This window comes from Pontibacter locisalis, assembly GCF_042684605.1.
In the GTDB taxonomy this organism is placed as follows: Bacteria; Bacteroidota; Bacteroidia; order Cytophagales; family Hymenobacteraceae; genus Pontibacter; species Pontibacter locisalis.
Window position 1 is genome coordinate 1 of sequence record NZ_JBHULU010000003.1, and the last position, 115,343, is coordinate 115,343.

The window sequence follows — 115,343 nt, forward strand, 5'->3', positions numbered from 1 at the left end:
TCGCTCTTTTGCGGGGTGCAAAGTTCGGTGTTTCTTTTCAAACCGCCAAACTTTTTTCAATCTTTTTTTTCTTTCTTTTTCTCTCTCCGCCGGAACTGCTTTCCCTCGGAGCGGGCTGCAAAGGTAAGAAACATTTTCCGTTCCGCCGCCATCTTTTTCAACTTTTTTTCCTTTTTTTTCCGGGGCCTGCCGCCCGTAGAAAGCTTCCCTCAGGAAGCGGATGCAAAGGTAAGCAAAGCTTTGAAAACCGCAACACTAATTTTCAGTTTTTTTCTTTCTCTTCTCAAGCAGAAAATCACCGCTCAAAGCGTTGTGCGGGTCTTTATGCTCTCCGCTTCTCACCCTCTCACTTCCCCGTCCCTGCCGAACCGGGATGCAAAAGTAAGAAAGGTTTTATTCTCCGCAAGGGGGAGAGGTGAAAATAATCCGCCACCCCGCCCAACCCCCTGAAAAACAGGGAGAAAAATTTTAAGTTTCCCCGACCGTCTTCCCCGGGCGCTTTGGGAGAACAGGAAGTCAGCAGAGTTTGATTCCACCTGGATACTGCTTTTTTCTGGCCGCCCCCAAACAAAAGAGCCCGGCAACTGGTGCCGGGCTCTTTCTATAAAGGTCTTCTTGATCAGGAATTCTTTGGCTTCTTATATAATGGTACCGTACTACATGGTTCTCCATACATCAGACTACTGGTTGTTGGCAAAAGCTTTCGCATTATCTCTACATAAGCATAGGTTGGAACAGGTACACTACCGCAGCCTTTCACAACTACTTTAGCATCTCTGTATTCTTCCGGATCTATTTTAGATATTGCTTCCTGCATCATTGCCTGCTCTAAAGCCTCCAAGTCTCCAAAAACAAAATAATTAGCGTGCCCACTCAGCTTTGTTGCCAGTAGCATGTATGCCCATGTCGGCACAATCGCATCAGCAGAACATATGATGGCAACATTTTTTCCATCATACTGCGACCAATCGTTTTCTTTTACAAACGCTCTGAAATCTTTTTCCTTTAATATCAGCCCGTGAAACAGGTTATCTTTTATATCATATACTACCCGCTCTCCCGGTTGAAGCAACTCCTCCAGATTTAGAGTTACCAAAGCGCTTTGTGCTACTTTATTTATTATCTCTGACATAGTATTTGTTTTAGCTAGTGCTCCTACTTTTTTGCACTTGTAATATAAACATCCTTTAAATAGAAGGGTTCATAATAAGCCACATCCTCAAACAGGTGTTGCTCAAACCTTTTCAACGCAAGCTTACCTATAGTGACGGCAGAAGGCTCCACCTCTTTTATAAACAATGCCTGCTCCTGATCTTTTATCAATTCCTCCAATTTATTCGCTCCGTTACCAAAAAATATCATTGGCTGTTCCTGAAGATGCTCTTTAAATATTTGCTCGTTCAAAATAATGGGAGCAACCGGCTCTATTTCCTGTAAGTCTGAGCCCAACACGCAAGCGTATACCTCCATTCGCCGTGCATCCAACATTGGGCAGAACAGAAACCTTTCTGGCTTCGGCGTATGTGTTATTACTTGAGCTGCCATTCCATGTAGCGTAGACACCTCTAACAAAGGAATCTCCAGGGAGTAACAAAGCCCTTTTGCTGTAGAAGTACCTATCCTTAGCCCTGTGTAGGATCCAGGACCTCCGGAAACGGCCACTGCCCCTAAGTTCTCCATCTTCTCTCCACAATTTTCAAGCAACTGAGCTATCATTACTGTTATATAAGAAGAATGTGACTTCTCTATCCGGAGCTCAGAAGAGCCTAATAGCTGCTGCCCTTTATATAAAGCTACAGAGCATACTGTTGTAGAGGTTTCAAGGGCAAGCAATAGAGTGGATGCCATATAATACTTTTGGTTGTATATTTTCTTCTGCAAAATTAAGCGAAGCAAACGAAGGTGCAAAGTTCTGCTCGTCCAGTAATACAAAAGGGAAAGGCTACACTTTAACAGCATAGCCTTTCCTTTATCATTATTGTATAATCTACTTTAGTTTCAGGTAAGAATTATACTTATTAGAATCATTTAAAACCTGCTTTGCCATCAAGATATTCGGATCATCATCAAAAGACGATTCCACATATCCTTTCTGCAGGTAGTAACGTGAAGCAATTTCAGCCTCCAACATCTCTTTTATCTCTGGCTTAAAACGCATCAAATCCTGAGACTTATTATGCGACACTTTACTCTTTATTGCCTCAAGCTCATTTTTAATATCATCATAATGCTTATCATCTTTTGCCTTAGCTGTAAGCTCCAACAGTTCACTCTCCACATTAGTAGTGTAGGAAAGATCTTTATCTGCTAAGAATTCCACAAACTGCTGGTACTCCTGATCAGTTAATTTAAACTGTTTTGCCGGTGCAATAGAAGCATGGCTTACCTTATACTTATTGGCGTAGTCGAAGAAGTAACCATTACGGGCAATGGTTTTGATGATCTCAGAATAGTCAGTTCTTTTAACTTCCACATCAGGATTTATACCACCACCATCATATACTACACGGCCTCCTGCTGTTTTAAAAGCTACGCGCAATGAATCAGGTGTTTTTCCCACACTGCCATCTTCGTTGCGATGTGCATAATCAATTGCTTGTATGCAGCGGCCACTCGGAGTATAATACTTTGCAGTAGTTACTTTTAATTGAGAATTATAAGAAAGCGGACGAGTTGCCTGCACCAGGCCCTTACCAAAAGTACGTTCGCCTACCAGCACGGCACGGTCATAATCCTGCATCACGCCAGCCACAATCTCAGAAGCGGAAGCACTGCGCGAACTGGTTAGAATTACCAGCGGAATATCAATATCTAGCGGCTCATCAAGTGCTTTATAAGTTTTATTCCACTCCTTCACCTTGCCCTTGGTACTCACAATATCCTTTCCCTTATCCACAAAAACATTGGAAATGTTAACCGCCTCATGCAGTAAGCCGCCCGGATTATCGCGCAGATCAAAGATTATTTTCTTTGCGCCCATCTCTTTCAATTTTTGCACAGCCATTTTTACTTCCTTAGAAGCATCTACGGTAAAGCCTGATAATTGAAAGTAGCCTATCTGATCATCAATCATACCATAATATGGAACATTATCCACCATGATATTGGCACGCACAAGTTCCACTGTTCTGATCTTAGATTGCCCGTAGCTGCGCACATCAAGCTTTACAGAGGTATTTGCCTGTCCTTTCAGCAATTTTGTTACATCTGTAGTAGACTTACCGCTTACATTCACTCCGTTTACCTTCAGAATCTCATCGCCAATAACAAGCCCTGCTTTATGAGCCGGCGAACCTTCATATGGCATCTGGATCGTTATTTTCCCGTCGCGGCTACCAACGATAGCACCTATACCGCCATATTGACCAGTGGTCATAGTACGGAAGTCTTCAATATCGTCTTCGGGAATGTAATTAGTGTAAGGGTCAAGAGACTTTAACATGGCATCGATACCGGTGCGCATCATTTTAGATGGCGGTACATCATCCACATAAAAGGTGTTTACTTCCTTAAAAAGAGTGGCAAATACATCCAAATTCCTGGCAATCTCAAAATAACGCTCAGAATCTGTTTTAAAAGAAAATAAACCTAAGGTAAGGATACCGATCAGAACACCGGCTATAGACTTCTTGTACATAATTTCTAGGTATAAACGACGTGGTAAGACTACTTAATCAAACAACGTTCCAAACCTGAAATTAGTTTTTTTTGGATGATCTGAAAGGACTTTTTTTCTTTACCAATGTAAAGGATGCCCAGTAGCTGCGGTGCTTGCTCCGGGTTTTGGGTAATAATATGCTTGTTAAGGCGGTATGCCTCACGCATTTGCCGCTTCAAGCGGTTCCGGTCTGTAGCGCGTTTAAAATAGCGCTTAGAAACAGATAGGAGTACCTGAGTTGTACCAGAAGGCATATCCTGCGGTGTATAAAAGACGAACCGCAGCGGATACAAATTAAAAGAAGAACCCTTGCTAAACAGCAGCGCAATTAGGCGCTTGCTACACAAGTGTTCTTCTTTCGAAAATGTATAGGAAGTTGGCTGCTCGGCTTTAGTATCGTCTGCTTGCTCTTTATGCATGAGCGGCAACGAATAAGCGAAGCATATCCCCTGTCAGGGATTAAGCCGCCTTATGTCTTTTCTCGTCAGAAACAGATAATCTCTTTCTGCCTTTGGCTCTTCTACTAGCCAATACTCTTCTACCGTTAGCGGTCTCCATTCTTGATCTGAAGCCGTGCTTGTTTCTTCTTTTTCTCTGCGAAGGCTGGAATGTTCTTTTCATCGTCTGCCAATGGTTTTATTATGGCCTGCAAAATTAGACAACCTTTTGTAAATTACAAAGCCTGCTTCAGAATTTTAACAAAAATATATGAAAGCATAGCCTGGGCAGGCTGTAAGAGGCGAAATTTGCCTTGCCTCTTACAGGTTCTTTTCCGTAAGCAAAAGGCAACTTTATTGGCCTCGGCACCTTCGTAAAACTAAACTGCATTTTTTAACACAACAAAATATGATAAAGTACTCCCTCTCCTACTCAAACCCACTATCTCATTTTCTTGACATCACAATTACCATAGTTAACAATACCTCCTCTTGCTTATACCTTCAATTACCTGCCTGGCGCCCCGGCCGCTATGAGTTACAGCATTTTGCACAGAAGCTACGCAGAGTTTCTGCAAGTGCCAAAGGAGAAAAGATAGCTATAGCTAAAGAGACAAAAGACCGATGGAAAGTACAAACAGGAGGAGCAGACACGATAGAGATTAGATATAGCTTTTATGCTCGACAAATGGATGGCGGTGGCTCATGGTTAGGTGAGGAGCAGCTCTACCTGAACCCGATAAACTGCCTGATGGCAGTAGAAGGCCGTGAGCAGGAAACCTGCCAGGTAAAGTTAGCAATTCCGGAAAACTGGGAAATAGCCTGCGGCTTACCTGAAAAAGAGAAACACACTTTAGAAGCTGTTGATTTTGATGAATTGGTAGACAGTCCTTTGATTGCCAGCGCAACCCTTAAGAGGGAAACATATGAGGCAGATGGCTTACCTTTCCACATCTGGATTCAGGGTGACTGCCAGCCTGACTGGGAAAGAATAAAACATGATTTCACTGCCTTCACAAAAGAGCAATTGGAGGTATTTGGCGATTTTCCGGTGCAGGAGTATCATTATCTAAACGAGATTCTACCATACCGCTTTTATCATGGTGTGGAGCACACTAATTCCACTGTGATCACACTTGGGCCCGGGGAGCTTCTAATGACACCCGCACTTTACAAGGAATTCTTAGGTGTAAGTTCGCATGAGCTTTTCCACACCTGGAATGTTAAGAGCATCCGACCTAAGGAGCTGCTCCCCTATAACTTTGCGCAGGAGAATTACTTTAAAACAGGCTACGTAGCCGAAGGTGTTACCACTTACTATGGAGACTATATGCTTGCACGTTCAGGTGTATTCACTGCAGAACAGTACTTTGAGGAAATGAATACATCTTTGCAACGTTACTTTGCAGATTACAGCCGCAACAACCTCTCTGTAGCAGATTCCTCCTTCGATTTATGGCTGGATGGGTATAAGCCGGGTATACCAGACAGAAAGGTTTCTATTTACATCAAAGGTGCTCTTACAGCCCTCCTCTTGGATCTGCAGCTACGTCAGATCTCTCAGAATCAGGTTAATCTTGACACAGTAATGAAAGCTCTTTGGGAGCAATTTGGCAAGGAGGGGATCGGCTACACAGAAGAAGATTATGCCAAGCTAGTAAATGACACTGCAGGTATTTCCTTTAAATCGTACTTCGACAATTACATCAATGGTACTTCACCGATCGAGGAGGCCCTGCACGAGGCCCTGCAGTTTGTTGGATGCTCACTAAATGAATCAGAAAACCCGCTGATCTATGAAAGCAGATACGGCTTTAAAGTAAGCTCAGAGGGCACGGTAAAAGTAACTGCTGTTGCTCCAGGGTCTCCCGCCAGCAAAGTTTTAAGTGTAGATGATGAATTAATAGCGATTAATAACCGTAAGATTGAGAATAACCTGCAGCATCTTATGGCTTTGCAAGCACAGCAACAAATAGAGTTAACGCTATTCAGGGAAAAACAGCTTCGTGTAGTGCAACTCGGGCAAAGCAGCAAAAGCTACTATTGCAAGTATACTATAGTAAAAAGAAAAGATGCCTCTGAAAAAGAGAAACAGAACTTTAAGCTATGGCTGAAGCAGGAGTTTTAACCTTTTTTTCACCTCGAATGTTAGTTAAAGATCTTGATAGCCCCTGCTTCGTTCGAGATGAAAAGATGATTTCCTCTTAATTAATTAAAAAGTAGCTTAAAGTAAAACGATGGCTGTTTCAAACGCTCACGCAGATCAAGATCATTAAACATACACGAAATGGTCTCGGCAAGTGCCTGATTCTTGGTTGCCTTATTTGCAACCTGGTTGAACAGCCAGGGATAGTTCAAAAGTTTCTGCATCTGCCGGCTTAGCTTTAATTCCTTCCATAATCTATTGTAGACAGCTTTATCGTAAGCCTGCATAAAGGCAGCAGAAAAGTCTTGCTGTTCCAGGCAATTTGACGCTTGCTCTGCTGCCCAACGGCCACTGATCATGGCGTTGCTGATACCTTCGCCGGTAAAAGGATCGATCAACGCCCCGGCATCTCCTACCAGCATATAGTTGTCGCCAGACAAGGACCGCTTTTTAGAACCTAAGGGCAGACCATATCCTTTGATATCTCCGATAAGTTCTGCATTGCCAAAACGCTTCTGCAGCTCAGGGTGCGTTTCAATCATTCGGAGCATCTCTTTTTTCAGATTTACCTTTTTACTGCTGATGGCGCTGCTCAACATTCCAACTCCTACATTAGCAAACCCGTTTGGCAACGGGAATACCCAGAAGTAACCTGGTAAAAAGTCTTTGTAAAAGTGCAGTTCAATAAAGTTATCCTTATCCAGCCCTTCCACACCTTTATAGTAAGCCCGCAGACCCGCACAGTAATGCTCTGGCTCTTGCTGCAGGCCCGCCACATGGCGGGTAAAGGCAGACTGAGCTCCATTGGCCACTATTAAAAGCTTTGCCTCTACCTGTATCTTCCCCTCTTTGTCTGACAATGTAAAGCTACCATCTCTCTGCCGTTCGTACCTCGTAATATCGGCTCCTTCTATCAGTTTGATTTCCGGACGCAGCCTTACCTGTTCTATTAGAAAATTATCAAAGTCAATCCGTTTGGAAATATAACCTGCCGGAGCATCCTCTTCAGGTTTATAGTTATACTTGAACGGCACACTTAGCTTTTGCCCGCCTGGAGAAATAAAATGGATTCCCCAGGACGGCACCTGCACCGCCTGCTCCCGGCTAAATAACTCGGGAAGTTCGGGAGAGATACGCCGCAGCTCATTCACGACTTTTCCGCTCAGGGCATCGCCGCAAATTTTGTCGCGTGGGAAAGTTGCTTTGTCTATCAGTAAAGAAGAGATTCCTTTTTGGGCAAGATGAAGTGCAGTGGTGGCACCGCCTGGTCCGGCACCAAGTATGCAGATATCAGTTTTGTACATGCGTGAACGTTATGAGCAAACGAAAGATAAGCAATTGTACAGAAACGACACCTTCCGGGGCATAAAAAAAGAAGGAAAGCCGCTAAGGCCATCCTCCTTCAGAATTTTCATAGTTGTTATTTTGCTTGGTATGCGCTACTTCTTTCTTGAGGGAGTATTATTCCCACCCTTCGCTAAATTGCGGTTAGGGTTTTGCACTTTTGTAGCGTCTTTGTTTAGTGCATTGCGGTTAGGGCTATCATTAATGTTGCCCATTGGCTTGTTAGGATCAACCTGGTTGGGGTTGTTCTTCTTCAGCTCATCTATATCTTTTTTATTTTCGTTCTTTATGCTCATAATCCAATCTCCTCATTAGTCTATACTTAGTTTTACCCCCATCATCCATACTTTGTTACATTTTTTTCAAAATAGAAGCGGAGCAACCAATACCGGAAAATGCAAAAAGGGAAGCTAATGCCCCCTTCTGTTCTGTATAAGCTTTAATTGGACTACTGCAGCACCGTATCAAACTGAACCAGGTTCACAAACTGCTGCACGCGGTTCTCAATCTCTTCTTTCGTAAGGTTCTTCAGGCGCTCCGTACCGAATTTCTCCACGCAGAAAGATGCCATGGCTGAACCATAGATCACAGCACGCTTCATGCTCTCAAAACTTGTATCGTTGCAGCTGGCCAGGTAACCAATAAAGCCCCCGGCAAACGTATCACCGGCCCCGGTTGGATCGAATACTTCCTCCAGCGGCAGGGCTGGCGCAAAAAACACCTTGTCTTCATTAAATAATAATGCTCCATGCTCTCCTTTTTTGATGATCAGGAATTTTGGGCCCATGGCCATGATCTTCTTGGCAGCTTTTACCAAAGAGTAATCGCCGCTTAGCTGGCGTGCTTCTTCGTCGTTGATAGAAAGCACATCTACCATCGCCATTGTCTCTTTCAGTTCATCCAGGGCAATGTCCATCCAGAAATTCATGGTATCCATCACTACTAGCTTCGGACGCTCATTCAGGCGCTCAATTACAGTGCGCTGCACCTGTGGCGCCAGGTTACCCAGCATCAGATATTCGCAACCCTGGTAGCTTTCCGGAATGATGGGATCGAAATCACCTAAAACATTAAGCTCTGTAGCCAGTGTTTCGCGGCTGTTCATGTCGTTGAAGTAACGGCCAGACCAGAAGAAAGACTTCTCATTTTCTTTTACCTGCACACCTTCAGTGCTGATATCACGCTTGTGCATCAGGGCAATGTGGTCTTGGTCAAAGTCACCGCCAACCACTGACACTACATTTACAGGCTTCACAAAGTATGAAGAAGACAAGGAAATGTATGTAGCCGCGCCACCTACAATCTTATCTGTTTTCCCGAAGGGTGTCTCCAGCGCATCAAACGCCATCGAACCTACTACTACTAAGCTCATATTTTTATCAATTACGAATTTTGAATTACTAATTAAAAGTGGAGGCACAGCCAAAAAAGGACACCCTTAAAACCGGAAATGCCTCAGCACAGAACAAAGATAAATAAAAAAGCCCTTGAAGTTAGCTTCAAGGGCTTTGGGTGGAAGATGGGTCTCGAACCCACGACCCCCAGAATCACAATCTGGTGCTCTAACCAACTGAGCTACAACCACCGTGTCTCATTTGAGAGTGCAAATATAAGCATGAAATCACACAATGCAATATCTGCGACACATTTTTGAGCATTTTTTTTATCTACCTTAACCTCTTATCAGGTAAGTTTCTAAGCAGAAGATAATTACTTGCTTAACCTGGTTCCACACCAGGGGCAATAGTTAATTACAACCATAGATGTTCCGCCATCGTGGATCGGGATACCATAAAAACCTTCATCCCATTTGTTGATAATTACACTTGGATCATCCCCTCTTATTTCTCCTTCTTCATCCAAGCTACTATATACATTATCGGCCATCATCAGGCAGCAATAGCTTTTATAGTCGAACCCTTCAGCTTGTAGCTTTTCAGCTGTTGCCCAGTTATAGCAATCCTCATTTTCATGAATGGCATCCGAATAGGCCTCGTACTCATCGGATTGCAGCACTTCTTCGGGCAGTTCCTTGCCAAAAAAGCGGGCATGTAGTTCTTTAAACTTATTTAGATCCATACTTTACCTGTCAAACAGTAGCCGCTCACCTTTCTTTCTCTCATCAAATGTACCGTTGGAGAAAGCCATATGGCCTGAAACAAAAGTATGCGTGATAGTACTGCTAAACGTATGTCCTTCGAAGGGAGACCAACCACATTTGTAGTAAGTGTTCTCTTTGGTAACTGTATAAGGTTTGTTTATATCCACCAATACCAGGTCAGCCCAATACCCCTCCCGGATATAGCCACGCTCACGCACATTAAAGAGTATAGCTGGCGCATGGCTCATTTTCTCCACCATCTTTTCCAACGTTAGCTTCCCATCACGTACAAATTCCATCATCATCTGCAGGGAATGCTGCACCAGAGGCACTCCTGAAGGTGCTTTTTTATACTTCTCCTGCTTCTCCTCCCAGGTATGGGGGGCATGGTCAGTGGCTATTACGTCAAGCTTGTCTTCCAACAGGCCTTTTAGTAAAGCTTCTTTGTGGCGATGCTCTTTTATAGCAGGGTTACATTTGATTTGGGTACCAAACCTATCATAGTCTTCCTTATCAAACCACAGGTGATGCACACACACCTCGGCAGTGATTCTTTTCTGCTCCAGCGGAATATCATTGCGGAACAGCTTAAGCTCTTCTTCTGTAGAAATATGCAGAATGTGCAGGCGCGTGTTGTGCTTCTCAGCCAATTTTACTGCCAGGAAAGATGATTTAAAGCAAGCCGCCTCGTTACGTATCTCCGGGTGGCACTTGACCGGAATATCCTCACCATACTTCTCTTCATAGATTGCCATGTTATCGCGAATGATCTGTTCATCCTCGCAATGCACGGCTATAGGCAATTTGGCTTTCGCGAAGATATGCTCCAGTGTTTCTTCGTTGTCCACGAGCATGTTACCCGTAGAAGAGCCCATAAAAATCTTGATTCCGCAAACAGTGTTGGGATTGGTAAGCAGTACCTCCGCCAGGTTATCGTTAGTGGCTCCCATATAAAAGGAGTAATTTGCCAACGAGGTTTCGGCAGCTATTTTATACTTATCCTCCAGCAGCTCCTGCGTGGTAGCGTTCGGAACGGTGTTTGGCATCTCCATGAAAGAGGTGGTACCACCTGCCACAGCAGCCCTGGCCTCTGTTTCAATATTTGCCTTATGCGTCAGGCCCGGCTCACGAAAATGCACCTGGTCATCAATCACACCTGGTAGCAAGTGCAAACCAGTCGCATCAATTGTTTCATCAGCTTCAGCATTGAGGTTTTGACCGATCTGTGAAATACGTCCGTCTTGCAACAGAACATCAGCAGTGGTTATACTTCCTTCGTTTACGAGTTGTGCGTTTTTTATTAAAATAGATTTCATGAAGTGCTAACGGGTTTTACAACAGCTAATATAAGCTATGATACTGGCTTTTCCTGACTCAAACGGGAATCTTCACCTCTCAACCATAAAATTCACGTACTTTTGTAAATCAATACAATATATCACACCCTAGAATCATGGCAGAAGAAGCAGAGAAAGAAATAACCACGTTCGCAGATTTTAAGCTGAACAAACAGCTGCTAAATGCTATTGCTGATGCCGGTTATGAAAAGCCCACACCTATTCAGTTGCAGGCTGTCCCCCTGATCATGGCCGGACACGACATACTAGGTATCGCCCAAACCGGAACAGGTAAAACTGCCGCCTTTTTGCTGCCGCTGCTCATGAAAGTAAAGTATGCACAAGGCCAGAACCCGCGCGCGCTTATTGTGGCTCCAACCCGGGAACTGGTGATGCAGATAGAGGAGAACATTCAGCTACTGGCAAAGTATACAGACCTCAGGCACTTGGCTATTTATGGTGGTCTGGGACCAAAAACACAGATTGAAACTATCAACCAGGGGGTTGATATACTTGTCGCCACTCCAAAGCGCCTGATGGAGTTGTACCTGAAGGGAGAGCTAATACTAAAGGAGCTGAAGACGCTGATATTAGATGAGGCTGATAAAATGATGGACATGGGGTTTATGCCACAGATCCGTCAGCTGCTGGAAGTGATTCCGCGCAAGCGCCAGAACTTATTGTTCTCAGCCACCATGCCCGACAAAGTGGTGGAGCTGTCAGAGGAGTTCCTCGAGTTCCCGACACGGGTGGAGATAACCCCACAGGCCACACCGGTAGAAACTGTAACACAAACACTTTACCGCGTACCTAACCTACGCACCAAGATCGAGCTGCTCGAGCACCTGATACAGGATGAGGAAACATTTAAACGTGTGATCATCTTTACCCGGAGCAAGAAAAACGCAGAAAGCGTGTCAAAGTTCCTGGAGCACCGGAACTATGGTGAGGTACGCGCCATACATGGAAATAAAGGCCAGAATACCCGCATCAACTCTATGGAGGCTTTTAAAGGTGGCGACGTGCGTTTTTTAGTGGCGACTGATGTAGCATCAAGGGGCATTGATGTAAGCATGGTAAGCCATGTGATCAATTTTGACGTGCCTTTGATTTATGAGGACTATGTTCACCGCATTGGCCGAACAGGACGTGCCGAGAATGAAGGTGCCGCTATTACGTTTGCCACAGACGCTGAAATGTATCATGTAGGCAAGATTGAGAAGATCATCCGCATGCAGATCCCGGAGATACCTATGCCTGCAGAGGTGAAAGTGTTTGAAACTCCCTTTGAGGAGCAGCAGGCGATGGCTCGTGATGTAGACCGGCAGAAGCGTCGTGAGAACCCAGATTTTAAAGGGGCCTTCCATGAAAAGAAGGGCAGGCACAAGTCTAATTTCGAAAAGGGTAAAAAGAAAGGTGATCCAAAGAACTCGTTCTGGCAGAAAACAAAGAAAAAAGGAAGAGGAAAAAAATAATAGAAAAGAGGCCTGCAGTATTTACTTACTGCAGGCCTCTTTTCTGACAGCTCTTTTTTCTTATCAAAAGATATGAAGCGCCAAGTCTCCGAACTCAAAAACCAACAGGTTTAACAAAGCACTCCAGAATACAGCACTCCATAGCATGTGCAGGATAATGCGTTTCTGAGAAGCGCCGAACAATGCGGCAACCACTGTACCGAAGATCGGTGTAAATATCACGGGCGTTAAAAAAGCTACTCCTATTATCCCGAACATCCTCCATACCTGCACTACTCTCCGATTCTTTTTATTGAACACAGGCTGTTTCTTTGCACGCCGCCGGGCTGACATCCATTTAGAAAAAGCCCTTCCGATAATAGAGAAAATCACAACGCTTGTCATCATTCCTGCTATAGTCAGCAAAACGGTTTCGGTATAGGATAAACCTAAAGTCACTCCGGTTACAGGTCCTCCGAAAAACTTCACCATGCTTACCAGGTAAACCGACAGGTACTTTAAAATCTCGCCCAACACTGCTGTCTCTAAATTTGTATCCTAAAAAAGAAAAGAACCGGATTAAAGTATACGCACAACAGCTAAAATACTCTGTAAGCTATCAAGTATATTTTAGCTTATCCCTGTGATGCCTGCTTACAGTCAACTTCTGCAAAGGTTCTGATCTAAATTTTCGGCCCGAAAGCAAGGTCTCCGGCATCGCCTAAGCCAGGCACAATGTAAGACTTCTCGTTAAGATGATTATCCAGAGCACCTAACCAGATCATTGCCTCCGGAATCTCCTGCCGTATGTGGGCAATGCCTTCAGGAGAGGCAATTGCTGCTGCAATGTGCACCTGCACAGGCTTTCCATGGCGCAACATCCCTTTATAGGATTTCACCAACGACCTGCCAGTTGCCAGCATAGGGTCTGCCAGGATAAGGATCTTGTCGTGCAGGTCTGTGGAAGCCAGGTATTCCATGTTGATCTGCAATTCAGTGTTCTCCTCCTCTACCCTATAAGCTCCTACAAAGGTACTGTAGGCTTTGTCGAAATAGTTTAGCATACCCTGGTACATAGGCAGGCCAGCCCGAAGAATAGTAGCCAGCACCGGCTGGTTTGTAAGCAGCAAGGTTTCTGTTTCTGCCAGTGGAGTTTTTATTTGAGCAGTCTCATAAGGCAGCGTTTTAGAAATTTCGTAGGCAAGCAGCTCCCCCACCCGCTCCAGGTTTCTTCGGAACCGAAGGCTATCGCCCTGCACATGTATATCTCGCAGCTCAGCAATGTAGTGGTTTGCCAGGGAGGGCGTTTCGGTCAGGATATAGAGATTGCTTCTTTCCATTTGAGGTACCAGGGTTTATGTTGTTTGGATAAAGATACGTAAGCTACAGGCGCGGCTCCAAAGTTTGCATAAAATTTCGCTACAGAAGGCACCATACTGCCTTCAAAGTCAAGGACACGGTTACTGCCAGCATACCTACTGATTACATGATCCAATATAAGCGTCATAGCGGCAGCTTTTCTACCCTCTTCGGAAGAGCCTGAGAACAGGAAAATTATTTTCTCAGGCTGAACAATAAAAAGCGCAGCTGCAAGGGTGTTCTCCTCGTGGTCTACAGCCTGCAGAAGTTCCGCAGCATTCTGCTGCTTTAGTATAGCATACAACCGGGCAAGTAACCTGTAATGCTTCTCCTTTACCTCACGCAGTTCTTTCCCTTTGGTAGCTTTGAAGATGGAGACAAGGGGATTTATGTTGTCAAGCGGTTTTATCTGTAAACTCGCCCGTTTTGCTTTGTTTAGCTTATGGCGATTCCGGTAGCTGTTGAGCAGATCTTCATATTTCGGCTTTAAGTCCAGGTGAAAGGTTACTCGCTCAGCTTGATCGTATTTCTCCACATCTGCTATCACTTTTGAGTTTTCGGTATTAAGCTGAAGGTAAATGCTTTTACACCTATCTGGAATAAGCTCAAAATAGGCTTCTATATTTTTATGTTTCGTATTCTTTGTTGTAAAAAGGCCGAGTTGCTGTGTGAAATATGGTTGAAGGACTCCCAGTTGTCCCCATCGCCTGCCTAAAGGCAACGGGAAAACGGACACATAGCGGCCCTCCTGCTCTTCCACGACAGCATCCCATCGCATACAAACAGTATTCAGGTACCACGAAAAAGCATATACAATTCGTTCTGTTGATGCAGAAACACAATCATTCCACTTTTCCTCGTTTATCTCTTTATATAGCAGGTAGCGCAACATGAGGTGCTAATGTATAAATTCAGACTGTTTTACTGAACAATAATTTCATAAAAGAGTACATTCGCATTTCAAAACTTTGATTCCCCTTAGGCTTTTCTTCATGAAAAAAATATACTGGGCCTTTTTTGCTCTTACATTAGCAGCTGGCTTCGCCGCACAGGCACAAGACGTTTATGTACCTTATAACCGTGATGTCTACCATTGGATTGATCGTTATCAGATTAAGTATGGCGATCAGGTACCATCCCTTCAGACGGCTGTTCGCCCATATGGCCGACAGGATGTGGCGGACCTGGCAGAGATCAGTGCCCGTAACGCACGCACACCAGTGGATGAGTTCAACACAACCTATCTGCTAAATGACAACTGGAACTATACTACTCAGGAAAACAATGATGCTAGACCAATTTTAAAATATTTCTACCGGAACCATACAGATCTTTATCATTATGAAAGCGATGTATTCTCCCTTCGGGTAAACCCTGTACTACACTTTGAGGTGGGGCTTGAGAATCAATCTGAGGGAATCCGATACGTAAACACCCGTGGAGTACAGATAGAGGGCTCTATTGATGAACGGTTTGGGTTCTACACGTTCATAGGCGAAAACCAAGTGCGCTACCCTGAATATGTAGTGGACCGTATCCGTCGTGATGGTGTTGTACCACATGAGGGTTTCTGGAAAGACTTTAAAGAAGATGGATATGATTTTTTTACCGCACGCGGTTATCTTAACTATGCCTTAAGCAAGCATGTGGAGATACAGTTAGGTCATGATCGCCATTTTATTGGCGATGGTTACCGTTCCTTGGCTCTTTCTGATTACGCTCCGCCAGCTTTTTTTCTTAAGCTGAACACGCGTGTCTGGAAGCTGCATTACATGAACCTGTTTCAGGAGCTTGTTTCAGAATTCCGCCGTGGCGGAGGTGACAAACTACTTCCTAAAAAGTATATGGCACTTCACCGCTTAGGTGTTAACGTAACCGATAACCTTAACATTGGAGTATTTGAGCAGGTTGTTTTCGCTCGTGAGAAAGGCAGGTTTGAACTGCAGTACCTGAATCCAGTAATATTCTACAGAGCCATAGAACATGCTCTAGGAAGTGAAGACAATGCTATGTTAGGCGCGGATTTCCGCTGGAACATCTATAACCGTTTACAGGTTTATGGCCAGTTGCAGCTAGACGAATTTTTACTGAAAGAGGTGAAAGCCAGAAATGGCTGGTGGGCAAACAAACAAGCAGGCCAGATAGGCGCAAAGTATATTGATGCTTTCGGGCTAAATAATCTTGACCTGCAGGGAGAGGTGAACATTATTCGCCCTTATACTTACCAGCACCGCAGTTCTACCACAAACTACCAGCACTACAGGCAGCCATTAGCTCACCCCATGGGAGCAAACTTAGCAGAATTCGTAGGCATTGTTTATTACCAGCCTATTCCGCGCCTGATGCTGACAGGCAAGGCAATTGCCACACGCTTCGGGCAAGATGTGATTGCAAACGGCGACACGCTTAACTATGGAGGAAATGTGTTGCTGCCTTATACAACACGTGTCTCAGATTATGGTAATGAAATAGGCCAGGGAATTACAACTAACCAGGTACACCTTGATTTTACCGCAACATACCAACTGCGCCACAACATGTTTTTAGACCTGAAAGGAATTTACAGACGCGCAGATGCAGAAGATAACACCTTTGATCAAAACACCACGTTTGCCTCTTTTGCGTTCCGTTGGAACATTCCGCAAAGGCTGCATGAGTTTTAAAACGGGGAACCCGGAGCAGACAAAATAAAAGGCAGAAAGGCAACTTTCTGCCTTTTTACATTTATACCATTCTACCTTTAATTAAGTATCTTTGCGGCAGCAAAGCCTACATACGAGGCAGGCTTTTACATAATATTAATTCATTACTCCGGTAGCAGTAGGTTAGCTACCATTAACGTTGTTAGCCTGAGCGCAAAAGCAATGCGCAGGAGAAGCAGCTGACGACACATTTTACACCATGAAGACATACCTTCGCATACTTCAATTTGCCAGACCCTATAGCCGGTTTGTCCCCCTTTATACACTTTATACTGTATTAGGAATCATCTTCGGACTGTTTAACTTTACGTTACTCATCCCGTTGCTGAATGTGCTGTTTGGCAAAGTCGGTGACAAGCAAGTTTTGGCAATGGTTGCCACTAAGCCGGAATTCACGCTCAACATCGAGTTCTTCAAAGACTTTTTCTACTACCATTTTGGTCAGGTTATCCTAGAAGAAGGCCGTTTAGGTGCACTGCTATTCGTTTGCATCATCATTGTGATCTCAATTTTCCTAGCTAACCTGTTCCGTTACCTTGCTTTCCGGATCATTGGTGCTCTGCGGGCGCACGTGGTAGAAAAGATGAGGGAGAGGGTCTATAAGCGTGTTACAGAACTGGAGCTCGGTTATTTTAGCAATGAGCGCAAAGGAGACCTTATGACTCGCCTTACTGTGGATATACAGGAAGTAGAGAATTCTGTTGTAAGCACTTTAACAGTAATCATCAGGGAACCCATTGCTATTATTGCTTTCTTTACGATTCTATTTACAATGTCAGTAAAGCTGACATTATTCACACTTATCCTTTTACCTATTTCCGGAGGTATCATTTCCGGTATATCAAAACAACTGAAACGCAAAGCAGCCGAGGGACAGGATTCTCTTAGCTTCATACTTACTATTATTGATGAGACTTTGAGCGGGGTGCGGGTAATTAAGGCCTTCAACGCTGAGCCGTTCATATTGCGCAAATTCCATGACCAAAACCACCGCTATGCACGTATTCAGCGCTCTATAGCCAACAAGCGTGATCTGGCCTCCCCCCTGTCTGAGTTCATGGGCGTAACAGTAGTGGCAGGTTTACTTTTTTACGGTGGCACTTTGGTTCTGACACAACAGTCGGACCTGCAGCCGGCAGAATTCATCACTTATATTATTCTTTTCTCGCAGGTGCTGGTACCGGCAAAAGCTATGTCGGCAGCCTTTAGCAATATCCAACGCGGTTTGGTGTCTGGAGAGCGGGTATTGAAAGTTATAGATACAGAGCCGCAGATTAAAAATAAGCCAAATGCAAAAGTGCTGCCTCATTTCGAGCGTCAGATAGAGTTTATTGATGTAGGCTTTGGCTATGGTGATAAGCCTGTTCTTAAGGACATCAATTTCACTATTGAGAAAGGCAAAACAGTGGCACTGGTTGGTCCTTCAGGAGGTGGTAAGTCTACGCTGGCAGACCTGATCCCCCGCTTCTACGACCCGACCCGTGGTGCCATTCTTATCGACGGGCATGATATCCGGGATTATACTATGGAATCGGTGCGGGATGAAATTGGTGTGGTAACGCAGGAGTCAATCCTGTTTAACGATACTATTTTCAACAATATTGCTTTCAACAAAGTAGATGCCACCGAAGAGGAGGTGATCGCAGCGGCAAAAATTGCAAATGCCCATGAGTTTATCTTAGATTCAGAGAATGGCTATCAAACGATGATTGGCGACCGCGGCAGCAAGCTTTCCGGTGGTCAGCGTCAGCGGTTAAGCATTGCCCGCGCCATACTTAAAAATCCTCCGATCCTTATTTTAGATGAAGCCACATCGGCACTGGATACAGAATCTGAGAAACTCGTACAGGAGGCCCTCACCAACCTCATGAGAAACCGCACATCTATTGTTATTGCACACCGTTTAAGTACTATACAGCATGCTGATGAAATACTGGTATTGCAACAGGGGCATATAATTGAGCGTGGCACACATGAAGAATTGCTTCAAACCAGCGGACTTTATGCTAAACTAACACAGATGCAATTAACAGTTTAAAGGATTAATAGTATTATTTATCAGCTAATAGTGCGATTTATAAGGAATTAGGTATAAGCCTTGCAAAAGAATCATATTTTTTTTTAGCTTTAAGAAAATATGTTGTTGCACTAAAAACCTAACGCTTAGCATGAAAGCACTTAAAGCATTCCTCGACTTCCTTGTGATCTCCTACATCGTGTTCACAGTTCTGTTACTAACATCTGTGCTAAATGAAAACACAATTTTGGACATTAATTCGGAGGAACAGGTACTTCTACTTTATAAAGCTATTGTTGCCGTTGGTGGTGTGATTATGTTTGCAAGGTTATTAGCAAATCACCTGTACGTTGCAGACCTAAAGCATGAGCAGCACCTGGCACAGCTAAAAATTAATGGTTTAAAAGCTGACCTTTACGAGAAGCGTCAGGAATTTAGAAGCAACAGCTACAGACCACAAGCCGAAGAACCCGAGGCAGAGGTAAGGCTCCTTAAACAAGCATGACATCCACCACTATACTGGCAGAGTTAACGCAGGCACAGGAAGTGCTTAGCGCTTTTTTATCTGAAACAAAAAACATTGCTTCCATTGAACTTGCAGCCAATGCTATGGCCGAAGCCGTACAAAACGGAGGCAAAATCCTGAGCTGTGGCAATGGGGGCTCCATGTGCGACGCCATGCACTTTGCCGAGGAGCTAACCGGTCGGTACCGAGAAGACCGCAAAGCGATACCTGCCATCGCCATTTCGGATGCCAGCCATATGAGCTGTGTCGGGAACGACTACGGTTACGATACTGTTTTCGCACGCTACCTGGAGGCCCTGGGCAACCAGGGAGATATACTTCTGGCAATCAGCACAAGCGGCAATTCTGCAAATGTTATAAAGGCTGCAGAAACAGCCAAAGCCAAAGGCATGAAAGTAATAGGCCTTACAGGAAAAAACGGCGGAAAATTAGCTCCTTTATGTGACGTTGAGATACGTGTACCCCACTTTGGCTTCGCAGACCGGGTTCAGGAGATTCATATTAAGGTTATCCATATCCTTATTCTACTGCTGGAGCAAAAGCTTACTTAAACAAGAACTTGCTCTACGTATCGATTTGGGTCCACAGCTAAGCAAGAGTTGTGGACTTTTCATTTATAAGACCAAAACTTTCACATCTGGAATTATATACCTTTTGCTGTTGTTCCGCATCAAATTCATACATATATAAACATGTTAATAAAAACTTTTGGCAGTGCTGTACAAGGCGTAAATGCATATACCGTAACCGTAGAAGTAAACGTTAGCGCCGGCATGAAATACTACCTCGTGGGTCTGCCAGATAACGCCGTAAAAGAGGGCGAGCAGCGTATAGAGTCTGCTTTAAAGCAATATGGCTTTAAAATGCCGCGCCAAAAGGTTGTTATTAACATGGCTCCCGCAGATATCCGCAAAGAGGGCACTGCCTATGACTTGACTATCGCCATGGGTATACTTGCCGCTTCAGGGCAAATCGCCTCAGAGAAAGCCTCACAGTACATGATCATGGGCGAACTATCACTTGATGGTTCTTTAAGGCCGATAAAAGGAGTTTTACCAATTGCCATACAGGCACGTAAAGAAGGCTTCAAGGGATTTATACTTCCTACTCCTAATGCGCAGGAGGCTGCTATTGTGAATAACCTGGATGTTATCGGGGTAAGCAATATTCTGGAGGCAATAGAGTTTCTGGACGGGAAGCGTGAGATTGAGCCTTTAGTTATTGATACCCGTGATATATTTCAAAATACCGTTGATCAGTATGCTGCAGATTTCGCGGATGTGCAGGGGCAGGAGAACATCAAACGTGCTTTAGAGATAGCTGCCGCTGGTGGTCATAATGTGATTATGATAGGACCTCCGGGAGCAGGCAAAACAATGCTGGCCAAGCGCCTTCCATCTGTATTGCCACCACTCTCTATGTATGAAGCACTGGAGACGACAAAGATCCATTCTGTAGCGGGAAAGCTAGGAGAAGCTGCATCATTATTAACCACTCGCCCCTACCGCTCACCGCACCACACCATTTCAGATGTTGCTCTTGTAGGGGGAGGAGGTGTTCCGCAGCCAGGAGAAATTTCGTTATCGCATAACGGGGTCCTTTTCCTGGATGAGCTGCCTGAATTTAAACGAACAGTATTGGAGGTAATGCGCCAGCCTCTTGAAGAACGAAGAGTAACAATTTCCAGAGCAAAAACAACGATCGACTTTCCGGCTAACTTCATGTTGGTGGCAAGTATGAACCCCTGCCCCTGCGGCTATTACAACCATCCCGAAAAAGAGTGTGTTTGCGGACCAGGCGTAGTACAACGTTACCTGAACAAAGTAAGCGGCCCATTGCTCGATAGAATAGACCTCCATGTGGAAGTAACGCCGGTAACCTTTGATGAAATGACTGCTACTCGAAAGTCAGAAGACAGTGCCAGTGTACGGGAGAGAGTAGTGCAGGCACGGCAGAAACAAACAGAACGCTTTAAAGAGACCCCAACTGTGCATTCTAATGCCATGATGCCTTCACAAATGGTAAAAGAATTATGTCAGATTAATGAGGCAGGTCGAACTCTTTTAAAGACGGCCATGGAGCGCTTAGGTCTTTCTGCCCGTGCCTATGATCGCATCCTCAAAGTAAGCAGAACCATAGCAGATCTAGCTGGAAGCGAAGTAATAAAAATTGAACATTTAGCAGAAGCCATTCAGTACAGAAGCTTGGATCGGGAAGGCTGGGCAGGCTAGTAACCCTTTGAGTTAAACTATGTATAGATAGCTATTTAACGATTAGCAGCGGCATTTTTTGTCGCTGCTTTTTTATTACCAATTGCACAACATTATTCCCTCAATACCTCTCTACAGTCACTAAATTATCAATCTTTTTTTAGACTTTGTAAATACCCCTGCGTATTAGGCTTACATCAGGCAAAGGAAAATTTACGCCTAGCCTGATAAAGTACCCAACATTAAACAACTATGAAGTTATGAGAAAGATTATAATATTATTTGTTCTAGCTATAGTAACTACGGTTTCCGCACAGGCACAAATGCAAACTCCTAGATTTGGTATAAGAGCAGGTGCTAACTATTCCGGTTTTTCCGGTGATAACGCTGATAACCTGGACAGGATGTTTGGCTTTCATGCCGGTATTACATCACAGTTCATGCTTTCCAGTGATGATTTCTTTGCCATACAGCCGGAGTTATTGTTTTCTACAAAGGGCGCTGAGTCTAAAGATGACAATACCAAGTGGAAGATAAGCTACATCGATGTACCAGTACTGGCAAGAATAAATGCCGGACCTTTATATTTTGAAGGTGGCCCTCAGGCTTCTTTCCGAGTTGGTGGTGATATTGAAGTAGGCGGCAATAACATAGTTGATGACCTGGATATGTTTAAACGTACCAGCTTTGGCTACGCTGCAGGTGTTGGACTGGCCTCTACCCCTCTTGGCTTAAGCCTTGGTGTTCGCTACAACGGTGACTTCACAAAACTTTATGAAGAAGACAACGTTTCAGATGCACGTAACAGCGTGTTTATGTTAACGCTGGGATATACCTTTTCAGGTAGATAGAAATGACTGTCGCTTAGTATAAAATAATAACTATGAAAATATAAGAGTCCGGCGAATCCCGGACTCTTATATTTTTACTCCCCACCTGTTTCTCCTCCTCAAATAAAATATCTACACTTTCTATATAGACTAACTTAATATTTTGGCCTGCTTGTTGCTATGCTTTATGAGCATGCATGTTTCGGTGCAACTGTTTCAAAAAGACAGCTACTTTTTTATAGCTAACTATCAGGCAATTGTATCGAAACCTTTAGTTTTTAACAAAAAAATAAACATTAACTCATCTTATTAACCGTATACTGCTCGTTTATCAGAGCGTATCAAACATTTTTATGATTATGAAAAAGCTATTTTTTGTACTTGCATTTGTACTAACTACTTTCTCTTTTGCCCAGGCACAGACAGCCTCATTCGGTTTTAGAGGTGGTGCTAACTTATCAAACCTCTCAGGCGATCTGCGTGATGAAAACCGTTTTGAAAACAAAGTGGGATTTCATGCTGGAGCCGTTCTAAACATTGGCATAGTTGGAGATTTTTTCTCTTTACAGCCTGAATTGTTGTACTCTAGTAAAGGATTTAAGAATAATGATGAGGAGTTTCAGCTAGGTGGGCTGGAGTATCGCAGAGAGGGTAAGGTTAACTATAATTATCTAGACCTGCCCGTGCTCGCAAAAATCAAAGCCGGACCAATATATTTTGAAGGCGGACCACAAGCATCTTATTTACTCAACGTTAACAATGAGACCAAGACTTATGTTAATGGTAACCTTCAGAACACCTCCAGGGATGAAGGAAGCAAAGAAGGTTTAACAGACTTTGAATTAGGCTATGCTGCAGGAGTTGGCTTTGCAACCAGAAGCATTAGCTTGGGTGTCCGTTACAATGGTAGCTTCTCTGATTTTGCAGAGGATGCACCTGCTGATTATTTTGAAGGCGACCTCGTGAACGCAAGACATTCTACTTTCATGGTAACGCTTGCTTTCATGTTGCCAACAGCCAGATAACTTCCATTTATACGCTAACTATATGTCGGCTCCACTCTTTAAGTGGAGCCGACTTTTTTTATGCATGCTCTTCTGCAAACAAATTCAGGAATTGAGGAGTACAACTTAAGGCTTAACCACTCCATTTATACTATGAAAAAGGCACTCCTAACATCCTTGTTTATACTGGCCTCACTTATTGCGGTGCAGGCTCAGTTTGTCCGTTTTGGTGCCCAGGTTGGGGGTGGCTTCACAAGAGTTCAAGGAGATGACGGCCCATCAGATTTCACAAATTACCTGGCTGGCTTTCATGGCGGCTTTATTGGCAGCTATGAATTTGTATCGAGGTTAGCCTTGCAAGCAGAACTGCAGTATGAACAGAAAGGCTTTACCTACGATGGCTTCCCAATTAGTGCCTCCGAAGCTTTAGTGGATGACCATAGGCTCCATTACCTGACACTACCTCTCCAACTAAAACTGCAGAAAGGTGGGTTATTCGTTCTGGGTGGTCCTTATGTTAGTTATCTTCTTTCCGAGGAGACTAAAGTAAGGGTTTTAGATCTCGCAACCCTAGAAGACCCGGACCCTGTTGAGTTGGGCATGTACCCACTTCACATAGATGACTTTGAACGTTGGGATTATGGGTATACAGTAGGATTGGGCATTCAGCTGGATAATGGCTTCTTTATGAGCTTCCATAACACCGGAGGGTTTAAGTCTTTCTCCAAAGAACTGGATCAAAAAAACTTTGGCTTTAAGCTAAGCGTCGGTTACTTGCTTTCTCCTGTGCTTCCTTAGGGCTATATAACCTTTAAATAAACAGAAAGGCCCGGTTGCTAAACTAACCGGGCCTTTCTGCTATCTGCTGCTGCTATTTGCTCATCTCAGCAAAATGCTTGTAGAACAGCGGAATAGTTTCTATACCTTTCATGTAATTAAAAACACCAAAATGTTCATTTGGTGAGTGGATAGCATCAGTGTCCAAGCCAAAACCCATTAAAACAGAGTCCAGGCCAAGTTCTGATTTAAACATTGATACAATCGGGATGGACCCGCCACTACGCACAGGTATAGGCTTTACGCCAAAAGTCTCCTCATATGCTTTTGAAGCTGCCTGATAGGCAACAGAATCAGTAGGCGTAACTACTGGTTCACCTCCATGATGCGGCCTTACCACCACACGCACACTTGCAGGTGCAATGCTTTCGAAGTGTTTCTTAAATTTCTTTGTGATCTCTTCGGAAGTCTGATGAGGCACCAGACGCATAGAAATTTTAGCAAATGCCTTGGAAGGTATAACTGTTTTGGCCCCTTCGCCAGTATAGCCACCCCAGATACCATTTACATCAAGAGTCGGGCGTATGGAGTTGCGCTCCATAGTTACATAACCCGACTCACCATGCACATCCTTCAAATCAAGTGCTTTCTTATACTTCTCCAGATCAAAAGGGGCACGGGCCATCTCTGCACGCTCTTCCTGGCTTAGCTCATCCACATTATCATAGAATCCCGGGATAGTGATGTGGTTGTTTTCATCATGCATCGAAGCGATCATCTGGCAGAGGATGTTTATTGGGTTTGCAACTGCACCACCATATAGTCCTGAATGCAGGTCACGGTTAGGGCCTGTTACCTCAACCTCCACATAGCTCATGCCACGCAGGCCAGTCGTAATAGACGGTGTATCGTTGCCTAACATTCCGGTATCAGAAATCAGGATCACATCACCCTTTAATCTGTCTTTATTCTCCTTTACAAAAGTTGCAAGATTTGCAGAGCCTACTTCTTCCTCCCCTTCTATCATAAACTTTACGTTGCAGGCTAATGTACCTGTACGCATCATCGTTTCAAAGGCTTTTACATGCATGTACATCTGTCCTTTATCGTCACAGGCACCACGCGCATAAATCTTCCCATCTTTAATAACGGGCTCAAACGGAGGGGAATTCCACAGCTCATAAGGATCTGCAGGCTGCACATCATAGTGACCGTAAACTATGACAGTTGGCAAGCTTGGATCAACCATTTTCTCGCCATATACCACTGGGTAACCAGCTGTTTCCACCAACTCCACATTGTCGGCACCTGCATCTATCAAACGCTGCTTTACAAACTCAGCCGTACCAAGCACATCTTTTTTAAACTTTGGATCAGCGCTTACAGAGGGGATACGCAGCATGTCCAGCAACTCGTTTACAAAACGGTCTTTGTTTTCGTTTATATATTGATTTATCATAGGAGGAGATTACGTTTTGGTTCTGACATAAAGTTACAAAAAAAAGCTACCCTTACAGAAAAGGGTAGCTTTTTAGAAATATTGTAATGCAGCTGCTTTTGCTCGAAGCTACTTTTTACGACCTAATGTGATATTCGCCTTGCTTTCTTGGCCAGCAATCAGGCGGTTAATGTTCTTGCGGTGGGTAAGTACAACCACAGCAAAAAGTATGAATCCAAAAATAATCAGAATCGGGTTATCCGGATGAAAGCGTGGCAAAAGCAACAGGATTGGGAAAGCCAGAGCTGCAATCATAGAGCCCAGAGATACATACCGGGAGGTGAAAAGTACGATAACAAAAATCACCATACACATCAAAGCCACCTCTGGCTGAATCGCGAGCATCATACCCAATAGAGTAGCCACACCCTTGCCACCTTTAAAACGCTCATAAACCGGGAAGATGTGCCCTACTACTGCAAGTGCGCCCATAACCAGCTGGAAGTAAACTAAGTTGTCAGCTGCAATGACATCAAAGATAACTAGTAAACCAGCCAGTGACGTTGCCAACCAACCTTTGAAAATATCGATAAGCATAACTATTGTACCCGGCTTTTTCCCTAAAACCCTGAAAGTGTTAGTTGCCCCGGAATTGCCACTACCATGATGCCTGATATCAATTCCATAATAGGCCTTGCCCAACCACACTGCCGTTGAAATAGAGCCAATCAGGTAAGCGGCAATAAATAATACAGCGATAATTAATATTTCCATGTAATAATACTCATTTTGTCCACCGGACTCCTTTCCGGCTGCCGTTATTGTAAAAGTTTAGTATAGTAGACCGGCCTTAAAAGGAGCTCAAATATAGGCATAACTTAATTTAAACTCCAAAATTCAAGTTTCTCTTCACTATATACGGGTTGCTATTAGTTCTTGGTTATCTACCCCCAGGGCGACTCCCATGCTTAAAACTAATTACCCTCGCCACCTTTCTTCTTTTTTTTCTTAGTCTTCCCCGGGTCTTCTGCGGCGGCATCGATTAGCATTGCAGGCTCCTTAGCAGGTTGCTCAACGGCAGCTTTAAAACCTGTTTCCCCATTGGTGTAGCTTTTTCTAAAGTGCTCCAGAAATATATTCTTGTCAATTTCCTCACCGGGGTATACACCATAGTTTGCGCTTACCCCACGACCACCTTTCGACTTAGAACGCACAGTTTGACTTAGCTTTTCATCAGAGGAAGCAATGGTAAGGCCGTTCTCAAAGAAGTTTATAAAATACCATGAATAAGGGCTAGCCTCCAGGTAAAGCGACACTACCGGCTCCCCGTTCATATCCTGCTTTACTTCCATGTAGCCGTTTAACTGTGCATTGATATCTTCTTTCATCATACTAGCCACGCTTATCTTGCCTACACTGTACCATGCATTCTGCTTGTTAGACCACTTCAGGTCAACATTATTCAGGATCAGGCTTCGCACCAGCTTACCTGATACCTCTGGAAGGGGCACATAATTAGTAGCTGCGCTTTCTTTATATTGGCGTACAGCCCTGTCTCCTATAAAACCGGCTAATTTATATAAAGCGGCATCACTATTCTCGACTGCCTCTGCCGCACCGCCTACATTGCTTTTTAACGATTCTGCCATATCAGCTATCACATTCTTATGAGCTGTCAGGTCCAAAGCAATAAAGGTATCCAACTCATACTGGCTGCTATCCACATTCGCATCACCACTGCCTGCAACTTCCATTGCAAAGTTCTTCATTGGGCTTACCAGGTTCATTTTGCCCTCAAAGCGAATAGTTTTAGATGCTTCGTTATAAAGCATCATGTTACCCTCATAAGAATCGGAGTAGGCACGGCCTTCTCTACCCATCTTAAACTCGCTTCTGTCTTTGTTATAAGACAGAAGCCCATCTACCACGAAAAGATCAAGGTCTTCCTCAGACTGCTTCTTCGATACCAGTGTGTTATATAGCTTTGAACTTCCTTTTGAAATGTGCAGTCCCGTGTAAAGAGGGGTACCGTCAGCTGTCTTTGGTTTGATAATAGGAATACGAACATTCCTTGGGTCAAGGGACTCCTGTTTGTAAGGGAACCAATCAGAGTCAGCTGGGTTACCTGTAAAGTTTAGTTTCAGGTCTCCATCAAAATCGAAGTTCTCATTCATAGCATGCATCATAATCTTTCCACGATACAGGATGCGAGGGAAAATGTAGAATGGTGTCTTTTCTTCGGCATTCGCTTCTGCGAAAGTATAGATCGGCTTTTTCTTCCCCTGCGGATTTCCATACACAAAGTTCGAGAACTGTAGTCGGAACGAATCCGATGCAGCATTATAGTAGTCATGGATTGCAGTTGCCTTCATCGCATTACGAGACAAGATATCTACATTGCCTGCGTATAGCTTATGATACTGCTGCAAGCTGTCAGCCAGAACTCTGGCATTAAGCAGTGTTTTAATCGTTGCATCTGCGGCTACTGCCACTTTCCCACTATCTGGCACTACATGAGAATCACCGATGGTAATATAAGGCACTCCTCCTGCCAATACAGTATTTGCCTTCAGATCATAATTACCACTGGCAGCCATAAAGCGGAGCCCTTCCTGCTGTGGGTGCATGGAGTAAAACCAGTTCTTGTTTCCATTCTCATCTGCTTTCAGGCTTACGCGCTGCGCATTCATATCCCAGCGTGCACTGCTCATGGAGGTTTTATACTGAGCCTTAGGGAATTCTATACTTGCCACACCCTTCTGCTCACTTTCAAAATCCACAATACCTTTTACCAGGTCGTACTCAAACGCCATGTCCTGAGCTTTAATGGCCGGCCTGCCTGCCACGTCAGATTTGGCAATCATGGTGGCATGGTTACCACTCATATTCCGTTGCTTGAAATGCAGTTCAGGAGAAGTTACATTTGCCACAGGGTTATCTACCTCGCCGGCACCGTATAAGCCACCCGGAGAAAGTTTGGCAACACCTTTAAAGGCAAACTCTTCTTTATAGATCTTCATCGGTTCCTTCTGCGTCTGAAGGTACATGGTATCAGCTTGTGGCAGCCAGTTCATTGCAAAACCATTGATTTTAGCCACCGGAAATTTAGTTCCTCCCAAGTCGGTCTCTGCAGTCGTAGCTGATTTTCCTTCTTTGGTTACAACAGCATTTTTATAATAAGTATAAGCCGGTGCCTGAAGTGTAGCGGTAAGGTAGGTTAGTTTACCCTTACTCTGGATACCGCTGGAGCTCATCATGATGGTATCATAAGCCATTCCTTTGCCCCCGTAGGCAGGCAAGCCTTTTGCAGAAGGTTGATAATAAAAACCGAGGGTCTTATCCGGCATCATCAACAGCTTTGTCTTGATCGGAGGGAATATACCTCCAGAGTTAAATGTACCATCGAATCCAATAACATTCTTACCAGAGCTCAGGCTGTCTAGTTTAAAAGGAGGCATATCAAAATATACCGTGCTGTCATAAGCGCCACCCGCCACATCTGGTCTTGCGAAAGCTACCTGTGCACCCATTGGCGCATCAAACTTTGGATACTCCGCAAAATACTCTTCCCCGGATTTATTATTTGGCTTGTTGATGTACAGTTTCCCTTTAAGAGCACCTCCCTTTCCTGTTAGCACCTGGTTTGTCATCTTCTCGGAACGGCGCTGCCTGGCCATTAGTGCTATAGTATCAAGTTTGATAAGATCTATTGAAAACTCATCGTAGTTAAACTTAAATTCAGATCCTTTAAAACCAAGACTGCTGGCATAAATATCTCCTGCAAATTCAATGTCCCTGTTTTTCAGAACGTGCACTTCACTGTTCTTCGGAACGATGTATACACTTGCCGTGTCGTTGTTAAAGGTAATCTTGTCTACTCCCCTTACGGTCAGTTTATTATTAGCTAGGTTTAGGGTGGCGTTTCTTCCGGATGGCATCACTGATCTAATCATCAGGTGATCATAGTCATTCAGGCTACGGGAAGACTTTACATAATGCCATGCTTTCTCTTTCAGTTCTATGTAACCTGCAGCAGGGTCAAAATCAATATACCCGGCATGTTGCATAGCAAAGGCTGCCTCTTTGATAGCTTTCTCATTAAGTTTAGTGGCGCGCGCTACTTCCGGAATATAAAAAGTATTGCTTTTCACCTTTGCTCCATATCCTACCAGCACCTGTAAGGGGTGGAAAGGAGCTATACCTACCATTTGTTGATAACGATTATTAGAGTAGTAGTGCTTGGATTCTAACTGAACCGGTACAAGTGTTTTCGTATTGATGACAGAAAATTCAATGTTCTGTGCGCTCAGGTCCCAATGCAACCGCTCTGCCGTGATTTCAAGCTTATGATAAGTGTCATAGAAAGGAGTTCTGGCATAAGGTCCTTTATCTTTGGTGAGAGTTAAGACCTGCTTCGGCTTTGAATAGCGCAGCTGCATGGCCGGATGTGTAAGAGAGTCAGCATGCTGATAAATTACCGCCGTAGCACGATTTGCTATAATCAGTGAGTCATTTATGGCGAAGCTGCGCGCTGTTGAGCGGAATTTACGCTCACCGTTATAGAACACTATGATCTCTGACAAGCTGTTGTCAAGGGATTTACTTCCTACTGCGTTTCCTACAAGAGAGAAACCACCGGTGTAGTTAATATTCTTTCCTAAAGTAGCTAGCTGTGCATCGTTGGTGAAAGAAAAGAATTTGGGATAAGGATATTCGCTTGTCTTACGCTTGCCACTTATCCATTCCATAGCTCCATCCACTGGTCTTGTAAGCACTGCAGGAAACTTCACTGTCACATCGGGAGCCTTAAACCCTGCGAAAGAAGTATTAAAATTATACTTCCTGATGTCTGCTGTTACAGGCTCACCATTTACTTTCCAATCAAACGTACCGCCTTCTCCTACAAACATGTTATTCGCAAGCATTAGCTGCCCTTGCGTATTATTGATAGATGTAGAATCCCATGGCGTAACAAACGCAAGAACGATACTCTCCAGCTTCAGAACCGGTCCGCTTAGCTTAGGCTGCTCAGGTATAAACTGCCGTCTGATGCTTTCCTTTCTGTTCTTTTCAGCTTTCTTTTTATCCTCTTTTTTAGGAGCCGCAGTTACCGTTCCCCAGCCATCATCTTCAATCAACTCCCCCTTCTCATTTACTTCATCATCCCAGGAGTTATCCCAGTTGCTGGTAGCATCTCCTGCAGCCTCTGCGGCTTTGGCAGCACCCTCGTAGGAAAAACTAAAATTGCCTTTAGAAGAACGAAGGCTATAGTATGAGTTCTGGAAAAGGCGGTTCGTGCTTAGGTATAATCTGGCAGTACTAAGAAACTGCTCCAGGCGCTTGCCATCTTCCTGCTGTACTGCCTTTGAAGTTACATCAAGCATCTCATCCAGCTGCTTCCCGCGCATGTTCTGGTTATTTACACCTGCTGTTACCATAGTAAAAAAGTCCGAGAAATGTGGATTTACACGCATGCGCTTCTTATATAGCCCTTGAGCAATGTCAATAACTTCTTTCTGCTGTTTTACAGTTAGCTTGCCACTGTCCCACACTTCCTGCAAGTCTGCAGCAAGCTTTTCAGGGTTTTCGGCCTTGCCTGAAATCAGCATCGCTTTCACACTTGGCACAAAATCTTCTGGCTTATCTGAAAGCTTTGACTGTGCCTGCGCTGTAATAATTGTTAAGAAAAAGAGGAAGGGTAAAAGTTTGTGCCTCATAGCAGTTGGTTTATTTACTCGACTAGATTAATTAGCTTTAAAAATGGCGGACACCCAGTTGTTTTTGACCCGGTGAGAAATATAATTCAGCCCAAGCTCTGCTGCACGTTCCTGGATCATCGGAAGGTCTTCGGTATAGAAACCACTCAGCAGCAACCAGCCTTCCGGCTTTAAAACAGCTTTGTAGGCTGGCATATCTTCTAGTAGCACGTTGCGGTTAATGTTGGCTAGTATGATATCATAAGGCTGATCCCCTGCTATGGTCTCAGCACCGCCCAAGCGCACATCAATGGCCTCGTAGTTATTTAATGCAGCATTTTCACGGGCATTCTCCACCGTCCAATCCTCAATTTCAACTGCCACAATCTCTGAAGCACCCAGCTCTCCGGCCATAATAGCCAGAATACCTGTACCGCACCCCATGTCAAGAACACGCTTACCCTGGTGATCCAGTGTTAGCTGATTCTCGATCATGAGCGTGGTTGTTTCATGATGCCCTGTTCCGAAAGACATTTTTGGGTTGATAACGATATCGTACTTTGCCGCTTCGGGCTTTTCATGAAAGGAAGCTCTCACAGATACTTTCCCGCCAATGAACAGGGGCTCGAAGTTCTTCTCCCACTCCTCATTCCAATTCTGGCGCTCTATTCTCTGCGTAGCGTATTCTACCTGCACAAGATCTGCATAACGGCTCAGCACCGCCTCAAGCTCCTCCTCAGAGTACTCATCTTCATCAATGTAAGCACTAAAACCATCTTTTGTCTCAACAAAAGCATCGAAGCCCAGCTCTCCCAGCTCGGCCGTAAGTATATCCGCAAAATCTGCGTTTACTTTAAGGGTAACTTCTATAAAATCCATTTTGTATTATTCTCGGCAAGTAGCAAACGCACGCGCATCAGTATAATGCACGGTAAAGTCTGCGAAATTACGGTTTTCTGTCACATACAGCACATGATCGGCAAAAGCTTTGCTTGGAGTAAGATACCAAATCGCAGTACCATCGGCAAACAGCTTATTATTTTCCCGATATACCACCATGTTGGCAAAAGCTTCCTCCTCGTTCAGGTAAACAGTGTAAGAGGCTGTATTCTTATACTTTGGGTCACGCTCCAGGTAAACAGAGCCGTAGATTTTACAGATATCGCGGTCCACAGAAGCTTTAGGTGCAGGAGTTGCACCTAAATTGTTTAGTAATGGCGTTACCGCCAGCCAGAGGGTGAAAAGAATATGCATGTACTAATTTAATCAAAGTTAATTAATACCGCTAACAAAAAAGGCTGCCGACAAATTGCATCGGCAGCCCTAAATATTTTGGAAAGCTTTTATTTAGAAAGATCTAATGATATCTGTAAAGTCACGAGACTTAAGAGAAGCACCTCCTATCAGGCCACCATCAACATCTTCCTGTGAAAAAAGTTCTTTCGCGTTACCCGGATTACAGCTACCGCCATACAGGATAGAGGTGTTAAAGGCAGCTTCCGAATCGAACATGCGTGACAACTGCTCACGAATGTAAGCGTGCATTTCCTGTGCCTGCTGACTACTGGCTGTACGACCTGTACCAATAGCCCATATTGGCTCATAGGCTACTACCACCTGATCAAACTCCTCGTTGCTCAGGTAAGAAAGGCTGTCGTGCAGCTGCTTCCCTACATATTCGAAGTGGCGATCAGCATCGCGCTCTTCCAGTGGTTCTCCACAGCAGAAGATTGGCTTTAGGCCCTGCGCAATTGCTGCTTTCAGTTTTTTATAGAGTGTCTGAGCATCTTCATGGTGATACATGCGGCGCTCACTATGGCCGATGATCACATATTCTGTACCCACAGACTTAAGCATACTGGCAGAAACTTCACCGGTAAAGGCACCACTGTCGTGCTCACTTACATTCTGGGCGCCTAAGTGCATCAGGTTATTACCCTGTGTTAGCTTACCTACGCTTTGCAGGAAAGGAAAGGGAGGAGCTATAATCACAGTCACATCACTGTTCACTTCGTCTTTCACCATGTTATCGATCTCCGAAACAAGCGTGAGAGCCTCCTCATAAGTTTTATTCATTTTCCAGTTACCTGCAACGATTCTTTTTCTCATGTTTTATAGTTTGATGATTTATACTTGCTTTGACAGTCTCTGCTGCTTTACGGCAAGTTAATAAATTATGGTTTACCTCTTTCAAGCCTATGTTAAAAACAGAAGCCGCAGCAACGTTAGTTACTGCGGCTTCTGACGCTCGATAACTTTAAGACATTTACAACTTCCCCTTCAGGAACCGGGCAGTGTGGTTATCCTCCAGCTTTGCCATGTCTTCTGGTGTACCCTCAAAAAGCAAATGCCCACCATTGATGCCTCCCTCCGGACCAAGGTCTATGATCCAGTCTGCTGATTTTATGATATCCATGTTATGCTCAATGATAACAACCGTGTTCCCGTTCTCAATTAGCGCATTGATGGAAGTAAGCAATTTACTGATATCATGGAAGTGCAGACCTGTGCTGGGTTCATCGAATATGAACAAGATATCCTCCTGATGCGGCTGCGCACCTTTGGTTAAAAAGGATGCCAGCTTTACACGCTGTGCCTCACCACCTGATAGTGTATTACTTGATTGCCCCAGGCGAATATAACCCAGGCCTACATCGTTCAATGGCTTCAGTTTTTCAACAATCTTCGGCTGATCCGAAAAGAACTGGATACTATCTGCAATGGTCATATCCAGTACATCAGAGATGCTTTTCTCCTGATACTTCACATCCAGCACGTCTTGCTTAAAACGGTGTCCGTGGCAGCTCTCACAGGTCAGGTAAATATCAGCCATAAACTGCATTTCAATCTTCACCTGTCCTTCGCCCTGACATACTTCGCAACGCCCTCCCTCAATATTAAATGAAAAGTGCGACGGCTTAAACCCTCTGGACTTGGCTAATGGCTGATCCGCATAAAGTGCTCGGATAGCATCATAAGCTTTTACATAGGTTACAGGGTTAGAGCGCGATGATTTACCTATAGGATTCTGATCTACAAACTCTACATGCCTGATCTTGTTGTAATCACCGGCCAGCTTGTCAAATTTACCCGTGGCCTCTGAAGTTGATCCATGCAGTTTCTGCATGGCCGGGGCCAGTATTTTCTTAATCAAAGTAGACTTACCAGAACCACTTACACCTGTTACCACCGTCATCACGCTCAATGGCACCTTAACGTTGAGGTTCTTAAGGTTATTCTCACGGGCACCTATCAATTCTATGAAGTTGCGCCACTTGCGGCGCTGTGCAGGAACAGGCACCTCCATTTTCCCAGCCAAATACTTAGCTGTATAAGTTTCGGCACTTTGCGTCATCTCTTCAAAAGACCCCTGAAACATCAGGTTACCTCCACCAGAGCCCGCCTCCGGGCCAATATCAATCAATTGATCAGCGGCACGCATCATTTCTTCCTCGTGCTCAACTACTATTACCGTATTTCCTAATTGCTGCAACGTGCGAAGCACTCCTATCAACTGCTCCGAATCCTTTGGGTGCAGTCCTATACTTGGCTCATCCAGGATATACATAGACCCTACCAGTGCACTACCCAACGAGGTAGCCAGGTTAATTCGCTGACTCTCACCACCAGAAAGTGTATTGGACAGTCGGTTGAGAGTTAGATAGCCAAGACCGACACGTTCCAGATAGCTTAAACGATTAGCAACTTCTGTAACAAGTCGCTCCGCCACGTTCTGCTCGTGCTCTGTCAGCTCCAGGTTACGGAAGAACGGCAGCACCTGCGTGATAGGCATTAGCACCAGGTCTGTTATACTCTTGCCACTCACCTTCACATAGCTGGCATCCTTGCGCAAACGTGATCCTTTACAATCAGGGCAGGTAGTGCGCCCTCGGTACCGCGATAGCATTACCCGGTACTGGATCTTATGCGTCTGCTGCTGAATAAATTTAAAGAAGTCGTTAAGACCTTCAAAGTACTTGTTACCGGTCCAAAGCAGCTCCTGCTCTGCCTCCGACAGCTCATTGTAAGGGCGATGTATCGGGAAGTCAAACCGGATACCGTTCTTTAGCAATGGCTGCAACCATTCGTTCATTTTGTCTGAACGCCATGGGGCTATAGCACCTTCGTAGACAGTAAGGCTCTTATCCGGAATCACAAGATCAGGATCTATGCCCAGTACGCTACCGAATCCCTCACAAGTCTGGCAGGCACCATAAGGATTGTTAAAGCTGAAGAAGTTAACAGATGGTTCTTCGAACACTATTCCATCCAGCTCGAACTTGTCTGAGAATACACGCTCTTCGTTATTGCCATACAACACACGGCACTCGCCGTGCCCCTCAAAAAAGGCTGTTTGCACAGAGTCGGCTATCCTAAACTGAAGGTCTTCGTCTGACTTATAAATGACAGCACGATCTACAAGAATATAAACCTCCTTGCCTAAATTCGGCTTTTTCTCCTCCAGCAGTTCTTCGATAAAATAGACCTGACCGTTAGCATAAATGCGGGAATAACCTTTCTGTAACAGGAGATCCAGTTCTTTAGCCAACGTGCGGTCATGGTGCTGCAGAAGGGGCGCCAAAACCATTACCCGTGCCTCATCCTCTAGCTTGAAAATAAAATCCACTACATCAGCCACACTATCCTTCTGCACCACCTCACCTGAAACAGGGGAGTACGTTTTACCAATGCGGGCGTAGAGCAGCTTCAGGTAATCATATATTTCGGTGCTTGTACCAACGGTAGAGCGGTTATTTTTTATGCTTACCTTCTGCTCAATGGCAATGGCAGGACTAATACCTCTAATATAATCTACATCAGGCTTATCCATACGTCCAAGAAACTGGCGCGCATATGAGCTTAAGCTCTCTACATACATCCGTTGCCCTTCGGCATAAAGTGTATCGAAAGCCAGAGATGACTTACCGGATCCGGACAACCCGGTAACTACGATGAATTTGTTGCGTGGAAGTGCTACACTCAGGTTCTTCAGATTATGTACCCGTGCACCTTTTATAATGATGTTCTGACGAGCATCAAGCTCATCCAAGTTTTGTTCTGGTGTTTTTGCCATACAAGCTTTAGCTCCCGCAGCAAACATTTAGCTACTGCACAAGCTTTTCTCTCTTTAGATAATTGCGTAAAGTTACAAATACCTGACCTCTTTAAGAAGGTGTTTCCCCACGTCTGCCGCTATTCACACAAGCTAAAGCAACACGGAGCACAAAACCTACCTTATGAAGAGCTGAAGCATCTTTTTGTAACACCTGCTGCAGCAAAAAGGTTTAGCTTATTTCCTTTTACAGCCAGAGCATTAAGTGCAATTTCTGTAGCCTACTATTAGCCTACATTCTTCTTATTTTCGTATGAAAGGTTACTAACTAACAAAACTATTTATGGGAAAAGGAGATAGAAAAACAAAGAAAGGTAAAATTACTAAAGGCACTTTTGGCAACCGGCGTCCACGCAAGGCTAACAGTGCACAGCAGTCGGAATCTAAAAAGCAGAAAGAGGCCGCCGCATAAGTTGTAGTGCCATCTTCGGCTAGGTGCATGGTCCTGAATCACGGGGCTGTGCACTTATGCTTTATGCGTATTCCGCTTCCTCTGGGGTCAGGTCGAGGTTACGGAGCTTGTCGGCTTTAAAAGCTGTGACACCTACCACTACAAGCGTCATAACTCCTCCGAAAACAACGGCTGGCACCACCCCCATCAGCTTTGCTGTAACTCCAGACTCAAAAGCACCTATTTCGTTAGAAGATCCCACAAAAATACTGTTAACTGAAGATACGCGGCCTTTCATGTACTCTGGCGTCAGGGTATGAATTAAAGTTGACCGAATGATGACACTAATGCTGTCAAAAGCACCGCTCAAGGCCAGCAGGACCATAGAGAACCAAAAGCTGGTGGAAAGACCGAACAAGATGATGCATATACCAAATCCAGCTACACACCAAAGCATCTTTTTACCTGCGTTTACAGTTATCGGATGATAAGCCATCACAACAGCCATCAGCACAAAGCCTACAGCCGGCGCCGCCCGCATAAAGCCCAGTGCCTCCGGGCCCATATCAAGTATATCCGACGCAAAAACAGGCAAGAGGGCTACCGCCCCACCAAAGAGCACCGCAAATAAGTCCAGAGAGATGGCGCTGAGAATAATCTGGTTACGGAACACAAACTGTATACCTGTGCGCAGGCTGTCTTTCAGGTTTTGGGGATTAGCGTTTTCGGGTAGTGCCCGTGCACCGATCATGGAAAAGAAAACCAGCGACAGCAGCACAAGAACAGCATCTGTGGTATAAGCAGCACTTACGCCAAAGAATCCATAGATCAGGCCACCAATTGCTGGGCCTGCCAGGGAAGCAGCCTGCCAGGTAGTGGAGCTCCAGGTAATGGCATTTGAATATAGCTGTTTAGAAGGCACTAACTGAGGCATGAAAGAAAAAACCGCAGGCCCCATAAAACCACGTGCCACTCCGCTTAAGAAGATAACCGCATAAATAGGCGTGGCACCATATATTTGCAGCACCTGCGTTACATCCAGCGTAAAGTACAGCAACGCTAAAGAGCAAAGCAGCAGGACTGATATCACAGTTACAATTATTTTCTTCCGTGGTACTACATCCGCTATATAACCAGCATATAATGCTACAACAATTGCAGGCAACGCCTCTGCCAAGCCAATCAATCCTAATGAAAGCGGATCTTTAGTAATGTCGTAGATCTGCCAGCCAACAATTACAGCCTGAATCTGCATAGCTAGCGTGATACATAGCCTGGCAGAGATATAAAGCCTGAACTCTGGTAAGCGTAATACCGCGTAAGGATCCTTTTTGCTCCTATGCTCCATTTTTTCAGCCTTACGGCTTTAGTAAAACCACAAAACTACGCAAACACACTTTAGCTTTAGCAGCAATGGCGTCTTTTATTTCGGAAGTTAGGCGAGACGCCATGTAACACCCTTGCCATAACATGCTATCATACAGCATATTACAAAAACAAATATATTTCAAAGACACCCTCCTTGAAATATCTATAAAAATTCTCACTTATTTATGATACAATTCCGCAACACTACCTCCCTAATTGAAGTATAAAATTTCACGATTCATTATCTGCACAGAAACAAAAATCGCCTCAGCAAAGCAGCACCTGTTTTAGCTAATCGTAAAGGAGCTTTTATGTCTCTGTTACCTTAGCAGCTGAACTATTAATTAATTGTAAAAAAAATTATTCCAGCTAACGCCGGCTCTCCTATATCGTAATTTGGAGCCATAAGCCGTTGTTTAAAAATATTTAATTACCAAAAAGAGTACCATATGAATATTCTTGACATAAGAGATCTGTTGGAGAACATAGAGAAGAAAGTGTGCCAGCAGGAAATCACAACAGACGCAGATGTTACCAAACTGATTAATGTTGAAATTACTAAAGCTATAAACCTGAAGTACAAAAAGGAAAATGAGGCGAGTGGTAAAGTTGAAAGTAGTTTAAAAAACGTATCATGCACCACTCTTGAGTGCTACCTGGAGCATTTAAAGTCTGTAGAGCAAAAGCTTAAAGAGCCATGTGATCTTTCAGCACAATGCAACCCTGTAGAAGAGCGTGACATAAACCGCCGTCTACTTCTGATCCTTAACCGCATTAAGGGTTACAGCAGGAAATAAAACTAATCAACTGTCACAGTATCCTTCGGTAAGATTCCTCAGCTCTTTCGAAGGATTTTTTATGTCCTTTACTTTCCTAAGGCTCCCGCCTCACTGCAATAGATTAAGTCGGAGAAAATAAACCAACACTTCAACCTCCTTCTTTTTACCACCAAGTGATATTTATCATTTTCTCAGAGCATTGATGCTTGTAAACTTGCATTCTCAGGTAACTATACCTGTCTAAGTATGGCAAAACGAGCAAAGAATAACGCCATACTTAGCGTGTTTCGTTTTAAAGCAGCTTACCTAATCATGAAAAAGGATATTGAAGGCGAAGATGATATAAAGTTACTGGTAGACACTTTTTATGATAATGTTAACCAGGACAACCTGCTTTCACCCATTTTTAACAGTTTTGCAAAAGTTGACTGGTCATTACACTTACCAGTCATGTATAACTTTTGGAGCACTGTGCTTTTCGGAAGCATGGCGTATAAAGGTCAGCCATTTCCAAAGCACCTGCGCCTGCCAATTGAGCGTACACACTTTAGCCGGTGGACAAACTTATTCACAAGTACTGTAGATGAATTGTTTGAGGGGACTAAAGCAGAGGAGGCTAAACAAAAGGCATTAAGTATAGCGCATGTATTCCAGCTTAAAATGGAAATGAATGGGGTTCTGAAGCCGCAGTAAAGACAACATTTAAAGATTAAAGTAAACAAGCCAATAGCAAATTTCAGCCTATTGGCTTGTTCTTTTCACTCCCTCCATAACCGGTTCGGGCTTTATTAGGTGCTTTTCATTATCCTTCCTACACCACTTTCTTTGGGAAACAGCTGAATACCAGCCTTCTTCTATATGTGGAAAACTAAATTGAATGAAAAGGACACTCATTTATACTTTCTCCACGTATAAGAAATCAGCACCCGCTGAAACGTTCGGAACTAGGTAGTTGGTACAACAACCATCTAATTTTTTCACAGGAGGAGAATTACCCTCTTGCACGAACAAAATGTATTACCTATATTTGATTTACACTTCAAAAAACTTTGTTCAAAAATACTAAGCGCAACAATATGATATAAAGCTCTACGTTAAACTAATGTAGCTTTACGATGAATACAACGACCCAGCTGAGCGACTCTGCTTTAGTTTCGCTTTATATCGCAGGTGAAGAAAATGCGTTTGAACAGCTTGTAAACAGACACAAGAACAAAGTCTACACGACTATTTTATTAATTGTAAAGGACTCTTATACTGCTGAAGACCTCATGCAGGATGCTTTTATAAAAGCAATCCATACCATGAAGGGCGGCAGGTATAACGAGGAAGGCAAATTCTCTTCCTGGATATGCCGAATCGCACATAATCTTGCGATCGACTTTTTCCGTAAAGAGAAGAGAAGCCCGATGATCACGCTGGATGACGGCAGCAATGTGTTTAACACAATGGCTTTTTCTGAAGACTCTGCTGAGTCGGTTCAGGTAAAAGAAGACACACATGCACGCCTGAGAGAGCTAATCCAGACGCTGCCACAAACGCAGCGGGAAGTCCTTATGATGCGCCATTACGCAGACATGAGCTTTCAGGAAATAGCAGACGCCACCGGCGTGAGCATCAACACGGCCTTAGGACGTATGCGCTATGCGCTTATCAACTTAAGGAAGAAGATGCTAAAAAGTAATTTTGCTTATGATAAAAACCTCTACTCAGAATGAGCTGATCCAGTATGTTTATAATGAATTGGCAGATGATGCCTGTGAGCAACTGGAAGCGGCATTTATGCACGATGACGAGCTGGCCGAAGGCTGCTCCGAGCTCCTATTGATCCAGAATCTTTTAGACGGTGCGCTCAAAAGCCCAAGTGAGCGATCGGTACAAAGCATACTTAGTTATTCAAAAAGCTTAAGTTTGCAGTCTTAACAGACTGCAAACTTTTTTTATGCTTAAGAAAGAACGCTACAGGCTCCTGATTGAGTACTTCACTCAGCATTTTCCGGAGCCTGAAACTGAACTGGCCTATACAAACCCTTACGAGCTTATACTTGCTGTTGTGCTTAGCGCACAATGTACTGATAAGCGCGTGAACATGGTAACACCAGCCCTTTTTGAGGCATACCCAACACCGGAACACCTGGCTACTGCCACACCTGAAGAGATCTTCCCATACATCAAAAGTATATCGTACCCTAACAACAAGGCCAAGCACCTGGCCGGGTTAGGGAAGATGCTGATAGAAAAGTTTAATTCAGAAGTACCAAGTACTGTGGAAGAACTGGTGAAACTGCCCGGCGTAGGCCGTAAAACAGCCAACGTGATTGTTTCGGTTATCTGGAACCAACCCGCCATGGCCGTGGACACACATGTGTTCAGAGTGAGCAAACGTCTGGGCCTTGTTACAAAAGCAGCTAAAACACCTTTAGAAGTGGAAAAGCAGTTAGTTGCTAACATACCCAATGAACTTGTGTCTAAAGCACACCACTGGCTTATACTTCATGGCCGCTATATTTGCGTAGCCCGCAGACCAAAATGCGAGGAGTGTCCTCTCACCCACTTCTGTGCCTTCTTCCAAAAAAATTTCCCCAACATCCCGGATGATCCGGAGAATAAGCTTGGGGCATAGTAGCAATAAAGAATCAAGTAAAAAGAGACCCGCAGCAACTACGGATCTCTTTTTACTTGATCAGGATTTTGCTATGAACAGAGGCAAGAGCATAAAAACAACGAAATCAACAAAGAAGTGGCCGATGATATTAATCCAGATATTTCGTTTCCAAAGATAGAAGGCTGTTAGTATGCCTCCTGCCAGTGTTACGAACAGCAAGTGACCTAAACCCCAGCTCAGGTGCGAGACTATAAAAACAAGTAGTGGCACAGCTGCAGCTACTGCTTTACTACCTGTAACTGCTATAAGTCGCTCTATGGGGTATGAACGATATAAGATTTCTTCTGTGACAGCGGCACGGAGAGCCAGCAGGAATAAAGAATACACAGGCATCCCGGCAAGTGCTTTCGCATTCTCCTGTGATACTTCAAGCCCCACCAGCTTTATTAGTACGGACGCAACAGGGAAAACTATCAGGAGCAAAAGCCCAAGTCCAATCCCCCACAGCAGGCCCTTGAATGAAAGCTTACGAAAGCCAAGTGAACTGAAAGACTTCTGCTCTATTAGCAGGGCATAAGCTATCAAAGTAAATGCAATAGCCCAATAACCAATTTCGAAGGTTATTTTATTTAGCCAGCCTAACGAAGCAAAAGTAATAAGTCCTGCTGGCAGGAGCAACGCAAGAATTAAACCAGTTAAGATAGTTGTTTTGCGTGTTGAGATGCTGATGTTTGATACAGTGTTCATAGCGGCATAGGTTAAATGGTAAAACTTATGCTGCAAAGGAAAGCTTGAAAAAGGGCCTTCTCCAAGTGTTTTACCGCTATTAAAGCTGAGTGGTATTGAATTTTTGACTGAATGGTAGCAGCAGTGGCTCTACCCATTGGGTGAAAACCATCTTTTGAACTCTGCGGCTTTGTACCTGCTTATTATAATTTCTTCCGGTGCCTGCCCATTTACCGCTATCTGCAACAAGAGCTTGTTATTAGTTTCCTTCTGCACCAAAGTAATTGCAGGTTTATTCACTATCACCTGTCTGGACACTCTAAAGAACTCTTCCTTTGGTAGCATCTCCTCCAGTTCAGAAAGTATAAAATGTGTAGTTACACGCTTACCTGAGCGAAGCATGGCAAATACCATTTTATGCTTTGAAAGAAAGTAGCCGATCTGCTGTAAGGGCAGCTGCAAAGTTTCCCGCCCAGTATGAATCACAATCTGGTCCTGCACAATGGACTTCTTTTTACTTGATAGAGGCTCTGCGGCAGATGCAGAATTGTCAGTATTTATAACTACAGTATTTATCATTGGTGTATTCTGCACCTGCTTCCATAAGCGGAAAATATCTATGCCTAGATAAATAATAATTACAAGAGCTACAGACAGCAAGGAAGTAATCACCCCCACCACCAGGTTATAAAGGTGCACTGGCTGCTTGTATACAAAAACAAATACCAGTGGCACATATAGCAGGTAGATAATTAAGCCAATGCCCATGCTCATCAGAACAACCTTTATGATAAGGGCAGGTGAAAAATTTCCTTTTATGATAGCCGGCCTGTAGCGCCTGTTATAGTTCCAGCTCAAAGTCTGCCAGAGCAGGAGAGTTCCTATCAGGTGCACCAGAAAATCTTTCAAGGGAAAAGTGTAGTCTGGCTGAAAGGGAAAGTTCCTTGGTGAGACAATATGTACCAGCAGGAGCACAAGCAATGCTACAAGGAGAATCTCATTAGCTCCAAGCACTAGCTGCCGCACCCTTTTCAGTACATTCATAAAGCAGTGACTTATTTGTTTTTTAGGTTACGCCCTTCCTATACTTCCCCAATGCTTTGTCAATTAACGCCTCTCAACTCTGCAGTGTTATTGTCTATAATTTAGCTAATGATGGTCTCAATAGCTACGTCTTTTTGGTTTTTGCCCCCTGATTAATATCTCCTCCATTCTTTCGGCCAACTTCTTTCTGTCAAACATTGCACGAGCTACCGTCTCACCTCTAGCGCCTGCCAACTTGAGCTCCTCTGGTTGTGCCAGTATTTCATTGATTGTTGTAGCTAAAGAGGCTGGCTGTTCGGCAGGAGAATACCAGCCACAGCCATGGTCTTCAACAAAGTCTTTTGTCCAGCCCGGGTTGGTTACAACTACAGGAGTGCCACAGGCAAGACTATCGTAGAATTTAGAAGGAGAATTTGAAGCTAGCACCGGCAAATCATTGAAAGTAACTAAAGACAGGTCTGCCAGTTTAAATAATTTAAAAACCTCATAACGTGGCTGTGGAGGGAGAAGAAGCAAGTTAGCTGTCTGTGAGGCCAGTTCCTGAAGTTGTGGCTCATAATATCCGTTTCCTGCCAATAGAAACACGATACTTTCATCTGACGCCATCCCTCTGATTGTTTCCATCAAAGCAGGAACAGCATTTGCTCTGCCGTATGTTCCGGCATAAAGCACCACACTCTTTCCTTCCAGCTTATACTTTTCACGCAGGCTCTCTACATCTTTCTGCTGCACAGCATTTATGAATGTGAAATCAGTGCCATTTAAAATGGTAGTTACTTTCTCCTGCTCGATCTCAAGATGATGCACATACTCAGACATATCAGGGGATAAAGTAATTATTTCACTAGCACTTCTATAAAGTTTGTTTTCTGTCTTATACAGCAAGCGCTTAAGTTGCCGGTTATTTACAGCACCCATCTCAATCGGAAACTGTGGCCATAGATCCTGCACCTCAAAAACCCAAGGTACATTTCTTAGCTTTGCCACCTGTGCCGCTGCCCATGGGGTACTTAAAGGAGTAGAAACTGCCCAGATAATATCCGGCTTTGGCATCGTCATTCCTATTCTCAGTGCATACGCTGTATAATGGCTGAAGGACTTGATGCGCTGCACTACTCCCATTTTATTTGCATAGGGGGAGTTGCACTCGTACAGTTTTACCCCTTCAGGAACCCATTTATACTCTTTTGTGAGTCTTATATTGCGCCACCCATCGCTGGTAATCAATGTAACCTTATGCCTTTTTGCCAGCTCTTCTAAAAAACTGTAGTGCCTGCATGTGGCAGGGCAGTCGGGATTATGGTGGTGCTGGTTAAAAACGGCTATATGCATCAGGAGCAGACTACTGCAGCTATTTTTTACTTACGCCTCTCAGGCTTATACTTAGATTCAGTAAAGATTTTCCGTGCATCTGTGTTTGCCATAAGTTCTGGCAGTGTGACATCTGGATTTTTGGCCATATACTCACGTACAATCTGCCAGCCAACCCAGGCACCTAATCTTCCTGGAGCCTTGGCATCTATCTCTGGAGTGGTGGGTCTTTCTCCCAAATATTTGTTTATCAGGAAAGGATTCTTTTCGTAAAGCAGGCTCTTTTCAATGAAATGAGCCCATATTCGTCCTTCATTATGTTCTACGTCTGCCAACTCCTGCCCCGAATATCCGATGATCAGTGAATCCGGTATACAAGGCATTACCTTCTCCACGAAGTAATAGGCTTTGCCCATGTTCACCATTTCAGAAAGAACAGTCCTGTCGGTAGTGTTAGTTTTGTTAAAACGGTTTGAAAGCAGGAGCATAGCAGCAGGTATCATCATCTCCCGCTCATACCGCTTTAAGATATACTCATATACCTGTGGCCGATAGGTTGCACCCTTTCCTATAAAGTAGTCTAGGCCAAACACAATGAGTGAGTCAGAAATAAATAAATCGCTACCCAAAGTGCCAAGGCCAGTAACAAAAGTCTTCACCTGCGGACTGTTGAATTCCGGATAGTAATATTTGATATGTTTGAAAGCCGTCTCCAGTTGTTCCTCTTCCTGCTGCATATTACCAAATCGCTTCGAAGACTCCTGCACCAACGTGTCCAGGGACTCATTGGTCGCTAATTCGAGAAGTGGGTTTATCAGCAATGAATCCGCAGGGTACTGATCTCTTTGCAGGTATTTATCTGCAAAGAGCGGATTTGTTTTTATGAAATCAGCCATACCCGCCTTGGTATCGGCAGCATAGAAAGGCTTTTCTAAACGCTCTATTTCTATATCTACTGGTATTTCAGCAATCTCAGAAGGTATTTCACACCCTTCATCTTTACAACCAAAAGCAAGGAAGAGTACAGCAAGTATTAAAAATCTGTAATACATTATTCTAGTATATTTGTACAAAAATAGAGGGTTCTTACGTATTAGAGTAACACTATTGCTTCAATTTAATTATGCTCATGAAGAAAATTACCATCTTAGTATTATTTTTATTATCTGGATATGCATCAATGGCCCAGATAGAAATAGGCCTCATGCTGTCTCCTACCATCTCTGGCAACCGCTTTATTGCCGAAGATAAGTATAACTTTGAGAAAGAAAGCAGCAAGCTGCGTTTAGGCGTGGGTGTGGTTGCGGATTATTTCTTTGCAAAGAATTATGCCTTTAGCACCGGCCTTGTTTATCGTAGCAAAGGCAGCGAAATATCCTATAGCTACACCCGCGTAGAGGATGGTTCCTCTGTAACCACTAGTGGCAAGGATGACATCGCTTTGCAATACATTGAGCTTCCGCTATCTCTAAAGCTTTTCACCAATGAGGTTACTCCCGGAACGCTTGTGTATTTCCAGGTGGGCGGCTCACTTAACACTAAAGTAGCCGCAACCGTGAATGACAAGAAAGTAATAGACGGAGAAAAAGCGATAAAACGCTTCAATATATTTGAAGCAGATGTTCTTTTGGGAGGCGGTGTAGAAATTCAAATGGGTGAGAGCACAAAGCTTTTCTCAGGCCTTACTTATCATAGAGGCCTTTCTAACATTGATGATTTCTATAGGGAGACACTTGGTGATAAGAACATTGCTTTAAAGAACAACAGCTTTTCACTTGATGTTGGTGTGAAGTTCTGATATAATATACTTAAAAAGAAAAAGCCGGCTAGAACTACTCCAGCCGGCTTTTTCTTTTCAAGTATATTGCTACTCTTCTTCTTTGTCTAGTACTTCAGGCTCTTCCGTAAAAGAAGCACGAAGTTCGATTTCATCGCCCCGATCATCCATCACTTTGAAGTCCGTGATGCCCAACGAAGTATCTTTAACTAATTTCACCCACTTAAAGTACTTAAAAAACCATTTCGTTTGCTTAGATACGATTCCCTTAGTATAGTAATCATACACAAACGGGTGCAGGTAAATAATAAGCCCCTTATGGTTGTGGCTTGTCAGCAGGTTGTCTACCGCTGCTTCGATTTCGTCTGTAACCAGAATACTGGCTGTTATTTTACCGGTGCCATTACAGGTAGGGCAAACTTCTCCGGTTATAATGTTTTGCTCTGGCCTTACACGCTGACGCGTTATCTGCATCAGGCCAAATTTTGAGATTGGAAGAACTGTAGATTTTGATCGGTCTCTTTTCAGTTCCTCTTTTACTACCTCATATACTTTCTGACGGTTTTCCGGCGACTTCATATCGATGAAGTCTATCACAATGATACCACCTATATCCCGAAGGCGAAGCTGACGTGCTACCTCTTTGGCAGCCATCATGTTCACATTTAGCGCTGTGGCCTCCTGATCGGTTTCGGTATTAGATTTGTTCCCACTATTTACATCGATCACATGCAGTGCCTCGGTGTGCTCAATCACCAGGTATCCGCCCCCTGGTATAGTCACTGTTTTACCGAAAGCAGCTTTGAGCTGTTTCTCGATGTGGAAGTGTTCGTAGGTTTTAGTCTTTCCGGTGTACTGCTTCAGAATCTTTAATTTATCTGGTGCAATACTGCCGATGTATGTTTTGATCTCCTCATAGAGCAGACTATCGTCTACTACTATGTTATCAAAACTCTCGTTAAGCAAATCCCTCAAAATGGAAGAAGAACGATTTAGCTCGCCAATGACTTTGTCACATGGCTTAGCTGTCTTCAACGTCTTAAACCCTTCTTCCCAGTTAGCAAGCATATTGCGCAGGTCTCTGTCGAGCTCTGCCACTTCACGTCCTTCGGCCACCGTCCTGATAATTACACCAAAATTTTCCGGCTTGATCGATGTGATCAGGCGCTTAAGGCGTGTTCGTTCTTCTTTGCTGACGATCTTTTTGGATACGCTTACCGTGTTTGAAAACGGCACGAGCACCAGAAATCGTCCTGCTAAAGAAAGCTCACAGGATAATCGTGGGCCTTTTGTAGAAATAGGTTCTTTTACAATCTGGACCAACAGCTGCTGTCCTTTTTTAAGAACATCAGCTATTTTGCCTAGTTTGTCTATCTCAGGCTCAAATTTTAACTGGTTAAGTTTAGGCGTTGCGTTCTTCTGAGTCTGTGCTACTTTCAGGTACTTATTAAGCGTTTTGATATTTGCGCCCAAATCATGGTAATGCAGAAATGCATCCTTGTGGTAGCCAATATCAATAAAAGCAGCATTTAGGCCTGGCATTACTTTTTTTACAGTACCTAGAAAAATATCACCTACAATGTAATTTGTGTCTTTACGCTCGAAGTGATACTCAACCAGTCTCTTGTCCTGTAAAAGCGCAATGCGCTCTCCATCCTGAGTAGAATTGATAATTAGTTCATTACTCAATTTCTCTCAAAGATATTTGTTGGATGTATAGACCAAAGCCCACTATTGCAGAAGCAATGTGGGCCTCAATTAACGCAGAAGAAATTACTTCTTCTTATGTCTGTTTTTTCTTAGACGCTTCTTTCTTTTGTGTGTAGCGATCTTATGTCTTTTTCTTTTCTTTCCGCAAGGCATAGTCTTGAAATTTATGTTTTGAATTATTTCTTTTCTTTAATTTAATCTGGCCAGATACTCATCAACAGAAGCTGCAAGCGCAGGATCATTGCTCATACCTTTCACCTTATTGAATAAAGCTCTAGCTTCTTCCTTTTCACCTGTCTCGGCTAATGCTACCGCTAAGTAGAAGGTTCCTTCCACGTGTGACGGGTTAACTTCCACCAGATGACGGAAACGCTCAACAGCCTTATCATACTGGGTAGACTGGATAGACAGAATGCCCAGGTTAAATAACGCCTTCTGGTTGTTCGGGTCCGTAGCAACCACCTCACGTAACAGCGTAATTCCCTGCATAGGATTTGTGCTGGCAATGTAAGTCATAGCTACGTTAGTCTTCGCATCCAGGTCTGAAGGATTGTTTTTAAGCACCTGCTCATACATGCCCCTGGCCTTCGCGCCCAACTCATTGGCACGTTCCTGAGTCGCTGCAAACGTAAATGCCTCATAATATGCATCACCGGCTCTCTTATAGCTTTTTTCACCACCACGGGCATTTGCAGCTATTTCGAAATAATAACCAGCACTGTCATACTTAGACGCTTTCTCATATGCTTCTCCCAGTTCTGCCGCCAAACGATTGCGAGCTTGTGCATCAGTAGCTTTATTATACTTTGCACGGGCAGTAGCTAACTCCATCAGCTGTTCTGGCGTTGCTGCTGTATGAACAGCTGTACCACCAGCGCCAGCCTCTGCTCCATGGTCGTGTCCATCATCTTCCGAGTGACCTTCAGGCACGGCAGCAGTTTCGCTTTGAGCTATGTTATTTTTATCATCCTCATTTACAACCACCTTAGGCAGAAAGAACATGGCGGCTGCCAAAGCGATGGCTGCAACAACGATCAGTATTTGGGGCCGGGACATTCTTTCTGCTTAAGTAATTGTGAATGAATCAAACAAATTAATTCTGCAAAGATATAAAAAATTAAGCAGTAGCTAATTCTTTGATCTTCTTGCTGTTTTTAATCTTCTGGATAAAGGTCTTAGATGGCTTGAAGCTTGGAATAAAGTGCTCATCAATAATGATAGACGTGTTCTTAGAGATGTTACGTGCTACTTTCTTCGCGCGCTTCTTGTTCACAAAGCTACCAAAACCTCTCACGTAGATGTTGTTACCATCAGCCATAGAGTCTTTAACTACTTTGAAGAAAGCCTCAATTGTAGCTTGAACATCCGCCTTATCAATCCCTGTTTTATCAGCAATTTCTGATATTACTTCTGCTTTAGTCACTTTCTTAGATTTTTATAAATTTGATAATCAGTTAATTTTTCAATCTTTATAATCAGGAACTTACCCTGATTCCGTAATTTTCGGGGCACAAAGGTAATTTTACTTTTCGATAAGTAAAAGCTTTAGTGCTAAATTATTAAAGGCTGATTCTTACGTTTTTACCCCAACAATCTCATTTTATACAATACCCGTGCCATGTATCTGCCTGCATAACGCCTGCTTCTTTATAATATTTCAGCAACAGACACTCATGGCAGCACACTCAACAAATGATTACTTTTGTCCGTTCCTCCGAATCACAATTGAAGTCAATTTAATTCTGCTATGAGCTCCCCTACTCCTGCTGCTTTCTCTCAAACGCTAATTAACTGGTATGAACAGCACAAGCGCTCCTTACCATGGCGTGACACCACCAATCCATACTACATATGGCTCTCAGAGGTGATCCTGCAGCAAACGAGGGTAGCACAGGGGCTACCCTACTACCTGAAGTTTAAAAAAAGCTATCCAACGGTGCAGGAATTGGCATCAGCACCACAGGATGAAGTACTGCGCCTGTGGCAGGGGCTTGGCTATTATTCCAGAGCCCGGAATATGCATCACACGGCGCAGCTGGTTGTTGAAAAATACGGTGGCCGATTCCCTGACAAATATGAGGAACTATTAAAACTAAAAGGCGTGGGCTCCTACACGGCTGCAGCGATAGCAGCTTTTGCTTTTAAAGAGCAGGTGGCAGTACTTGATGGCAATGTATTCCGGGTATTAGCACGTGTTTTTGGCATAGCCGATGATATCGCTGCTCCCGCTTCTCGCAAAGTGTTTCAGAAATTGGCAGACAGTTTAGTACCCTCAGAACAACCTGACTCTTATAATCAGGCTATAATGGAATTTGGGGCAATCCAATGCACTCCCATAATGCCGGACTGCCTGTTTTGCCCCTTGCAGCAGCAATGTTTCGCCTTTAACCATGGGATGGTGCAGGAACTTCCTGTAAAGTCTAAAGCCAAAGCAGCGAGGCCGCGATTTTTCCATTACATTGTACTGGAGTTTGAAAGGCAGTACTACCTCCGGAAACGGTTAGAAGGTGACATCTGGCAGGGGCTGTACGACTTCTACCTGTATGAAAGCGACAGCAATGAGCTAGACCAGAGAGCTTTATTACAAGAATTAAGCAAGGCAGGGCTTGAGTTAGAAGAAATACAGCTTCATCCTCCCCGGAAGGACTATAAACACATTCTTAGCCATCAAAAAATAACTGCCCGTTTTTATCAGTTCAAGCTGAAATCCCGTTTAAAGGAAAAAGTCACAAAGGAAACGAGATTAGCGCTTTATAGCCCTGAAAAAATAGACGATCTTCCGAAGCCTGTTCTTATCAGCAGCTATTTGAAAGATGCTAAGATTTTAATACATTTATAGACTAATCAAACTGAACTAAATTTATTGTAGTTTTGTAGTTTAGAAAGCCATATTTGCCTCCGGCTTGGTTGCCGGAGTAGCCCAATTAATTAACTATTAAGACAAGAAAGACATGGCAAGTGTAAACAAAGTAATTTTGATCGGAAATCTGGGCAAAGACCCTGAAGTACGTCATTTAGAAGGCGGTGTGGCTGTAGCCCGCTTCCCTTTAGCAACCTCCGAGTCTTATAAAGACAAAAACGGACAGAAGCAGGAAAAGACCGAATGGCACAACATTGTGTTATGGCGTGGCCTGGCAGAGGTAGCCGAAAAATACCTTCGTAAGGGTCAGTCTGTTTTCATTGAGGGTAAAATCAGAACCAGCCAATACCAGGACAAGGAAGGCAACCAGCGCTATAGCACTGAGATTGTTGCAGACAACATGACCATGCTGGGCGGTCGTAGCGACAGCGGAAACGGCAGCAGCGGTTACCAGGAGTCTTCTGCCAGCACCAACACTGGCGAAAGCAGCTACAGTGGCGGAAGCAAGTCTGTTGCTCAGAATGATGAGCCGGACGATCTTCCGTTCTAACCCTATGTTGAACGAAATAGATTAATTTTGGAAAGTATAGATTCCGGAGACCCCCTGAGTTTTAGCTTATTACAACTACTTCAAAGCTCATTTACTGAACTCAGAATAGAATATATAGCAGCATCCATTGCCGCTTTCATCCTTCTGCTGCTTTCTGCTCTCGTTTCGGGAGCAGAAGCAGCTTTTTTTTCTCTCTCAGAGCACGAACTGGAAAAGTGTAAGAATAGTCCGCTGCCAGCTGAGCAGAAAGTTTTCCAACTCCTCCAAAACCCGCGTAAGCTTCTTAATACCTTACTGGTCTTTAATAACGGGATCAACGTAGGCATCATAACTTTATTTGCTTATGTAGCCTGGCAGCTTTTTGGCACCACCGCCCTAAGTGTGGCTCCTATGATTTTCTGCGTCCTTTTCGCTACTTTCTTTATTGTGTTCTTTGGTGAAGTACTGCCTAAAGTATATGTTCAAACAAGGCAGCTGACAATTGCCAGAAGCGTTTCTCCTTTTTTGAGCTACCTGCAGATAACCGCGAGGCCTCTTTCATGGTTAATGGCCAGAATCAGTGAGTATATCGACAAAAATTACATGATCCGGGGATACCAGCATACCATAGAAAAGCTGCACCACAGCCTTGATGTGGCACTTACAAACGAGGACACCTCCCCGGAAGAACGAAGGATTTTAAGAGGGGTAGTTAACTTTGGCTCCATCACTGTAAAACAAATCATGCGCCCGCGTATCGATGTGATAGCCTTTAATGCAAAGGAAACACTGCCCGAGTTGTTACCACAGATACTGAAATGGGGATACTCCCGGGTACCGGTCTATACAGAGAGTACTGACAAGATAGAAGGTATACTTTATGTTAAAGACCTGCTCCCCCACCTGCACGAAGGTGAAACTTTTAATTGGCTAAAGCTTGTTCGCCCCGCCTTTTATGTACCGGAAACCAAGAGAATAGCTGATCTTTTTCAGGACTTCAAGGAGAAGCACGTGCATATGGCCATTGTTCTAAATGAATACGGCGTTACTTCAGGCCTGCTTACCCTAGAGGATATTGTGGAGGAGATTGTAGGCGAAATTAATGATGAGTTTGATGACGATGATGATATCATTTACTCTCAACTAGATGATAATACTTTTATATTTGATGGTAAAACTTCTCTGCACGACTTTTGCAAAATAGCAGAAGTCCCATTCGATGTCTTTAACGAAGTAAAGGGAGAGAATGAAACTGTAGCGGGACTAATGCTGGCACTCTTCTCCCGCATTCCGCGCGTGGGCGAAGAAGCATCCTATGGCCGCTTTAGTTTTACCATTGAATCAGCGGACACAAAGCGTGTTAAACGAGTTAAAATCAATGTCAGAAACAAGAAAGAACACTACCATAAAGCTGGCTAAGCTAAAAGCTTTTTTATGGTTTAGCGTGGCAGCAACTATGGTAGCCTGCAGTGCAGAGTATACCCCTAAACCAAAAGGATTTAACCGGATTGATCTACCCTCGCAAACTTATCAGTCCTTACAAGAAGAGCATCCTTACCAATTCGAATATTCCCAGCATGCCAAGATAAGACCTGATTCTTCGCTGATTGCGCAACCTCACTGGATAAACATTATATATCCGAACCTGGGGGCTAATGTGCAGTTAACGTACAAAGAGCTTAACAACGATCCCGAGAAGCTGAATGATTTAATAGAAGATGCACGGAAACTGACAGGCAAACACCAGGTAAAAGCATACTCTATTGAGGAAACAGAGGTTCGAATACCATCTGGCGATGTTGCCTCAGTATTTGAGCTGGAGGGGGAGGTGCCAAGTCAGTTTCAATTTTACGTAACCGACTCTACAGATCATTTCCTTCGGGGGGCATTGTACTTTAGAACGGCTACTCAAAATGATTCTTTAGCACCAGTTATTGATTTTGTAAAAAAAGACATCATTCACTTGCTGAATACGCTAAAGTGGAAAGACAAGCAATAAGCGGGTTTTATATCACTTTGAAATAATAACACGAGCAAAAGCCCTGGCAGCACTTACACCTGTCAGGGCTTTTGCTTATTTTTGTAATCTACACTTGCCATTCCTTAACCTCAGAAGCAAGCCAGAATTTTGAGCAATTTCTTTAACACTAAGATCGAATTCCTTAAAGGTGTGGGGCCCATGCGGGCAGAGCTGCTGCAGAAAGAGCTGCAGATCTTTACCTATGGTGATCTTATACAGCACTACCCGTTCCGCTATCTCGACCGTACTCAATTTTATAAGGTTTCGGAACTGGACGAGAGCATGCCTTACGTACAGGTTAGAGGGCGAATCAGAGGAAAAGAGGTAATCGGCGAAGGAAGAAAGCAACGATTGGCAGCTACCCTGGTGGATGAGAATGGCGATCAGCTGGAACTGGTGTGGTTTAAGGGTGTGAAGTGGATGCAGAAGTCGCTAAAGAACCATACCGATTACATTGTGTTTGGAAAGCCGACTGAATTTAACGGTAAATTCAGCATGGCACATCCGGAACTGGAGGAGCTGGCGGAGGAAAAACAAACAACAGCATTTCTGCAGCCTGTCTACCACACTACCGAGAAGCTGAAGGCACACCGTATCGACAGTAAGGTAATCGGCAAGATGATGGAAATGCTACTTAAAGTAGCGGTTCCTAACATTCAGGAAACGCTATCGCCTGAACTAATTGATACATACCGCCTCACAGATAAGCGCAGCGCACTTATCAACATACATTTTCCGGAGACGGTGGAAAAGTATAATGCGGCAAAGTTCAGATTAAAATTTGAGGAGCTTTTTTATATCCAGCTGCGCCTGTTCCGGCAGAAGGTAGTGCGTAAAGCAGATCTTAAAGGGCAGGTTTTTAACCAGGTGCCTACCCTAACAGAGTTTTACAAGAACCACCTGACCTTTGACCTGACCAATGCCCAGAAGCGGGTAGTAAAGGAAATATATGGTGACCTGACGGCAGGCAAACAAATGAACCGTCTGCTACAGGGAGATGTTGGCTCCGGCAAAACTATTGTAGCCTTTATAACAATGCTGATCGCAGCAGACAATGGTGCGCAGTCTGTTTTAATGGCACCAACTGAGATCCTGGCCGACCAGCACTATGTGGGCCTGAAAAAATTCGCCGATAGCTTAGGTATTAACTTAGGCAAGCTGACAGGCTCTACCAAAGCCAGAGAACGCAAAGTGCTTCACGAGCAGCTTCGCTCAGGAGACATGAAAATGATTGTAGGCACACATGCACTCCTAGAGGATGTAGTGCAATTTCAGAACCTAGGTCTGTGCATTGTAGATGAGCAGCATCGCTTCGGTGTGGAGCAACGGTCTAAACTGTGGCGCAAGAACCCACGGGTCATACCTCATGTGCTTGTTATGACGGCTACTCCAATCCCACGTACCTTAGCCATGACCCTGTATGGCGATTTAGATGTGTCTGTAATAGATGAATTACCAGCAGGCCGTAAGGAAATTGTAACTGTACATCGCTTTGATTCACACCGTCTGCGTGTGTTTCAGTTTGTCCGGGACCAGATAAAACTTGGAAGGCAGGTGTACATCGTGTATCCGTTAATTGAAGAATCGGAGCAGATGGAGAACTATAAGGACCTGATGGATGGATATGAAAGTGTGAAGCGAGCCTTTCCTGAGTATGAAGTAAGCATGGTTCACGGTAAGATGAAGCCACAGGACAAAGACTACGAGATGCAGCGCTTTGTGAAGAACGAGACGCAGATCATGGTGGCAACTACTGTTATCGAGGTGGGTGTGAACGTGCCAAATGCTTCAGTGATGATCATTGAAAGTGCGGAACGGTTTGGCCTATCGCAGCTACACCAGTTGCGGGGCCGTGTCGGACGTGGCGCTGAGCAAAGCTACTGTATACTAATGACGGGCTATAAACTAAGCAAAGACAGCAAAACCCGTCTGGAAACAATGGTGCGTACTAACAACGGCTTTGAGATTGCAGATATTGACCTGAAGCTCCGTGGTCCGGGCGACCTGATGGGGACACAGCAAAGTGGCGTGCTGGACCTGCTTATTTCTGACCTGGCGAAAGATGCTCCCATACTGCAGGAAGCTCGTGCTGCCGCGCAGCGTGTCCTGCATGTCGATCCTCAGCTGGAGCAACCCCAGAATCATAATTTACGCCGGCATATACAGTCGCTGAGTGCTAACACTGTAAACTGGAGCAGGATTAGTTAAATACAATAAGGTAAGTTCCACGCGAAACACTAGTGTAAATGCTATATTTCTTTGGCCTTATTTTCCTTGTGTATTTTATTTTATAAGAATCTTCTATGCTTGCTGCGAAACAACAGCCTAAAAAAAGAAGCCTTCCCCTAAGGAGAAGGCTTTTTTAACTATAAATGGTCAGAAATTAATAAACATATTCATTTGCCTCTATCAAGGCTGCTGCTATACGACGGCGTGCCTCTTTCGTATTGTACAGGTCTTTCTTAGTGAAGCGCTTCAGACCCATAAACAGCAGGCGCTGCTCGTCACCTTCAGCCATTGATGCAATTGCATCTTTACCGGCAATAAGGGCTGCATCTACGGCATCATTCACCACAACACGCACAATATCAATTTGATTTGCCACAGCCTCCTCGCCTTTCTGGCTAACCAGCTTTTCTACCCGCAGCAAAGTAGATTCTGCCACATAAGTTTTAATTGCCATGTCAGCAATGTTCATCAGTATCTCCTGCTCTTTCGCAAGTGAGTTCATGTACTTCTGAACAGCTGTACCCGCCACCATAAGTATTGCCTTTTTCAGGTTACGGATTGCTTTATGCTCTGCAGCGAACAGTCCTTCCTCTTCATTTCCAAAATCAGGAATAGCCATAAGTTCATTCTGAACCGCCTGTGCTGGCCCCATTAGATCAAGCTCACCATTCATGGCTTTCTTTAGGATCATGTCTACAGTAAGCATGCGGTTGATCTCATTAGTACCCTCAAAAATGCGGTTGATACGAGAATCACGGTAAGCACGGTCCATTGGGTAGTCAGCTGAGAAGCCATAACCACCATAGATCTGAACACCTTCGTCCACTACAAAGTCAAGCACCTCAGAGCCCTCAACTTTCAGCATGGCGCATTCCACAGCAAATTCACGGGCAGCACCAAGCAATGCCTCGTTTTCATCTTTACCGGCAGCCACAAGCTCCTGCTCCATGCGGTAAATATCCATACCTGCGCGGTACTGCGCCGACTCTACAGCATAGATTCTGATGGCCTGCTCAGCCAGCTTATGACGGATGGCACCAAACTTGGAGATAGGCAGTTTAAACTGATGACGCTCATTCGCATACTTAATAGAAAGATCTGCTACTTTTTTAGAGGCTCCCAGTGTTGCAGCACAAAGCTTGATACGGCCAATGTTCAGGATGTTAAAAGCGATCAGGTGACCTTTTCCAATTTCACCCAACACATTCTCCTTCGGCACTTCGCAATCTGAGAAGAACACCTGACGCGTAGATGATCCTTTGATACCCATTTTGTGCTCTTCATTACCGAGGCTTAGGCCAGGGTAACCTTTTTCCACAATAAAGCCAGTGAATTTATCTCCATCAACCTGTGCAAAAACGATGAACACATCCGCAAAACCTGCGTTAGTGATCCACATCTTCTGCCCGTTCAGGATATAGTGCGTACCAGCATCATTTAACACCGCTTTGGTCTTGGCAGCAAGTGCATCTGAGCCAGAACCTGGTTCTGTTAAGCAATAAGCTGCCGCCCATTCACCTGTAGTAAGCTTAGGAAGATACTTCTGCTTCTGCTCTTCTGTGCCAAAGTATAAAATCGGCAGCATACCTATACCGGTATGTGCTGCAAACGCAACCGGGAAAGAATGTCCGCCGCCTACAGATTCTGTTACCAGGAGCGAAGTATTAAAGTCCATGTTAAGACCACCGTACTGCTCAGGCATTGAAACCGCAAAAAGACCCAAGTCCCCTGCTTTCTTCATCAGGCTCTCCATCAGCCCCTCTTCATGATTATCTAATCTGTCGAGCAGCGGTGTAACCTCTTCCTCCACAAAGTCCAGGCAGGTCTGGGCCATCATGCGCTGCTCTTCACTAAATTCTTCAGGTGTAAAAACGTCCTGCGGATCTGTTTCCTTGATTAGGAACTCACCACCTTTTATGCTAGCAGTTTTATTTTGAGTTTCCATTGATAGTTTATTTAAGATGTTTTAGATACAGTTTGGTTAGTTTATTTCAGGAGTTCAAATACACCGGCAACACCTTGTCCGCCACCAACGCAGGCGGTTACTATGCCATATTTGCCTCCCGTGCGACGCAGGTCACTAAAAAGCTGAACGGAGAGCTTTGCTCCAGAACAACCAAGGGGGTGCCCAAGCGCGATTGCACCACCGTTGATGTTGAGTTTATCCGGGTCAAAATCCAGGTGACGCATAACAGCAATAGACTGTGCTGCGAACGCTTCGTTCATTTCAATCAGGTCGATATCATTTAGGGTCATACCTGCCTGCTTTAAAGCTTTCGGAACAGCTGCAATTGGCCCCATACCCATAATACGAGGGTCTACGCCACCTGTGCCATAGCTTATCAAACGTGCAATCGGCTCAAGATTCAGCTCCTTTACCATTCGCTCGCTCATTACTATAACAAAGGCAGCCCCATCAGATGTTTGCGAAGAATTACCGGCCGTTACAGTGCCTCCTGCAGCAAAGACGGGCTTCAGCTTTGCCAATCTTTCTAAAGAGGTATCTGCACGGGGACCTTCATCGGTATCCACTACATAAGTCTTCGTTTTCTTCTTACCATTTTCATCCAGGTAAGTCTCTTCTATGGTGATTGGTACTATCTGATCTTTGAAGTAGCCTTTCTCAATAGCGTTCAGCGCCTTTTGGTGCGACTTTAGAGCGAACTCATCCTGATCTTCACGTGAAACCTTGTAATCGTTAGCCACAGCCTCTGCCGTTAAGCCCATGCTCAGGTACCAATCAGGATTCTTACTTGCGATTTTGTAGTTAGGAACAGTCTTCCAGCCAGCAGTAGGAACCATTGACATTGATTCAGTACCACCTGCAACTATACAGTCGGCCATACCTGCCGCGATGCGGTTAGCAGCGATTGCAATGGTTTCTACCCCCGAGCCGCAGTAGCGGTTAACGGTCATACCACTCACTGACATTGGCAGTGCCAGCAATGAGACCATACGTCCAATCTGCAAGCCTTGCTCTGCTTCCGGCACGGCATTACCTACAATCAGATCGTCCACACGCTCAGGATCCAGGGCAGGAACTGTACTTAATAAGTGTTTGATGACATCAGCGGCCAGGTCATCTGGTCTGGTAAACCGGAAAACACCACGCGGAGCTTTACCCACTGCGCTTCGAAATCCAGCTACGATATATGCGTTATTCATTTTGATGCTCTTTTATAGTTTATCCTATAGTTCCTAGTTTCTCAGTGGCTTGCCTGTTGTCAGGATGCTCTGAATTCTTTCAAGCGTTTTGCGCTCCCCGGTAAGTGACAGGAAGGCCTCACGCTCCAAATCCAGCAGGTACTGCTCGCTCACCTCAGTTGGGGCAGATAAATCTCCTCCGCACATTACATAGGCAAGTTTCTCAGAAATCTTCTTATCATGCTCCGAAATGTAACGCCCTGAATACATGGCATTGGCACCTGTGAGGAACATACCCAGTGCACCTTTACCCTGCACCTTGATGTTAGTGCGTTCCACAGGCTTTGTATAACCAGCCTCAGCCAGCATAATGGCGTGTGATTTGGCATCGGCAATCAAGCGGTTGCTGTTAATGGTGATGCCATCGCTTTTGCGCATATAACCAAGATCAATCGCCTCTTTTGCAGAGGTGGATACCTTAGCCATACCGATTGTCAGGAACACGTTCTTCAGGTCATTGTACTCGATGTCACCTTCAGCATACATATCGGCGGCACGCATGGTCATCTCTTTTGTACCGCCACCTCCTGGTATCAGGCCAACGCCAAACTCTACCAGGCCCATGTAGGTTTCAGCAGCAGCCTGTACGTGGTCGCAATGCAGGTTCAGTTCGCAGCCACCGCCCAGTGTAAGGCCATGCGGAGCACCTACAACAGGTATAGCTGAGTAGCGCATGCGCATCATGGTGTTCTGGAACTGCTTGATCATGAAGTTGATCTCATCATACTCCTGCTCCAGCGCATACATATATATAAGGGCCACGTTAGCACCAGCAGAGAAGTTGGCAGCATCGTTGCCGACTACCATACCTCTGAAATCTTTCTCTGCCAGTTCAATGCCCTTGTTTAAACCGGCAACCACATCTCCGCCAATGGTATTCATCTTGGTGTGGAATTCCACATTCAGGATGCCATCGCCCAAGTCTGTGAGGGTAGCACCGCTGTTTTTCCACACTACTTTATTACCACGCAGGTTCTCAAGTATGATGAAATTCTCAGCGCCAGGAATGGCTTTATATTCTTTAACCTGTATGTCGTAATAATGGCGCGTGCCACTATTAACGATATAAAAAGACTCTTTGCCATTGTTTAGCATATCCTCAACCCACGGTGCTGGTTCGTAGCCTGCCTCTATCATTCTTTGAACACCTTCTCTGGCCCCGATGGCGTCCCAGTACTCAAACGGACCAAGCTCCCATCCAAAACCTGCACGTAAGGCATCGTCTATTCTATAGAGCTCGTCAGAGATCTCAGGAATCCTGTTAGACACGTATTGGAAAAGACCAAACAACGACTCCTTGAAAAACTTAGCAGCTTTATCATCCTGCTGAGCAAAAACTTTAATGCGTTTCTTCAGGTCATCAATCGGCTTTAAAGCCTCTAGGCTCTGGAACTTCACCTTCTGCTTTGGCCCATATTCCTGCGTGTTCAGGTCCAGCGTCAGGATTTCAGTCTTACCCTTTGCGTCTTTGGTCTTTTTGTAGAAGCCCTGGCCTGTTTTATCGCCCAGCCACTTGTTCTCAACCATTTTCTGCAAGTAGTCCGGCAGCTTAAACAGCTCACGCGACTCATCCTTTTCTCCTGTCTGGTATAATCCGTTAGCGACGTTTGCCAACGTATCTAATCCAACTACATCCAAGGTTCGGAAAGTAGCTGATTTAGGACGACCGATGATCGGGCCTGTTATCTTATCAACTTCATCTACAGTCAGTTCATACTTGTTCATCACCTTCAGCCCCTGCATAATAGCATAGATACCTACACGGTTAGCTATAAAAGCAGGTGTATCCTTAGCAAGCACGGTTGTTTTACCCAGGTAAAGATCACCGTAGTGCATCAGGAAATCGACAACCTCTTTATCTGTTTCTGGTGTAGGGATGATCTCCAGCAGTTTAAGGTAGCGTGGGGGATTGAAGAAGTGCGTACCGCAGAAATGCTTTTTGAAATCGTCAGAGCGACCTTCCAGCATCATATGAATTGGAATGCCTGATGTATTGGAAGTTATCAGGGTACCTTGTTTGCGGTGTTGTTCTACCTGATCAAAAACCTGCTTCTTTATCTTCAGATTCTCTACCACCACTTCTATGGTCCAGTCAGCAGTGGAGATATCCTTCATGTTATCGTCAAAATTACCGGTCTGTATCAGGCTTGCATCAGACTTACGGTATAGCGGCGATGGATTAGAGTTTATGGCTGACTGCAAAGCACTGTTCACAATGCGGTTTCGCACAGCCTTACTTTCGAGCTTCAGGCCTTTCTTCTCTTCCTCTGGTGTCAGTTCCTTTGGAGCAATGTCGAGCAGCAGCACCTGCACCCCAATATTGGCAAAGTGGCAGGCGATCCGTGAGCCCATTACCCCGGAGCCTAGCACTGCTACTTTTTTAATTATTCTTTTCATAGAATAGCTATGGTTGTCTATGGATTAAAATATTTCCTTGTTATCGATCATGCCGTATATGCGGCTGCATACTTTAAAGAATACCTCCAGTTCCTCCTTGGGTATCTCTTCGCGTACTTTAATATTGAACTCCTTTACTGTACGTCGGGCGACTTCTTTCTTCTCTAACCCCTTTTCCGTCAGGAATATGCGCACCAGGCGCTTATCGTTGGGGTCAGACACCTTATATATAAGGTCCCGCTCCTCCATACTTTTTAAAATGCGTGTAAGGCTACGGGTTTCTAACCCCAGAAGGGGAGCAATTTTGGTGGCAGGAGTACCTGCCTGCTGATCAATATTTAACAGCACAAAGCCTATGGAGGTTGTGATATCATTTTTAACGGCTTCTGAGTTGTACATGCGCGAGATAGCATGCCAACATACCTTAAAGTTATAATCTACTGTTTCTTCTGGCTTCATACATCGGCTATGGTGTATACCAAATATAGAAAAAAAATGTTATGCTTGCATACTATTTTTAAATTAATTCTCTTCCAACACCTTACCTTCCTTACAAGCAATGTTATAGATACTAAAGTTATTGTTATACTGAAAAAACAGCGTCGGGTATACCAAAACATATTGTTACTAAACAAAAAGCCCCCTGGCAGAATTACCAGGGGGCTTTTTGTTTACAGAAATGCTAAAATACTAAAACATACTCTCGATAAGATCTTTATAATTGTTTGTGATAATCTTACGCTTTACCTTCAGAGTAGGCGTGAGTTCACCGGTTTCCACTGTCCACATCTGAGGGACCAGCCTGAACTTCTTAACCGTTTCATACTGCGCCAGTCCTTCGTTTGCTTTGATGATCTCCCGCTGGTATTTGTCAAGCACTTCAGGCTTTGTAATCATTTCCTCATCAGAAGTGTACTTGATGCCTTTGTGCTGGCACCAATCCTGTAAACCCAGGAATGACGGCACTATGAGTGCGGCAGCGTATTTCTGTCCTTCCCCGACTACCATCGCCTGCTCAATTACTACAGACTCTTTGAGCTTATTCTCAATTGGCTGCGGTGCAACATACTTACCACCAGATGTCTTGAACATCTCTTTCTTGCGATCTGTAATCTTGATGTATTTCCCATCGATCAACTGCCCGATATCGCCGGTATGGAACCAGCCGTCTTTGTCTATCACTTCATCCGTCAGATCCGGTTTATTATAGTACCCCTTCATCACGTGAGGTCCACGGGTAAGGATTTCCCCATCCTCCTCAGCAATTTTAACTTCAACCCCATCTATCGGCATACCTACTGTACCGATCATGTTATTATCAGGCTCAAAGCGATTAACCGTGATTACCGGTGAAGTTTCTGTAAGACCATACCCTTCCATAACACGAATATTAGCTGACCAGAAAACGCGGGCCAGGCGAGGCTGCAGGGCAGCGCCTCCCGAAACTATTGCAATTACGTTTCCGCCGAGTGCTTCGCGCCACTTGCTAAAGATCAACTTATTCGCGAGGGCAAGCTGCTTGTTATACCACCAGCCCTGGTCCTGCTGTGTATCGTATTTCAGCCCAAGTTCCAGTGCCCAGAAGAAAAGGTTACGCTTCACTCCTGTTAACTCCATACCTTTGGCCACTATTTTGTCATAGACCTTTTCCAGAAGGCGAGGCACTGTTGTGAATACATGTGGCTTCACCTCTTTCAGGTTCTCTGCCACCATCTCTATACTTTCTGCATAGTAAATAGATACACCTATACGCATGTATAGGTAGAGAAGCATACGCTCAAAAATATGACAGAGCGGCAGAAAGCTGAGGGCTCTATGCTCTTTATGTACTGGCACGTAAGGCACAGTGCCCTGCACATTACTTACCAGGTTCCGATGCGTCAGCATTACTCCTTTTGGATTGCCTGTGGTTCCGGAAGTATAAATGATAGTTAATATATCATCCGGTTGCACAGCGGCTTTTAGCGGCTCAAGCTGTTGCGGATCTTCTCCCTTTCCCAATTCCAGCACCTCTGTCCAATGTTTTGCTCCGCTTACCTCATCAAAAGTATAAATTTCCTTTATTCCTTCCATGCCCTCTGTGGCAGCAACTACCTTATTATAAAGAGAGGCGTCTGCCACAAAGATTGCCTTTACTTCAGCATCGTTAAAGATGTAGCGGTAATCCTCAACTGTGATTGTAGGATACATAGGCACACTAATGGCTCCTATTTGCTGGATACCAAAGTCGGCCAATACCCACTCCGGACGGTTGAAGGAAATGATAGCCACCCTGTCATCTTTTCCAACCCCCAGCTTTAAAAGGCCCAGACTTATTTTATTTGCATAATCCTGCACATCTTGTGTACTATACTTCTCCCATTTCCCATTTACTTTGGCAGCAAGGCAATCTGGCTGCGGGAAATTCATGAGCTGATAAGGCAGGAGGTCTAGTGTACGGGTAATTTCCATGGTATATTGGTTAGGAGTATTTCTTATTTTGAGCCTATACTTACTGCATTTTAAGTATTTTTTTCAAAACTTCCATAAGCCTCTCAAAAATATTTAACAAAGCTTATATTTAGAGGTTGCTTACTTCTTTGATGGCGTACACAAATTGAGCAAAGCTTTTTTATTAAATTTGACTTCTTCAGATAACCTTACATGAACCTTTCGATTTTCTTTGAGCCTCTGAACGAGGATGTATTCGTTAAGCTTAACAAGCCCCGCACTCTAGGAGCCTACATCAACCGCTTTGTAAGCAAGTTCCCGGACTGGCGATCTGCCGATATAGCCATTATTGGTATAAACGAAACAAGAGGCCGCTATACAGAAGAAGTAACAGAAACAACTACTCCTTCCACTGCACCGGCTCGTATCGTCCGGAAAAAGCTATACACGCTCCACAAGGGCAGTGGTCGCTGCCAAATTGTTGATTTGGGCAATCTGCGTCCGGGTATTACGCTTGATGATACGTATCTACGCCTTAAAGAGATCGTGGAAGTTCTGATTTCACACAATACCATTCCGATCATCATAGGAGGCACACACGACCTGGAGTATGGCCAGTACTTAGGATACGAGCACCTGGACCGTGTAGTAAATATGGTAACTGTAGATAGTAGCGTAGACATGACGGAGGACACCAGCGCTGCGCCCAATAAGAAGCAACTGCGCCAGATACTCATGCACGACCCAAACTACCTTTTCAGCCTCGGCCAAATAGGCTATCAGTCTTACCTGGTGGAGCCGGAAGTGATGGGTACGTTGGAAAAACTCCATTTTGAAGCTTACCGGGTTGGGGAAGTACACCGAAACGTGCAGGAAATGGAGCCAGTAGTTCGTTTAGCAGATCTTTTGACTTTTGATATCTCAGCTATCCGCCACCAGGATGCCCCTGGCTACGAACCAGCTAACCCCTTTGGCTTAACTGGCGAGGAAGCCTGTCAGATATGCTGGTATGCCGGCCTCAGTGATAACCTCACTTCGCTGGGCATCTATGAGTATGATACGGAACTGGATAAGCGAAGACTTACTGCCATGACCATTGCCACCATGATCTGGTATTTTATGGAAGGGTTCTACCACAGAAAGAACGAATTAAATTTTGACAGCAAACAGTTCACAAAGTATGCTGTTGCTTTCAATGAGGATAACCCTGACCGCATGATCTTCTACAAAAGTAAGAGCAGCGAAAAATGGTGGCTGGAAGTAGAGCCTCTTAGCAGTGAAAAGGCCAGCAGGATTGTACCTTGTAGTTATGAAGATTACCTGCAGGCGATTAAGGGTGAAGTACCAAACCGCTGGATACTGACCCAGGCAAGAATAGGTTGACAGTATGAATTTACCAGAGTACACGCTGCAGCAACTGGCCTCACGCAACGGCCAGGACAGAGATGAAATATGGGTGGCATATAAAGGTGTGATTTATGACGTACGAAAGTCTAGACTATGGCGCGACGGCAACCACTATGAGCATTGGGCCGGTCAAGACCTGACAGAGGAGTTGAAGGATGCCCCACACACAGAATATGTTTTTGACAAGTTTGAGGCCATCGGGGTCATTAAAAACTCAATCTATCTACCTCCGAAGAATTAGACGTACTTTGTAATAAAATCGTATATTGGGACTGATCCATTTTTAATAAGAAATTAGACTTTTATCATGATATTAATAGCTGACAGCGGCTCAACAAAAACAGACTGGCGCTTCTTAACTGCAGACACCGTTCTTGCTCAGGCATATACTGCTGGTTTTAACCCCATGTATCAGGAGGCCGATGAAATTTACAAGGAGCTACATGAAGTACTAGTGCCACAGCTTAAAGATGAGCGTCCGACAGCTATTTATTATTATGGGGCAGGCTGTAGTTCCCCGGAGCGAAATAAGCGAGTGGAAGACGCCTTGAAGATGGCTTTCCCGGATAGCCTCAATTACGTTGATCATGACTTGCTTGGTGCAGCTCGTGCCCTTTGTGGACGGGAGCCAGGAATAGCCTGCATTTTAGGAACCGGTTCTAATACATGCCTTTATGATGGGGCGGAAATCATAGACAATGTACCCTCACTAGGTTTTCTGCTTGGCGATGAGGGAAGCGGCGCCTACATGGGAAAGCTTCTGATAAAGGCCTACCTGTATAGAGAATTACCGGATGACCTTGCTCAGTCACTGAAAAACACGTATAACCTTACGAAGGATGGTATTCTTGATACTCTTTACGGTTCTTCTATTCCTAGCCGTTATATGGCAACCTTCGCAAAGTTTATGCACGAAAAACAGAAACATCCAGTTATCCGGGCAATGATCTATGAGAATTTTTCAGAGTTCTTTGAGCGGCATGTCCTTAAGTATAAGGATCACGATAAACTACCGGTAAACTTTGTAGGTTCGATAGCTTTCCATTTTAGCGATACCCTAAAGCAAGTAGCCAAAAAATATGGCCTGCGTGTAGAGACCATCATCAAGAGCCCTAGCGAAGGCTTAATAAACTACCATCAGGAGCTTTTACAGGCCTTCGGCACCCCTGATAAGTCAGAGAAACAGTAGTCAGAGCTATTTTATTTTTACTTCTAAAGCGTAAAGGCATGTCTACCACCGAGTCTGCATCCAACTATGATGGATTGGAGAAAAAGAGTGTAAGAGAGTTGTTGGTAAGCATCAACAAAGAAGATAAAACTGTGCCGCTGGCAGTAGAAAAGGCAATCCCACAGATCGAGCAGCTTGCGGAAGCAACCATAGCAAAGCTTAAACAAGGGGGGCGACTTTTTTATATAGGTGCGGGCACCAGCGGCAGGCTAGGCATTGTAGATGCTTCTGAGTGTCCACCGACCTATGGCGTGCCGCATGGCATGGTCGTCGGCTTGATTGCCGGGGGCGACACTGCCATTCGCAAAGCAGTTGAGTTTGCAGAGGATAACCAGGAGCAGGCCTGGAAGGATCTACAGGAGCACAACATTTCAGAGAAAGACATTGTTGTGGGCATTGCAGCTTCCGGAAGAACGCCCTATGTAATTGGAGGGCTGAACGCCTGCAGGAAAAATGGTATAGCAACCGGATGTATTGTGTGTAATGCAGGAAGTGCCGTAGCTGCTGAAGCCGATTATCCTGTTGAGGTTATAACCGGGCCTGAGTTTGTGACAGGTAGCACCCGCATGAAGGCAGGAACAGCTCAGAAACTTGTTCTGAACATGCTCACCACCTCAACCATGATCCGGCTAGGCAGAGTAAAGGGCAACAAAATGGTAGACATGCAGCTTTCTAACGAAAAGCTTGTAGACCGTGGTACCCGTATGTTGATGGAAGAGCTGAATCTTAGTAAAAATGAGGCTGCTGCCTTATTAAAAAAGTATGGTAGTGTACGGGCCGCTATCGAGGCTTACCGTAACGGAGAAGGGTAACCTCCACTAAATTAAAATGCCGCAGTTTGTTAAGACAAGCTGCGGCATTTTAATTTATTTTAGATAAACCTACTGAGCTGCTACAAGCTTTTCCAAAATGATTTCGGCAGCCTCCTTACTTGGCACATAATAATTTGTAACTGCCCATTCATTGCCAAGTTTAAAGCGTGTGTCTTCAAAGCTATACAGCACTTTTTCTTTATAATCCTTTAGAGAGTCCAGCCCTAGTTTTGCTCGCCTTTTATTTATAGCCTTTAGTTCCTCTTCTGTTCGGGCTATTTCAAAATACCTGTCTAAGCCTTCCAGAGAGTCTCCATTTTTACATTTATTGCAATTTACCTTAACAAAAGCTTTAGAACTGTACCTGGAGTCGCCTGCCTGCTGTTCTAAAAGGTAGGCAGCCACCTGTGGTCCCAACTTCCCCTGCTCTACAGCTTCCGTTAGCACTTTAGAGAAGTCATGCCCCTTTCTGGCTTTGGTCTGCCGCTGTACAACTATGTAGAAGCGCGGTAACTGCTCTAGGGTGTCTGCAACTCCAATTAAGGATTCACCTGGATAACCAAACTCCTCTACCCATTTTAAAAATAACTTTGTATTCGCAACTTCAATTTTCCTTAAAGTATCTCCATACTCACCGTAGCCACCTTTTGCTTGTCTGAAATAAGCATCCCGGGCATATAGTTCATCCAGGTCAGCCCGCAGATCTAAGTTTACAAGTTCATTATATGCTTTGCGGTACTTAGGATACTTCCTTTTAAACTTTTTCCACTTTCTGGTCTTATGTAGTGGCTCAAACGCTTGCTGTTTTTCAAGATAAGGCAAACTTACCCCCTTCAGCACAAGCTTCTCCAAGTATTCATAAGTAAGCTTTTCATCCTTTGTTAACAGTGCACACACCGCAGCATTATAATAATCGCGCGCAAAGGGACTAGGAACTTCAGAAAAAGCCAGCTGATAGGCAGCCAGGGCTGCTTGATAGTCTTTCTGAAGGATATTTTTTTCGGCTTCATTAATAATCGGGTGATATACTTTAGTATAGTCCGGGGTCTCTGCAAAAGCAGGCCCTGTTAACAATGCTAAAAACAATATTAAGAGGCTGGCAATAAAACCTTGGGTATGTCTTTTTTTTGTCTTCATGTTGCTCGTAAGGATTAAAAGAAGCTTAAGGCGTACCTTATTAGGGTATAACGGATTTCCCTCCTAATTACATATAACGAAAAACTGTTTCAGTAAAGATAGCTTTCTGATTTAAAAAAGCTTGAAAGAATTGTCAACTTTGCTTATCCTTTTAAGTAATAAAAAGCAAAATAGCAGCTACTAATGATAGCTGTACAACAGTTTATGCACACAATAGAACCATTTTATAATTGGCTTGAGAAGTATTCAGCAGCCGAAGACCCTAAGTCGCCACTCTTTGGTACCGAGAACAGCTTGACTCACTATACAAATACAATTTACGGCTATTACATACACCCGCAGTGGGATGATATTGATTCAGAAACGCTTTTTTTAAAGATTCTTTATGCTGATTATGAACAGGGTTTTACGGTGATAGAGTTGATGGGCGAGTGGAATGATGCACTGAACAATGATATCATGAGCTTTAAGCGCAACATCTTAGATCAACTGATACATGAAGGCATCAAGCACTTTATACTCATTGGTGAAAATGTTTTTAACTTCCATGGCTCCGATGACTCTTATTATGAGGAGTGGTTTGAAGATATAGAGGAAGGATGGATCGCTGCACTGGGTTTTCAGGATTTTGTACTTAGCGAAATGAAAAACTACAACTTGGATTACTATATTAATTTCGGCGGCGCATTAGATGATGTGCATTGGCGCACGTTTACTCCAAAGCGTTTATTTGCGCTTGTAAATAGTATGATTCAAAAACGTCTGGCCCCATAGCAACCTGATAAAAAAAAGGAACTGTTAAACTAACAGTTCCTTTTTTTTATCAGGTTGCTATACTCAAAGTTAAAGCCTACTCATCAATTTCTTCTTCTACCTCCTCCTCTACCTCTTCTGCAGTCTCTTCCACTTCCTCAGTAGCTTCTTCAGTGGAGGCACATGCTCCGAATGTTAGCATACCTGCTGCCATCAAAAGATACATTACCTTTTTCATAGTGCTAATAATATATGTTTGATTTACTCTATTACCACTGTAGTATCTACCTCTTCAGCTACTTCTTCATTGTACTCTCTCATTTCCTCGTTTAGTTCTCTTCTTTCTTCAACTACATCTTCCACATCGCCTTCAGCTCTTTCACCAGCCAAGTCTTCAGCCTCTTCTACCACATCTTCACGCTCTTCTGCCGGCGAATCGCAAGCACTGAAAGAAAAGAAACCTGCTGCTATCAGCATGTACAATAACTTCTTCATAATTGATATACGTTTAGTTTATTATTGAATTTTAGTAGTTGTGTCCATTCCCTCTGCTATCTTAATTATCCTCCTCTATCTCTGTATCAACATTCCCTACATTCTTCTTCAGCAGATGAACAAGACGCATCTGATTTAAATATTATGCGACTAACACCATAAATATTAACATATTATCATATGACAGACTTATGAGCCTCTATTCTATAGGTTCTTTAAACCCATAGCCATTGGTTAAAACGAGTTAATTCTATTCAAGGTTAAATTATTGCTTTTTTCTTTATCAGATGTGCTGTAAATGACGAAAAGCCGAAAGTTACCCGGCCTTTCGATATTTATCTTTTTCGCTATTGCTGTTATTCAATCACAGCAGTAGTATCCATCTCTTCTTCCATGTCTTCCATTTTTTCGGTTCTCTCCTCTGCCTCATCCTCCAATTCTTCCACTCTCTCCTCTCTTTCCTCCATTCTTTCTTCGGCTGGCGAATCGCAGGAGGCGAAAGTGAACAGACCACCAATTACAAATACGTACAGTAACTTTTTCATCATTTATCTTTATAGTGTGAGTGATTGTTTCTGTTAAGCATGGAAGAACCTGCACACGAATACGCCCTTGTTACAATATAGTTATGAAAAAATATTAAAAGAAGAAGGCGCCCTTTTGAGGCGCCTTCTTCTTTTGTGGCTTTCGCCAGATAGTTCTTTTGTTTATTGAAGAGCAGCTTCTTCAGTGTTGCATGATGCGCAAGTAAATTACTGAACCTCCTAATATTATCTCCAACTATTTCTTTTTAAACAAAACTTTGATCGGAACCCCTTCAAAACCAAAGTGTTTTCTGATCTGGTTTTCGAGGTAACGGGTATATGGTTCTTTTATGTACTGCGGCAAATTACAGAAGAAAGCAAACGTAGGATTATGCGTAGGCAACTGCGTTACATACTTTATCTTAACAAACTTACCTTTGATAGCCGGAGGCGGATACCTGTCGATTTCAGGCAGCAACAGGTCGTTTAGCTTTGAAGTAGGGATCTTCTGTGTTTTGTTATCATACACTTCCATTGCTTTCTCAACAGCTTTGTGAATACGCTGCTTCGTTACTACGGAAGTGAATACAACCGGCACATATTTGATAGGCGCAATACGGCTCAGAATTTCTTCCTCAAACTGCTTCGTAGAATGCGTATCCTTCTCCACCAGGTCCCACTTGTTTACCAGGATCACAATGCCTTTTCGATTTTTTTCAGCCAGGGCAATGATGTTTACGTCCTGCGCCTCAATACCACGCGTAGCGTCCAATATAACAATGCACACATCGGCATCCTCCAGGGCGCGCACAGAGCGCATTACGGAGTAAAACTCGATATCTTCGCTTACCTTACTTTTTCGGCGCAGACCTGCTGTGTCCACAATGATAAATTCTTTCCCGAAGGCATTGTACCGGGAGTCAATAGAATCGCGGGTTGTACCGGCGATATCCGTTACAATATTGCGCTCCTCACCAAGCAGAAGGTTCACAAATGATGACTTACCTACATTCGGGCGGCCCAGAACAGCTATTCTAGGAACACCTGCATCCGGATCCTCTATTCCTTTGTCTTTAAAGTGCTTTACTACCTCATCCAACAACTCTCCAGTGCCTGAGCCGCTTTGAGATGAGATAGGAAATATTTCCTCACCACCAATGCCCATCGCATAAAACTCACCCATCTGGTGCATACGTGCATTGGTATCAGCTTTATTCGCTACTACATAAACAGGTTTATCTGTTCTGCGCAAAACATTGGCAAATTCCTCGTCCAGGCCTGTTAAACCGGCATCCACGTCCACCATGAAGAGAATAACATCAGCCTCTTTCATGGCTAGCTCTACCTGGCGGTTAATTTCTGTTTCAAAAATATCTTCGGAGCCGTGTACGTATCCACCTGTGTCAATCACAGTAAAGAAATTGCCGCACCACTCTCCGTGTCCGTAGCTTCTGTCTCTGGTTACCCCGCTTACGTTATCCATGATGGCTTTTCGCTCACCAACCAAGCGGTTAAAAAGTGTAGATTTACCAACATTCGGGCGTCCTACAATTGCAATGATGTTTGATGACATCGTAAATAAATAAAATAGTTAAAGTGCCCCCGGAGCACCCTGCCCCGAAGCTTTATGCAATGCGCCTACTTACTCGCTGTAGCCAAAGCGCCGAAGCAGCTTTTGGTCCGTTCGCCAGTTTTCGTTCACGCGCACATACAAATCAAGAAATACTTTTTTCTGGAAGAACTCCTCCATACTAATCCGAGCCTGTGTACCTACTTTTTTCAAGGCCTCACCCTTATGGCCTATCACTATTCCCTTCTGGCTACGGCGCTCCACACTTATCTCGGCACGTATGCGGATAATATCCTCCTCTTCTTTAAACTCCTCCACCACTACTTCGCAGCTATAGGGAATTTCTTTTTTATAATTGAGCAGAATCTTCTCCCGGATGATTTCCGACACAAAGAAACGCTCTGGCTTGTCCGTCAGTTCATCTTTAGGATAAAAGGGCGGGTGCTGCGGTAAATAATGAAGCAGGCGGCCGAACAAATGCTCTAGACCAAAGTTGTGCAAGGCTGAGATAGGCAGGATTTCCGTTGGTTTCATTACCTCCTGCCAATAAGCGACCTTTTCATTTACCTCTTCTTCCGTAGCCTGGTCAATCTTGTTGATGAGCAGCAGGATCGGCACCTCCGCATGCTGCAGGCGCTTAATCACATCATCCTCATCATGCTTTTCATAGATATCCGTTACAAAAAGGATAATGTCTGCATCTTCAAGCGAAGTGCGGACAAAGCTCATCATAGACTCGTGTAAGGCATACTGTGGCTTAATGATTCCAGGCGTGTCAGAGTAAACAATCTGGAAGTCATCGCCGTTCAGAATACCCATGATACGGTGCCGTGTCGTCTGTGCCTTTGAAGTAATAATAGACAGCTTCTCCCCTACCAGGGCGTTCATTAATGTGGACTTACCCACATTTGGCTTACCTACTATACTTACAAAACCGGCTTTATGCGTTGTTTCGGCCATACTCTAAAATTTAAGGATGCAAAATTACTTCTTTTTTACGAGACGCCACTCTATTAGCTGAATTATTGATTCACAGAATGATAGAATAAAGTTATTGCAGATAGGAACAAGGATATGAAGAGAGCCTAAACATTTTTCATCCTAACTGCTTTTAGATGCACTAGCAACCAACAGAACAATGACATTTCTTATCAAAAAGAAAGTTTTATAGTTCGTATCTTTGCAATACATAAGCATTTACACTTTACATGAGCAAAAAAGCCTCTGGTAAGATTGGCGTGCTGCTGGTAAATCTCGGCACACCAGATACACCAAGTACTCCTGACGTAAGAAAATACCTGCGCGAGTTCCTGCTGGATAAACGCGTAATCGATATACCTGCCATTGCAAGATATGCTTTGATAAATGGCGTAATAGCACCTTTCCGGGCACCAAAGTCGGCAAAGGTATACAAAGAGCTTTGGACAGAGCGTGGTTCTCCACTGCTTTACCACGGACGTGATTTGCAGGAAAAGCTTCAGGCTGAACTTGGCAGCGGCTATCATGTTGCTTTCGGCATGCGCTATCAAAGTCCAAGTATAAAAAGTGCGCTGGAGGAGTTGCGTGAACAAAGCGTGGACAGGATAATTGTACTGCCACTTTTCCCTCAATATGCCTCGGCCTCTACGGGCTCTGTGCAGGATAAGATCATGGAGATTGTTAAAGATTGGTGGATCATTCCGAATATCAATTTTATCTCCTCATTCTGCGATGATCCAGGATTCATAAACGCCTTTGCTGAACTAGGCAAGCAGCATATGGCGCAGGATGATTATGATTTTGTGGTATTCAGCTATCATGGTTTACCGGAGCGCCATATACTAAAAGGAAGTGACCATGGCTATTGCAAACTTGGCGCCTGCTGTAACTCTTATAATAAGCGTAACAAGTACTGCTATCGGGCTGCATGTTTTGCTACATCTAGACTGCTAGCGGCTGAACTTGGCCTGCGGGAAGACCAGTATACTGTAGCTTTTCAGTCACGGCTTGGCAGAGATCCCTGGCTACAGCCTTACACTGATATCGTACTTAAAGACCTGCCAGCTAAAGGAATAAAGAAAGTGCTTGCTTACAGCCCTGCTTTTGTTGCTGATTGCTTGGAGACAACGATAGAAGTTGGTGAAGAATTTAAGGAAATGTTTCTGGAAGCCGGTGGCGAGAAGTGGCAACTGGTGGAAAGCCTCAACTCAAATCCTACTTGGGTAGAAGCAGTGAAAAACATGGTCCTGAGACACTAACAGTACCTCTGTAGCTCTCACTAAAAAAGCAGGCCCTGGTAATTAATTACCAGGGCCTGCTTTTTTTGCCACCTTTTCTTTAATCCCAGTCCTCCCAGTCCCAACCATCACCTTCTTCCTCATCTTCGGAACCAAGAATAATTGGAGCTTTTAAGTATAAACCAAAGGCTCTCTGCTTTTCACCACCACCATACCTTATGCGGTAATTCAAACCGGCGTAGTAGTTCAGCCAGTAATCAGTTTGCAAACCAAAAGTTGTAGATGCCTCTTCTTTCCTGAACTCCAGGTATGGTCCCACCGAAATTCCGGCAAGCCCTACGCCTGTTTGAGCTTGCGAGTACAATACGGTGCTGCCTTTCCGCTTGTCAAAACCCAGGTTGGCACTTATAGGAAACTTATCTTCGTACCACCAAATAGCAGCTTCCACTCCCCAGCTTACCTTAGGCTTCTTATCGCCGAAGTTATAATGGAAAGCCGGTCCAACGGAGAACACATCCTGCGCCTGTACCTTCGAAAAGGTAAGCAACAGCACTAAAAAGAGTAGTTTATACTTCATATCCACTTTAGCTTAAGGGTACAGGAACAGTTAAAACATTAAATTTAAATTCGCTTGAAATCTATCCAATAATCTGATGTAATATCTGAGAACGCTCTGATTTTTTTTAGAAGCAACTCAGCGTCGCTTTCCACAATTAAATTTTCCCGTTGATCAAACTTTATAAAGCCTTCCGCCACACAATGATCGATCATTTCCAGTAGTTTATCATAGAACCCATTCACATTGTAAAAGGCGACAGGCTTTCTGATAATACCTAATTGATTCCAAGTGATTATTTCACACACTTCATCAAAAGTGCCAAAGCCTCCGGGCATAGCTACAAAGGCATCGGAACGAGCAGCCATCATAGCTTTACGCTCATGCATCGTTTGCACGACATGAAGCTCAGAAAGCCCCCTGTGCGCCACTTCCCGATCAACCAGGCTCTGCGGAATAACCCCCACCGCTCTGCCGCCTCCTGCTAAAACAGCATCTGCAATTTCACCCATCAGGCCTACATTACCTCCTCCGTAAACCAGCATTACTTTTTGCTCCGCCATCAAGCGGCCAAGCTTCACTGATGCCTCCTGGTAAATTTTATTTGCACCAGAGTTAGCACCGCAAAATACACCAATACTTTTCATTCTTTTTCTACAGATAATTTTTTCAAATACTAAAAAAGCTCCAGCATATCTGCTGGAGCCCTTGTTATCTTGGCAGCTGCTGTTCCAGAATTTTAAGCCAGCTCCTTTTTATATAGTTTGGCCAACGTGGTTGCTACGTAATCAATTTCTTCCGGCGTATTATACTTACTGAAAGAAAACCGCACAGACCCACGGGCAGGATCTACGTCAAGGGATCGTAACACATGAGAACCAGCGTTGGCACCGCTACTGCATGCGCTACCGCCTGAAGCAGAGATTTTATTAATATCCAGGCTAAACAGCAGCATCTCGTTAATATCGGAAGCAGGAAGGCTTACATTCAGCACTGTGTAGAGGCTTTTATCGCCAAACTCTGATAAACCATTAAAGCTCACATCTTCCATCTGCTCTTTAAGTTTCTGTGCCATCCTGTCTTTTAGCCCCTGGATATGCTTATGATGCTCATCCATATCCCGGTAGGCTATCTCCAACGCTTTTGCAAGGCCAATAATACCGTAAACATTTTCAGTGCCCCCGCGCATATTACGCTCCTGTGCCCCCCCCTGAATTAAAGGCTGAATTTTAACGTTTGCATCGCAATACAAGAAGCCCACTCCTTTTGGCCCATGAAATTTATGTGCCGAGCCCACAATGAAGTTTGTGTTTAGCTGCTGCAAGTCATGCTTGTAGTGCCCCATTGTCTGAACAGTGTCCGAATGAAAAACAGCATCATACTTTCTGCAGATCTCTCCAATGGCTTCAATGTCATTGATATTACCAATCTCGTTGTTGGCGTGCATGATAGAGACCAACGTTTTTGGCTGATTTGCCAACAACTCCTCTAAATGCTCCAGGTCCAGGCTGCCGCGTTCATCATGACGCACATAAGCTATCTGTACTCCCTCCTCTTTCTCCAGCAACTCCATGGTATGCAAAACAGCATGATGCTCCAGTTTAGAAGAGATCGCATGCTTAATTCCATATGTGCGGCAGGTACAACGAATGGCAGCATTATCTGCCTCTGTACCACCAGAAGTAAAGAAAATTTCAGCCGGGGAAGTGTTTAATAATCCCGCCACTGTTCTGCGCGCCTTTTCAATGGCAGACCTTACCTCACGCCCATGGGAGTGAATGGATGAAGGGTTACCAAAGTGCTCCAGCATAAAAGGAGCCATCGCATCAAAAACTTCTTTATCCAGGGGTGTGGTGGCAGCATTATCTAAATAAACACGCATAGTATCTGAGAATGTATTCAACTTACGAACTACTAAAGTATAAAAAAAAGTTGCGCCAGGAGAGAAAAAGACAAGCTTCCTCTTGTGGCGCAACTTTGCATTGCCTGTTATGCTATATTACAACAACAGCACATTATGCTTTTACAGAAATGATTTCTTTAATGTCAGCAATGATTTTATTAGCCAGATGTTCTGCTGTCGCATTGCTATCTGACTCTGCATAAATACGAATGATTGGTTCTGTATTAGACTTTCGAAGGTGAACCCACTCTTTGCCGAATTCTATCTTAACCCCATCAATCGTGTTTATAGGTTGTTTAGCATAACGCTCCTGCATCTGTCGCAGCACCTCATCTACATTTACCTCTGGTGTGAGCTCGATCTTGTTTTTAGAGATATAGTAGCTTGGGTAAGATGATCTTAAGCGTGTCATACTCATACCTGATTTAGCCAGATGCGACAGGAATAAGGCGATACCCACCAGCGCATCACGACCATAATGAAGCTCAGGGTAGATAATACCTCCGTTGCCCTCTCCGCCGATAACAGCATTCTGTGCTTTCATCATGTTCACTACGTTAACCTCACCAACAGCCGCAGCATAATATTCGCCACCTTCCTTCTCTGTTACATCACGAAGAGCTCTTGTTGACGATAAGTTAGAAACCGTGTTTCCTTTCTTGTTCTTCAGCACATAATCTGCCACTGCAACAAGCGTATATTCCTCACCAAACATGCTGCCGTCTTCGTTCACCAGCGCCAGGCGATCCACATCCGGATCAACCACGATACCCAGGTCAAACTTGCCTTTTTCAATAAGTTTGGAGATTTCACGCAGGTTTTCCGGAAGTGGCTCCGGATTATGAGGGAAATTGCCATCGGGCTCACAGAATAGCTTTTCAACTTTTCTAACACCTAGCGCATTAAGCAACATTGGTACCGCAATACCGCCACTTGAGTTTACGCAATCGATAGCAACAGCAAAGTTTTTAGCCTTTATTGCCTCTACATCAACCAGAGGCAGGTCCAGAATCGCCTTAATATGTTTCTTAATCGCAGTATCGGATGTTTTATACTTGCCCAGCTCATTTACCTGTGCAAATTCAAAAGCCTCTTTTTCAGCAATTTCAAGCACCAGTTTACCATCCTCATCGGAAATAAACTCACCTTTCTGATTCAACAGTTTCAGCGCATTCCACTGCTTGGGATTATGACTGGCCGTAAGAATGATACCGCCGCCTGCTTTCTTGGCAGGTACTATCATCTCTACAGTAGGTGTTGTAGAAAGACCCAGGTCTATCACATTTATACCTAAGCCCTGCAGTGTAGCACATACCAGCTTGTTTACCATCTCACCAGAAAGACGCGCATCGCGACCAACTATGATGGTATTGTTACCTGTAGTTTTCAACACCCATGTTCCGAAAGCAGCGGAGAACTTCACCACATCAACAGGTGTGAGTGCTTCACCAGCCCGTCCGCCTATCGTACCACGTATTCCAGAAATTGATTTTATTAAAGCCACTTATCTTACTTTTATACCGTGGCAAAAGTAATCATTTCCTTTATACTTAAAGGAATTTTTACTATAAACATTTCAATAACTTAACACACCTCCAGCTGTTAAAAACCATACCCTCACCTAGTTAGGCCAGTTCAGGAGATAAATCCTGTGAGATTTTAGTATATTTGCACTAATGAATAACTTTGATATTGACAACAGCACGAGGGGTAAACAACTCCAGGCATTCAACCGCCTGCTCGACATTATGGATGATCTTAGGGAGAAATGCCCCTGGGATCGGAAGCAAACGCTGGAAAGCCTCCGGCATCTTACTATAGAGGAAACTTACGAACTCTCAGACGCCATACTTAGGAATGACCTGCAGGAAATAAAGAAAGAAATTGGCGATATCATGCTGCATATGATTTTCTACGCCAAAATTGGCTCTGAATTAAATGCTTTTGACATTGCAGATGTACTCAATACAGAAAGTGAGAAGCTTATTTTCAGGCATCCACATATTTACGGCGACACAACTGCAGAAACAGAAGAAGAAGTAAAGCAGAATTGGGAAAGGCTAAAGCTAAAGGAAGGTAACAAATCCGTTCTGGGAGGGGTGCCTTCTTCACTTCCCGCGCTCGTTAAAGCCATGCGAATTCAGGAGAAAGCCAGAGGAGCCGGTTTTGACTGGGATGATAAAACAGAAGTATGGAAAAAGGTTCAGGAGGAACTAAATGAGTTTGAATCAGAGTTTAACATACAAGACACAGCTAACATAGATAGAGAGAAAGCTACCGCGGAGTTTGGAGATCTGATGTTTTCACTAATTAATTTTGCCCGTTTTATAGACATAAATCCAGAAGAGGCACTGGAAAGAACCAATCTGAAATTTATTACCCGCTTTCAGTATATAGAAACAGAGGCTGCCAAAGAAGGCAAACAGTTACAGGACATGAACTTGGAGGAAATGGATTATTACTGGAACAAAGCAAAAAACAAGTAGGCAAGCATACAACATCATTACTCATTTAGTATATTTATAGCGCTTTTTCAAAAAATTGACACCTAGCAAGTTTCTTTGCCCTCTGATAATTCATTATCTTAGAGTTTTAGAACTACCTGCCTCCACTGATAGCAGAAGCGAGTAGCAGTGCTAAATTGCCAATTGGTGTTTATACTTTGGATAAGAATTTAAAATATATAGATTTGTAGAGGCACAATAGTTTTCAGAGGTTTAGTCTCAGGAAACTTGAAGAATCAAAAGCTTTAAAGCATCTTCTGCAACATATTTTTAAATTTTCCGCTTCTATTGATGTAAAATTGAAGAAAAAGCAGAAATTGCAAATTCATCAAAGAACTAAAACCGAAATATTTACATTAAATATTTACACAAACAATTAATTACAACACAAACAGCTAAACTTTAAACTTTAAAAAAATGGAAAAAAAGACTGCAGTAGTAAGCAAAAATGCTAATGTAGAAACCAGCAGCAGCTCAGCAAGCTCATTGTTTGCCACTATCGTTATTCCTGTGACTTTCATAGTTTGCGTACTTATTTATATGTTCGTGCTTGGTAACCCGGCAAACTTTGAAGGTGGTAGCAACGAGAATCATCCACTTCCTGGTAACTACCTTGGAATTGTTTACAAAGGTGGTTGGGTAGTGCCAGTGTTAATGACACTTGTACTTCTTGTATTTATCTTCGCTATCGAGCGTGCATTAACAATCAGCAAAGCAAAAGGTACAAAGAACGTTGCCTCTTTCGTACGTAACATCTCTGCTAAACTTAACCAGCGTGATATCAATGGAGCTATTGCTGCATGTGATGCTCAGAAAGGTTCTGTTGGTAACGTAGTAAAAGCTGGTCTGCTTAAGTACAAAGAAATGCAGAATGAGCCAGAGCTATTAAAAGCGGAAAAAGTAGCTGCTATTCAGAAGGAGATCGAAGAGTCTACTTCACTAGAGCTTCCAATGCTTGAGAAAAACCTGGTAATTATCTCAACTATCGCATCTATCTCAACACTTACAGGTCTTGTTGGTACGGTACTTGGTATGATTAAAGCGTTCTCGGCTCTTGCAGCTTCAGGTACTCCAGATGCTACTGCCCTTTCAAACGGTATCTCTGAGGCCTTGATCAACACAGCACTTGGTGTGACAGGTTCTGCTATCGCGATCATTGCTTACAACTACTTTACAAGCAAAATCGACGAACTTACTTACAGCATTGATGAGGCTGGTTTCAGCATTATCTCTACGTTCGCTGCTCAGCACGAAACAACTGGTGCTCCAGTAAGAACACAAACTGTTTAATCGACTTTAACACAAGAAAATGCCTAAAGTAAAAGTAAAAAGAACCAAACCTACATTGGACATGACGCCGATGGTGGACTTGGCCTTCTTGCTGGTTACTTTCTTCATGCTTACAACAAAGTTCTCTCCGGAGGAGGCTGTGATCGTAGATACACCATCGTCGATTTCAGAGATCAAACTTCCGGAAGCCAACGTAATTACTATAACGGTTGATAAAAACGACCGGGTATTCTTTGGCGTTGACGGTAAGCAGACAAAGGAAGCATTACTAAACAAGATGGCAGGCAAGTACGGTGTTAGCTTCAGTCCAGCAGAAACGGAAACTTTTTCATTGCTGTCAAACTTTGGCGTTCCGATGAACAGGCTCAAGTCTTACCTGGCCATGGAAACCGATGCTCGTAAGCAGTATGACAAAAGTTCTCCAGGTATTCCGGTTGACTCAACTAACAATGAGTTAGCAGACTGGATACTGCAAACAAGATTGTCAAACCCTAAGGTTGTTGTAGCTATCAAAGGAGACTCTGATGTAAGCTACGAAACAGTCCAAAAGGTTATCAATACACTGCAGGACAGAAAAGTAAACAGGTTTAACCTGATTACGGACATGGAAAATAAACCAAAGAACCTTTAACAGAGAGGAGCTAAGAAATGGCAGAAGTACAAGAAAAAGCCGACTCCGGTAAAGGTGGTAAGAAAAGATCCAAAAAGATGTCTGTCCACCTGGACATGACACCAATGGTAGACCTTGCCTTCCTTTTGTTGACATTCTTCATGCTAACAACAACGTTCAGCAAACCGCAGACGATGGAAATTCAGATGCCGGTAAAGCCTGAAACTGAAGAAGAGCAGATTGCGCTTAAGGCGAGTAATGCGATGACTATCATTCTTGGTGAGAACGACAGGTTGTTTTATTACTTTGGTCTTGGTGATCCAGCGGAAAACCCAGAGGTAGTTGAATCAGATTATTCTGCCTCAGGTATCCGTAAAGTGCTTCTTTCACCACGTATAAAGTCAAATGAAAAAATGACTGTGATGATCAAGCCAATGGAAGCATCGCGCTACAAGAATGTCGTAGACATCTTAGATGAATTGAAAATCACTGATACAAGAAAGTTTGCCCTTGTGGATATGTCTGACAACGACAAACAACTTATTCAGCAAAAAACCGGACAATAAGAAATGGACGCAAGTAAGTTATCAAAAGCATCGCTTGACGATATCGTCTTTGAAGGACGAAATAAAGCATACGGTGCCTACCTACTTCGCAAAGTTTACAGTAAGCACGTCGTAAAGGCTGCTCTTATCGCTACAGTGTTATTTTTCCTTTTTATCAGTATTCCACTGATCCAAAGAATGATAGCAGGCGAAGAAGAGGAAGTTGTAGTAGAGCGTATTGTAACTGAAGTAGAACTGGCCCAGCCACCTCCAATTGATGAGGCAACGCCGCCGCCACCGCCGCCGCCGCCTGATCTACCACCGCCACCGCCACCAGTGCGTGCAAGTGTGAAATACACTCCGCCAGTGGTAAAGCGTGATAACGAGGTTGTAGAAGAGGAAGAGATTCCAGATGTGGAGGTACTAGAAGAAATTGACGCTGGTACTAAAACAGTGGAGGGTGTTGCAAATGCACCACTTGACCTTGGTGATATTGACGGAACAAGCAATGTTGTTGCTGAAGTTGTTGAGGAGAAGCCTTATACATACGTAGAGCAAATGCCAACATTCCCTGGAGGTGAAACTGAAATGCTTAAGTATCTGGCGAAGAACATCCGATACCCGGCAGCAGCACAGCGTGCAGGAGTAGAAGGTCTGGTAGTTCTTTCATTCGTAGTTGGCAAAACAGGTGAGATATCTGAAATTCAGGTTATCAAAAATCTGGGAGCTGGTACAGATGAAGAAGCAATGCGCGTTGTGAAAACAATGCCTAAGTGGACTCCAGGAAAGCAGAACGGTAGAGCAGTACCAGTTCGTTACACGCTTCCAGTTAGATTTACGATTAAGTAAGTACGCAAGTACCTATAAAACAAGAAGGGCCAGCTAAAACAGCTGGCCCTTCTTGTTTTATAGGTACTTGCAAAATTCCTCTCCTGTGGGATATCAAAACATGAAAACTAAAGGTTCAACATTTGAACTGGATGAGCAATAAAGATGAAGTAGAAGTAAGAAATACTTCTCAAATCCAGATATGATGTTCCTCATTTCCGGAATAAAGCAGATTTAGGGGCTTTAGGGGCGTAGAATTGTCAAATAAAAAAGCGGCAATAAATAAGCCGGACAAGTCAGCGCTGACAGCTAAATGAAGTGTAACCTTAAATCTAATGGAAATGAAAAAGAGCTACTATTTAAGTGCAACCTTTAACGAGGTGATCTTTAAGAACAGGAATAAAATTTATGGAGCTTACTACTTACGACGCATTTATGAGAAACACATAGTTATAGCCATTTTTGTAGCTACAGCTATTTTCACAACAATGCTGGCGGCACCTTTGGTACAAAATGCTTTCAAAACTCCACCAGGAAAGAAAGTGACAGCATTAGAGAAACCCGACTCTACAACTGTATTTGTTATTCCTCCTACTCCACCTATTGAAATGGAAAAACCAAAAACTGAAGAAGTGGCAGTAAAGCAAAAAGAACAGAAGGTAAAAACAGAAATTTATGCGGAGACAAAAGTAGTGAGAGATGACGCGAAGGTAGAAACAAAAGAGTTGGCAGATGTTAAAGATTTGACAAAGGTGAATTTCGGAACAGAAAGAATCGAAGGTATACCACCTTCTATACCAGATGTAAAAGTAGCTGATACTCCCCCGACGGGAATAGGTGGTAATGGTGAAGAATCAAACCCAAAAGTATTCATTTATGCGGAGCAAATGCCGGAATTTGAGGGTGGAGAAAAAGCGATGTTAAAATATATCAGCAAAAAAATAGTTTATCCGTCTGCTGCACAGCGCATAGGTATAGAAGGATTAGTAGTAGTCTCTTTTATTGTATCTGAGACCGGTGAAATAAAGGAGGCTAAAGTATTGAAAGGCCTGGGCCATGGAACAGACGAAGAGGCACTACGGGTTGTGAAAGGCATGCCATCCTGGAAGCCAGGCAAACAAAACGGAAGAGCAGTCGCCGTCCGATACACTCTTCCTATCCGGTTTAGCATAAAATAGCTTGATAAACGGGTAAAAGTAGAAGTAAACACACGATTTGTTTACTTCTACTTTCTTTTTAAAGACACAAAAGTTATTTTTAAGGGTTAAACAACAAAAATTTAGCTAACCTTACCGATGCTAAAACCTCGAAGAGATAGACCCACACGAAAAAACCCGGCTCAGAAGTTCGTTCGTATCTTCACTTTATTAATGACCCTTCTATATGTGGCATTGGGTTTGTTTCTCATATTTATAGATGAAGGACAACTAAACCTTAATCTGCCAGATGAAGTAAGGATTGTGTTGGGTGGCATTTTGATATTGTACGGTGCCGCAAGGTTCATTAGAGTATACCAGTTAAACAAGCGGTCTAAAAACAGAATAGATGAAGACTAGAATTGCAACTTTTGTAGCATGCTTGGCCATGTCAGGCTTAATCTCTTGCGGTGACAATTCCGGTGAGCAGCTAGATACACCAACAACAGGTAATATAAACATCAGCGTAGATGAGACTTTCAAGCCTATCATAGAAAGTGAAGTAGATACCTTTGAGGGAATTTATAAGTATGCAGACATAGATGCGGCTTATAAACCAGAAGGGGAAGTGATCAAGGATCTTTTGAATGACAGCACGAGGGTGGCTGTGTTATCAAGAGAATTGAGTGAGAATGAAAAAGCTGTTTTTGATCAGAAGAAAATCATACCCCGTTCTACAAAAATAGCCATAGATGCGATTGCTTTGATCGTAAACAGAAACAACAAAGATACTCTGCTTACAATGGAGGAGTTGAAGAAAGTTTTTACCGGCCAGGCTAAGCAATGGAAAGACCTGGATGCAGACTCTAAGCTGGGCGATATTACTATAGTTTTTGATAACAATAATTCAAGCACGGCACGTTATGTCAGAGATTCACTGACTACAGATCAGAAACTCCCGCAAAATACCTTTGCTGCAAATTCGCATGAGGCACTAATTGATTATGTTGCTAAAAATGATAATGCGATAGGAGTTATCGGTGTGAACTGGATAAGTGATTTTGATGACTCAACCGTAGTAGATTTTCAGAAGAGGATAAAGGTAGTAGGAATAAGCCCAGATCCTAACCCACAGTCTACAGAAGAATACTATCAGCCTTATCAGGCATATATAGCACAAGGCGTATACCCTCTACGCAGATACCTGTATATTATTAGTACTGAGGGACGTACAGGACTTGGCACAGGTTTTGCATCATTTGTTGCAGGGGATAAAGGGCAACGGATTATTCTTAAATCCGGACTTGTACCTGCCACAATGCCAGTACGCGTAGTAGGACTGGGAAATTAATCCCACAAAATTCAAGATAAACAGAAACAAACAACTAAACTTAAATACAATGACGAATAACTGGAAGTATATTGTTCTAATGGCGGCAGCCTTCCCTGCCACAGCAGCTTTTGCACAATCCGGTAATCAGGGACAAAGAGCCGTTGACTTAGAGCGCTATGAAGAAGCTAAATCAATTTATAAGTCACAGATGAATAGCAAGGATGCTGACAATGCATACTTTGCGATGGGAGATATTTATCTTAAAACAGAACAGTTAGACTCTGCGGCTTACTATTTTAACCAGGGAATTGCTAAAAACAAAAGATCTTACATCAACTATGTTGGTTTAGGAAAAGTAGAGCTGGAAAAAGGTAATAAGGCTAAAGCGGAAGACTATTTCAGCCAGGCGTTGAAGGGCAGAGGTAAGAAAGATTCTTATGTGTTAACGATGATAGGTGATGCTTATGTTAACGCTCCTAATGCTACAGAAGCAGAAATCAACAAAGGTATTGATTACCTGAAGCAAGCTGTAGACAGAGACAAGAACAATGCTGTAGCTAACTTGATTCTTGGAGATGCTTATCTTTCATTGAAGAAAGGTGGCGAAGCAATGACAAGCTATGACAGAGCTATTCAGCTAGATGATCGTTATGCGAAAGCGTATTTGCGCAGAGGTCAGCTTTACACAAGTTCACGTAATTATAATGAAGCGGAAGAAGCTTTTAAAAGAGCTATAGAGATTGATCCTAACTACGCTCCAGCTTATCGTGACCTTGGTGAACTTTACTATTTCGCAGGACAGTACGACAGAGCTTTGTCTACTTTCCAGAAGTATGTAGATATGGCAGAGAATACTCCTGAAACGAAAGCTAAATATGCTTCTTTCCTGTTTCTAACAAAGAACTATGAGCAAGCTTTAAAGGAAGTTGATCAAGTACTAATGAAAGATGCTTCTAATACGGTTATGAACCGTTTAAGAGCTTATTCATATCTTGAATTAGGTAAGCCAGAGAAAGCCATGGAGGCAATGAATACTTACCTGAAGAACGTTGATCCAAACAAGCTGATTGCTGAAGATTATGCATATTTCGGAAAGATCTACAGCAAGAACAATCTGCCAGAAAAAGCTATTGCGAACCTAGAAATAGCTATCAAGAAAGATTCTTCAAACGCTGATTTATACTACGATCTTGCTAACGCTTATGCCCGCGCAGAGCAGTATGATAAGGCCATTGAAGTGTATAAGATGAAGCAGGATAAGCTTGGTGCATCAAATACAGATTACTTCCATATGGGTAATGCTTATATGTTGGCTGGTGACTTCAAAAAAGCTGATGAAACCTTCGCAAAAATCACAGAATCCAATCCAGACTACGCGTATGGTTATATCTGGAGAGCACGTGCACAGGCAAGCCAAGATCCGGAAACTGAGAAAGGTTTGGCAAAAGGGATGTACGAAGAGTTCATCAAGAGAACTAGCAATGAAGTAGAGAAGTATAAGAAAGAGCTAATTGAGGCTAATACTTACCTGGGTTACTATAACTATCTTCAAGGTAACAGAGACCTTGCTGTGCAGCACTACCAGCGTGTAAAGGACCTAGATCCTACAAATGCACAGGCAGAGGCAGCATTAACTGAAATTAATAAATCTGCTAAGAAAAAGAAGTAATAATTATTTCTTCCTATAAAAAGAGAGCCTGCTCCATATGGAGCAGGCTCTCTTTTTATAGGAAGAAATGAACTTGAAGGCAGTACAGCAACCAGTCTTATCTAAAAAATTATTTCTAATCTTATTCCTCGTAAAGATTCCACTTTTCCAGCACTGCCTGAAAGTCCTGTGGGAGGTCAGTCTCGAACTGCATCAATTCTTTTGTAACAGGATGTACAAAACCTAAAGACTTAGCATGAAGCGCCTGTCGTGGCATAATCTTAAAGGCATTCTCCACAAATGATTTATAGGAACCGTTAGGTGTTCCTGATAAAACCTTATCACCACCATAGGTAGCATCAGAAAACAGCGGGTGACCAATATACTTCATGTGTGCCCTGATCTGGTGTGTGCGCCCTGTTTCTAGATTACATTGAACAAGTGTTACGTATTTAAACCTGCGCAAAACTTTGTAATGCGTTACGGCATGCTTCCCATACTCTCCTTCCGGATATACGGTCATCACCTTTCTATCTTTTGCACTGCGGCCCACGTGGCCTGTAATGGTACCCGAATCCGCCTTAACATCACCCCATACTAATGCATAATAGGTACGCTCTATGGAGTGATCAAAGAATTGCTTGGCGAGATAAGCCATACTATAATCAGTCTTGGCTATCACTAACAAACCTGAAGTATCTTTATCTATGCGGTGTACTAAGCCTGGCCTTCCTTCTCCGTTGCGCGAGGTAGGGAGATTTTGCAAATGGTAAACCAAGGCATTAACAAGGGTACCGTCCCAGTTGTTGTAAGCAGGATGTACCACCATGCCTGCAGGTTTATTCACTAGCAGCAGTTCATCATCCTCATAAAGAATATCCAAAGGAATATTTTCCGGCACAATATCCGTATCGCGTGGAGGCTCAGCAAGCGTTATGGTTATTACATCATGCGGCTTTACCTTATAGCTTACCTTTACCGGCTTTTGGTTTACCTGTACAGCCTCCGATTTTATAGCTCCCTGAAGTTTGTTACGAGTAACATTTGGCAAGCGATCCATCAGGAACTTATCTATCCGCAGCAAGGATTGCTTAGCATCTACCACAATTCTATGGTGCTCGTATAGCTCATCCGAGTCTTCTGATGTTTCTTGTTTATCTATATAATAAGCCACAGGTGTATTTTCTGTTTACTAGTATATATAACAAAAAAGAAAGCCGAAGTAGAATACATCGGCTTTCCCAAACTATAGATTTAAGTTCTTTTAATTCTTTTTCTTCTTGTTAGAAGTAGCAGCAGGCTTTGTTTGTGTTGCAGCTGGCTTAGCGGCAGCCGGCTCTGGCGTCTGCTGAACTTTAGCTGGATCTACTCCAAGCTTCCTTAAAACAAGCGGAGAGATATCACCATCCTCTGGACCAGCAAGCAAAGCCTGATTGCTGATTACATAGGTGTAGCCATTCTCTTTCGCTACTTCTTTGATTGCTTTGTCGATTTTAGTGATCACTGGATCAACTAAAGATTTTTCTTTTTGCTGAAGAGAAGCCTGAGCACTACGCTGGAACTCCTGGATAGAGTTATTCAGGTTCATCAGTTCTTTCTCTTTGTCCTCGCGTACTACCTTATCCATAGTAGCGGCACCTTTTTCATACGCCTGCAGCTTAGTCTCGTATTCAGCATATTTGTTTTTTAGCTGGTTCTCAAGCTGTGTGCTATGCGTTTTAAGATCAGACTCAATTTGCTTGCTCTCTGGCAATTGCAACAGGATGTATTCTACGTTAGTATAACCAATTTTTAATGGCTGATCATTACTCTGCGCAAATGATGCGAAGCTTACAAGTAAAAACGCTACTACTAATGTTTTGATTTTGTTCATCATTGGTTGGTTAATTAATATAATTCAGACTTTAGTTTTTTGACTTCTTTTTTGTTACTGGTTTAGCTTTTTCCTGCTGATCTCCTGTTTCTGTTTCAGGTAAATTATTTGGATCATCCACTACACCATTCGCAGGTACATTGCCTGGAGAGTTTTGCCTGTCAGACGCTAACCCAAGTTCTTCCAGCACATATTCCGTATAATCATGCACTGGGTTAGTATAAATCATTACCAAATCCCCGGATTTGTCAAACATTATCTGAAGTCCTTTAGCTTTAGATACTTTTTCCACGGCTGTAAACACTTCATCCTGTATAGGGCGCATCAGTTCTTGCCGTCGCTTAAACATTATGCCCTCATAGCCAAAGATCTTTTGCTGGTAATCTCTTAGTTCAGCTTCCTTCTTAGCTACTTCTGTTTGACGCTTCTTTTTCATCTCCTCTGTCAGGAGAACCTCTTCAGCTTTGTAGTCTTGCTTTAACTTATCTACCTGCTGCTGGAGTTGCTCTATTTCTTTTTGCCAGGCACCGGCATATTTGTCCATCTCCTGCTGTACCTTATTGTAAGCAGGCATCTTACTCAAAATGTAATTTGAATCAATATAGCCAAACTTCTGTGCTTGCGAAACATGCGTAAGCAAAAAGCCTGCTAAAAAGATGAACAAAAACTTCTTCATACAAATTCCTTCCTGTTATCGTATCTGCTGGCCGATGATAAAGTGGAACATTCCACGCTTATCATTCTCGCCACCAGGTAACGTGTCAAGTCTCCAGCCGTAATCGAAGCCCAGCATACCAAATGCTGCCATAAATATTCTGGCACCAACACCCGTAGAGCGGTAAAGCTTGAACGGGTTGAATCTTTCGTAAGAGCCAAAGTTATTACCAGCCTCCACAAACGCCAGACCATAAATTGTTGCAGCCGGGTTAGGAGATATCAGGTATCTGGCCTCTAACACAAATTTATCATATGCAACACCACCTGCGGAGCGCAAAGTTGGGTTGTCATTGTTTACAACGCTTTCATCATCATAACCACGCAAGCCAATAAACTCTGTTCCTACAAAAATGTTAGCACCTCCAAGACCGGAGCCACCTAGTTTAAATCTTTCGAAAGGACCTATTTCTTCGTCTGAACTATAAGTGCCTAAGAATCCAAAGTGTGCTCTTGCATTCAATACCAAATTCCCTGCCAGATTTATAAAGTAAGAGGCATCAAACATCCATTTGTTGAATTCAATGTATTCATACTGATCTTTTCTATCTGAAAGAAGGGAGTATGGAGGAGTTAAATTAACACTTAAGGAAATCTGAGAACCTCTACGTGGATAGGTCGGATTATCAATGCTGCTACGTCCAACTGTGTTTACAAAAGAGATACTATTAGAAACACCATTGTCAAACCCCTGGAAAAGCTGATAATTATTAAGCTTGTAGCGGTTGTAAGACAGCGAGTGGTTCATGTAGAAGTAATCATCCGGCCAGTTTAAGCGTCGCCCAAGGCTAATAGAGGCTCCGTCAACGTTCAGGCGCTGATCTAACTCAGAGTTAGGAATCCTTCTAACCGTTTTAAATAAACTTACTGTAAATGAATTACGCTTACGGCCGCCTAACCATGGCTCAGTAAATGAAAGCGAATAAGACTGAAAGTACTTACCGTTAGCCTGTACGTTCAGTGACAGACGCTGTCCGTCACCACTAGGGATTGGTCTCCACTCTGACAAGTTGAACAGCTTACGTGTGGAGAAGTTGTTTAACGTGAGGCCCACTGTACCTACGGCACCGATAGGGCCACCCCAACCACCAGACAAACTGATCTGGTCATTTGGTCGTTCTACTACACTATAGTTAATATCTACTGTACCGTCTGCAGGATTTGGAACCGGCGCAAGTCCGATTTGCTCAGGGTCGAAGTAACCAAGTGCAGCTAATTCATTTCTTGAACGGATAAGGTCATCGCGGCTGTACTTCTGCCCTGGCAGTGTACGCAGCTCACGAAGAATAACATGATCACTTGTCTTGTCGTTTCCGGAAACAGTTACTTTATTGATAGTAGCCTGCGGACCTTCGGTCACACGCATTTCCAGGTCGATTGAATCACCTACAATGGCAACCTCAACAGGTTCTATGTTAGAGAACAAATAACCATCGTTCTGGTAAAGCGCAGAAACATCTATACCTCCTGTTGGATTATAGGTAAGACGCTTCTCCAGTTCCTGCTGGTTATACACATCTCCTTTTTCAATTCCCAGTACTCGGCTCAGGTATGCATCATCGTATATGTAATTACCGTTCCAGGTAATATTACGGTAGTAATACCTGTTGCCTTCATCCACTGTGATTTTGATACCAAGCCTGTCATCGCTGATTCTGTATATAGAATCGGATACAATGGTAGCGTCTCTGTATCCTTCTGAATTATAAAAGCTGATCAGCGCTTCTTTATCATTCTCGAATTCATCCTTCTGAAACTTGGACGAGGTAAAGATCTTATAGAAACGCTTCTCCTTTGTCTTTTTCAACTGGCGCTGCAGCTTCTTGTCAGAAAATGCCTCGTTACCAACGAACTCAATGTCACCGATCTTTACCTTATCTCCTTTATCTACAGTGATATCCAGGACAACACTATTTGGTAAAGTAGTAGAAGGGCTTTGCTTGATGTTTACCTTTGCATTAAGGTAGCTCTTCTCGTTATAGTATTTTCTGATCGCGTTTCGCGTGCTATTCAGAACTGCATCTGTAACGATTTTACCTTTTTGCAGAGGCACTTTACCCTTCAATGCATCAGCCTGTGATTTACCTATGCCTGAGAAGCTGTAGTCAGCTAAGCGTGGGCGTTCCTTTAGGCTGAAGTTTAACCAAATGCGATCGCCCTCTATCTTTGTAATGAAAACTTCCACGTCTCCCAGGATACCCTGCTCCCATAGCTTTTGTATGGCACGGCTGATATCTTCTCCGGGTACAGTGATCTCATCGCCAACCTTTAAGCCGGATACTGAAATGATTGCTGTAGGATCCAGAAAGTTTGCTCCACTAACAGTAATACCTCCAATCTTATACTGTTGTGGTTGAGCGTAATCGATGGATTGTGTTTGCGACGGGCTAGTTTGAACTTGAGACGAAGCTGTGCCTGTAATAAACAGAAACACAAGCACCCAGATGCATCTTGTCATTAATATTTTCACTTGGTTAGTTGTTCACTGGTTTTTCCGAACCTGCGCTCACGGCGTTGGTAAGAAATAATTGCTTCATATAAGTGTTCTTTCCTGAAATCAGGCCAGAGCAACTCTGTTATATATAATTCAGTATAAGCTAATTGCCACAGCAGGAAATTGCTTATTCGCTGTTCTCCGCTTGTGCGTATAAGTAGCTCAGGGTCTGGCATGCCTGCTGTTGAAAGGTACTGTTCAACAGCAGCCTCATTTATAGCATCTTCCTTTATATTACCCTGACCCACCTCATGCGCCAATCGTTGCATGGCTTGCGTTATATCCCAACGGCCACTGTAGCTAAGCGCGAGCACCAGTGTCATGCGGGTATTCTGTTTCGTAAGCTCAATTGCTTCGTAAAGTTCTCGCTGGCAGGAGGCTGGTAAGCTGTCAGTATTTCCTATAGTCTGTAAGCGGATGTTGTTTTTATTAAGTGTGGCTGTTTCTTTCCGGATTGTAGAAACAAGCAGCTGCATCAGAGCAGACACCTCTACGGCAGGTCTTTTCCAGTTCTCTGTAGAGAAAGCGTACAGAGTTAAATACTGTACTCCCAGTTCTGCTGCACTCTCCACTGTTTCGCGCACAGCCGTAATGGCACTTTGATGACCAAATATGCGCAGACCACCCCTTTGCTTTGCCCAACGCCCATTTCCGTCCATAATAACGGCAATGTGCTTAGGTAAATTGTCTAAATCTACTTTCTCTTTAAGATTCATTAAAACACAATTTCCTTGCAAGTTACTAAAAGCAAGACAAATTTGTGAAAGTTTAATGTTCTAATCTAGTATACCGGGCTTCTTTTTGTAGGGAGAGGGACAATTTGTTGTATAAATAGTATAAGAGATGCTTATACCATTGTAGAACAACCAGTCATTATCATAAGGATTGGCCAGTCTTTTGCCATCTTTTTCGAAGAGATCATCAACTTGGTCTGTAAATAGCTTTCGAGCACCAAACTCAAGCCCGAGGTTCCAGTACTTGCTCAAAGCATACTTTACGCCTACGCCAAATGGAATGGCTATTGCAAAGTTGGTATCCTTGGGTTTATCCAGCTGCTCTTCCAGGGCAACGTTATCAGTAGACAACTGAACGTTGTAGATTATACCTGAAACCCCGCCAAAGAAGTAAGGAGAAAAACGTATTTTCTGACTCAGGTCATAGTAGTCCAGGAAGTTGTACTCGGCCACGGCTGATACCTCTGCCAAGGTAACAGCAGCTTCAGCCTGGCGGAAGTTGTGCAACGGCAGGTCGAAAGCTTCATCGCTAAAAGTATTGTCATCAATGATGCGGTGACTGAACAGCAATGCTCCCCTAAGCGTAATTGGCTGTGAAATATCCTTTCGAAAGAAGGCTGTTATAGCTGGCTGGTTATTCAGAAACCGATAAGAAGGAGCCAGCTCACCTTTATAGTTAACGCCACCAATACCTACACCTATTTCACTTGTAGAAACATTGTCAGTCTGAGCAAAAGCAGGAAGGGTGAAAAGAAGTAATCCTGTTACCTGTAAAAGAGAATTCAGGAATACTTGTTTGAGTATTTTCAGATTCATGTAGGTCTCTAACGAAGTTTAGAAAATAACGATGCTTCCGTGCTTCTATTATCTAAACTTTGGACTTCTAACCCCAGGATTAAGAATATAATGGATGGTTAAACTGGTTGTAATGTACCAATCGTCGTCTGATCTGTTGCCTCGCCGCTGATTATTAGGAGTTCCATAGTCATCCGGAAAGGTAATGATGGAGTAAGGGGTACCGCTTGGGTCAGGGGTTGTTCCAAAACCACTCATAGCACTTCGGTCAGAAAGCAGAGCTGCTGCCTTAGGGTTACTGCCACCACCTGCCAGTATTTCATTCTTGAAAGCATAGCCAGAGCTAGCGTCGTCTAAATAATCTGTAAAGGTTTTTCTCCAACCTAATTCTATACTTAAATCCCAGTTCCTGTCAACTTTATACCTCACACCTAAGCCAAATGGTATGGCAATCCCTATCTTTTTATAAGGCTCAGGATAATCGCCGCCCTCTACGTATTGACCTTCGGTTCCCAGTGGCTGTAACTCGTACCAACCAGTAGGAATGTCATCCTCGGGAGTGATGCCAGGAAAACTGCCGTTTTCATAGTAAGCCTTCGGATTGTGGTGAAAAACCGCTATTCCAAAAAACATGTAGGGTACAAAGTCCGGGCGACGCTGATACGTCTGACGGTTTTCAAACAGGTCTATCATCGCCATCAGGCTTAGCTCCTTAATGTCGTTACGGAAAGACAGGTTACGCCCAAAGCGCCCCATATTCTCCGCTTCATTCACAGAGGCACTCAGCATATCATCGCCCATAATGCGCCCCCAATGGAAAGCTACTTTCCCTGAAATACGGGGTCTGTACCTACGTGTGTAGTTGATGCCCACATTCGGGCGGGTAGACTTGAAGCGGAAACTTGTAAAGTCTGGCTCCGGCACTATGTCTCCGAAGTAATTCATGGCCCCTAAACTAAGACCCACAGATCCATACCTTTTCCTCATCGTAAAAAGCTGTGCTTCTGCATCAGTGACGAATAAAGTCATGGTGAGAACAAACAGCAAACCCAGGGCACAAATACCTTTCATAAATAAAGCAAATCTGAAGAATGGAGACTAATGGAGCAAACTATCTCCAACTTATTAAGTGTTAAGCAAAAATAAAAATTTATGCCTGTAAAAGAAATAATATTAGGTATGTTTAATATGAATCACCTTAGAAGAATATTTCTTTTATCCAGTCCCCAGTTCAATTTGCTCCGGAGTGTTGTCAGGAAATTAACATGATGTAGCTTAACAAGCCGGGCAGAAAAGTTCTCCCGCCTCACTGCCAGCTGAACAGACATATCTACTGGAGTAGACCTGGAGTCAAGGGAGGCAAGATAGCCACTGCTTCGACCTTCTACCTCGAAAGAGATAACGCTCCGGTCAGACACGATCATTGGCCGCACGTTCAGATTATGCGGGCATACGGGCGAGATAACAAAATTGTTGGTTTGCGGGAGCACTAGGGGGCCGCCGCAACTTAAGGAATATCCGGTGGAGCCTGTAGGTGTAGCTACTACCAATCCATCGGCCCAGTAGGAGTTGAGGTATTCGCCATCTATATAGGTGTGTACCACGATCATGGCAGAGGTATCCCGCTTCAGTACACTAAACTCATTCAACCCGAAATTTATACCATCAAATATCTCCTGGTCAGAGTCTACGCGTATCAGGGCTCGATCATCCAGGGTATAGTGTCCTTTGTAAATGGCATCCAGCGCTATGTTAATGCTATCGTAAGGTATAGTGGCCAGAAAGCCCAGGCGCCCGGTATTTATACCAAGTATGGGAATTTCCTGCGCTCCCACATAAGTTACAGAATCCAGCAAGGTCCCATCACCTCCGATGCTAAGCACGATGTCTACGTCTTCCAGCTTATCCCCACGATTGAATGTCTGTATCCCGGTAGGCAGGTTAAGCGTGTTCTTTAAGTACAACTGAAAGTGCTCTACCATGAACAGTTCTGCCTTACGTCGCTTCAGCTCATCGAACAGCATCTGAATAAAGGGTGCTATGTTGTCGCTGAAAGGCTTACCTAGTATAGCTATTCTCATAATTCGTTCGCGTTAAAAGGGAATTCTCCCACTAAAGTAAAAGCCACGATCACCTTCCCGGTTCAGAGTGTACTCCAGCCGGAACACAAGATCATAGAAAGTAACAGCATGCAGGCCTATCCCGGTGCCTGCCAAAAAGCGGTTTGTAAGGGAGTTACCCTCCTTAAAATAATCATCCACAACGTAGCCTGCATCTGTAAAAGCATTCAGGTAAACAGTTAGTGGAATGTTGTTAAACTTGGGACTATCTATAAATTTAAGCTTAATACTTTTAATGTCAAGCAGCTGGCGGGTAATACCCTGTTTAAAGAGACCATAATGTTGCCCACCTATTATATAAAGCTCATATCCTCTCACATAAGAACGATAGCCAAGCGCTATATTATCTGCAAAGGCATAGTCTCCGGCCAAACGCAGCTGCCCTTCCACCCCTGCTGAATAAAAATACTTTTCAGACAGCTTCAGGTAGTTTACATACTTGGCCCTTGCAGTGGTGAAATTTGTACCGGTATCCTTCAGGAAAAAAGACTGCGCTACCCCGGCTTCGAAATAACTACCCGACAATGGGTATATAAAATTATTGCGCAGGTTCACCACCTTGTACAACTCGAGCCGCATGTACTGCCGTTCAGTTGTGGCACTGGTGTAGTATTCGGGGTTAAGCCGGAACACCGAATCAGAAATCTGCTCGTTGTGATAGGAAAGCCTCAATCCCTCCTGCCGCTGTACGCTCTGCCGGTGTATAATACCCGCCGCTATAGAAGTTCTCTGTATCGGCAGTACTTCTTCCTGCTCAACAAAGCGCTGCCTGTTGTTCAGGTTGGTATAACTGGTAACGCGACTTCTGTAGTCTGCCACAGCAACCTCTGCGCCTAAATTATACTTCCGGATGATGTATGGCACCCTGTATGATAACTCCAGGCGCTTGTTAAAACCTTGCTGTATGCGAAGGCGCACATCTTCATTTCTGCCCCTGAAATTTTTCCGTACCAGGTTTATCCCATAATCAATCCGGCTCCAGTCCTTTCTCTCCAGCCATGCATTAAAATTACGTTCTGCAAAATCAAGGATGGGAATTGGATAAAGGTAAAAACGCTCCTGTACCTCATACTGCACCAGCACAAGCCCGTTGTTGCAGGTGTAAGTATAGTTTACATGATGGAACAAACGAAGATTAAAGAGGCGCTTCCTGTTTTCTTCCAGCAGCTCCTCCAGTTGGTCACTCGAAACTGAATCTCCAGCGGTAAAAGTAAACTCCTGCAGCATTACCTGGTTCTTGGTAGTTTCGTTACCTGCAAAAGTTATCCCTCCTATAACAACAACAGGATCAGTACAAGGTAAGGCCTGCACAGCTGTGGCAAAAAAGCACAGGTAGAGTATAGCAAATAAAGTACGCAGCATCACCGCGCCAGCTTAAATATCAAGGTATTTGAAAAGCATATCAAGCCTGTCGCGGCCTATATCGTGATCGGTAGTATCGTTGAACTGCGCCGTTATACGGTATTCGAAACGCTCTAACGTAGCGATAATGCGGGAAAGGTCAGTAGCATTTAGCTTTAGGGTAAGCTTGATTTTATAAGGATCCATTTCATCGGGAGACACATACGCGCTGAGAATCTTTGTATTCTCTTCCTCTATCAGGCGGCTGATCTGGCTCAGGGAGTAATCACGCTCAGGCATAGAAAGCACCAATATACTCCCCTGGCCCTGCAAAGCGGACATCTGCCCGAAAGCTGCTAGCGTGTCGTTGATAGTAATGATACCAATGTAATCCTGGTCATCATCCAGAACCGGCACCACCTGAATTTTGTTTTTGATAGCAGCCTCCATTACATCGTAAAAGTGCTGCTGCCCTTGCACATGCACATCCTTGTATTCAAGCTCCAGCTCTTTCAGCTTTCTTGCACGATCCGGCAGCTCGATCAATGCCAGTTCTGTGGCCAGCCCCATGTATTTACGGTTGCTTACCACAGGTAACTCATTTACACGGAACTCATCCATCCAACGCAAAGCCTTCTCTACGGTATCGTACAGCTTTAGCGGTGGAATCATTTGATTGATGAGTTCTTCTGCTATCATGTGGATTTTTCTGTTATGGGAGTTCTGGCTAAAAATTTATCTAAGATACTGTTAAACTTCTCGGGATGTTCCATCATTGGTGCGTGTCCGCACTTGTCTATAAAATATAGCTCGGAATTCTTCATGAGCCTGTTAAACTCATGCGCTACCATTGGCGGTGTTATCGTGTCATTCAGTCCCCATATCAACAACGTAGGAACTTTGATATTTGTGATATCCTTGGCCATGTTGTGCCGCTGCGCTGATTTTGCGATGGCAATGATCCGAAGGCACTTGGCATTACTGTTAGTGATATCAAAAACTTCGTCTACCAGTTCTTTTGTAGCCGTTTTAGGATCATAGAACGTATAGGCCACGCGCTCCTCCACATACTCATAGTTACCGCGCTTCGGAAACGACCCCCCCATAGAATCTTCAAACAAGCCTGAGCTACCAGTTAATACCAGCCGCTTTACTTTGTCCGGGTTCTTTAATGCATAAACCAATGCCACATGTCCTCCAAGTGAGTTGCCCAGCAGGGTCATATCACTCAGATTCATGTGTTTTACAAAGTCCTCTACAAAAGATACGAGTCCTGGTACACCTGCCTTGTGCAGCGACATTTCGTAGATTGGCATCAGCGGAATAACGACACGGTAGTTTTGGGAGAAATGATCCACCACACCATGCCAGTTGCTAAGAGCTCCAAACAAACCGTGCAGCAGTACCATCACTTCGCCTTTACCTTCGTCGATGTACTGAAATCCGGCCTCTTCTTTTATCTGTAAATTCATGTAACGTAAGCTTTGTAAAAGAAACGTATTTTTTGGTCAATACGATTAATTAGTCTGCAATATTAGCAATACTAACCCAATTTTGAAGCATTTGAAGGCCATAAGTAGTCAAGGCGGCCTCCGGATGAAACTGCAGTGCGTACAAGGGAAGCGTTTTGTGCCTGAATGCCATCAGCTCACCCTCAGCGGTATGAGCCAGTGGAACTATGTCCTGGGGAGTCTGGCGCAGCACCAGCGAGTGATAACGAACAACAGGCATCTGCAAGGGCAGGCCATTAAAAAGTGGATCCGGTTCACAGATTATCTGCGATACTTTCCCATGCATTGGCTTGATCCCCTTCTCTAGTTTTGCGCCGAAAAACTCGCCCAGCGCCTGGTGTCCCAGGCAAATCCCCAGCATAGGTACCCGCTCATGGAAGTAATGGATTACATCCATAAGGCTTCCTGCTTTCTGCGGCACTCCTGGCCCCGGTGACAATACAACTGCTTTAACGGGCAGTTGTTTAATTTCCTCAAGCGGCACATCGTTTCGCACTACCTCTGCCTTTACCCCTGCCTGCCCAAAGTAATCGACAAGGTTATAGGTAAAAGAGTCAAAATTATCGAGCAGTAGAAGCATGTAATTAAAAATGCTGCTTCAGCGAAAAAATAAGTGCTTTAACAAATGGCAGTACGTATCCAAGTATATCAAGTGCATAAGGGGTAGTCTTCAGCACTACCGGGTACACCATAGAAGCATTAGCGGTATCCTTTGATATGCTGATTCCTGCCATATCAGAAACGTAAAGCAACAGGCTTAAAGCCACACACCACTTCAGGGCACCCAGTATACTTCCCAGCACATTATCAAAGAGGCCGAAGGGTGTAAAGTCAATTACTTTTTTCAGGATAAGCCCCCCCACATGGATCAGCAGAATAATGCACACAAACACCACCAGGAAAGTGACATAAGGCAGAAGGCCATGGGCATCACCAATAAAGCCTTCCATAACCGGCAAAGCGGAATCTAAAAGCTTCAGACCTCCAAGTATAGCCAACACGAGCGCCACCAACGACACCAGCTCCAGGAGCAATCCTTTCCGGAAGCCCTGGAATGCACCATAAAGAATGGGCAAGGCCAGAAAAAAATCAAACGTACTCAAGGGTGAAAGATTTAATTACATGCCGTGAAGCTGCATCTATTAAATAACAACTGCACGACATGCATTAGTAGTTTAAAGTAACTTTATTAAAAGTCGGTGTTGTTAAGCAGTTCTCCAACAGCCGTTGATATAGCGCGTCCATCAGCTTGTCCGGCCAGTTCTTTTGAAGCAACGCCCATTACTTTACCCAAATCAGAAGGGCCAGTGGCTCCTACCCGCTGAATAATTTCTACAAGACGCACACGCAGGTCACCTTCATCTAATTGCTTTGGAAGATAATCTTCGATCACAGCTAACTCCTGCAGCTCAATTTGCTCCAGATCTTCCCGCCCTTGTTTGGCATATAGCTCCGCTGACTCACGACGTTGCTTTGCTGCTTTTGTCAGCAGTTTCATTTCTGTGTCCTTGCTTAAATCTTCTGTGCCGCCTTTTTCTGTTTCAGCCAGCAGGATAAGTGATTTTATACTTCTCAGAGCCTGTAAACGGGCTTTGTCTTTTGCCAGCATGGCTTCTTTGATGTCGGCGTTAATGCGCTCTTTTAATGACATAGTTTTATGTGGTTAATTCTTTAAACTGTTAAGACACTGCCTTTCGTAAGGCAGGGGTTTGTTTATACGAGTCTACAGCCAAGGGTATGGGTTATCATCTTAAACAAAAAACAACTAATTTTAGTCATTCAATTGTATCAGGACCATAAATGGCCTGCAAAGGCTAAAGAACTATACCCATGACGAAGCTGAGTGTAAATATAAACAAAATAGCCACGCTACGGAACGCACGGGGCGGCGACAGGCCAAATGTTGTGCAGACTGCCAAAGATTGTGAACGCTTCGGGGCAGAAGGCATTACAGTTCACCCGCGCCCTGACGAGCGCCATATCCGTTACCAGGACGTGTATGACCTGAAAGCCGTGGTTACCACAGAATTCAACATTGAAGGAAACCCTACACCAGACTTCCTGAAGCTGGTAAAGGAGGTGCGACCAGAACAGGCAACACTTGTTCCTGACGCCCCGGATGCCATCACTTCCAACGCCGGTTGGGACACCATAAGATACAAAGATTTCCTTACAGATGTAATCGGGGAGCTAAAAGGACTTGGCATCAGAACCTCTATTTTCGTAGACCCTGTAGTGGAGATGGTTGAAGGAGCCGCAGCGGTAGGCACAGACAGAATAGAGCTTTATACTGAAGACTATGCCCGCCATTACCACACTAACCGGGAACAGGCCATAGCTCCGTATCTGGCTGCAGCCAGGAAAGCACAGGAATTATCTCTGGGCCTCAATGCCGGACATGACCTGGACCTGGATAACCTGAAGTACCTGCACGATACGCTGCCAAACCTGATGGAGGTAAGTATCGGCCACGCGTTGATTTGCGACGCGCTTTACTATGGCCTGGAGAACACCATACAGCTGTACCTGCGTCAGCTTAAGTAATGGTTAACACGATAACTATACAAGAGTTTTTACAACGGGCAAAGCAACTGCCGGTGCTGGATGTGCGTGCGCCAAAGGAGTATGAGGCAGGCCATATCCCTGCCGCGCACTCCTTCCCTATTTTTGATGATCAGCAACGTGCACTGGTAGGAACAGCATACAAGCAGCAGGGCCATGACCCGGCTGTACTGCTTGGGTTGGATCTTTTCGGCCCGAGGATGTCTGGCTTTGTGAAAGAGGCCGGAAAGCTGGCAAAAGATAAAGAATTGCTGGTGCATTGCTGGCGCGGCGGGATGCGAAGCAGCGCCATGGCTTGGTTACTTAACTTTTCGGGCTTCAAGGTGCATCTGCTAGAAGGAGGTTATAAAACTTACCGGCACCTGATGCTGGAGCAGTTCAGCAAACCGCGCAAGCTGCTTATTCTAGGTGGCCTGACGGGTAGCGGCAAAACTGACCTGCTACCTTACCTCCAGCAACTCGGGCAGCAAACAATAGACCTGGAAGCACTTGCAAACCACAAAGGCTCCGCTTTCGGAAACATAGGCATGCCGCCACAACCTAGCACAGAGCATTTTGAGAACATGCTGGGCATACAACTGCTACAGTCAGATACGGAACAGCCACTATGGCTCGAAGATGAAAGTAAGACAATTGGCAAGGTGGTGATGCCGATTCAGCTCCATGAGCAAATGCAGAATGCCCCTGCCATTGTTATTAACCCTCCTAAAAAACTTCGCATTTATAAACTGGCCCAGGAATACTGCCAGACCGACAAAGCCATACTTGAAGCAGCCATACTCAAAATAAAGAAGCGCCTTGGAGGTTTAGCCACCAAGGAGGCACTGATAGCTATTGCTGAAGGCGATATGGAGAAAATGGTAGAGATTGCCCTATCCTACTATGATAAGGCTTACCACTTTGACCTGGCCAAACGGCAGCATGTGCTCGCTCTGGAGTTAGCAGGGATAGAGCCAGAGGAAAACGCTGCACAAGTGGTGCAGTTTGCAAAACAGAACAATTTACTATAGCTATGGAAAATACCGCTTCCGAAATAAAGCTTACCCAATACAGCCATGGAGCTGGTTGTGGCTGCAAGATTTCCCCCAAAGTACTGGACTCCATCCTTCATTCAGAGATTCATTACCCGGAGGAAAAGAACCTGCTTGTTGGCAACAGCTCCCGCGATGACGCCGCCGTTTATGATATCGGCAATGGCAAAGCTGTGATCAGCACCACCGATTTCTTTATGCCAATCGTGGATGATGCGTATGACTTTGGTCGCATTGCCTCTGCCAATGCTATCTCGGATGTGTATGCCATGGGTGGCACTCCTATGATGGCTATCGCTGTACTTGGATGGCCTGTTGATAAACTTCCGCCGGAGGTGGCCAGACGTGTAATAGAAGGGAGTCGCAGTATCTGCCATGAGGCTGGTATACCATTGGCTGGCGGCCACAGCATTGATAGCCCGGAGCCAATCTTTGGCCTGGCCGTAACCGGTATGGTGGATATCCGCAACCTGAAGCGTAACGATACTGCCACCGCGGGTTGTGAGCTTTACCTGACCAAACCATTAGGGGTAGGCATACTTACCACTTCTCAGAAAAAAGCCATCCTGAAACCAGAACATGCTCACCTGGCGCCGCAGCAGATGATGCAGCTGAACAAGATCGGTGCTGACCTGGGAACGCTACCACAGGTAAAAGCTATGACCGACGTTACCGGGTTTGGTTTGATGGGGCACCTCTCTGAGATGTGTGAGGGCAGCAACTTAACTGCTGAAGTACATTTTGATAAAGTACCCCTACTCCCTGAGGCACTGGAGTACCTGGCGCAGAAAGCAGTTCCGGGGGGCACAAATCGCAACTTCGACAGCTACGGCCATAAGCTAGCGGAACTTACCACCGAGCAGAAGCACCTGCTTTGTGATCCGCAAACCAGTGGCGGTCTTTTAGTGGCAGTTGATCCAACCGGACGTGAAGAAGTACTGCAGGTGTTTGAAAGGTATGGCTTACAGCTACAGCCGTTTGGCGTACTGAAGGAGCGCGATGCAGAGGAGAAGCTGATCAGGGTAATATAAATATCTACCTCCTTCTTACTTCCGTACTCTCTAAAACTGATCAACATTTACAGATTAACCACACCTGAAAAAATGAAACTACACTATAAGGAAATGGGCCATGGACAACCGCTGCTGATATTGCACGGTTTGTTTGGCACATTAGATAACTGGGCAACTCTTGCAAAGCGTTTGGCTGAACACTACAATGTATTCCTGGTTGACCTGCGCAACCATGGTCGTTCACCGCACAGCGAACAACACGACTATGATGCCATGGCAGATGATGTGTTGCGCCTGGTAGATGAGTTAAAAATTCCGACACCGGCTATCATGGGGCATTCAATGGGTGGTAAAGTTGCCATGAAGTATGCTTTAAAATATCCTACCCGAATAACGAAGCTAATTGTAGTAGATATTGCACCAAAGGCTTACCCGCCACACCACGATGAGATCATTGACGCACTGCAGTCCGTGGATTTAAGTTCTGCTACCAGCCGTGGAGAGATAGACGAGCAACTGGCGATACATATCAGCAGCGAGGATGTGCGCCTTTTCCTGATGAAGAATTTATACCGCAAAGAGGATAACACCTTTGGCTGGCGCATGAATCTGGATGCCATTGAAAAGAACTATGAGAAGATCGCAGCAGGTATTACTGCGGATGTTCCTTTCAAGAAACATGCATTGTTTATCAAAGGAGGGAAATCAAGGTACATTAAGCAGGAAGACGTGTATGGGTGCATTGAGCACCTCTTCACCCTTGTTGAGGTAGAAACCATACCAGAAGCAGGACACTGGGTGCATGCCGAGGCTCCTGACCAGGTGTATGATTTAGTAACTACCTTCCTTAGCACAGACTAATCAGAATCAGGATTTGGTCAATGAAATGATTAACAGGATGACCTTCTAAAGTATAGAAATGGTTTTAATTACGTCCAGTTCACGACACTTTTTAATCCTGCACATCCTTTTATCCTGGGAATCCTGATTCAGACAAACTGCCACCGCCGACAAAGCAGTGGCAGTTCTGTTTAAGCACAAACCATCACCAATTAATACCTTACCTTTGCTTCATGAAAAAGACCGGCACTTTATACCTTATCCCTACCGTTCTTGCTGAGGACACGGCAGAAAAAGTTATTTCGCCCCAGGTGACAGACACTGTGCGCCACCTCACCTATTTTATAGTAGAGAACCTGCGCACGGCCCGGCGTTACGTGAAAAGCATCTGCCCGGAGCTGGTAATTGAGGAGCTAACCTTTGTACAGGTTGACAAGGATGCAAGCCCCGCCCAGGTGCAGGCGTCACTGAAGCCGCTGCAGGAACAGGGTATAGACGCTGGTATTATTTCAGAAGCCGGTTGCCCTGGTGTAGCCGACCCAGGAGCAGAAGTAGTGAAATACGCCCATCAGAAAAACATAAAAGTAGTACCCTTTGCCGGTCCGTCAGCCATTCTACTGAGCCTTATGGCCAGCGGCTTTAACGGGCAGCAGTTTGCCTTCCACGGGTACCTGCCTATCGAGAAGCGTGACAGGCTGCAGGCACTGCGCCAGCTCGAGAAGGAGATGCAGCAACGTAACCAGACACAGATATTCATGGAAACGCCTTACCGCAACAACAAACTGCTGGAAGACCTGCTATCTACCCTGCACCCTGAAACCAAGCTTTGCATTGCTGCTAATATCACATCACCGGAGCACGAGTTTATACAGACGAAGAGTGTGCAACAGTGGAAAGGAAAGTTACCTGATATACATAAGCAGCCTGCGGTGTTTTTAATTTACAGGTAAGCATTATTTCCTCCCTCTCTGCTAGCTACTGGTGTTATACAATTCTCAATTGTAGTATTTTATTTAGTAGTATCAAAGGTGTCAGCTAACTGGTATTTAAACGCGGAAAAGTCATAACAGGGATAGCCGTTATGACTATATTTGTACGCTTTAATATTCACTGGCATTTACTCTTCTTTGATATACATGCGAATTAGATTTCTTCTTTGTGCCCTTTTTGCTTTAAGCGTCTTTATTTACTCTTTTACTTCTGCCCAGAGTTTTAAATTCTTCGCAACAGAAGCACCTGCTCTGGCAAGTCCTGATAGTATAGGGTTTAAATTAAAAGCAAACACTGGCGCAGAGTCTCAGCCACTCCTCTTAAGCAGCAGCTCCTCTTCTAGTAGCAAGGGAAATAGCAGAACGGCTGCCGGATACTTGTGCGGTGGCTTGACTTATACATTTATGAATTCCGGGCCCGAAAACTACACTTACCAGTGGTTTGTTAATGACAAGTTTGTTGCAGATAGCTATAACCTCACCATAACCTTAGATCATAATACAGTTTACAACATAACCTTAGTGGGAAGTTATGAGGGACAATCAGCATCTGTATCCCAGACTTACAAAACTGAACTTGGTCCTTTTACAGAGCCACTACAGGTGAGTGCAAGATCTGCGTTACTTTGTAAACCTGGCCTTGCTACTTACATTGATATAGTCGACCATGGGCCAAACCCTAATACAGGTACTGTCTATGAGTTGCGGCAGGGCGACCTGCTCATCGATAAAATAATTAACACGGGCTCAAACAGCTTATTTTTTTATGTTTCAAACCTTCAGGAGACAACGGCATATGATATCCTTGCCTACCGGTTAACTCCTTGTGGCAACTACTCTACCTCACAGGCTGTAACGGTAGAAGTACTCCCAGAACCTGATCTTACTTTAACAGTTGAGCCTTTAAAGAAATATTGCCCTGCCGGAGAAAACTTCGAAGTTGTAATTAAAGGCTCACAGGAGGGGGTAATCTATCAACTGGATGGCCATACGGAGTCATATGCCGGTACAGGAGAGGACTTAGTCATACCAACAAAATATACTCCCCCAAGTGCTTCTCCTGATGGATGGAAGCTTGAGATCTTAGTAATTGCAACACCAGCACGGTGCCCCGGCACTCGCTATATACTACAGAACAAAGCAGTACTAGAGGTCGCTCCCTTATCCGCTCAGTTTACTGTTAACGAGCTCCTTCTTTTTCCTGATCAACCCCTTGAGCTTACTAATACATCAGTCGCTGAAAACTACAGATGGTTGATAGAAGACGGGCAGGAAACGACTGAGTATACTGTAGCTACGCCTCCCCCCTTTCATTTTAAAAGTCTCGGCAATAAAAAGGTAACGCTCTACGCGAGCAATGCTGCAGGCTGCACAACTCAGTCATCTGTTAACGTTCAGGTAGTAGATCGCGCGCCGCTTAACGAGGCACTCCTATCCTGTAACAGTCAGACCATCTCCCAAGAGGAAAATACTACAAACAAGACTAAAACTGTACTTGCATCACATACAGATAAACAAGGCTTTGTTTATCATACCGGATTTAGCGCAAGGATAGAAAGCTATTCCTTTAATACCAGGTACTTTTACTTTTTTGTTGAGAAGTATGATGCTGCTGGTCAGTTAATCTACCGCAGAGAACAGGACCGGTTCTCCAGAAGTAACAGTGGAGCTTTTGGAACCAGCCTTGTCACCGATTCAGAAGGCAATCTCTACTTAGCAGGCACCTACTCTACTACCTTTAAAATTGATGGCCTGGAACTAAGCCATGAGGCACGCTACAATGGCTCCGTTGGATTTATTTTAAAACTTGATGCCTCTGGAAAAGCGGAGTGGGTTGTAAATGTAGATTCTTACGAACCATCAGGCTACTCGTATTTCACAGACTTAGCCATTGGGAATGACGGGAATGTTTATACGACGCTTTTTGCACACCGAAAAGCTACTGTCATATTCAGTGATAAACAGAAACTAAGTTTTAGCGCAGAAAACGAGGCAAACATACTCTACCTGTTGCAGCTAAATACTAATGGAGAGTTACTACATAAAACGCCCGTTTTACCACCTGACCAAAGTGCCTCCCAATCTAGATCAATAACAGGTGTAGGTGGTTTTGCCTCGCACTTCGCTTCAATGATTCCAGCTGGGCCTAAACTTAGGGCTGATGCTCAAAACAACATTTTTGTAGTGGGTGCCCTTCTTGGTACAGGTCAGACTATGACAGTCGGGGAACGTAGTATTGGCAGTTCACCTCAGGGTACGGAAGTAGGTTATGTTTCACAGTACAATATTGACAGTGGCTGGCAGAACTCCTTTAAAACATATACACTTACAAGTGTTTTCTCTTCCGATAGCAATTTAGATGCGGAACCGAACCGGCAGCTTACCACTCTTACCCAGGACGGCATTTATAATGTAATCAGTTGGCAGAACCCTGAAAGCTATCAGACACCTGAGTTGAAATTAGGGAGCGCATCTTATGATAACTTTAAAGGCGGCTCATGCCTTATGAAGTATGACTATGAGGGCAAACTTTTGTGGCATAGCTTTCTTAGCAGCACTTCTGTCAGCGACATGGCACTCAAACCGGATGAAAGTGAAGTGATTCTGTTCGGTACAGCCTATAAGGCTAGTACATTTACCTCTGATGGCGCTATACTTGGATTAAAGGCCACACCTGAAACAAGTCTTTTTCTGGCGAACTATAGTAGCCTGGATGGTAAGTTACAATGGTTATGGCCTGGTATAGCTGAAAGTCAGAAAGCTATATCGCAGACAGCTACTGTAAATAGCTCCGGGGTTCTTTCATTAACTTACCAGGCACCTTACTCACAGGAAACCTATGCTACTGCATCACAAACTGTTGCCTTATGGGGAGACTGTGGACAGCAGAATGTAAAATTAAGCAACACCAAAGAAATAATTTGTGCCGGTGGTAAAGTACAATTAAATGTTGAAGGAGGCAATGAAGGCTACACCTGGCTGCCATCCACTGGGCTCAGCAGCACTAACATAGCCAACCCAATTGCCACCCCTGAGGTAACAACCCTTTACACAGTTGTAACCCGTACTGCTACCGGAGAAGAAGCATTTAGACAGGTACTCATCAAAGTAGACAATCCTATAAGTCTACAACTGGATTTTGAGGCAAAGACACAACCGGACCTTCAAGCAACATTCAAACTAATTAATCATGATCCGGAAGACAAAGTAGAGTGGAACATGGGAGATGGCACCACATACAGTACATCGAAATACATTCCTGTAGAAGCCATTTCTCATAACTATGCCAGCAGTGGCACCTATACCGTCTGTGTTAAAGTAAGTAACAGTTGCGGAGATAGAACTGTTTGTAAAACTATCACAGTGCCGTGTACTGTTCCTGTTGCAGAGATAAGCTACAGTAACGAAGAAGATAATTATACCTTTTCTTTTGATTCTGAAGAAGAAGTAAGCTCCTGGGAGTGGCGGTTCAGTGACGGAAGCTCCAGTACAGAACGCACTGTAACAAAGCCACTACCATTGGGCTGGTTTACTGCAGAACTTCTTCTAACGAATGATTGTGGCACAATTAGTAAAAAAAGATCTATACAGCATTGCCCTAATGTAGCCAGAAGCATAGAGTATACCCTGAAGGATCTAACGGCAACCTTTATGGCCAAAGGTGTTCCAGACGATTACATTTTATACTGGGACTTTGGGAATGGCAACAAAAGCTATGACAAACAGCCTACTTACACCTTCTCTTCTAATGGGGAACATAGAGTAAACCTGATAGTAAAGCAGAATTCCTGTTTTACAAGTCTCAGCAGCCAAGTAACGGTTAACTGCCAGCCTCCCGCCATAGATTTTACTTACATTATAGATAAGGATAAGACGCTCACGGTAAATTTTTCACCAACTATTGATTCTACAAATATTGAGTTTCAGTGGGAATTCGGAGATGGCTCAACGAGTATCAACGCAGCCCCTGTTCACAGTTACCAGAGTACCGGCAATTATACTGTCTGCCTTAGGATAAAAACAACTTGCGGTATAAGGAGTGTCTGTCAACAGGTAAATATTCCTACTGGCCTGTTGGATGATTATGAGCATAAGCTTCTGAGTATTTTCCCTATTCCAGCTAATGCAAAGCTCCATGTTAATGTAAACGAAGAACTCTTGCCGCGCGCCACTAGCCTTGAAATATTTGATTCTATTGGCAGGAAAGTAAAGCAACTTCAAAGAGCAGAGATTCAATCTGAATTGCTTATCCAAACCGATAAGTTTTTAACTGGCACCTATTTCTTAAAGCTTACCTGTAAGGATGGCACATATTTGATCAAACGGATACTCATTTTGAACTAGAATAACATAACATCTGATCCTAAACAACAAATAATTTAGAAGATAATACTTCATTATACTTATCTATCAAGCTTTAAATCCTCTTTTACTTTTATACTCTTTATCTACAGGTGTTATTTAAAAGAAAAGGCCCCCGGAAACCGGGGGCCTTTGTCCAATGAAGAAGACTACTACCTAGTATTCTTATCTATCTACTTTATTAACCAATTATCTCATTGTTAGTCAACATCCCACCAAACGTGAGCTGTGTTTGTATCCTTGGACGGTGTTAGCCCTGAAAGACCAGCCTGATAGTTAGTTGCATTAAGGTTGGCCTCTTCAATAGGATACAGGTATCTTGTCGGGATCATACCGGCATTCTGGAAATCAGTGGCAGGAATTAGGTTTGGATACCCCGTTCTTCTCCACTCAGCCCACGAATCAAAAGCCTGGCCAAATAAAGTTTTCCACTTCTCCTCGCCAATTACCTGTCTCATACCAACTGTAGCGGCATCAGCAAGACGGGCAGCAGCATATGCTGGGGCTTTCTCACTTAAAGCTTTAATTTTATCTAACTCTTTTGTATTTCCTGCCTTTTCAGAAATTTCCTGAGCCGTTTTAACATTATGCGCCTCTAAAGTTTCAAAAGACATTATAATACCTTTCTCTAGCATTTCAGCAGCAGACTCATTAGTCCAACCGATCTCGGCCGCTTCAGCTCTGTTCAGGAAAGTATAAGAGGCTGTCATCACTGGAATGGATGAGGTGTTGTTCCAGTAATAATTACCAGAAACCTGGCTTTTATCTTTACCACTACCATCTGCGAAGCCGTAAGGCACACCTTCTTTTGTTGCTGACGTTGCGATTACGTCTATTCTTGCATCAAAAGTAGTATTCGATGTAGGGTTTAAAGATGTAGCAGCAGGATCACCCTGTAGTGCATCTATAAATTCACCAGCCAAGAAATAGTCACGTTGTCTGTTTGCATTCCAAGGATTTCTAAAACCTGTCAGGTCTTCATACTGAAACCAAGCTTCTTCCTTCACGTCGTCTATAACACCAGCAGGATGCTCTAGAGCGGCTCTAAATTCACCAGCAGCATCAATTGAGCTCTGAGCATCTACTTTAGATAGCTGTAGCGTGGCTTGCAGAAGCAAAGAGTTTGCTAATTTCTTCCACATGGTAACGTTACCATTGTAAAGGATGTCGCCAGTAGGCTGGTTTTTAGAGGCATCCAGCATATCTCTGCCAGCTTTCAACTCGCTGATAAGCTGCTTATAAATTTCCTCCTGTGTATCATAAGCCGGAGTAATATTGTCCAAGCCCTGGAAAGCCTTTGAGTAAGGCACTGCTCCATATGTGTCCGTTACACGTTTGATCACCATTGCCTTCATGATCATGGCAACACCAATCTGGTTTTCTGGTGCACCCTGAGCATTCAGAGCCGGACCGTGATTAGCCTCGTTTTGGTTAAACTTAACCACCTGGTCCAGGTTGTTAAGAACGTCCACATAGTAGGTATACCATGATGCAGGCACCTGTGAATAAAGCATCTCATCTACATATGTTACCTGAGATTGATATTGCACATACAGTGTTGGCTGCATTAAGCCTTGCCTACCAGTCATGGTTGCATAAGACATAATGGAGTTAGCTAATAACCCTGCAGGAGATGCCACTTCAGAACCATTCAGGTTTTTGTTTGTGTCTCCGAAGTCTACGGTATCACAAGCAACGAAACCCTGTGCCAGTGATGCGCATAATAATAAATATATAATCTTTTTCATTTTCCCTGATTTAGAAAGTTAACCTCACATTTACACCATAGCTTCTTGTTCCTGGTACCTGTCCGTTCTCACCGAAAGTCTCAGCCAACTCAGATGGATCCCAACGATGCACGTTGTCATCAGATACAGCAATCAACCACAGGTTTCTACCAACAACACCTACTGTTGCTCCTTTGATGAAGAAATTCTGCTTAAGCAGGTTGGAGATATCATAAGATAAAGCCACATCTCTTAACTTTATAAAGCTTGCATCGTGAATGAACGGCTCAGCTAGTCTGTTACCGTAGAACTGGTTGAAGTAAGTTAAAGCAGGCACATATGTATCTACCTTCTCACCATTCTCGTCAACGCCTACTACATGCACACCACCGCCATCAGCAACAGCATCACGTACGTTGTTACCTTTATCGTTCAGAGCGGCTGTTTCCTCAAGAAGACCTGAGTACTGGCCCCACTGCTCTGTCAGAGAGAAGAACTTACCACCTTTCTGGTAGTCAATAGAAGCTACAAGAGAAAGACCTTTATAGCTCATTCTGTTTAACAAACCACCTGTGAAGTCTGGTAATACACTACCAAAATACTGGTTACCAACTGTTTTGTATAAGCCATTTGACTGAAGGATCTTGTTGCCATCCTCGTCTCTTGCAAAGCCAGTACCTCTTAACTGTCCCCAGTTATCACCCAGCTCATGAATAACAGAGATGAAACCGAAAGCAGAAGAACCGCCAGGAGCTGTAATAGCATCTAAGCCTTCTGGTAAAGCCTCAACTGTTGTTCTGTTACGTGCAAAGTTGAACGTAGCGCTCCAGTTAAAACCGTCTGCCGCCCTGATGATATCACCGTCTAAGGCAATTTCAATACCTCTTCTGGCAGACTCACCGGCATTGGTGAGATAAGCGTTATATCCAGAAGCTTTTGAGATGCTTATTGGAATAATCTCATCCTTTCTGCTCTCATTATAGTACGTAAAGCTTAAACCAATTCTGTTTTCGAAAAACTTAACATCAAAACCAGTTTCGAAAGAAGTATTTCTTGCAGGCACAATATTAGGGTCAACAAGAGTGCTTGGGCTGCTCATTAAAACTGTCTTACCCATGAATGGCTTATCTCCGATAGGGTAGATTGGATTGATGCGGATTGCGTCTACGTCGTTACCAACCTGTGCCCAGCCAGCTCTTAGTTTACCAAAAGACAGCGCATTGAAATCAACAAGTTCAGAGAAGATCAAGCTACCACCTATAGAAGGATAGCTATAGCCATTCTTATCAGCAGGTAGCGCAGAGCTCCAGTCTCTTCTTAAGCTCATATCAATGTATGCCATATCCTTGTAACCGAAAGAGGCATTACCGTAAACACTTCTTACTTCTTTCTCATATAAGAAAGGACGTGGTGTTGGTACCTCACCAGCATTTGAGAAGTCATACAGGTCAGGAATGATCAATCCACCAGCCTTGGCTCCTGGATTCATCCATGCCTGAAGGCTCTCAAAATCATCTTTCCTGATGTTACCACCAATGAAAGCAGACAGGTCAAAGTCTCCGAAGCGGTTTTCATACTTTAACAAGGAGCTAAAGTTGTTCTCTGAGTTAGATCTGCGATACTTACCAAAGCTGTTAGACCAGGCATTGTAAAGCTCAGGTGCTGCAGAGTTAGACAAATAGAATGGCATGAAAAATTCTGACTGATACTCTGTTGCAGTTCTGGAACCAGTTACTGAGAAATCCCAGTTGTCATTGATCTCATAATTAGCAGTTAGAGCACCTGTGAAGTTGTCATGACCTCTTGTCTGCTTATACTGCTCGAGGAAAGTGTATGGGTTGAACCAGAAAGCTGGTTTTTTGAAACCACCACCATAGTAAGAGTAGTAGTCAGGACCCCACCAGTTCCAGGATGCAGAGTGGCCATCTGGCGTCTGAAGGTCTTTTAGCTCTCTTAGCTTATCAATCTCAACGTTACGAGCAAACCAGGAGTTAAAAGAACCCGAAGTCTGGTTACCATAACCGTCATCGAAATCACCAGTAATTGAAGAGGTTGTATAACGGATATTTGTGTTTACAGTCAGTTTTTCCGTTGCTTTAAACTCAAAGTTTGTGTTTACGAAGTGCTTGTTTAAGCCAGTATAAGGAGTGATACCGTCCTGGTCTAGGTTAGTGTAAGCTAAACGAGCGTTAAACTTATCTCCACCACCACTAATAGCAATACCGTTCTTCAAAGTAAGGCCAGTGTTGTAAAAGTCTTTAATGTTGTTTGCCTGTGGAGACCATTTAGCAGTTTGTCCGAAATATGGGTTCGGGTTCTCCGGAGTTCCCTGCCACCATGCATACCATGGCACATATTCTTCGTTATCAAATCTTGGACCCCAGCTCTCATCAGCGTAGTTATCATCCCACTGAATGTAGCGCTTGCCATCAAAAACCTGCCACTCAGGTCTGTGAATCTCTGGATCGAATTGGAATGTAGCGAAGGCATCTTCTCCTGAATAGCCCTGACCATAAAGGTTCTGGTACTTAGGAAGTCTTGCAACTTTATCCCAGGTTGTAGAGTTTGTTAGTTCTACTGAAAGAGCGCCAGTTCCTTTCTTAGTAGTAATAACTACCACACCAGACTCAGCTCTTTGTCCATATAATGAAGTCGCATTTGGTCCTTTCAGCACGTTGATTGACTCCACGTTTTCCATATCGATGTCGTTCGGATCCGGAACCGGAACACCATCCACAACATAAAGTGGATCATTGTCACTAGTCAGAGATATAGCACCTCTGATACGTACCTTTCCGAACTCACCTAACTTAGAACCAGCCTGACCGTTGATCTGCACACCTGCCACTTTACCGGCAAGAGCGTCTTTCACGTTAACGCCCTGCGTAATGTTCAGGTCTTTTGCATCAACTTCCTGAGCAGCATAGGTAATAGTTCTGGCTTCTCTTTTTACGCCAAGAGCCGTTACTACAACTTCAGAAAGTTGCTCTGTGTTTAGAGGTAATGCTACGTTAATGTTTGAAGCATTACCAATAGCACGCTCGATATCACGATAGCCTATGAAGCTAAACTTGAGCGTATTTGATCCTTGTGGCACATTTAAAGTGTAAGTACCGTCAGAGGATGTTGCAGTACCCACAGATGTACCTTTAACCAAAACCGTTACACCGGGTAGCGGCTGGTTTGTGGAGGCGTCAGTCACCTTACCGGTAACTGTCCTGCTCTGGGCCATCGCCTGATGCATCAGGACCGAGACCAGCAGGAAGGTCAGCATTAAAAGTTTTTTCATTGCGCTGTTTGTTTAAGGTAAGTGAATATTAATTATTGTTTTATTACCGAAAGGCTCAAAAGGCCTTGTTCAGCCAATATCTTGACCTTTGCTGCAATGGATGGGAACAAAACGTCAGCAACGCAGTAGACAATAAGCGGGAAATTATTTCCTTTTTCCGCGACAAGTAGTTACAGTTACCACTTGTTTGTCTATTCACCCAAGCAGCAAAGCACCATAAAACACAATTCCGGTACAACCTAATCACAGCATTGCATTCTACAACAATGCCTGAACAGGTAGCACCAGCTCTACTTCTATCTTCAAAATTCAGTTTAACGAGACAACATAGAGAGCCATTCTAGTGACAAAAGACAATAGAATCCCGTCAGAACAAAATTATTCTGAAATTTTAATGGAAGAAGATGGTTATGGAGTTTGCAGCCGAAAACGCTTATGAAAAAGGGCTGGGAATAGACTTCTTAGAGAGTAGTGGTTTTTTCATATTTACAACTGTTTAAGGTGAGATGATTAACAAGTTTAATGAATTAAGTTCATTTTAGCAAAATATTTCTCTACAATAGAAAGAAAAAAGTTACAACATAATTTTTAGTTATATAGCAGCTATTTACATAACATACTAATTACTAATAACTTGAAAATAGGGTACTAAAACTCAGGAGATGATCAAATAGCTTCAGGAAAAAACGCTTGTGCAAAAGCTTCTGCAGCTATTCTGCGGTAGTATACGCAGCAGATAAAATTTTGGCGAACAACTGAGAGGGAAAACAGCATTTACTTTACTGAAGCAGCACTAAACCAGCTGCTTCAGTAAAGTAAATTTTAAAAGGCAGGCTTCTATTAACTAAAAATTTGATAGGTGATGAAGGCCATCACGTAAGCCAGGCCACTCATGTATAGCAGCTGCGCCAATGGCCATTGCCAGCTCTTGGTTTCCCGGCGCACAATGGCAAGCGTACTCACGCATTGCATCGCAAAGAGGTAGAAGATCATCAACGAAAAAGCACGGGCAGGGGTAAAGAAAGGGTCCCCGTTCTCATCCTTCTCCGACATTAACTTGTTTTTGATGGTACTTACATTCTCCTCCTCCCCTATACTGTAGATGGTGGAAATGGTACCTACAAATACTTCCCGTGCAGCAAAGGAAGTGAGCAGGGCTATGCCTATCTTCCAATCGTAGCCAAGTGGCCTTATAACAGGCTCAATCGTACGGCCGATAATGCCGGCATATGAAGACTCCAGTTGGTGCGCATCAATCCTGTTTTCTGTTTGCACCTCCGTCAGGTTCTCAGCGGCAGCCTCCTTCAGTGCTTTCTGGCGGGCAACCTCAAAATTATCTCCGGGGCCGTAAGATGCCAGCACCCACAGAATAATTGAAACAGCCACAATCACTTTACCAGCCTCAAAGACAAACGTCTTCGATTTCTCCATGATAGTAATCCCCACGTTCTTCCAACGAGGCATCTTATATACCGGAAACTCCATGATAAAGTAGCTTCTCTCACGGGCCTTTAAAATCGTTTTTAACAGAAGGGCAGAGAAAATGGCAGCCAGGAAGCCAATCAGGTAAAGCCCCATAAGCACCAGGCCCTGCAGGTTCAGGAACCCCAGGTAATATTTCTCTGGCACTACAAGAGCAATGAGTACGGTATACACCGGTATGCGTGCAGAACAGCTCATTAGCGGCGTCACAAAAATTGTGATCATCCGGTCTTTCCAGTTCTCAATGGTTCGGGCAGACATAACAGCAGGCACGGCACAGGCCACACCCGAAATCAAAGGCACTACGCTTTTACCATTGAGGCCGAACTTGCGCATGATCTTGTCCATCATGAACGTAACACGCGCCATATAACCGGTTTCCTCCAGTATGGCGATAAAGGCAAAGAGAATGGCAATCTGCGGCACAAATATAAGTACGCCT

104 protein-coding genes and 1 tRNA gene (1 of these 105 running past the window's edge) are annotated in these 115,343 nt (G+C 44.0%); 44 read left to right on the plus strand and 61 right to left on the minus strand.

The window, feature by feature from the left end; translation table 11 throughout:
- Nucleotides 1-419, plus strand: a 419-nt coding sequence (locus tag ACFSRY_RS02200) for a hypothetical protein (protein WP_377503006.1), incomplete at its 5' end; no start/stop codon positions are given.
- Nucleotides 420-619: 200 nt separating this feature from the next.
- Here the strand turns inward: ACFSRY_RS02200 and ACFSRY_RS02205 are convergent.
- The 5 genes from ACFSRY_RS02205 to rpmH all read right to left on the minus strand — a co-directional run bounded on the left by ACFSRY_RS02205 (nucleotide 620) and on the right by rpmH (nucleotide 4,279).
- Complete coding sequence (locus ACFSRY_RS02205) at nucleotides 620-1,132, minus strand: DUF2480 family protein (protein WP_377503008.1); 513 nt, start codon at nucleotides 1,130-1,132, stop codon at nucleotides 620-622.
- Nucleotides 1,133-1,155: 23 nt separating this feature from the next.
- The gene (tsaB, locus tag ACFSRY_RS02210) at nucleotides 1,156-1,848 is read right to left on the minus strand and encodes a tRNA (adenosine(37)-N6)-threonylcarbamoyltransferase complex dimerization subunit type 1 TsaB (protein WP_377503010.1); all 693 of its coding nucleotides are present in this window, start codon (nucleotides 1,846-1,848) and stop codon (nucleotides 1,156-1,158) included.
- 139 nt (nucleotides 1,849-1,987) lie between these two features.
- Entirely contained in the window at nucleotides 1,988-3,637 is a 1,650-nt protein-coding gene (locus ACFSRY_RS02215; RefSeq protein ID WP_377503012.1) for a S41 family peptidase, read from the minus strand.
- Nucleotides 3,638-3,666: 29 nt separating this feature from the next.
- Nucleotides 3,667-4,077 carry a ribonuclease P protein component gene (locus ACFSRY_RS02220; protein WP_377503014.1) on the minus strand — a complete coding sequence of 137 codons (411 nt, stop codon included), beginning with the start codon at nucleotides 4,075-4,077 and terminating at the stop codon, nucleotides 3,667-3,669.
- A gap of 40 nt (nucleotides 4,078-4,117) precedes the next feature.
- Nucleotides 4,118-4,279: a 50S ribosomal protein L34 gene (gene rpmH, locus ACFSRY_RS02225; RefSeq protein ID WP_219878235.1), complete on the minus strand. Its 162-nt coding sequence runs from the start codon at nucleotides 4,277-4,279 to the stop codon at nucleotides 4,118-4,120.
- A 225-nt stretch (nucleotides 4,280-4,504) separates the two neighbouring features.
- Between rpmH and ACFSRY_RS02230 the strand changes: the two genes are divergently transcribed.
- On the plus strand, nucleotides 4,505-6,223 hold the full coding sequence (locus ACFSRY_RS02230; protein WP_377503017.1) for a M61 family metallopeptidase: 1,719 nt from the start codon (nucleotides 4,505-4,507) through the stop codon (nucleotides 6,221-6,223).
- 80 nt (nucleotides 6,224-6,303) lie between these two features.
- On the opposite strand, the gene ACFSRY_RS02235 is transcribed toward ACFSRY_RS02230, so the two are convergent.
- The 6 genes from ACFSRY_RS02235 to ACFSRY_RS02260 form a co-directional block, all read right to left on the minus strand.
- Complete coding sequence (locus ACFSRY_RS02235; RefSeq protein WP_377503019.1) at nucleotides 6,304-7,545, minus strand: NAD(P)/FAD-dependent oxidoreductase; 1,242 nt, start codon at nucleotides 7,543-7,545, stop codon at nucleotides 6,304-6,306.
- 135 nt (nucleotides 7,546-7,680) lie between these two features.
- Complete coding sequence (locus ACFSRY_RS02240) at nucleotides 7,681-7,881, minus strand: hypothetical protein (protein ID WP_377503021.1); 201 nt, start codon at nucleotides 7,879-7,881, stop codon at nucleotides 7,681-7,683.
- A gap of 152 nt (nucleotides 7,882-8,033) precedes the next feature.
- Nucleotides 8,034-8,957, minus strand: coding sequence for a PfkB family carbohydrate kinase (locus ACFSRY_RS02245; protein ID WP_377503023.1), 924 nt, complete (start codon nucleotides 8,955-8,957; stop codon nucleotides 8,034-8,036).
- 138 nt (nucleotides 8,958-9,095) lie between these two features.
- Nucleotides 9,096-9,171, minus strand: a tRNA-His gene (locus tag ACFSRY_RS02250).
- A gap of 124 nt (nucleotides 9,172-9,295) precedes the next feature.
- Nucleotides 9,296-9,664: a DUF6980 family protein gene (locus ACFSRY_RS02255; protein WP_377503025.1), complete on the minus strand. Its 369-nt coding sequence runs from the start codon at nucleotides 9,662-9,664 to the stop codon at nucleotides 9,296-9,298.
- A 3-nt stretch (nucleotides 9,665-9,667) separates the two neighbouring features.
- Complete coding sequence (locus ACFSRY_RS02260) at nucleotides 9,668-11,002, minus strand: dihydroorotase (RefSeq protein ID WP_377503027.1); 1,335 nt, start codon at nucleotides 11,000-11,002, stop codon at nucleotides 9,668-9,670.
- Between the two features lie 137 nt (nucleotides 11,003-11,139).
- On the opposite strand from ACFSRY_RS02260, the gene ACFSRY_RS02265 reads away from it, so the two are divergent.
- Nucleotides 11,140-12,498: a DEAD/DEAH box helicase gene (locus ACFSRY_RS02265; protein ID WP_377503029.1), complete on the plus strand. Its 1,359-nt coding sequence runs from the start codon at nucleotides 11,140-11,142 to the stop codon at nucleotides 12,496-12,498.
- A 63-nt stretch (nucleotides 12,499-12,561) separates the two neighbouring features.
- Here ACFSRY_RS02265 and ACFSRY_RS02270 read toward each other — a convergent pair whose 3' ends face one another.
- The 3 genes from ACFSRY_RS02270 to ACFSRY_RS02280 all read right to left on the minus strand — a co-directional run bounded on the left by ACFSRY_RS02270 (nucleotide 12,562) and on the right by ACFSRY_RS02280 (nucleotide 14,728).
- On the minus strand, nucleotides 12,562-13,011 hold the full coding sequence (locus tag ACFSRY_RS02270) for a hypothetical protein (protein WP_377503031.1): 450 nt from the start codon (nucleotides 13,009-13,011) through the stop codon (nucleotides 12,562-12,564).
- 149 nt (nucleotides 13,012-13,160) lie between these two features.
- Nucleotides 13,161-13,817, minus strand: a complete 657-nt coding sequence (gene upp / locus ACFSRY_RS02275; RefSeq protein ID WP_377503033.1) for a uracil phosphoribosyltransferase — start codon at nucleotides 13,815-13,817, stop codon at nucleotides 13,161-13,163.
- Nucleotides 13,790-14,728, minus strand: coding sequence for a peptidoglycan bridge formation glycyltransferase FemA/FemB family protein (locus ACFSRY_RS02280; protein WP_377503035.1), 939 nt, complete (start codon nucleotides 14,726-14,728; stop codon nucleotides 13,790-13,792). Before ACFSRY_RS02280 ends, upp begins: the two co-directional genes overlap by 28 nt.
- 100 nt (nucleotides 14,729-14,828) lie before the next feature.
- On the opposite strand from ACFSRY_RS02280, the gene ACFSRY_RS02285 reads away from it, so the two are divergent.
- The 8 genes from ACFSRY_RS02285 (at nucleotide 14,829) to ACFSRY_RS02320 (ending at nucleotide 23,923) form a co-directional block, all read left to right on the plus strand.
- Nucleotides 14,829-16,499: a hypothetical protein gene (locus ACFSRY_RS02285; RefSeq protein ID WP_377503037.1), complete on the plus strand. Its 1,671-nt coding sequence runs from the start codon at nucleotides 14,829-14,831 to the stop codon at nucleotides 16,497-16,499.
- 238 nt (nucleotides 16,500-16,737) lie between these two features.
- Nucleotides 16,738-18,576, plus strand: a complete 1,839-nt coding sequence (locus ACFSRY_RS02290; RefSeq protein ID WP_377503039.1) for an ABC transporter ATP-binding protein — start codon at nucleotides 16,738-16,740, stop codon at nucleotides 18,574-18,576.
- Nucleotides 18,577-18,706: 130 nt separating this feature from the next.
- The gene (locus ACFSRY_RS02295; RefSeq protein WP_377503042.1) at nucleotides 18,707-19,060 is read left to right on the plus strand and encodes a hypothetical protein; all 354 of its coding nucleotides are present in this window, start codon (nucleotides 18,707-18,709) and stop codon (nucleotides 19,058-19,060) included.
- Nucleotides 19,057-19,632: a D-sedoheptulose 7-phosphate isomerase gene (lpcA, locus tag ACFSRY_RS02300; protein ID WP_377503044.1), complete on the plus strand. Its 576-nt coding sequence runs from the start codon at nucleotides 19,057-19,059 to the stop codon at nucleotides 19,630-19,632. Before ACFSRY_RS02295 ends, lpcA begins: the two co-directional genes overlap by 4 nt.
- Before the next feature lie 141 nt (nucleotides 19,633-19,773).
- The gene (locus ACFSRY_RS02305; protein WP_377503046.1) at nucleotides 19,774-21,312 is read left to right on the plus strand and encodes a YifB family Mg chelatase-like AAA ATPase; all 1,539 of its coding nucleotides are present in this window, start codon (nucleotides 19,774-19,776) and stop codon (nucleotides 21,310-21,312) included.
- A gap of 239 nt (nucleotides 21,313-21,551) precedes the next feature.
- The gene (locus ACFSRY_RS02310; RefSeq protein ID WP_377503048.1) at nucleotides 21,552-22,142 is read left to right on the plus strand and encodes a porin family protein; all 591 of its coding nucleotides are present in this window, start codon (nucleotides 21,552-21,554) and stop codon (nucleotides 22,140-22,142) included.
- 338 nt (nucleotides 22,143-22,480) lie between these two features.
- The gene (locus ACFSRY_RS02315) at nucleotides 22,481-23,146 is read left to right on the plus strand and encodes a porin family protein (RefSeq protein ID WP_377503050.1); all 666 of its coding nucleotides are present in this window, start codon (nucleotides 22,481-22,483) and stop codon (nucleotides 23,144-23,146) included.
- Between the two features lie 132 nt (nucleotides 23,147-23,278).
- Complete coding sequence (locus ACFSRY_RS02320; protein WP_377503052.1) at nucleotides 23,279-23,923, plus strand: porin family protein; 645 nt, start codon at nucleotides 23,279-23,281, stop codon at nucleotides 23,921-23,923.
- Nucleotides 23,924-23,996: 73 nt separating this feature from the next.
- Here ACFSRY_RS02320 and ACFSRY_RS02325 read toward each other — a convergent pair whose 3' ends face one another.
- The 7 genes from ACFSRY_RS02325 to uvrA form a co-directional block, all read right to left on the minus strand.
- The gene (locus ACFSRY_RS02325; RefSeq protein WP_377503054.1) at nucleotides 23,997-25,361 is read right to left on the minus strand and encodes a dipeptidase; all 1,365 of its coding nucleotides are present in this window, start codon (nucleotides 25,359-25,361) and stop codon (nucleotides 23,997-23,999) included.
- Between the two features lie 108 nt (nucleotides 25,362-25,469).
- On the minus strand, nucleotides 25,470-26,114 hold the full coding sequence (gene plsY, locus ACFSRY_RS02330; RefSeq protein ID WP_377503056.1) for a glycerol-3-phosphate 1-O-acyltransferase PlsY: 645 nt from the start codon (nucleotides 26,112-26,114) through the stop codon (nucleotides 25,470-25,472).
- A gap of 200 nt (nucleotides 26,115-26,314) precedes the next feature.
- Nucleotides 26,315-31,057, minus strand: coding sequence for a hypothetical protein (locus tag ACFSRY_RS02335; RefSeq protein ID WP_377503058.1), 4,743 nt, complete (start codon nucleotides 31,055-31,057; stop codon nucleotides 26,315-26,317).
- A 27-nt stretch (nucleotides 31,058-31,084) separates the two neighbouring features.
- Entirely contained in the window at nucleotides 31,085-31,915 is an 831-nt protein-coding gene (gene prmA, locus ACFSRY_RS02340) for a 50S ribosomal protein L11 methyltransferase (protein WP_377503060.1), read from the minus strand.
- 6 nt (nucleotides 31,916-31,921) lie between these two features.
- Nucleotides 31,922-32,290, minus strand: a complete 369-nt coding sequence (locus tag ACFSRY_RS02345; RefSeq protein ID WP_377503062.1) for a DUF6150 family protein — start codon at nucleotides 32,288-32,290, stop codon at nucleotides 31,922-31,924.
- 93 nt (nucleotides 32,291-32,383) lie between these two features.
- Nucleotides 32,384-33,145, minus strand: coding sequence for a triose-phosphate isomerase (gene tpiA, locus ACFSRY_RS02350; RefSeq protein WP_377503064.1), 762 nt, complete (start codon nucleotides 33,143-33,145; stop codon nucleotides 32,384-32,386).
- A gap of 157 nt (nucleotides 33,146-33,302) precedes the next feature.
- Nucleotides 33,303-36,110: an excinuclease ABC subunit UvrA gene (gene uvrA, locus ACFSRY_RS02355; RefSeq protein ID WP_377503066.1), complete on the minus strand. Its 2,808-nt coding sequence runs from the start codon at nucleotides 36,108-36,110 to the stop codon at nucleotides 33,303-33,305.
- A gap of 322 nt (nucleotides 36,111-36,432) precedes the next feature.
- Between uvrA and ACFSRY_RS02360 the strand changes: the two genes are divergently transcribed.
- The gene (locus ACFSRY_RS02360) at nucleotides 36,433-36,561 is read left to right on the plus strand and encodes a 30S ribosomal protein THX (protein ID WP_377503068.1); all 129 of its coding nucleotides are present in this window, start codon (nucleotides 36,433-36,435) and stop codon (nucleotides 36,559-36,561) included.
- Between the two features lie 61 nt (nucleotides 36,562-36,622).
- Here ACFSRY_RS02360 and ACFSRY_RS02365 read toward each other — a convergent pair whose 3' ends face one another.
- Complete coding sequence (locus tag ACFSRY_RS02365) at nucleotides 36,623-37,888, minus strand: MFS transporter (protein WP_377503070.1); 1,266 nt, start codon at nucleotides 37,886-37,888, stop codon at nucleotides 36,623-36,625.
- Between the two features lie 469 nt (nucleotides 37,889-38,357).
- Between ACFSRY_RS02365 and ACFSRY_RS02370 the strand changes: the two genes are divergently transcribed.
- The 5 genes from ACFSRY_RS02370 to nth all read left to right on the plus strand — a co-directional run bounded on the left by ACFSRY_RS02370 (nucleotide 38,358) and on the right by nth (nucleotide 41,310).
- A complete protein-coding gene (locus tag ACFSRY_RS02370) occupies nucleotides 38,358-38,705 on the plus strand; it encodes a hypothetical protein (protein WP_377503072.1) in 348 nt (115 codons plus the stop codon).
- 228 nt (nucleotides 38,706-38,933) lie between these two features.
- Complete coding sequence (locus ACFSRY_RS02375; protein WP_377503074.1) at nucleotides 38,934-39,380, plus strand: group III truncated hemoglobin; 447 nt, start codon at nucleotides 38,934-38,936, stop codon at nucleotides 39,378-39,380.
- Between the two features lie 422 nt (nucleotides 39,381-39,802).
- Nucleotides 39,803-40,405, plus strand: coding sequence for an RNA polymerase sigma factor (locus ACFSRY_RS02380; protein ID WP_377503076.1), 603 nt, complete (start codon nucleotides 39,803-39,805; stop codon nucleotides 40,403-40,405).
- Complete coding sequence (locus tag ACFSRY_RS02385; protein WP_377503078.1) at nucleotides 40,380-40,610, plus strand: hypothetical protein; 231 nt, start codon at nucleotides 40,380-40,382, stop codon at nucleotides 40,608-40,610. The genes ACFSRY_RS02380 and ACFSRY_RS02385 overlap by 26 nt, the downstream gene beginning before the upstream one ends.
- A gap of 19 nt (nucleotides 40,611-40,629) precedes the next feature.
- A complete protein-coding gene (gene nth / locus ACFSRY_RS02390; protein WP_377503080.1) occupies nucleotides 40,630-41,310 on the plus strand; it encodes an endonuclease III in 681 nt (226 codons plus the stop codon).
- 60 nt (nucleotides 41,311-41,370) lie between these two features.
- Here the strand turns inward: nth and ACFSRY_RS02395 are convergent, their stop codons facing one another.
- From ACFSRY_RS02395 to gldB, 4 genes are all read right to left on the minus strand, one after another.
- On the minus strand, nucleotides 41,371-42,039 hold the full coding sequence (locus ACFSRY_RS02395) for a CPBP family intramembrane glutamic endopeptidase (RefSeq protein WP_377503082.1): 669 nt from the start codon (nucleotides 42,037-42,039) through the stop codon (nucleotides 41,371-41,373).
- A 129-nt stretch (nucleotides 42,040-42,168) separates the two neighbouring features.
- The gene (locus ACFSRY_RS02400; protein WP_377503084.1) at nucleotides 42,169-43,062 is read right to left on the minus strand and encodes a LytR/AlgR family response regulator transcription factor; all 894 of its coding nucleotides are present in this window, start codon (nucleotides 43,060-43,062) and stop codon (nucleotides 42,169-42,171) included.
- Nucleotides 43,063-43,179: 117 nt separating this feature from the next.
- Entirely contained in the window at nucleotides 43,180-44,394 is a 1,215-nt protein-coding gene (locus ACFSRY_RS02405) for a glycosyltransferase family 4 protein (RefSeq protein ID WP_377503086.1), read from the minus strand.
- A gap of 26 nt (nucleotides 44,395-44,420) precedes the next feature.
- Entirely contained in the window at nucleotides 44,421-45,425 is a 1,005-nt protein-coding gene (gene gldB / locus ACFSRY_RS02410; protein WP_377503088.1) for a gliding motility lipoprotein GldB, read from the minus strand.
- A 77-nt stretch (nucleotides 45,426-45,502) separates the two neighbouring features.
- On the opposite strand from gldB, the gene ACFSRY_RS02415 reads away from it, so the two are divergent.
- Nucleotides 45,503-46,171, plus strand: a complete 669-nt coding sequence (locus tag ACFSRY_RS02415; RefSeq protein WP_377503091.1) for a porin family protein — start codon at nucleotides 45,503-45,505, stop codon at nucleotides 46,169-46,171.
- 69 nt (nucleotides 46,172-46,240) lie between these two features.
- Here ACFSRY_RS02415 and ACFSRY_RS02420 read toward each other — a convergent pair whose 3' ends face one another.
- The 3 genes from ACFSRY_RS02420 to ACFSRY_RS02430 all read right to left on the minus strand — a co-directional run bounded on the left by ACFSRY_RS02420 (nucleotide 46,241) and on the right by ACFSRY_RS02430 (nucleotide 49,283).
- Nucleotides 46,241-47,839 (minus strand): Rne/Rng family ribonuclease, encoded by a 1,599-nt coding sequence (locus ACFSRY_RS02420; RefSeq protein WP_377503093.1) that lies wholly within the window; start codon nucleotides 47,837-47,839, stop codon nucleotides 46,241-46,243.
- Between the two features lie 210 nt (nucleotides 47,840-48,049).
- On the minus strand, nucleotides 48,050-48,916 hold the full coding sequence (locus tag ACFSRY_RS02425; RefSeq protein ID WP_377503095.1) for a tetratricopeptide repeat protein: 867 nt from the start codon (nucleotides 48,914-48,916) through the stop codon (nucleotides 48,050-48,052).
- A 61-nt stretch (nucleotides 48,917-48,977) separates the two neighbouring features.
- Nucleotides 48,978-49,283 (minus strand): HU family DNA-binding protein, encoded by a 306-nt coding sequence (locus ACFSRY_RS02430; protein ID WP_187068752.1) that lies wholly within the window; start codon nucleotides 49,281-49,283, stop codon nucleotides 48,978-48,980.
- 324 nt (nucleotides 49,284-49,607) lie between these two features.
- Between ACFSRY_RS02430 and mutY the strand changes: the two genes are divergently transcribed.
- The 5 genes from mutY to recG all read left to right on the plus strand — a co-directional run bounded on the left by mutY (nucleotide 49,608) and on the right by recG (nucleotide 55,477).
- Complete coding sequence (gene mutY, locus ACFSRY_RS02435) at nucleotides 49,608-50,699, plus strand: A/G-specific adenine glycosylase (RefSeq protein WP_377503098.1); 1,092 nt, start codon at nucleotides 49,608-49,610, stop codon at nucleotides 50,697-50,699.
- Between the two features lie 112 nt (nucleotides 50,700-50,811).
- Nucleotides 50,812-51,270, plus strand: a complete 459-nt coding sequence (locus ACFSRY_RS02440) for a single-stranded DNA-binding protein (RefSeq protein WP_377503100.1) — start codon at nucleotides 50,812-50,814, stop codon at nucleotides 51,268-51,270.
- A gap of 27 nt (nucleotides 51,271-51,297) precedes the next feature.
- Nucleotides 51,298-52,668 (plus strand): gliding motility-associated protein GldE, encoded by a 1,371-nt coding sequence (gldE, locus tag ACFSRY_RS02445; RefSeq protein ID WP_377503102.1) that lies wholly within the window; start codon nucleotides 51,298-51,300, stop codon nucleotides 52,666-52,668.
- Between the two features lie 37 nt (nucleotides 52,669-52,705).
- Nucleotides 52,706-53,248, plus strand: coding sequence for a gliding motility lipoprotein GldD (gene gldD / locus ACFSRY_RS02450; protein ID WP_449301363.1), 543 nt, complete (start codon nucleotides 52,706-52,708; stop codon nucleotides 53,246-53,248).
- Between the two features lie 129 nt (nucleotides 53,249-53,377).
- On the plus strand, nucleotides 53,378-55,477 hold the full coding sequence (gene recG / locus ACFSRY_RS02455) for an ATP-dependent DNA helicase RecG (RefSeq protein ID WP_377503106.1): 2,100 nt from the start codon (nucleotides 53,378-53,380) through the stop codon (nucleotides 55,475-55,477).
- Between the two features lie 175 nt (nucleotides 55,478-55,652).
- Here recG and ACFSRY_RS02460 read toward each other — a convergent pair whose 3' ends face one another.
- From ACFSRY_RS02460 to ACFSRY_RS02480, 5 genes are all read right to left on the minus strand, one after another.
- Nucleotides 55,653-57,443 (minus strand): acyl-CoA dehydrogenase family protein, encoded by a 1,791-nt coding sequence (locus ACFSRY_RS02460; protein ID WP_377503108.1) that lies wholly within the window; start codon nucleotides 57,441-57,443, stop codon nucleotides 55,653-55,655.
- A gap of 41 nt (nucleotides 57,444-57,484) precedes the next feature.
- Complete coding sequence (locus ACFSRY_RS02465; RefSeq protein WP_377503110.1) at nucleotides 57,485-58,663, minus strand: acetyl-CoA C-acyltransferase; 1,179 nt, start codon at nucleotides 58,661-58,663, stop codon at nucleotides 57,485-57,487.
- 33 nt (nucleotides 58,664-58,696) lie between these two features.
- Complete coding sequence (locus ACFSRY_RS02470; protein WP_377503113.1) at nucleotides 58,697-61,099, minus strand: 3-hydroxyacyl-CoA dehydrogenase/enoyl-CoA hydratase family protein; 2,403 nt, start codon at nucleotides 61,097-61,099, stop codon at nucleotides 58,697-58,699.
- A gap of 24 nt (nucleotides 61,100-61,123) precedes the next feature.
- Entirely contained in the window at nucleotides 61,124-61,558 is a 435-nt protein-coding gene (locus ACFSRY_RS02475) for a MarR family winged helix-turn-helix transcriptional regulator (protein WP_377503115.1), read from the minus strand.
- Between the two features lie 231 nt (nucleotides 61,559-61,789).
- Entirely contained in the window at nucleotides 61,790-63,550 is a 1,761-nt protein-coding gene (locus tag ACFSRY_RS02480) for an AMP-dependent synthetase/ligase (RefSeq protein ID WP_377503118.1), read from the minus strand.
- A 192-nt stretch (nucleotides 63,551-63,742) separates the two neighbouring features.
- Here ACFSRY_RS02480 and ACFSRY_RS02485 point away from each other — a divergent pair, with 192 nt between their 5' ends.
- From ACFSRY_RS02485 to murQ, 4 genes are all read left to right on the plus strand, one after another.
- The gene (locus ACFSRY_RS02485; protein ID WP_377503120.1) at nucleotides 63,743-64,912 is read left to right on the plus strand and encodes a formimidoylglutamase; all 1,170 of its coding nucleotides are present in this window, start codon (nucleotides 63,743-63,745) and stop codon (nucleotides 64,910-64,912) included.
- A gap of 4 nt (nucleotides 64,913-64,916) precedes the next feature.
- Nucleotides 64,917-65,177, plus strand: coding sequence for a cytochrome b5 domain-containing protein (locus ACFSRY_RS02490; RefSeq protein ID WP_377503122.1), 261 nt, complete (start codon nucleotides 64,917-64,919; stop codon nucleotides 65,175-65,177).
- Between the two features lie 66 nt (nucleotides 65,178-65,243).
- Nucleotides 65,244-66,125 carry a hypothetical protein gene (locus ACFSRY_RS02495; protein ID WP_377503124.1) on the plus strand — a complete coding sequence of 294 codons (882 nt, stop codon included), beginning with the start codon at nucleotides 65,244-65,246 and terminating at the stop codon, nucleotides 66,123-66,125.
- A gap of 38 nt (nucleotides 66,126-66,163) precedes the next feature.
- Nucleotides 66,164-66,976, plus strand: coding sequence for an N-acetylmuramic acid 6-phosphate etherase (gene murQ, locus ACFSRY_RS02500; protein WP_377503126.1), 813 nt, complete (start codon nucleotides 66,164-66,166; stop codon nucleotides 66,974-66,976).
- A gap of 69 nt (nucleotides 66,977-67,045) precedes the next feature.
- Here the strand turns inward: murQ and ACFSRY_RS02505 are convergent, their stop codons facing one another.
- Nucleotides 67,046-68,113, minus strand: coding sequence for a hypothetical protein (locus ACFSRY_RS02505; RefSeq protein WP_377503128.1), 1,068 nt, complete (start codon nucleotides 68,111-68,113; stop codon nucleotides 67,046-67,048).
- Between the two features lie 204 nt (nucleotides 68,114-68,317).
- Here ACFSRY_RS02505 and ACFSRY_RS02510 point away from each other — a divergent pair, with 204 nt between their 5' ends.
- On the plus strand, nucleotides 68,318-68,887 hold the full coding sequence (locus ACFSRY_RS02510; RefSeq protein ID WP_377503130.1) for a hypothetical protein: 570 nt from the start codon (nucleotides 68,318-68,320) through the stop codon (nucleotides 68,885-68,887).
- A 76-nt stretch (nucleotides 68,888-68,963) separates the two neighbouring features.
- Here ACFSRY_RS02510 and ACFSRY_RS02515 read toward each other — a convergent pair whose 3' ends face one another.
- The 5 genes from ACFSRY_RS02515 to era form a co-directional block, all read right to left on the minus strand.
- The gene (locus ACFSRY_RS02515; protein ID WP_377503132.1) at nucleotides 68,964-69,104 is read right to left on the minus strand and encodes a hypothetical protein; all 141 of its coding nucleotides are present in this window, start codon (nucleotides 69,102-69,104) and stop codon (nucleotides 68,964-68,966) included.
- Between the two features lie 23 nt (nucleotides 69,105-69,127).
- A complete protein-coding gene (locus ACFSRY_RS02520) occupies nucleotides 69,128-69,361 on the minus strand; it encodes a hypothetical protein (protein ID WP_377503134.1) in 234 nt (77 codons plus the stop codon).
- 356 nt (nucleotides 69,362-69,717) lie between these two features.
- Nucleotides 69,718-69,909 carry a hypothetical protein gene (locus ACFSRY_RS02525; protein WP_377503136.1) on the minus strand — a complete coding sequence of 64 codons (192 nt, stop codon included), beginning with the start codon at nucleotides 69,907-69,909 and terminating at the stop codon, nucleotides 69,718-69,720.
- A gap of 232 nt (nucleotides 69,910-70,141) precedes the next feature.
- Nucleotides 70,142-71,458: a ribosome biogenesis GTPase Der gene (gene der, locus ACFSRY_RS02530; RefSeq protein ID WP_377503138.1), complete on the minus strand. Its 1,317-nt coding sequence runs from the start codon at nucleotides 71,456-71,458 to the stop codon at nucleotides 70,142-70,144.
- Nucleotides 71,459-71,527: 69 nt separating this feature from the next.
- A complete protein-coding gene (gene era / locus ACFSRY_RS02535; RefSeq protein ID WP_377503140.1) occupies nucleotides 71,528-72,415 on the minus strand; it encodes a GTPase Era in 888 nt (295 codons plus the stop codon).
- A gap of 248 nt (nucleotides 72,416-72,663) precedes the next feature.
- Here era and hemH point away from each other — a divergent pair, with 248 nt between their 5' ends.
- The gene (hemH, locus tag ACFSRY_RS02540; RefSeq protein ID WP_377503142.1) at nucleotides 72,664-73,692 is read left to right on the plus strand and encodes a ferrochelatase; all 1,029 of its coding nucleotides are present in this window, start codon (nucleotides 72,664-72,666) and stop codon (nucleotides 73,690-73,692) included.
- A gap of 79 nt (nucleotides 73,693-73,771) precedes the next feature.
- Here hemH and ACFSRY_RS02545 read toward each other — a convergent pair whose 3' ends face one another.
- From ACFSRY_RS02545 to glmM, 4 genes are all read right to left on the minus strand, one after another.
- Nucleotides 73,772-74,248 (minus strand): hypothetical protein, encoded by a 477-nt coding sequence (locus ACFSRY_RS02545; protein WP_377503144.1) that lies wholly within the window; start codon nucleotides 74,246-74,248, stop codon nucleotides 73,772-73,774.
- Nucleotides 74,249-74,292: 44 nt separating this feature from the next.
- Nucleotides 74,293-74,874 carry an LOG family protein gene (locus ACFSRY_RS02550; protein ID WP_377503146.1) on the minus strand — a complete coding sequence of 194 codons (582 nt, stop codon included), beginning with the start codon at nucleotides 74,872-74,874 and terminating at the stop codon, nucleotides 74,293-74,295.
- A gap of 92 nt (nucleotides 74,875-74,966) precedes the next feature.
- Nucleotides 74,967-76,109 (minus strand): cysteine desulfurase family protein, encoded by a 1,143-nt coding sequence (locus ACFSRY_RS02555; RefSeq protein ID WP_377503148.1) that lies wholly within the window; start codon nucleotides 76,107-76,109, stop codon nucleotides 74,967-74,969.
- A 133-nt stretch (nucleotides 76,110-76,242) separates the two neighbouring features.
- Nucleotides 76,243-77,634: a phosphoglucosamine mutase gene (gene glmM / locus ACFSRY_RS02560; protein ID WP_377503150.1), complete on the minus strand. Its 1,392-nt coding sequence runs from the start codon at nucleotides 77,632-77,634 to the stop codon at nucleotides 76,243-76,245.
- A 172-nt stretch (nucleotides 77,635-77,806) separates the two neighbouring features.
- On the opposite strand from glmM, the gene mazG reads away from it, so the two are divergent.
- The 9 genes from mazG to ACFSRY_RS02605 all read left to right on the plus strand — a co-directional run bounded on the left by mazG (nucleotide 77,807) and on the right by ACFSRY_RS02605 (nucleotide 86,045).
- Entirely contained in the window at nucleotides 77,807-78,616 is an 810-nt protein-coding gene (gene mazG / locus ACFSRY_RS02565; protein WP_377503152.1) for a nucleoside triphosphate pyrophosphohydrolase, read from the plus strand.
- Between the two features lie 435 nt (nucleotides 78,617-79,051).
- On the plus strand, nucleotides 79,052-79,924 hold the full coding sequence (locus tag ACFSRY_RS02570) for a MotA/TolQ/ExbB proton channel family protein (RefSeq protein ID WP_377503155.1): 873 nt from the start codon (nucleotides 79,052-79,054) through the stop codon (nucleotides 79,922-79,924).
- A gap of 19 nt (nucleotides 79,925-79,943) precedes the next feature.
- On the plus strand, nucleotides 79,944-80,555 hold the full coding sequence (locus ACFSRY_RS02575; protein ID WP_377503157.1) for an ExbD/TolR family protein: 612 nt from the start codon (nucleotides 79,944-79,946) through the stop codon (nucleotides 80,553-80,555).
- 17 nt (nucleotides 80,556-80,572) lie between these two features.
- Nucleotides 80,573-81,100, plus strand: a complete 528-nt coding sequence (locus tag ACFSRY_RS02580) for an ExbD/TolR family protein (RefSeq protein ID WP_377503159.1) — start codon at nucleotides 80,573-80,575, stop codon at nucleotides 81,098-81,100.
- A 3-nt stretch (nucleotides 81,101-81,103) separates the two neighbouring features.
- The gene (locus tag ACFSRY_RS02585; RefSeq protein WP_377503161.1) at nucleotides 81,104-81,928 is read left to right on the plus strand and encodes an energy transducer TonB; all 825 of its coding nucleotides are present in this window, start codon (nucleotides 81,104-81,106) and stop codon (nucleotides 81,926-81,928) included.
- Between the two features lie 320 nt (nucleotides 81,929-82,248).
- Nucleotides 82,249-83,085, plus strand: coding sequence for an energy transducer TonB (locus tag ACFSRY_RS02590; RefSeq protein ID WP_377503163.1), 837 nt, complete (start codon nucleotides 82,249-82,251; stop codon nucleotides 83,083-83,085).
- Nucleotides 83,086-83,202: 117 nt separating this feature from the next.
- Nucleotides 83,203-83,463, plus strand: coding sequence for a hypothetical protein (locus ACFSRY_RS02595; RefSeq protein WP_377503165.1), 261 nt, complete (start codon nucleotides 83,203-83,205; stop codon nucleotides 83,461-83,463).
- Nucleotides 83,453-84,394: a PstS family phosphate ABC transporter substrate-binding protein gene (locus ACFSRY_RS02600; RefSeq protein WP_377503167.1), complete on the plus strand. Its 942-nt coding sequence runs from the start codon at nucleotides 83,453-83,455 to the stop codon at nucleotides 84,392-84,394. The genes ACFSRY_RS02595 and ACFSRY_RS02600 overlap by 11 nt, the downstream gene beginning before the upstream one ends.
- Before the next feature lie 49 nt (nucleotides 84,395-84,443).
- Nucleotides 84,444-86,045: a tetratricopeptide repeat protein gene (locus tag ACFSRY_RS02605; RefSeq protein ID WP_377503169.1), complete on the plus strand. Its 1,602-nt coding sequence runs from the start codon at nucleotides 84,444-84,446 to the stop codon at nucleotides 86,043-86,045.
- A gap of 121 nt (nucleotides 86,046-86,166) precedes the next feature.
- Here ACFSRY_RS02605 and ACFSRY_RS02610 read toward each other — a convergent pair whose 3' ends face one another.
- The 14 genes from ACFSRY_RS02610 to ACFSRY_RS02675 all read right to left on the minus strand — a co-directional run bounded on the left by ACFSRY_RS02610 (nucleotide 86,167) and on the right by ACFSRY_RS02675 (nucleotide 99,257).
- Nucleotides 86,167-87,198: an RluA family pseudouridine synthase gene (locus ACFSRY_RS02610; RefSeq protein ID WP_377503171.1), complete on the minus strand. Its 1,032-nt coding sequence runs from the start codon at nucleotides 87,196-87,198 to the stop codon at nucleotides 86,167-86,169.
- Nucleotides 87,199-87,288: 90 nt separating this feature from the next.
- Nucleotides 87,289-87,900 carry an OmpH family outer membrane protein gene (locus ACFSRY_RS02615; RefSeq protein ID WP_377503173.1) on the minus strand — a complete coding sequence of 204 codons (612 nt, stop codon included), beginning with the start codon at nucleotides 87,898-87,900 and terminating at the stop codon, nucleotides 87,289-87,291.
- A 28-nt stretch (nucleotides 87,901-87,928) separates the two neighbouring features.
- On the minus strand, nucleotides 87,929-88,573 hold the full coding sequence (locus ACFSRY_RS02620; RefSeq protein WP_377503175.1) for an OmpH family outer membrane protein: 645 nt from the start codon (nucleotides 88,571-88,573) through the stop codon (nucleotides 87,929-87,931).
- 15 nt (nucleotides 88,574-88,588) lie between these two features.
- Nucleotides 88,589-91,069, minus strand: coding sequence for an outer membrane protein assembly factor BamA (gene bamA, locus ACFSRY_RS02625; RefSeq protein WP_377503177.1), 2,481 nt, complete (start codon nucleotides 91,067-91,069; stop codon nucleotides 88,589-88,591).
- Nucleotides 91,070-91,077: 8 nt separating this feature from the next.
- A complete protein-coding gene (locus ACFSRY_RS02630; protein ID WP_377503179.1) occupies nucleotides 91,078-91,821 on the minus strand; it encodes an isoprenyl transferase in 744 nt (247 codons plus the stop codon).
- Between the two features lie 60 nt (nucleotides 91,822-91,881).
- Nucleotides 91,882-92,655, minus strand: a complete 774-nt coding sequence (porG, locus tag ACFSRY_RS02635; protein ID WP_377503181.1) for a type IX secretion system protein PorG — start codon at nucleotides 92,653-92,655, stop codon at nucleotides 91,882-91,884.
- Between the two features lie 48 nt (nucleotides 92,656-92,703).
- Nucleotides 92,704-93,663, minus strand: a complete 960-nt coding sequence (locus tag ACFSRY_RS02640) for a DUF6089 family protein (RefSeq protein ID WP_377503183.1) — start codon at nucleotides 93,661-93,663, stop codon at nucleotides 92,704-92,706.
- 164 nt (nucleotides 93,664-93,827) lie between these two features.
- Nucleotides 93,828-94,715, minus strand: coding sequence for an NAD kinase (locus tag ACFSRY_RS02645; RefSeq protein ID WP_377503186.1), 888 nt, complete (start codon nucleotides 94,713-94,715; stop codon nucleotides 93,828-93,830).
- 12 nt (nucleotides 94,716-94,727) lie between these two features.
- A complete protein-coding gene (locus ACFSRY_RS02650) occupies nucleotides 94,728-96,116 on the minus strand; it encodes a BamA/TamA family outer membrane protein (RefSeq protein ID WP_377503188.1) in 1,389 nt (462 codons plus the stop codon).
- A 12-nt stretch (nucleotides 96,117-96,128) separates the two neighbouring features.
- Complete coding sequence (locus ACFSRY_RS02655; RefSeq protein WP_377503190.1) at nucleotides 96,129-96,794, minus strand: CBS domain-containing protein; 666 nt, start codon at nucleotides 96,792-96,794, stop codon at nucleotides 96,129-96,131.
- Nucleotides 96,791-97,567 (minus strand): alpha/beta fold hydrolase, encoded by a 777-nt coding sequence (locus ACFSRY_RS02660; RefSeq protein ID WP_377503193.1) that lies wholly within the window; start codon nucleotides 97,565-97,567, stop codon nucleotides 96,791-96,793. Before ACFSRY_RS02660 ends, ACFSRY_RS02655 begins: the two co-directional genes overlap by 4 nt.
- Before the next feature lie 49 nt (nucleotides 97,568-97,616).
- Complete coding sequence (locus ACFSRY_RS02665) at nucleotides 97,617-98,186, minus strand: anthranilate synthase component II (RefSeq protein WP_377503195.1); 570 nt, start codon at nucleotides 98,184-98,186, stop codon at nucleotides 97,617-97,619.
- Nucleotides 98,187-98,190: 4 nt separating this feature from the next.
- Nucleotides 98,191-98,709 carry a CvpA family protein gene (locus ACFSRY_RS02670; RefSeq protein WP_377503197.1) on the minus strand — a complete coding sequence of 173 codons (519 nt, stop codon included), beginning with the start codon at nucleotides 98,707-98,709 and terminating at the stop codon, nucleotides 98,191-98,193.
- Between the two features lie 86 nt (nucleotides 98,710-98,795).
- Nucleotides 98,796-99,257, minus strand: a complete 462-nt coding sequence (locus ACFSRY_RS02675) for a GatB/YqeY domain-containing protein (RefSeq protein ID WP_377503199.1) — start codon at nucleotides 99,255-99,257, stop codon at nucleotides 98,796-98,798.
- A gap of 179 nt (nucleotides 99,258-99,436) precedes the next feature.
- On the opposite strand from ACFSRY_RS02675, the gene ACFSRY_RS02680 reads away from it, so the two are divergent.
- The 6 genes from ACFSRY_RS02680 to ACFSRY_RS02705 all read left to right on the plus strand — a co-directional run bounded on the left by ACFSRY_RS02680 (nucleotide 99,437) and on the right by ACFSRY_RS02705 (nucleotide 108,385).
- Nucleotides 99,437-100,150: a pyridoxine 5'-phosphate synthase gene (locus ACFSRY_RS02680; protein WP_377503201.1), complete on the plus strand. Its 714-nt coding sequence runs from the start codon at nucleotides 99,437-99,439 to the stop codon at nucleotides 100,148-100,150.
- On the plus strand, nucleotides 100,150-101,178 hold the full coding sequence (mnmH, locus tag ACFSRY_RS02685; RefSeq protein ID WP_377503204.1) for a tRNA 2-selenouridine(34) synthase MnmH: 1,029 nt from the start codon (nucleotides 100,150-100,152) through the stop codon (nucleotides 101,176-101,178). Before ACFSRY_RS02680 ends, mnmH begins: the two co-directional genes overlap by 1 nt.
- Before the next feature lie 2 nt (nucleotides 101,179-101,180).
- A complete protein-coding gene (gene selD / locus ACFSRY_RS02690; RefSeq protein ID WP_377503206.1) occupies nucleotides 101,181-102,230 on the plus strand; it encodes a selenide, water dikinase SelD in 1,050 nt (349 codons plus the stop codon).
- A gap of 72 nt (nucleotides 102,231-102,302) precedes the next feature.
- Nucleotides 102,303-103,073, plus strand: coding sequence for an alpha/beta fold hydrolase (locus ACFSRY_RS02695; protein WP_377503208.1), 771 nt, complete (start codon nucleotides 102,303-102,305; stop codon nucleotides 103,071-103,073).
- A 212-nt stretch (nucleotides 103,074-103,285) separates the two neighbouring features.
- Nucleotides 103,286-104,002 (plus strand): SAM-dependent methyltransferase, encoded by a 717-nt coding sequence (locus ACFSRY_RS02700; RefSeq protein ID WP_377503211.1) that lies wholly within the window; start codon nucleotides 103,286-103,288, stop codon nucleotides 104,000-104,002.
- Nucleotides 104,003-104,446: 444 nt separating this feature from the next.
- Nucleotides 104,447-108,385 (plus strand): PKD domain-containing protein, encoded by a 3,939-nt coding sequence (locus ACFSRY_RS02705; RefSeq protein WP_377503213.1) that lies wholly within the window; start codon nucleotides 104,447-104,449, stop codon nucleotides 108,383-108,385.
- Between the two features lie 218 nt (nucleotides 108,386-108,603).
- Here the strand turns inward: ACFSRY_RS02705 and ACFSRY_RS02710 are convergent, their stop codons facing one another.
- The 3 genes from ACFSRY_RS02710 to feoB form a co-directional block, all read right to left on the minus strand.
- Nucleotides 108,604-110,151: a SusD/RagB family nutrient-binding outer membrane lipoprotein gene (locus ACFSRY_RS02710; protein ID WP_377503215.1), complete on the minus strand. Its 1,548-nt coding sequence runs from the start codon at nucleotides 110,149-110,151 to the stop codon at nucleotides 108,604-108,606.
- A gap of 10 nt (nucleotides 110,152-110,161) precedes the next feature.
- Entirely contained in the window at nucleotides 110,162-113,419 is a 3,258-nt protein-coding gene (locus ACFSRY_RS02715; protein WP_377503217.1) for a SusC/RagA family TonB-linked outer membrane protein, read from the minus strand.
- Nucleotides 113,420-114,259: 840 nt separating this feature from the next.
- Nucleotides 114,260-115,343 carry the 3' portion of a ferrous iron transport protein B gene (gene feoB, locus ACFSRY_RS02720; protein WP_377503219.1) on the minus strand. 1,070 nt of this gene lie beyond the right edge of the window, so only the last 1,084 of its 2,154 coding nucleotides appear in the window; the start codon falls outside the window, past its right edge; its stop codon occupies nucleotides 114,260-114,262.

Coding starts and splice junctions, on each gene's coding strand:
- ACFSRY_RS02205 (WP_377503008.1), bottom strand. CDS start 1,132: ATGTCAGAGATAATAAATAAAGTAGCACAAAGCGCTTTGGTAACTCTA.
- tsaB (WP_377503010.1), bottom strand. CDS start 1,848: ATGGCATCCACTCTATTGCTTGCCCTTGAAACCTCTACAACAGTATGC.
- ACFSRY_RS02215 (WP_377503012.1), bottom strand. CDS start 3,637: ATGTACAAGAAGTCTATAGCCGGTGTTCTGATCGGTATCCTTACCTTA.
- ACFSRY_RS02220 (WP_377503014.1), bottom strand. CDS start 4,077: ATGCATAAAGAGCAAGCAGACGATACTAAAGCCGAGCAGCCAACTTCC.
- rpmH (WP_219878235.1), bottom strand. CDS start 4,279: ATGAAAAGAACATTCCAGCCTTCGCAGAGAAAAAGAAGAAACAAGCAC.
- ACFSRY_RS02230 (WP_377503017.1), top strand. CDS start 4,505: ATGATAAAGTACTCCCTCTCCTACTCAAACCCACTATCTCATTTTCTT.
- ACFSRY_RS02235 (WP_377503019.1), bottom strand. CDS start 7,545: ATGTACAAAACTGATATCTGCATACTTGGTGCCGGACCAGGCGGTGCC.
- ACFSRY_RS02240 (WP_377503021.1), bottom strand. CDS start 7,881: ATGAGCATAAAGAACGAAAATAAAAAAGATATAGATGAGCTGAAGAAG.
- ACFSRY_RS02245 (WP_377503023.1), bottom strand. CDS start 8,957: ATGAGCTTAGTAGTAGTAGGTTCGATGGCGTTTGATGCGCTGGAGACA.
- ACFSRY_RS02255 (WP_377503025.1), bottom strand. CDS start 9,664: ATGGATCTAAATAAGTTTAAAGAACTACATGCCCGCTTTTTTGGCAAG.
- ACFSRY_RS02260 (WP_377503027.1), bottom strand. CDS start 11,002: ATGAAATCTATTTTAATAAAAAACGCACAACTCGTAAACGAAGGAAGT.
- ACFSRY_RS02265 (WP_377503029.1), top strand. CDS start 11,140: ATGGCAGAAGAAGCAGAGAAAGAAATAACCACGTTCGCAGATTTTAAG.
- upp (WP_377503033.1), bottom strand. CDS start 13,817: ATGGAAAGAAGCAATCTCTATATCCTGACCGAAACGCCCTCCCTGGCA.
- ACFSRY_RS02280 (WP_377503035.1), bottom strand. CDS start 14,728: ATGTTGCGCTACCTGCTATATAAAGAGATAAACGAGGAAAAGTGGAAT.
- ACFSRY_RS02285 (WP_377503037.1), top strand. CDS start 14,829: ATGAAAAAAATATACTGGGCCTTTTTTGCTCTTACATTAGCAGCTGGC.
- ACFSRY_RS02290 (WP_377503039.1), top strand. CDS start 16,738: ATGAAGACATACCTTCGCATACTTCAATTTGCCAGACCCTATAGCCGG.
- ACFSRY_RS02295 (WP_377503042.1), top strand. CDS start 18,707: ATGAAAGCACTTAAAGCATTCCTCGACTTCCTTGTGATCTCCTACATC.
- lpcA (WP_377503044.1), top strand. CDS start 19,057: ATGACATCCACCACTATACTGGCAGAGTTAACGCAGGCACAGGAAGTG.
- ACFSRY_RS02305 (WP_377503046.1), top strand. CDS start 19,774: ATGTTAATAAAAACTTTTGGCAGTGCTGTACAAGGCGTAAATGCATAT.
- ACFSRY_RS02310 (WP_377503048.1), top strand. CDS start 21,552: ATGAGAAAGATTATAATATTATTTGTTCTAGCTATAGTAACTACGGTT.
- ACFSRY_RS02315 (WP_377503050.1), top strand. CDS start 22,481: ATGAAAAAGCTATTTTTTGTACTTGCATTTGTACTAACTACTTTCTCT.
- ACFSRY_RS02320 (WP_377503052.1), top strand. CDS start 23,279: ATGAAAAAGGCACTCCTAACATCCTTGTTTATACTGGCCTCACTTATT.
- ACFSRY_RS02325 (WP_377503054.1), bottom strand. CDS start 25,361: ATGATAAATCAATATATAAACGAAAACAAAGACCGTTTTGTAAACGAG.
- plsY (WP_377503056.1), bottom strand. CDS start 26,114: ATGGAAATATTAATTATCGCTGTATTATTTATTGCCGCTTACCTGATT.
- ACFSRY_RS02335 (WP_377503058.1), bottom strand. CDS start 31,057: ATGAGGCACAAACTTTTACCCTTCCTCTTTTTCTTAACAATTATTACA.
- prmA (WP_377503060.1), bottom strand. CDS start 31,915: ATGGATTTTATAGAAGTTACCCTTAAAGTAAACGCAGATTTTGCGGAT.
- ACFSRY_RS02345 (WP_377503062.1), bottom strand. CDS start 32,290: ATGCATATTCTTTTCACCCTCTGGCTGGCGGTAACGCCATTACTAAAC.
- tpiA (WP_377503064.1), bottom strand. CDS start 33,145: ATGAGAAAAAGAATCGTTGCAGGTAACTGGAAAATGAATAAAACTTAT.
- uvrA (WP_377503066.1), bottom strand. CDS start 36,110: ATGGCAAAAACACCAGAACAAAACTTGGATGAGCTTGATGCTCGTCAG.
- ACFSRY_RS02360 (WP_377503068.1), top strand. CDS start 36,433: ATGGGAAAAGGAGATAGAAAAACAAAGAAAGGTAAAATTACTAAAGGC.
- ACFSRY_RS02365 (WP_377503070.1), bottom strand. CDS start 37,888: ATGGAGCATAGGAGCAAAAAGGATCCTTACGCGGTATTACGCTTACCA.
- ACFSRY_RS02370 (WP_377503072.1), top strand. CDS start 38,358: ATGAATATTCTTGACATAAGAGATCTGTTGGAGAACATAGAGAAGAAA.
- ACFSRY_RS02375 (WP_377503074.1), top strand. CDS start 38,934: ATGGCAAAACGAGCAAAGAATAACGCCATACTTAGCGTGTTTCGTTTT.
- ACFSRY_RS02380 (WP_377503076.1), top strand. CDS start 39,803: ATGAATACAACGACCCAGCTGAGCGACTCTGCTTTAGTTTCGCTTTAT.
- ACFSRY_RS02385 (WP_377503078.1), top strand. CDS start 40,380: ATGATAAAAACCTCTACTCAGAATGAGCTGATCCAGTATGTTTATAAT.
- nth (WP_377503080.1), top strand. CDS start 40,630: ATGCTTAAGAAAGAACGCTACAGGCTCCTGATTGAGTACTTCACTCAG.
- ACFSRY_RS02395 (WP_377503082.1), bottom strand. CDS start 42,039: ATGAACACTGTATCAAACATCAGCATCTCAACACGCAAAACAACTATC.
- ACFSRY_RS02400 (WP_377503084.1), bottom strand. CDS start 43,062: ATGAATGTACTGAAAAGGGTGCGGCAGCTAGTGCTTGGAGCTAATGAG.
- ACFSRY_RS02405 (WP_377503086.1), bottom strand. CDS start 44,394: ATGCATATAGCCGTTTTTAACCAGCACCACCATAATCCCGACTGCCCT.
- gldB (WP_377503088.1), bottom strand. CDS start 45,425: ATGTATTACAGATTTTTAATACTTGCTGTACTCTTCCTTGCTTTTGGT.
- ACFSRY_RS02415 (WP_377503091.1), top strand. CDS start 45,503: ATGAAGAAAATTACCATCTTAGTATTATTTTTATTATCTGGATATGCA.
- ACFSRY_RS02425 (WP_377503095.1), bottom strand. CDS start 48,916: ATGTCCCGGCCCCAAATACTGATCGTTGTTGCAGCCATCGCTTTGGCA.
- mutY (WP_377503098.1), top strand. CDS start 49,608: ATGAGCTCCCCTACTCCTGCTGCTTTCTCTCAAACGCTAATTAACTGG.
- ACFSRY_RS02440 (WP_377503100.1), top strand. CDS start 50,812: ATGGCAAGTGTAAACAAAGTAATTTTGATCGGAAATCTGGGCAAAGAC.
- gldD (WP_449301363.1), top strand. CDS start 52,706: ATGGTAGCCTGCAGTGCAGAGTATACCCCTAAACCAAAAGGATTTAAC.
- ACFSRY_RS02460 (WP_377503108.1), bottom strand. CDS start 57,443: ATGGAAACTCAAAATAAAACTGCTAGCATAAAAGGTGGTGAGTTCCTA.
- ACFSRY_RS02465 (WP_377503110.1), bottom strand. CDS start 58,663: ATGAATAACGCATATATCGTAGCTGGATTTCGAAGCGCAGTGGGTAAA.
- ACFSRY_RS02470 (WP_377503113.1), bottom strand. CDS start 61,099: ATGAAAAGAATAATTAAAAAAGTAGCAGTGCTAGGCTCCGGGGTAATG.
- ACFSRY_RS02475 (WP_377503115.1), bottom strand. CDS start 61,558: ATGAAGCCAGAAGAAACAGTAGATTATAACTTTAAGGTATGTTGGCAT.
- ACFSRY_RS02480 (WP_377503118.1), bottom strand. CDS start 63,550: ATGGAAATTACCCGTACACTAGACCTCCTGCCTTATCAGCTCATGAAT.
- ACFSRY_RS02485 (WP_377503120.1), top strand. CDS start 63,743: ATGAACCTTTCGATTTTCTTTGAGCCTCTGAACGAGGATGTATTCGTT.
- ACFSRY_RS02490 (WP_377503122.1), top strand. CDS start 64,917: ATGAATTTACCAGAGTACACGCTGCAGCAACTGGCCTCACGCAACGGC.
- ACFSRY_RS02495 (WP_377503124.1), top strand. CDS start 65,244: ATGATATTAATAGCTGACAGCGGCTCAACAAAAACAGACTGGCGCTTC.
- murQ (WP_377503126.1), top strand. CDS start 66,164: ATGTCTACCACCGAGTCTGCATCCAACTATGATGGATTGGAGAAAAAG.
- ACFSRY_RS02505 (WP_377503128.1), bottom strand. CDS start 68,113: ATGAAGACAAAAAAAAGACATACCCAAGGTTTTATTGCCAGCCTCTTA.
- ACFSRY_RS02510 (WP_377503130.1), top strand. CDS start 68,318: ATGCACACAATAGAACCATTTTATAATTGGCTTGAGAAGTATTCAGCA.
- ACFSRY_RS02515 (WP_377503132.1), bottom strand. CDS start 69,104: ATGAAAAAGGTAATGTATCTTTTGATGGCAGCAGGTATGCTAACATTC.
- ACFSRY_RS02520 (WP_377503134.1), bottom strand. CDS start 69,361: ATGAAGAAGTTATTGTACATGCTGATAGCAGCAGGTTTCTTTTCTTTC.
- ACFSRY_RS02525 (WP_377503136.1), bottom strand. CDS start 69,909: ATGATGAAAAAGTTACTGTACGTATTTGTAATTGGTGGTCTGTTCACT.
- der (WP_377503138.1), bottom strand. CDS start 71,458: ATGTCATCAAACATCATTGCAATTGTAGGACGCCCGAATGTTGGTAAA.
- era (WP_377503140.1), bottom strand. CDS start 72,415: ATGGCCGAAACAACGCATAAAGCCGGTTTTGTAAGTATAGTAGGTAAG.
- hemH (WP_377503142.1), top strand. CDS start 72,664: ATGAGCAAAAAAGCCTCTGGTAAGATTGGCGTGCTGCTGGTAAATCTC.
- ACFSRY_RS02545 (WP_377503144.1), bottom strand. CDS start 74,248: ATGAAGTATAAACTACTCTTTTTAGTGCTGTTGCTTACCTTTTCGAAG.
- ACFSRY_RS02550 (WP_377503146.1), bottom strand. CDS start 74,874: ATGAAAAGTATTGGTGTATTTTGCGGTGCTAACTCTGGTGCAAATAAA.
- ACFSRY_RS02555 (WP_377503148.1), bottom strand. CDS start 76,109: ATGCGTGTTTATTTAGATAATGCTGCCACCACACCCCTGGATAAAGAA.
- mazG (WP_377503152.1), top strand. CDS start 77,807: ATGAATAACTTTGATATTGACAACAGCACGAGGGGTAAACAACTCCAG.
- ACFSRY_RS02570 (WP_377503155.1), top strand. CDS start 79,052: ATGGAAAAAAAGACTGCAGTAGTAAGCAAAAATGCTAATGTAGAAACC.
- ACFSRY_RS02575 (WP_377503157.1), top strand. CDS start 79,944: ATGCCTAAAGTAAAAGTAAAAAGAACCAAACCTACATTGGACATGACG.
- ACFSRY_RS02580 (WP_377503159.1), top strand. CDS start 80,573: ATGGCAGAAGTACAAGAAAAAGCCGACTCCGGTAAAGGTGGTAAGAAA.
- ACFSRY_RS02585 (WP_377503161.1), top strand. CDS start 81,104: ATGGACGCAAGTAAGTTATCAAAAGCATCGCTTGACGATATCGTCTTT.
- ACFSRY_RS02590 (WP_377503163.1), top strand. CDS start 82,249: ATGAAAAAGAGCTACTATTTAAGTGCAACCTTTAACGAGGTGATCTTT.
- ACFSRY_RS02595 (WP_377503165.1), top strand. CDS start 83,203: ATGCTAAAACCTCGAAGAGATAGACCCACACGAAAAAACCCGGCTCAG.
- ACFSRY_RS02600 (WP_377503167.1), top strand. CDS start 83,453: ATGAAGACTAGAATTGCAACTTTTGTAGCATGCTTGGCCATGTCAGGC.
- ACFSRY_RS02605 (WP_377503169.1), top strand. CDS start 84,444: ATGACGAATAACTGGAAGTATATTGTTCTAATGGCGGCAGCCTTCCCT.
- ACFSRY_RS02615 (WP_377503173.1), bottom strand. CDS start 87,900: ATGATGAACAAAATCAAAACATTAGTAGTAGCGTTTTTACTTGTAAGC.
- ACFSRY_RS02620 (WP_377503175.1), bottom strand. CDS start 88,573: ATGAAGAAGTTTTTGTTCATCTTTTTAGCAGGCTTTTTGCTTACGCAT.
- bamA (WP_377503177.1), bottom strand. CDS start 91,069: ATGACAAGATGCATCTGGGTGCTTGTGTTTCTGTTTATTACAGGCACA.
- ACFSRY_RS02630 (WP_377503179.1), bottom strand. CDS start 91,821: ATGAATCTTAAAGAGAAAGTAGATTTAGACAATTTACCTAAGCACATT.
- porG (WP_377503181.1), bottom strand. CDS start 92,655: ATGAATCTGAAAATACTCAAACAAGTATTCCTGAATTCTCTTTTACAG.
- ACFSRY_RS02640 (WP_377503183.1), bottom strand. CDS start 93,663: ATGACTTTATTCGTCACTGATGCAGAAGCACAGCTTTTTACGATGAGG.
- ACFSRY_RS02645 (WP_377503186.1), bottom strand. CDS start 94,715: ATGAGAATAGCTATACTAGGTAAGCCTTTCAGCGACAACATAGCACCC.
- ACFSRY_RS02650 (WP_377503188.1), bottom strand. CDS start 96,116: ATGCTGCGTACTTTATTTGCTATACTCTACCTGTGCTTTTTTGCCACA.
- ACFSRY_RS02655 (WP_377503190.1), bottom strand. CDS start 96,794: ATGATAGCAGAAGAACTCATCAATCAAATGATTCCACCGCTAAAGCTG.
- ACFSRY_RS02660 (WP_377503193.1), bottom strand. CDS start 97,567: ATGAATTTACAGATAAAAGAAGAGGCCGGATTTCAGTACATCGACGAA.
- ACFSRY_RS02665 (WP_377503195.1), bottom strand. CDS start 98,186: ATGCTTCTACTGCTCGATAATTTTGACTCTTTTACCTATAACCTTGTC.
- ACFSRY_RS02675 (WP_377503199.1), bottom strand. CDS start 99,257: ATGTCATTAAAAGAGCGCATTAACGCCGACATCAAAGAAGCCATGCTG.
- ACFSRY_RS02680 (WP_377503201.1), top strand. CDS start 99,437: ATGACGAAGCTGAGTGTAAATATAAACAAAATAGCCACGCTACGGAAC.
- mnmH (WP_377503204.1), top strand. CDS start 100,150: ATGGTTAACACGATAACTATACAAGAGTTTTTACAACGGGCAAAGCAA.
- selD (WP_377503206.1), top strand. CDS start 101,181: ATGGAAAATACCGCTTCCGAAATAAAGCTTACCCAATACAGCCATGGA.
- ACFSRY_RS02695 (WP_377503208.1), top strand. CDS start 102,303: ATGAAACTACACTATAAGGAAATGGGCCATGGACAACCGCTGCTGATA.
- ACFSRY_RS02700 (WP_377503211.1), top strand. CDS start 103,286: ATGAAAAAGACCGGCACTTTATACCTTATCCCTACCGTTCTTGCTGAG.
- ACFSRY_RS02705 (WP_377503213.1), top strand. CDS start 104,447: ATGAATTCCGGGCCCGAAAACTACACTTACCAGTGGTTTGTTAATGAC.
- ACFSRY_RS02710 (WP_377503215.1), bottom strand. CDS start 110,151: ATGAAAAAGATTATATATTTATTATTATGCGCATCACTGGCACAGGGT.
- ACFSRY_RS02715 (WP_377503217.1), bottom strand. CDS start 113,419: ATGAAAAAACTTTTAATGCTGACCTTCCTGCTGGTCTCGGTCCTGATG.